General features: G+C 68.6%; 84 protein-coding genes and 1 riboswitch (1 of these 85 only partly in view). Of the genes, 35 read left to right on the top strand and 49 right to left on the bottom strand.

Annotated features, from left to right (window positions below):
* The 5 genes from BMY69_RS01830 to BMY69_RS01810 form a co-directional block, all read left to right on the top strand.
* A protein-coding gene (locus BMY69_RS01830; protein WP_090058929.1) for an HlyD family secretion protein crosses the window boundary here: on the top strand, positions 1–823 show its 3' portion. 170 nt of this gene lie to the left of the window's left edge; only the last 823 of its 993 coding nucleotides appear in the window; its start codon lies off the left edge, out of view; the stop codon is at positions 821–823.
* Positions 820–2247, top strand: coding sequence for an efflux transporter outer membrane subunit (locus BMY69_RS01825; RefSeq protein WP_090175131.1), 1428 nt, complete (start codon positions 820–822; stop codon positions 2245–2247). The genes BMY69_RS01830 and BMY69_RS01825 overlap by 4 nt, the downstream gene beginning before the upstream one ends.
* A complete protein-coding gene (locus BMY69_RS01820) occupies positions 2244–3848 on the top strand; it encodes an MFS transporter (protein WP_090175130.1) in 1605 nt (534 codons plus the stop codon). Before BMY69_RS01825 ends, BMY69_RS01820 begins: the two co-directional genes overlap by 4 nt.
* A gap of 131 nt (positions 3849–3979) precedes the next feature.
* Positions 3980–4369, top strand: a complete 390-nt coding sequence (locus BMY69_RS01815) for a DUF2946 family protein (protein WP_177191046.1) — start codon at positions 3980–3982, stop codon at positions 4367–4369.
* Positions 4370–4409: 40 nt separating this feature from the next.
* Positions 4410–6698, top strand: coding sequence for a TonB-dependent receptor (locus BMY69_RS01810; protein WP_090175128.1), 2289 nt, complete (start codon positions 4410–4412; stop codon positions 6696–6698).
* A 3-nt stretch (positions 6699–6701) separates the two neighbouring features.
* Here the strand turns inward: BMY69_RS01810 and BMY69_RS01805 are convergent, their stop codons facing one another.
* The 4 genes from BMY69_RS01805 to BMY69_RS19485 form a co-directional block, all read right to left on the bottom strand.
* The gene (locus tag BMY69_RS01805; protein WP_090175127.1) at positions 6702–8273 is read right to left on the bottom strand and encodes a methyl-accepting chemotaxis protein; all 1572 of its coding nucleotides are present in this window, start codon (positions 8271–8273) and stop codon (positions 6702–6704) included.
* Positions 8274–8395: 122 nt separating this feature from the next.
* Positions 8396–8662 carry a DksA/TraR family C4-type zinc finger protein gene (locus BMY69_RS01800; RefSeq protein ID WP_090175126.1) on the bottom strand — a complete coding sequence of 89 codons (267 nt, stop codon included), beginning with the start codon at positions 8660–8662 and terminating at the stop codon, positions 8396–8398.
* A gap of 98 nt (positions 8663–8760) precedes the next feature.
* The gene (locus tag BMY69_RS01795; protein WP_218143106.1) at positions 8761–10227 is read right to left on the bottom strand and encodes an alpha-L-fucosidase; all 1467 of its coding nucleotides are present in this window, start codon (positions 10225–10227) and stop codon (positions 8761–8763) included.
* A gap of 111 nt (positions 10228–10338) precedes the next feature.
* A complete protein-coding gene (locus BMY69_RS19485; RefSeq protein ID WP_175472925.1) occupies positions 10339–10476 on the bottom strand; it encodes a hypothetical protein in 138 nt (45 codons plus the stop codon).
* 111 nt (positions 10477–10587) lie between these two features.
* Between BMY69_RS19485 and BMY69_RS01790 the strand changes: the two genes are divergently transcribed.
* The gene (locus BMY69_RS01790; protein ID WP_090175125.1) at positions 10588–12135 is read left to right on the top strand and encodes an MFS transporter; all 1548 of its coding nucleotides are present in this window, start codon (positions 10588–10590) and stop codon (positions 12133–12135) included.
* 28 nt (positions 12136–12163) lie between these two features.
* Here BMY69_RS01790 and BMY69_RS01785 read toward each other — a convergent pair whose 3' ends face one another.
* The 3 genes from BMY69_RS01785 to BMY69_RS01775 all read right to left on the bottom strand — a co-directional run bounded on the left by BMY69_RS01785 (position 12164) and on the right by BMY69_RS01775 (position 15836).
* The gene (locus BMY69_RS01785) at positions 12164–13108 is read right to left on the bottom strand and encodes a copper resistance protein B (protein ID WP_090175124.1); all 945 of its coding nucleotides are present in this window, start codon (positions 13106–13108) and stop codon (positions 12164–12166) included.
* Positions 13108–14796: a copper resistance system multicopper oxidase gene (locus BMY69_RS01780; protein WP_090175123.1), complete on the bottom strand. Its 1689-nt coding sequence runs from the start codon at positions 14794–14796 to the stop codon at positions 13108–13110. The genes BMY69_RS01785 and BMY69_RS01780 overlap by 1 nt, the downstream gene beginning before the upstream one ends.
* A gap of 92 nt (positions 14797–14888) precedes the next feature.
* A complete protein-coding gene (locus BMY69_RS01775; protein ID WP_177191045.1) occupies positions 14889–15836 on the bottom strand; it encodes a fimbrial protein in 948 nt (315 codons plus the stop codon).
* 178 nt (positions 15837–16014) lie between these two features.
* Between BMY69_RS01775 and ligD the strand changes: the two genes are divergently transcribed.
* Complete coding sequence (gene ligD, locus BMY69_RS01770) at positions 16015–18570, top strand: DNA ligase D (protein WP_090175121.1); 2556 nt, start codon at positions 16015–16017, stop codon at positions 18568–18570.
* 69 nt (positions 18571–18639) lie between these two features.
* A complete protein-coding gene (locus tag BMY69_RS01765; protein WP_090058958.1) occupies positions 18640–19530 on the top strand; it encodes an acyltransferase in 891 nt (296 codons plus the stop codon).
* A 75-nt stretch (positions 19531–19605) separates the two neighbouring features.
* Here the strand turns inward: BMY69_RS01765 and bla are convergent, their stop codons facing one another.
* From bla to BMY69_RS01750, 3 genes are all read right to left on the bottom strand, one after another.
* Entirely contained in the window at positions 19606–20400 is a 795-nt protein-coding gene (bla, locus tag BMY69_RS01760; protein ID WP_090175120.1) for a subclass B3 metallo-beta-lactamase, read from the bottom strand.
* Positions 20401–20518: 118 nt separating this feature from the next.
* A complete protein-coding gene (locus BMY69_RS01755; protein ID WP_090175119.1) occupies positions 20519–21595 on the bottom strand; it encodes a PepSY-associated TM helix domain-containing protein in 1077 nt (358 codons plus the stop codon).
* A 2-nt stretch (positions 21596–21597) separates the two neighbouring features.
* Entirely contained in the window at positions 21598–23811 is a 2214-nt protein-coding gene (locus BMY69_RS01750; RefSeq protein WP_090175118.1) for a TonB-dependent receptor family protein, read from the bottom strand.
* Between the two features lie 175 nt (positions 23812–23986).
* Here BMY69_RS01750 and BMY69_RS01745 point away from each other — a divergent pair, with 175 nt between their 5' ends.
* Positions 23987–24484, top strand: a complete 498-nt coding sequence (locus BMY69_RS01745) for a hypothetical protein (protein ID WP_090175117.1) — start codon at positions 23987–23989, stop codon at positions 24482–24484.
* Positions 24485–24578: 94 nt separating this feature from the next.
* Here the strand turns inward: BMY69_RS01745 and BMY69_RS01740 are convergent, their stop codons facing one another.
* Positions 24579–25199: a response regulator gene (locus tag BMY69_RS01740; protein ID WP_090058970.1), complete on the bottom strand. Its 621-nt coding sequence runs from the start codon at positions 25197–25199 to the stop codon at positions 24579–24581.
* Positions 25200–25298: 99 nt separating this feature from the next.
* On the opposite strand from BMY69_RS01740, the gene BMY69_RS01735 reads away from it, so the two are divergent.
* The gene (locus BMY69_RS01735; protein WP_090175116.1) at positions 25299–26129 is read left to right on the top strand and encodes a DUF72 domain-containing protein; all 831 of its coding nucleotides are present in this window, start codon (positions 25299–25301) and stop codon (positions 26127–26129) included.
* 28 nt (positions 26130–26157) lie between these two features.
* Positions 26158–26805 (top strand): DUF6348 family protein, encoded by a 648-nt coding sequence (locus BMY69_RS01730; protein ID WP_090058975.1) that lies wholly within the window; start codon positions 26158–26160, stop codon positions 26803–26805.
* Positions 26806–27193: 388 nt separating this feature from the next.
* Here the strand turns inward: BMY69_RS01730 and BMY69_RS01725 are convergent, their stop codons facing one another.
* Together BMY69_RS01725 and BMY69_RS01720 are read right to left on the bottom strand one after the other, a co-directional pair.
* Entirely contained in the window at positions 27194–27610 is a 417-nt protein-coding gene (locus BMY69_RS01725) for a putative toxin-antitoxin system toxin component, PIN family (RefSeq protein ID WP_090175115.1), read from the bottom strand.
* Between the two features lie 6 nt (positions 27611–27616).
* The gene (locus BMY69_RS01720; RefSeq protein WP_090175114.1) at positions 27617–28624 is read right to left on the bottom strand and encodes an LLM class flavin-dependent oxidoreductase; all 1008 of its coding nucleotides are present in this window, start codon (positions 28622–28624) and stop codon (positions 27617–27619) included.
* Between the two features lie 197 nt (positions 28625–28821).
* Between BMY69_RS01720 and BMY69_RS01715 the strand changes: the two genes are divergently transcribed.
* On the top strand, positions 28822–29523 hold the full coding sequence (locus BMY69_RS01715; RefSeq protein WP_090058983.1) for a pirin family protein: 702 nt from the start codon (positions 28822–28824) through the stop codon (positions 29521–29523).
* Between the two features lie 41 nt (positions 29524–29564).
* Complete coding sequence (locus BMY69_RS01710) at positions 29565–30986, top strand: nicotinate phosphoribosyltransferase (RefSeq protein WP_090175555.1); 1422 nt, start codon at positions 29565–29567, stop codon at positions 30984–30986.
* Positions 30987–31199: 213 nt separating this feature from the next.
* Here the strand turns inward: BMY69_RS01710 and BMY69_RS01705 are convergent, their stop codons facing one another.
* Positions 31200–33146 (bottom strand): LTA synthase family protein, encoded by a 1947-nt coding sequence (locus tag BMY69_RS01705; RefSeq protein WP_090175113.1) that lies wholly within the window; start codon positions 33144–33146, stop codon positions 31200–31202.
* Between the two features lie 238 nt (positions 33147–33384).
* Between BMY69_RS01705 and mprF the strand changes: the two genes are divergently transcribed.
* From mprF to BMY69_RS19480, 3 genes are all read left to right on the top strand, one after another.
* On the top strand, positions 33385–35979 hold the full coding sequence (mprF, locus tag BMY69_RS01700) for a bifunctional lysylphosphatidylglycerol flippase/synthetase MprF (RefSeq protein WP_090175112.1): 2595 nt from the start codon (positions 33385–33387) through the stop codon (positions 35977–35979).
* Positions 35980–35987: 8 nt separating this feature from the next.
* Positions 35988–36782: a virulence factor gene (locus BMY69_RS01695; RefSeq protein WP_255364431.1), complete on the top strand. Its 795-nt coding sequence runs from the start codon at positions 35988–35990 to the stop codon at positions 36780–36782.
* A 637-nt stretch (positions 36783–37419) separates the two neighbouring features.
* Positions 37420–37584, top strand: a complete 165-nt coding sequence (locus BMY69_RS19480; protein WP_177191044.1) for a hypothetical protein — start codon at positions 37420–37422, stop codon at positions 37582–37584.
* Here BMY69_RS19480 and BMY69_RS01690 read toward each other — a convergent pair.
* Together BMY69_RS01690 and BMY69_RS01685 are read right to left on the bottom strand one after the other, a co-directional pair.
* Positions 37581–38354, bottom strand: coding sequence for a transporter (locus BMY69_RS01690; protein WP_090175110.1), 774 nt, complete (start codon positions 38352–38354; stop codon positions 37581–37583). The two genes, BMY69_RS19480 and BMY69_RS01690, sit on opposite strands and share 4 nt — an antisense overlap.
* 462 nt (positions 38355–38816) lie before the next feature.
* Positions 38817–41039, bottom strand: coding sequence for a glycoside hydrolase family 3 C-terminal domain-containing protein (locus BMY69_RS01685; protein ID WP_090175109.1), 2223 nt, complete (start codon positions 41037–41039; stop codon positions 38817–38819).
* A 147-nt stretch (positions 41040–41186) separates the two neighbouring features.
* Here BMY69_RS01685 and BMY69_RS01680 point away from each other — a divergent pair, with 147 nt between their 5' ends.
* Positions 41187–45476, top strand: a complete 4290-nt coding sequence (locus BMY69_RS01680) for a DEAD/DEAH box helicase (RefSeq protein WP_090175108.1) — start codon at positions 41187–41189, stop codon at positions 45474–45476.
* A gap of 59 nt (positions 45477–45535) precedes the next feature.
* Here BMY69_RS01680 and BMY69_RS01675 read toward each other — a convergent pair whose 3' ends face one another.
* Positions 45536–46123, bottom strand: coding sequence for a TetR/AcrR family transcriptional regulator (locus BMY69_RS01675; protein ID WP_090175107.1), 588 nt, complete (start codon positions 46121–46123; stop codon positions 45536–45538).
* 59 nt (positions 46124–46182) lie between these two features.
* Here BMY69_RS01675 and BMY69_RS01670 point away from each other — a divergent pair, with 59 nt between their 5' ends.
* Positions 46183–47031, top strand: coding sequence for an alpha/beta fold hydrolase (locus BMY69_RS01670; RefSeq protein ID WP_218143105.1), 849 nt, complete (start codon positions 46183–46185; stop codon positions 47029–47031).
* 30 nt (positions 47032–47061) lie between these two features.
* Complete coding sequence (locus BMY69_RS01665) at positions 47062–48108, top strand: aldo/keto reductase (RefSeq protein WP_090175105.1); 1047 nt, start codon at positions 47062–47064, stop codon at positions 48106–48108.
* Positions 48109–48219: 111 nt separating this feature from the next.
* Here the strand turns inward: BMY69_RS01665 and BMY69_RS01660 are convergent, their stop codons facing one another.
* From BMY69_RS01660 to glk, 3 genes are all read right to left on the bottom strand, one after another.
* Positions 48220–50493, bottom strand: coding sequence for a family 20 glycosylhydrolase (locus BMY69_RS01660; protein WP_090175104.1), 2274 nt, complete (start codon positions 50491–50493; stop codon positions 48220–48222).
* A gap of 163 nt (positions 50494–50656) precedes the next feature.
* Positions 50657–53392, bottom strand: coding sequence for a TonB-dependent receptor (locus BMY69_RS01655; protein WP_090175103.1), 2736 nt, complete (start codon positions 53390–53392; stop codon positions 50657–50659).
* Positions 53393–53515: 123 nt separating this feature from the next.
* The gene (glk, locus tag BMY69_RS01650) at positions 53516–54541 is read right to left on the bottom strand and encodes a glucokinase (protein WP_090175102.1); all 1026 of its coding nucleotides are present in this window, start codon (positions 54539–54541) and stop codon (positions 53516–53518) included.
* 403 nt (positions 54542–54944) lie between these two features.
* Here glk and BMY69_RS01645 point away from each other — a divergent pair, with 403 nt between their 5' ends.
* Complete coding sequence (locus BMY69_RS01645) at positions 54945–56234, top strand: sugar MFS transporter (RefSeq protein ID WP_090059009.1); 1290 nt, start codon at positions 54945–54947, stop codon at positions 56232–56234.
* 65 nt (positions 56235–56299) lie between these two features.
* Entirely contained in the window at positions 56300–57334 is a 1035-nt protein-coding gene (locus BMY69_RS01640) for a LacI family DNA-binding transcriptional regulator (protein WP_090175101.1), read from the top strand.
* Positions 57335–57350: 16 nt separating this feature from the next.
* Here the strand turns inward: BMY69_RS01640 and BMY69_RS01635 are convergent, their stop codons facing one another.
* From BMY69_RS01635 to zwf, 5 genes are all read right to left on the bottom strand, one after another.
* Positions 57351–58202, bottom strand: a complete 852-nt coding sequence (locus BMY69_RS01635; protein ID WP_090175100.1) for an EamA family transporter — start codon at positions 58200–58202, stop codon at positions 57351–57353.
* Between the two features lie 121 nt (positions 58203–58323).
* A complete protein-coding gene (gene eda / locus BMY69_RS01630; protein WP_090059017.1) occupies positions 58324–58974 on the bottom strand; it encodes a bifunctional 4-hydroxy-2-oxoglutarate aldolase/2-dehydro-3-deoxy-phosphogluconate aldolase in 651 nt (216 codons plus the stop codon).
* 16 nt (positions 58975–58990) lie between these two features.
* On the bottom strand, positions 58991–60802 hold the full coding sequence (edd, locus tag BMY69_RS01625; RefSeq protein ID WP_090175099.1) for a phosphogluconate dehydratase: 1812 nt from the start codon (positions 60800–60802) through the stop codon (positions 58991–58993).
* Positions 60803–60929: 127 nt separating this feature from the next.
* Entirely contained in the window at positions 60930–61631 is a 702-nt protein-coding gene (gene pgl, locus BMY69_RS01620) for a 6-phosphogluconolactonase (RefSeq protein ID WP_090059022.1), read from the bottom strand.
* Entirely contained in the window at positions 61628–63100 is a 1473-nt protein-coding gene (gene zwf / locus BMY69_RS01615; protein WP_254779456.1) for a glucose-6-phosphate dehydrogenase, read from the bottom strand. Before zwf ends, pgl begins: the two co-directional genes overlap by 4 nt.
* A gap of 233 nt (positions 63101–63333) precedes the next feature.
* Between zwf and BMY69_RS01610 the strand changes: the two genes are divergently transcribed.
* The 3 genes from BMY69_RS01610 to nagA all read left to right on the top strand — a co-directional run bounded on the left by BMY69_RS01610 (position 63334) and on the right by nagA (position 66381).
* Entirely contained in the window at positions 63334–64086 is a 753-nt protein-coding gene (locus BMY69_RS01610) for a GntR family transcriptional regulator (protein WP_090059026.1), read from the top strand.
* A gap of 16 nt (positions 64087–64102) precedes the next feature.
* On the top strand, positions 64103–65137 hold the full coding sequence (locus BMY69_RS01605; RefSeq protein ID WP_090175098.1) for an SIS domain-containing protein: 1035 nt from the start codon (positions 64103–64105) through the stop codon (positions 65135–65137).
* Between the two features lie 95 nt (positions 65138–65232).
* Positions 65233–66381 carry an N-acetylglucosamine-6-phosphate deacetylase gene (nagA, locus tag BMY69_RS01600; protein ID WP_090175097.1) on the top strand — a complete coding sequence of 383 codons (1149 nt, stop codon included), beginning with the start codon at positions 65233–65235 and terminating at the stop codon, positions 66379–66381.
* A 194-nt stretch (positions 66382–66575) separates the two neighbouring features.
* Here the strand turns inward: nagA and BMY69_RS01595 are convergent, their stop codons facing one another.
* Positions 66576–69596 carry a TonB-dependent receptor gene (locus tag BMY69_RS01595; RefSeq protein WP_090175096.1) on the bottom strand — a complete coding sequence of 1007 codons (3021 nt, stop codon included), beginning with the start codon at positions 69594–69596 and terminating at the stop codon, positions 66576–66578.
* Positions 69597–69943: 347 nt separating this feature from the next.
* Positions 69944–70184: riboswitch (cobalamin riboswitch) on the top strand.
* Between the two features lie 149 nt (positions 70185–70333).
* Between BMY69_RS01595 and BMY69_RS01590 the strand changes: the two genes are divergently transcribed.
* Positions 70334–72214, top strand: coding sequence for a TonB-dependent receptor domain-containing protein (locus tag BMY69_RS01590; protein ID WP_090175095.1), 1881 nt, complete (start codon positions 70334–70336; stop codon positions 72212–72214).
* A 127-nt stretch (positions 72215–72341) separates the two neighbouring features.
* A complete protein-coding gene (locus tag BMY69_RS01585; RefSeq protein ID WP_090175094.1) occupies positions 72342–75527 on the top strand; it encodes an efflux RND transporter permease subunit in 3186 nt (1061 codons plus the stop codon).
* Between the two features lie 137 nt (positions 75528–75664).
* Here the strand turns inward: BMY69_RS01585 and BMY69_RS01580 are convergent, their stop codons facing one another.
* The 3 genes from BMY69_RS01580 to BMY69_RS01570 form a co-directional block, all read right to left on the bottom strand.
* On the bottom strand, positions 75665–76219 hold the full coding sequence (locus BMY69_RS01580; RefSeq protein WP_090175093.1) for a DUF2239 family protein: 555 nt from the start codon (positions 76217–76219) through the stop codon (positions 75665–75667).
* Positions 76220–76281: 62 nt separating this feature from the next.
* Positions 76282–77058 carry a dioxygenase family protein gene (locus tag BMY69_RS01575; RefSeq protein ID WP_090175092.1) on the bottom strand — a complete coding sequence of 259 codons (777 nt, stop codon included), beginning with the start codon at positions 77056–77058 and terminating at the stop codon, positions 76282–76284.
* A gap of 121 nt (positions 77059–77179) precedes the next feature.
* Positions 77180–80140 carry a bifunctional diguanylate cyclase/phosphodiesterase gene (locus tag BMY69_RS01570; protein ID WP_177191043.1) on the bottom strand — a complete coding sequence of 987 codons (2961 nt, stop codon included), beginning with the start codon at positions 80138–80140 and terminating at the stop codon, positions 77180–77182.
* Between the two features lie 233 nt (positions 80141–80373).
* Between BMY69_RS01570 and BMY69_RS01565 the strand changes: the two genes are divergently transcribed.
* A complete protein-coding gene (locus tag BMY69_RS01565) occupies positions 80374–80907 on the top strand; it encodes an acyloxyacyl hydrolase (RefSeq protein WP_090057896.1) in 534 nt (177 codons plus the stop codon).
* Between the two features lie 222 nt (positions 80908–81129).
* On the opposite strand, the gene BMY69_RS01560 is transcribed toward BMY69_RS01565, so the two are convergent.
* The 8 genes from BMY69_RS01560 to BMY69_RS01525 form a co-directional block, all read right to left on the bottom strand.
* Positions 81130–82464 (bottom strand): hypothetical protein, encoded by a 1335-nt coding sequence (locus tag BMY69_RS01560; RefSeq protein ID WP_090175090.1) that lies wholly within the window; start codon positions 82462–82464, stop codon positions 81130–81132.
* Positions 82461–83444: a hypothetical protein gene (locus BMY69_RS01555; protein WP_090175089.1), complete on the bottom strand. Its 984-nt coding sequence runs from the start codon at positions 83442–83444 to the stop codon at positions 82461–82463. The genes BMY69_RS01560 and BMY69_RS01555 overlap by 4 nt, the downstream gene beginning before the upstream one ends.
* On the bottom strand, positions 83441–85828 hold the full coding sequence (locus BMY69_RS01550; protein ID WP_090175088.1) for a hypothetical protein: 2388 nt from the start codon (positions 85826–85828) through the stop codon (positions 83441–83443). The genes BMY69_RS01555 and BMY69_RS01550 overlap by 4 nt, the downstream gene beginning before the upstream one ends.
* Positions 85829–86019: 191 nt before the next feature.
* Positions 86020–87552: a DHA2 family efflux MFS transporter permease subunit gene (locus BMY69_RS01545; RefSeq protein ID WP_090057904.1), complete on the bottom strand. Its 1533-nt coding sequence runs from the start codon at positions 87550–87552 to the stop codon at positions 86020–86022.
* A gap of 73 nt (positions 87553–87625) precedes the next feature.
* Positions 87626–88837, bottom strand: coding sequence for an HlyD/EmrA/EmrK family protein (locus BMY69_RS01540; RefSeq protein WP_090057906.1), 1212 nt, complete (start codon positions 88835–88837; stop codon positions 87626–87628).
* A 22-nt stretch (positions 88838–88859) separates the two neighbouring features.
* Positions 88860–90320, bottom strand: coding sequence for an efflux transporter outer membrane subunit (locus tag BMY69_RS01535; RefSeq protein WP_090057909.1), 1461 nt, complete (start codon positions 90318–90320; stop codon positions 88860–88862).
* Between the two features lie 23 nt (positions 90321–90343).
* A complete protein-coding gene (locus tag BMY69_RS01530) occupies positions 90344–90805 on the bottom strand; it encodes a MarR family winged helix-turn-helix transcriptional regulator (RefSeq protein ID WP_090057911.1) in 462 nt (153 codons plus the stop codon).
* Between the two features lie 61 nt (positions 90806–90866).
* Positions 90867–91124 (bottom strand): hypothetical protein, encoded by a 258-nt coding sequence (locus BMY69_RS01525; RefSeq protein ID WP_090057914.1) that lies wholly within the window; start codon positions 91122–91124, stop codon positions 90867–90869.
* A 141-nt stretch (positions 91125–91265) separates the two neighbouring features.
* Here BMY69_RS01525 and BMY69_RS01520 point away from each other — a divergent pair, with 141 nt between their 5' ends.
* Positions 91266–92054, top strand: coding sequence for an AraC family transcriptional regulator (locus BMY69_RS01520; protein WP_090175087.1), 789 nt, complete (start codon positions 91266–91268; stop codon positions 92052–92054).
* A 146-nt stretch (positions 92055–92200) separates the two neighbouring features.
* Here the strand turns inward: BMY69_RS01520 and BMY69_RS01515 are convergent, their stop codons facing one another.
* From BMY69_RS01515 to BMY69_RS01470, 10 genes are all read right to left on the bottom strand, one after another.
* The gene (locus BMY69_RS01515; RefSeq protein WP_090057918.1) at positions 92201–92539 is read right to left on the bottom strand and encodes a hypothetical protein; all 339 of its coding nucleotides are present in this window, start codon (positions 92537–92539) and stop codon (positions 92201–92203) included.
* A 148-nt stretch (positions 92540–92687) separates the two neighbouring features.
* The gene (locus BMY69_RS01510) at positions 92688–93386 is read right to left on the bottom strand and encodes a response regulator (protein WP_090175086.1); all 699 of its coding nucleotides are present in this window, start codon (positions 93384–93386) and stop codon (positions 92688–92690) included.
* Complete coding sequence (locus BMY69_RS01505) at positions 93383–96043, bottom strand: sensor histidine kinase (protein ID WP_090175085.1); 2661 nt, start codon at positions 96041–96043, stop codon at positions 93383–93385. The genes BMY69_RS01510 and BMY69_RS01505 overlap by 4 nt, the downstream gene beginning before the upstream one ends.
* A 78-nt stretch (positions 96044–96121) precedes the next feature.
* Entirely contained in the window at positions 96122–96697 is a 576-nt protein-coding gene (gene kdpC, locus BMY69_RS01500; protein ID WP_090175084.1) for a potassium-transporting ATPase subunit KdpC, read from the bottom strand.
* Between the two features lie 14 nt (positions 96698–96711).
* Positions 96712–98130, bottom strand: coding sequence for an outer membrane beta-barrel protein (locus BMY69_RS01495; RefSeq protein ID WP_090175083.1), 1419 nt, complete (start codon positions 98128–98130; stop codon positions 96712–96714).
* A 52-nt stretch (positions 98131–98182) separates the two neighbouring features.
* A complete protein-coding gene (locus BMY69_RS01490; protein WP_090057931.1) occupies positions 98183–98377 on the bottom strand; it encodes a hypothetical protein in 195 nt (64 codons plus the stop codon).
* 14 nt (positions 98378–98391) lie between these two features.
* A complete protein-coding gene (gene kdpB / locus BMY69_RS01485; protein WP_090175082.1) occupies positions 98392–100464 on the bottom strand; it encodes a potassium-transporting ATPase subunit KdpB in 2073 nt (690 codons plus the stop codon).
* 3 nt (positions 100465–100467) lie between these two features.
* A complete protein-coding gene (kdpA, locus tag BMY69_RS01480; protein WP_090175081.1) occupies positions 100468–102189 on the bottom strand; it encodes a potassium-transporting ATPase subunit KdpA in 1722 nt (573 codons plus the stop codon).
* On the bottom strand, positions 102186–102278 hold the full coding sequence (gene kdpF / locus BMY69_RS01475) for a K(+)-transporting ATPase subunit F (protein ID WP_090057938.1): 93 nt from the start codon (positions 102276–102278) through the stop codon (positions 102186–102188). The genes kdpA and kdpF overlap by 4 nt, the downstream gene beginning before the upstream one ends.
* Before the next feature lie 264 nt (positions 102279–102542).
* Positions 102543–104957, bottom strand: a complete 2415-nt coding sequence (locus BMY69_RS01470) for a S9 family peptidase (RefSeq protein WP_090175080.1) — start codon at positions 104955–104957, stop codon at positions 102543–102545.
* A gap of 146 nt (positions 104958–105103) precedes the next feature.
* Between BMY69_RS01470 and BMY69_RS01465 the strand changes: the two genes are divergently transcribed.
* From BMY69_RS01465 to hemC, 5 genes are all read left to right on the top strand, one after another.
* Positions 105104–107206 (top strand): prolyl oligopeptidase family serine peptidase, encoded by a 2103-nt coding sequence (locus BMY69_RS01465; protein WP_090175079.1) that lies wholly within the window; start codon positions 105104–105106, stop codon positions 107204–107206.
* A 161-nt stretch (positions 107207–107367) separates the two neighbouring features.
* Positions 107368–108036, top strand: a complete 669-nt coding sequence (locus tag BMY69_RS01460) for an alpha/beta hydrolase (RefSeq protein ID WP_090057946.1) — start codon at positions 107368–107370, stop codon at positions 108034–108036.
* A 44-nt stretch (positions 108037–108080) separates the two neighbouring features.
* Complete coding sequence (locus BMY69_RS01455; RefSeq protein WP_090175553.1) at positions 108081–109142, top strand: sensor histidine kinase; 1062 nt, start codon at positions 108081–108083, stop codon at positions 109140–109142.
* The gene (locus BMY69_RS01450; RefSeq protein WP_090175078.1) at positions 109120–109833 is read left to right on the top strand and encodes a LytR/AlgR family response regulator transcription factor; all 714 of its coding nucleotides are present in this window, start codon (positions 109120–109122) and stop codon (positions 109831–109833) included. The genes BMY69_RS01455 and BMY69_RS01450 overlap by 23 nt, the downstream gene beginning before the upstream one ends.
* A gap of 107 nt (positions 109834–109940) precedes the next feature.
* Complete coding sequence (gene hemC, locus BMY69_RS01445) at positions 109941–110861, top strand: hydroxymethylbilane synthase (protein ID WP_090175077.1); 921 nt, start codon at positions 109941–109943, stop codon at positions 110859–110861.
* A gap of 39 nt (positions 110862–110900) precedes the next feature.
* Here the strand turns inward: hemC and BMY69_RS01440 are convergent, their stop codons facing one another.
* Together BMY69_RS01440 and BMY69_RS01435 are read right to left on the bottom strand one after the other, a co-directional pair.
* The gene (locus BMY69_RS01440) at positions 110901–111758 is read right to left on the bottom strand and encodes a DUF481 domain-containing protein (RefSeq protein WP_090057953.1); all 858 of its coding nucleotides are present in this window, start codon (positions 111756–111758) and stop codon (positions 110901–110903) included.
* 73 nt (positions 111759–111831) lie between these two features.
* Positions 111832–112767: a hypothetical protein gene (locus BMY69_RS01435; RefSeq protein WP_090057955.1), complete on the bottom strand. Its 936-nt coding sequence runs from the start codon at positions 112765–112767 to the stop codon at positions 111832–111834.
* 217 nt (positions 112768–112984) lie between these two features.
* On the opposite strand from BMY69_RS01435, the gene BMY69_RS01430 reads away from it, so the two are divergent.
* Together BMY69_RS01430 and BMY69_RS01425 are read left to right on the top strand one after the other, a co-directional pair.
* Positions 112985–113974, top strand: coding sequence for a helix-turn-helix transcriptional regulator (locus tag BMY69_RS01430; RefSeq protein ID WP_090057958.1), 990 nt, complete (start codon positions 112985–112987; stop codon positions 113972–113974).
* 10 nt (positions 113975–113984) lie between these two features.
* Entirely contained in the window at positions 113985–114926 is a 942-nt protein-coding gene (locus tag BMY69_RS01425; protein ID WP_090057962.1) for a patatin-like phospholipase family protein, read from the top strand.
* The last annotated feature ends 417 nt before the right edge of the window (positions 114927–115343 follow it).

Genomic DNA, 115343 nt, shown 5'->3' with positions numbered 1-115343 from the left:
CGACAACCAGCACGTGAAGGCGGGCGACGTCCTCCTGGAACTGGACACCCGCGACTTCGACGTGGCGGTCGAGCAGGCACGGGCGGAAATCGACCGGGCCAAGGGCCAGGTCGCCAGCGCGGAGGCCCAGATCGCCGAGGCGTCCGCCGCGATCGTGGCCGCCAACGCCTCGACGCGGAAGACGGCGCTCGACCTGCGCCGCGCCGACGAGCTCGTGCACGAGACGCCTCGCGGCATCTCCCAGCAGGAATTCGACGCGGCCCGCGCGGCCTCGGATTCCGCGGTCGCGAACCGGGCGAGCGCGGAGGCGCGGAAGGTCGCCGCCGTGGCGGCCCTCGAGTCGGCGCAGGCGCAGGTCGCCACCGCGGAGGCCGCCCTGCACGACGCCCTGCTCGCCTACGGGTACACGAAGGTCGTCGCGCCCGTCAGTGGCTACGTGGGACGCCGCAACGTCGAAGTCGGCGCGCGGGTGAACGCGGGACAGACGCTGCTCGCGATCGTCTCGGACGAGGTCTGGGTCGTCGCCAACTTCAAGGAGACGCAGCTGCATGGCATCCGCCGCGGGACCGAGGCGCACATGACGATCGACGCGATTCCCGACGTGCGCTTCCTTGGGCACGTCGACAGCTTCGCGCCGGCCTCCGGCTCGCAGTTCGCGCTGCTTCCGCCGGACAACGCGACCGGCAACTTCACGAAGGTGGTGCAGCGCGTCCCGGTGAAGATCCTCTTCTCGTCGGACGACCTGGGGCATTACCGGCCACGGCTCGTCCCCGGGCTGTCGACCATCGTCAAGATTCGCGAAGACGGCAAGGCGGAACCGTGAGCGCGAAGCACGTCATGCTCGCCGCGGCACTGGCCTGCCTCGCCGGCTGCGTGGTCGGTCCGGATTACCGGCGGCCCGACGCCCCCGCGCCGGCGGCATGGCACGACGCTCCCGCGGCGGCAGCACCGCTGCCGGACGCGTGGTGGACGCTTTTCGGCGACGAGGAGCTGTCCCGGCACGTGGAATCCACGCTCGCGGCGAACCAGGACCTGGCCGGAGCGCTCGCGCGTTACGACCAGAGCCGCGCGCTGCTGGGCGTGGCCCGCGCCGACGAATTCCCGAACGTGACGCTCGATCCCGCCTATGCCCGGGGACGCACGTCCGGCACGGTGGACAACCGCCTGCCCATGCTGGAGACGACGCTCTGGCGCGTGCCGGTCGACGCGGCCTATGAAGTCGACCTCTGGGGCCGCGTGCGTCGCAGCGTGGAAGCGGCGGGCGCCGAGGTCGAAGGCAATGCCGACACGATCGCCGCGCTGCGCCTGAGCCTCGCGGCATCCACGGCGTCGACCTATCTGTCCCTGCGCAGCACCGATCGCGACATCGACGTGCTGGTGCGCACGGTGGGCCTGCGCGAGGACGCGCTGCAGCTCGCCGACCGGCGCGCGAGGGCGGGCGTCGTCGGCGATCTCGACGTGCTCCGCGCACGAGCGGACCTGACGCAGACGCGCGCGGATCTCGCGGACGCCCGCCGGAGCCGCGACAACCTCGAACACGCGCTCGCCGTGCTCGAGGCACGCAACGCCCCGGAGTTCTCGGTGCCCGCGCGGCCATGGACGCCGGTCGTGCCCGACGTTCCGGCCGACCTCCCCTCCGCGCTGCTCGAGCGCCGCCCGGACGTCGCGGCGGACGAACGCGCCCTGGCCGCCGCGAGCGCGCGCATCGGCGTGGCGAAGGCGGCCTTCTTTCCGCAGCTCAGCCTCACGGCGTCCGCCGGCGTCGCGAGCAACCGCCTCGGCGACATCACGCGCAGCGACAGCCAGGCATGGTCGATCGGGCCCGCCGTGCGGCTGCCGATCTTCGAGGGCGGGCGCAACCGCGCGAACCTGCAGGGTGCCGAGGCCGCGTACCGCGGGGCCCTGGCGAAGTGGAAGCAGAGCGGCATCGTCGCGTTCCGCGAGGTGCAGGATTCCCTCGACGACACGCGTTGGCTGCGCGAGCGCGGCGAAGCCCTCGATGCGACCGTCGATGCGACCGTCGCGGCGGCGAAAGTGTCGCGATCGCGCTACGACCGCGGACTGGCCGGCTACTTCGAGGTCGTCGACTCCGAGCGACAGGCCCTCGTGACGCAGCGCGCCGCCATCCAGAACGACCGGCAGCGCCTGCTGGCCGCGGTATCGCTGATCAAGGCGCTCGGCGGCGGCTGGCGCGAAGGCGACGCCGTGCCGAGGCAGCCGGTCGCCACCGCGAACGGCGGCCCATGAACGCGACGGCGGCCACCGTGGCCGCGCCCGCTCCCGCCCCGACCGCGCCCCTGCCCTGGCTGGGCATCGTCGCCGTGCTCGTCGGCGCCATCGCCACCACGCTCACCTCGCGCCTCACGTCCATCGGCCTCGCCGACCTGCGCGGCGCGGTGGGCGCGGGCTTCGACGAAGGCGCATGGATCCCGACGGCGTTCTCGGCCGCGCAGATGATGATCGGGCCGATCTCGATCTTCCTTGGTCGCGCGTTCTCGCCACGCCGCGTGCTGCTCGCGGGTTGCGTCACCTACGGACTGGCGGAGTTCCTCATCCCCTTCTCGCCCGACCTGCACACGATGCTCCTGCTGCAGGTGTTCGCCGGGCTGGGCTCCGGAACGTTCATCCCCCTGACCGCCGCGTTCATCCTCACGTCGTTGCCGAAGACACTCTGGCCCTGGGGCCTCGCCGCTTACGCGATGAACATCATCCTCGGTCTCAACGTCGCCTCCACCCTCGAAGGATGGTACGTCGAACACGTCACCTGGAACTGGATCTTCTGGCAGAACACCGTGCTCGCGATGCCGCTGTTCGGCCTCTACTGGTTCGGCCTGCGGCGCATCCCTATCGATCGCGACTTCCTCCGCGCGGGCGATTTCCGCGGCATGGTCATCGGCGCGTCCGGCTTCACCCTGATCTTCATCGCGCTCGACCAGGGCGACCGTCTCGACTGGTTCTCGTCCACGCTCATCGTGACGCTGCTCGCGTCCGGAGTCATCGCCGTGGGCGCGTTCCTCCTGCACGAGGCGACGCTACCCACGCCGAGCATCGATTTCACGCTGCTCATCCGCCGCAACGTGATGGTTTGCATCGTCCTGGTCCTGATCACGCGCTTCCTCGTGACGTCGAGCAACACCCTCGTGGCGAACTACCTCATTTCCGTACGCGGATTGCGGCCCCTCGAGGTGGGCAGCGCCCTGCTGTGGGTGGCGTTACCCCAGCTCGTCATCGCGCCGACCGTCGCCTGGCTGCTCAATCGTATCGACGCGCGCTTCGCGATCGGCACCGGACTGACGATCGCGACCGCGGGGTTCCTGCTGGCCACCGGCATCACGTCGCAATGGTCGGAGGAGAGCTTCCGATGGGCCCTGCTATTGCAGGCGGTCGGCGAGACGCTAGAGCTGACCGCGGTCATCTATTTCTTCGGCCATCATGTCGGCCCCGCGGACGGGATCACGTTCGGCGCCATCATCCAGACCGCTCGACTGTTCGGAGGCGAACTCGGCACCTCGGTGCTCGTCCTCTTCACGCGCAAGGCGGAGCAACTGCATTCCAACCTCATCGGCCAGCACGTGGCCGCCGGCGATCCGGCCACGATGGAGCGTATCGCCGCCTATGTGCAGGTCGTGGGCGCGTCGACGCAGGGCACCGGCGATGCGCAGGCGCGCGGTACGGGACTGCTCGCCGCCGCCGTGCGCGCCCAGGCGTACACGCTGTCGACCCTCGACGGCTTCCTGCTCGCCTCGTGCGTCGGACTGCTCGGCGTCTGCCTCGTGCTCGTGCTGCGCGAACCGCCGCCGATCGTCACCGCGCCCGCCGTGCCGCCACTGCCGTCGTCACGGACCTGACCGGCCCAGCGACACCGTGTCGCATGGGCTTCACGCGACGCCATGCGATGATCTCCGGACCCTGATCCAGGGTTGAATCAAGGGGTATGCCCGTGCGCCGCAGCGCGGTTTCGAAGCGATGGCTGGGATGGATGGCGCTCGTCGCCGTCTGGCTCACCGCGCTCGTACCGACCGTGTCGCGCACCGTCGAGTGGCTCGCGTTCCCGGACCTCGGCCCGTGGTGTGAATCGCGGACGACCGCCCACGGCGGCATGTCCCACGAAGGCATGGACCATGCCGCCATGGGTCACATGGCGATGCCTCCGTCCCACGGCGGTCACGAGGCCTGCGATCCGGATGCGGCCTGCGGCTACTGCACCCTGTTCGCGCAGCAGCCCGCGATGGCGGGCACGGCGTTCATCGGCCACCCGCTGCTCGCGATCCTGCACATGCCCGCCCCGCTTCCGGCCATTCGCGCCGGGCCGGCGATCCACACCATCCACGCACCACCCCGAGGGCCACCGTCCGCGGCGCACGCCTGATCTTCCGATCCCGTACGCCAACGATCATGGACCCCACCTCATGCCCCTGTGCCATTCCCATGGGCGCGCGCTGTCGCGCGCCATCGCCTGCGCGCTCGCGACGCTCTCGTTCGCCGCGCACGCGGACGACGAACCGCAACGCGCGACCACGTTGCGCGAAGTGCGTGTCTCCGCCGCGAGCCACGACAGCAGCGTCGATCCCGACACGCCCTCCGTCGTCGAGACGGTCAGCGCGGCGCAACTCGACCGCCTGAACGTCGTCAACGTCGAAGACGCCCTGAAGTACCTGCCCTCGTTCGGCATCCGCAAGCGCTTCATCGGCGACGAGAACGCCACGTTTTCCGTCCGCGGCACGAGCAACCAGCAGAGCGCGCGCGGCCTCGTCTACCTCGATGGCCTGCTGCTTTCCAACCTGCTGGGCAACAACTGGGCGAATCCGCCGCGCTGGTCGATGGCGTTCCCGGAGAACCTGGCGCGCGTCGACGTGATCTACGGCGCGTATTCCGCGTTGTATCCCGGCAATGCCATCGGCGCGACCGTGCTGCTGACGACACGCATGCCCGATCGCCTCGAGGTGACCGGCGAGGTCCAGGCGTTCACGCAGCACGTGGACGACTACGGTGTCGACCGCGACTTCGGCGGCAGCCGGCAGAGCGCGACGATCGGCGATCGTTCGGGGCGCTTCGCGTTCCTCGTCGGCGTGTCGCACCTGCAATCCAACGGGCAGCCGCTGGTGTACGCCACGCAGAACCTGTCGACGCGGCCCGGCGGTGCGCGCCCGGTCGGCGGCGCGATCGCGGACACCGGCGCCAATGGCCTGCCGCGCCAGATCGTCGGCATCAACGCGGAAGGCCAGGAGGCGACGAGCCAGGACGAGGCGCACCTGCGCCTGACGTACGACTTCACGCCCGACGTGACCGGCGGCGTCACCGCGGGCTACTGGAACCAGGACATGTCGCACCGCACCGAGACGTTCCTGCGCGACGCCGACGGGCGCCCCGTGTGGTCGGGACCGGTGAGCATCGACGGACGCCAGTACACGCTGCCCGCGAACTACTTCGCGCCCAGCACGCGGCAGAGCCGGAACTATCTCTACGGCGTCTCGCTCGGCACGCATCGCGACAGCGGCTGGAACGTCGAGGGCAACGCGTCCTACTTCGACATGGACCGTAACCGCGACCGCGTGGCTTCGGCCGCGACGTACGACGGTGCCGGCCTCCTCACCGCCGGCGACGGCAGCCGCTGGCGGACGTTCGACCTGCGTGCCAGCCATGCGCCCGACGGCATCGCGCCGAACACGCATACGCTGAGTTTCGGCTACCACTACGACGGCTACCGCCTCGACAACGCGAGCTACGCGCTGGACGCCTGGCGACGCGGCGACGCGGGCGCGCGCACGGCCTCGAACGGCGGCAGCACCCAGACGCAGGCCGTGTACGTGCAGGATGCCTGGCAGCTGCTGGACGCGTGGCGCCTGACCATCGGCGCGCGCTATGAGCAATGGCGCGCCTTCGGCGGCATGCGCGCCAACGCGACGGCGCGCGTCGCCTACCCCGAGCGCAAGGAGTCGCACACCTCGCCCAAGGCCTCGCTGGCGTGGACCGTCAGCGACTCGCTGCTGCTGCGCCTTTCGGCGGCCCGCGCATATCGCTTCCCGACGGTGAACGAGCTGTTCCAGGGCACGTTCAACGGTATCGCGCTGGTCAACAACGATCCGTCGCTGAAGCCCGAGAACGACCTGTCGCGCGAACTTTCCGCCGAGTGGTACCACGACAACGGCGTCGCACGCTTCACGGTGTACCGCAGCGACACGCGCGATACGCTCTTCAGCCAGACGGACACGACCGTGTTCCCGAACGTCACCAACGTGCAGAACGTCGGCCTGGTGAGGACGCGCGGTGCCGAGGCGAGTTACGACGCGCGGGACGTCGTCTGGCAGGGCGTCGACCTCACCGCGAACGTCGCCTGGACGCAGGCGACCACCGTGACTAACCGGAAGAATCCGGCGTCGGAAGGCAAGCAGTTCTATCGCATCCCCCGATGGCGGGCGAACCTCGTCGCCACCTGGCGCGCGACCGAACGGCTCGCGCTCACGCTCGCCGGCCGCTATTCGGGAAGGCAGTACAACACGCTCGACCACAGCGACATCCATCCCGACACGTTCGGCGGCGCCAGCGACTTCCTTACCTTCGACGCGAAGGTCACGTGGAAGGCCGGCGATCACGTCGACCTCGGCGTGGGCGTCGACAACCTGACGGATCGGCGCTACTACGTGTACTACCCCTACCCCTCGCGCACGTACCTCGTGGAGGCGAAGTTCCACCTGTGAGCGTCAGGCGGCTTCGTCGGCGAGGCTGAAGTAGGCCACTTCCTGCTTCAGGGTCTCTGCGCTCTCGCGCATCGCGCGGCTCGCGCCGGCGGCGCGGCCGACGAGCTCCGCGTTTTCACGCGCGGCGCCGTCGATGCCCGCCACCGCTTCGTCGACACGCGCGATGCCGTCGCGCTGGCCGCGGGTGGCGTCCATCACGGAGGCCATCATCGTCGCCAGCGACGACACGCGCGTGCCGATGTGCGAGAGCACGTCGGCCGCGCGGTCGACGGAGGCGACGCCGGCCTGGACGGCTTCGTCGCTCTCCGAGATCAGCGTGCGGATGTCGCGTGCCGCGGCGGCGCAACGCCGCGCGAGCTCGCGCACTTCGTGCGCGACGACCGCGAAGCCACGGCCGTGCTCGCCGGCCCGCGCCGCCTCGACGGCGGCGTTGAGGGCGAGCAGGTTCGTCTGGAAGGCGACCTGGTCGACCAGGTCCAGAACCTCGGTCATGCGTTCGCTGTTGTGGCGGATGGCATGCATCGTGTCGATCGCGGCACCGGCGATGTCCCGACCCTGTTCCGTGAGTTCGCGCGCCTCGCCGACGGCGCCGTTGGCCTGCGTCGCCTGACCGAGGCCGGACGCGACGGCGGCGGCCATCTCGCGCATCGAGCGCGTGGTGTGGTCGACATGCGCGGCCTGGATGCGCGTGCGTTCGCTGAGCGCGTCGTTGCCGTGTTCGATCCCCGACGCGGCCTCCGCGACGAGCGCGGCACGATGACGGACGTGGGACACGACGCGCACGAGCTGCGCATCCATGTGCGAGAGCGAGGCAAGCAGGCGGCCCACCTCGTCGTCCCGGCCGACGTCGATGCGCTCGCCGAGGCGTCCCTGCGCGATGGCGGCGGCGACATCGGCGGCCTGACGCAGCCGGCGTCCCAGCGAGACGATGATCGCGACGTCGACCGTGCCGGCGAGGACGAGGGCGACGCCGAGCAGCACCGACGACCAGACCGCGCCGCGACGGATCTCCGCGTGCTGCGCGTCCACCGCGGCCTTGCCGCCGTCGAGCGCGAGGGCGAACAGGTTGGAGAAGTCGCTCTTCAGGGGCACGACCGCCGCCTGCACGTCGTTCGACAGCTGCAACTGGGCGAGGTCGTATTGCTCCGCCCTGAGCAGCTCGAGCACCGCGTCCACCGCGTCGTCGGCGGCCTTGCGATGCGCGGCGGCGAGCTGGACGAGCTTCGCCTGGTCCCGGCCGAGGGCGCTGGCCTCGAGCGAGCGCCACTGGCGGTCGATGCGCTTGCGGTCCGTGCCTATGAATGTCGCCGCATCGTCGAGCGCCGAGGGCAGCCGCGTCAGCGTCGCGTGGACCAGTGCGTCGAGCAGGTCGTTGTAATCGTTCTGGATGTGGCCGACGTCGGCGACCGGGGCGAGCGTGCCGCCAACGACATCGTTGAGCCTGCGGTCGGCGGTGCGCAGCTGCGCGCCACCGACGATCCACAGGGCGAGCAGAAGAAGGATCGTGCCGGCGAGCCGGAGCACCAGCCGGGTGCGGAGCGTCAGGGTCGGAACGGAAAACCGGGGGAGGCGCATGGAAAGCTCGAGGGGAACGGGGAACCCTCGATGTCGGCGCCAAGCCCGCCGACTTTAGCGATTTTCGGCATATTTCTTTTTTATTTCAATAACTTGGCAGCACGAAGACAAAGCAATGAGGCTCAGCGCAACTGGCTGTCCTTGCTGCCGCGGCGGTTGTATCCGGCGAAGGCGGCTTCGTCCCGATCGGCGGCCTCCTGGCAGGCGACGCACAGGCGCACTCCCGGGACGGCCTTGCGGCGGGCCTCGGGAATCGGGTTGTCGCACTCCTCGCAGCGCTCGAGGCTCGGCCCCTTCGCCATGCGGCTACGCGCACGCTTCACCGCGTCTTCGACGGTGGCGTCGATCTGGTCCTGTACGGCCGTGTCGCCGGCCCAACCGGTCGCCATGGGTCACCTCCGGGGACTCGCTGTCATGCCCAGAGATGGTGGCAAACCCTTGGTTTTAAAGGCGTGACGAGGGCGTTGGCTTGCCCTCGCCGTGCCCCTCAGCCCTTCCTCGGTTCGTCGTAGAGCCCGAACTCGGTGACGCCCGGCTGCTTGCCCGTCACCGACAACCGCACGCGCTTCGCCGTCGCGCGCGGGATTTCATGGAACTGGTAATGCGCAGGCTTCGTTCCGGATACCAGCGTCACCCACGCCCCATCGCGCTCGACCTCGACCTTGTAGGTGGCGATGCGGCTGGTATTCCCGTAGCCCTCCGCATGCAGCGGCTCGACGATGGACAGCGTGTTGAACGACACCGGCGCGTCGAAACGCACCTCGATCCACGCATCCTCCTTGCCGCGATCCGCGAGCCAGTAGCTGCGGAAATCGTCGTCGAAAGCCTGGTCGGGCCCGACCGCCTCGTCGCTCGCGCTGGCCCAGGCGGGCCGGCCCGCCGCGAGGTCGGGGGTGGTGATGGTCACCGAGCGCGCGATCTTCGGCGCGGGACCGGGGTTCTTCCACAGGCGCCCGATCTCCGCCAGCCGGGCCACGGCGTTGTCGTCGAAGCGGCCGTCGCGGTTGGGCGCGACGTTGAGGATCAGGTTGCAGTGGTTGTCGTTGAACGGCTTCAGCCACTCCTCGACGATGGTCTTCGCCGAGGCGAGTTCGGCCGTCGGGTAGGCCTTCTTCCAGAACCAGTCGCTCTGCAGCGTGGTGCCCGACTGCGACGGCACCGGGCTGTCCGGCGGAATCTTCTGACCCGCATGCTGCTCGTACTGCTTGATGTCCGTGTAGTACAGGGCGGTGCCGGGATAGCTGCCCGCGTTGTGATCGGTGAGCAGGCAATCGGGCTGCAGCGTTTTGACGAGGTCGTAGATCTCGCGGTATGCGAGCTCCGCGTACGAGATGCGCGACCAGGAGGCGTTCCAGCCATCGAGGATCAGCGCCGTCAGCGGTCCGTAGTTCGTGAGCAGCTCGGTGATCTGCGCCTTGATCAGCGCGATCTTCTCCGGCGTGACGGTGCGCGCGCGGATGTCCTGGCGCAGGTCGAGGATCGAGAAGTACAGGCAGACGCCAAGGCCGGCCTTGCGGAACGAATCGACGTAGCGCCGCACGACGTCATGCGGATACGACGACTGCATGACGTTGGCGCTCGACGTCTTCGTCGGCCACAGGCAGAAGCCGTCGTGATGCTTCGTCGTCAGGCACGCATAGCCCATGTTCGCGCTCTTCGCCGCGCGCGCCCATTGATCGGTGTCCAGGTGCTTCGGGTCGAACAGCTTCGGCGAGAGCGTCGGATCGCCCCATTCGCGCTCCTCGAACGTCGCCATGTTCAGATGGATGAACATGCCGAAGCGCATGTCGAGGAAGGCCTGCTGCCGTTCGAGGAGGCGCTGCGGGTCCACCACGGTGTGTGCCCCCTCGGAGCGGGAGGCACCCGGTGACGCCATCGCTCGTCCGATCGTCGTCATGCCGCCGCCGAGCGCGCCGGCCACCGCCAGCGCTTTCGCGAAATCGCGTCGATTCAATGGATCGCTCCCTTGGTGTGCGATCCCCGACTGTCGCGGCGGAGGCGTGGCATGTCAACGCGACGGCATCACATCCCGGAGCATCGCGCCCAGGTGCGCTCCAACCATCGGTTATTCGTCGTCCTGCGGCATGCGGTGCTGCGGGTCGCCCGAGCCCGTCGTGACCGGTTCCTCGGGCCCAGGTGGCTGTCCATGGGTCGGGTCGCCCGAGTTGGTGGTCGGGTCGTCGTACGGCTCGCGCTGGTTCATGGTCGGTCTCCTCCGGTGCGGATACGGATACACCGCGTTGCGTTCAGGGCACGTCATGTCGCGTGACAGGACCAGGGCACGCGGCGTCGCGAAGGCGTAGGCTCGTCGACCATGCGCCCCTCCGATGCCCCGTCCCTCGCAAGCTCCTCCGACGTCGTCGCGTGCAGTCCGTCCGCCCAGCGCTGGACGCTGGTGGCGGCCATCGTCGGCTCGGGCATGGCGTTCGTCGACGGCACCATCGTCAACGTCGCCCTTCCCGCGATCCAGCAGGCGCTGGACGCGACGACCGCCGATGCGCAATGGGTGATGGAGGCGTACGCGCTGCTGCTCTCCGCGCTGCTGCTGGTCGGCGGCGTCCTGGGCGATCGTTTCGGCCGACGCCGCGTGTTCGTCCTCGGCACGGCGATCTTCACGTTCGCATCGCTGTGCTGCGCGCTCTCGCCCGGCATCGATGCGCTGATCGCGGCCCGCGCGCTGCAGGGCCTTGGCGCGGCCCTGCTCGTTCCCGGCAGCCTCGCGCTGATCAGCAGCGCGTACCCGAAGGAGCGCCGCGGTGCCGCGATCGGCACGTGGTCGGCGTTCAGCGGCATCACCGCGGCGGCGGGGCCGGTCCTGGGCGGTTACCTCGTCGAGTACGTGTCCTGGCACTGGGCGTTCCTGATCAACCTGCCGCTCGGCGTGGCGCTGCTCGCCATCTGTTATTGGCGCGTGCCGGAAAGTCGCGGCGGCGAGGTCGCGGGCAGGCTCGACATCGGCGGGGCCCTGCTCGCGACGCTCGGGCTGACGGGCGTGGTCTATGCGCTGATCGAAGCCCCGCTGCTCGGCTGGTCCGCGCCGGCCGTGCTGGCGGCCGCGGCGATCGGCATCGCCGGCCTCGTCGCCTTCGTCCTCGTCGAACGGCGTGCCGCGGCGCCGATGCTGCCGCTGTCGCTGTTCCGCCATCGCGACTTCGCCGCCGCGAACGCGCTGACGCTGCTGCTTTACGCGGCGCTCGGCGGCAGCCTGTTCTTCGTTCCGCTGAACCTCATCCAGGTGCAGGGCTACGGTGCCACGGGCGCGGGCGCATCGTTGTTGCCCTTCATCGTCATCATGTTCGCGCTCTCGCGGATCACGGGGCAGCTCGTCGACCGCGTGGGCGCGCGCCTGCCCCTCATCGTCGGTCCGCTCGTCGCCGCGGCGGGTTTCGCGCTGTATGCGCTACCGGGCGTCGGCGGCAGCTACTGGACGACGTTCTTTCCCGCGAGTTGCGTGCTCGGCCTGGGCATGAGCATCGTGGTCGCCCCGCTGACCACGACCGTGATGAACGCGCTTCCGCCCAGCCTCGCGGGCACGGCGTCGGGCGTGAACAACGCGGTGTCGCGCACCGCGGGCCTGCTTGCCATCGCGGTGTTCGGCGTCGTGATGACCCAGGTCTTCGACCTCGCCCTGCAGGCGCGACTCGCCCCTCTCGCACTGCCCGGCGACGTCATGCACGAAATCGCGATGCAGAAGGCGAAGCTCGCCGGCATCGTGGTGGACGATGCCGCGGCGCGCGATGCGATCCACGAGGCGTTCGTGGCGGGATTCCGTGCGGTGATGCTGCTGTCCGCGGGACTGGCCGTCGTGTCGTCGGCGGTGACGGCACTGGTGCTGGGAAGGGGAACCGCCAGGGCGGGCTGACACGCGCCGGCGCTCGACGGAGCTCGCCTCAGTACTGCAGGCGCAGCCCCGCGACCCAGCGCCGGTCGGTGATGCGGCGACCTTGTTCGCTCGCGAGATCCGCGGTGCCTCCAGCCAGATGTTCCCACGCGACGCCGACGTAGGGCGCGAAGCCGCGCCGTATCTCGTAGCGCAAGCGCACGCCACCTTCGATGTTCGACAGTCCGGACCGTATGCGGCGTCGATCGTCGTCCTTGCCGTACGCATTGAATTCCAGCTCGGGCTGCAGGATGAGCCGCTGGGTCAGCAGCAGCTCGTATTCCACGCGCAGGCGCGCGGCGGTACGGCCGCCCTCCGCCGCGTACGCGGTCGCCTCCACCTCGAACCAGTAGGGCGCGAGACCCTGGAGCCCGAACGCGGCCCAGGTGCGCCCTCCGCCCTCGCCGACGTCGCGACGCAGACCGAGCTGCGTGTCCCAGAACGGTGCGACCGCGTGACTCCAGAAGAGCTCGACGTCGGCGTCGTGGGCGCGGCGATCTTCCCGCTCCCCTTCGCTGCGCAGCCAGAGCTTGTCGGTGTCGTTGCCGTACCAGCCATCGAGTTCCCACGACTGCCCGTGACCGCCCTGCCCCGAGTAGCTTTCCAGCCGATCGAGCAGCAGCGTTCCGACCGACGCCGTATCGTCCATGTCGTGCATGGCCATGCCGTGCATCGACGAGGCAGGTACGCCGTCCGACCAGTCCGGGCTGCGCGCATCCGCCGGCGCGCTTCCGCCCTGCATCGGGCCCATCCGCATCGCGCCCATGTCGTGGCCGCCGTCGTGATTCATCGCCGGGACCATGCCGTGATCCGCATGGGGATCGGACGACGTGGGTGTGGCCGCGGTGTCGGTCGCCCCGGGATGATGCATGGCGCCGTGATCCATGCCTTCCATCGACTGCGCGAACGCCGCCGACGGCACCGCGAGCGCGACCAGCAACGCGAACCGGCGCATCACGAGACCACCACCTCGCGGAACATGCCCGCCTCCATGTGGAAGAGCATGTGGCAGTGGAACGCCCAACGCCCGGGGTTGTCGGCGGTGACGGCGTACGTCACCTGCTGCGCGGGTTGCACGTTGACCGTGTGCTTGCGTACCTGGAACGCGCCGTCGGGCGATTCGATCTCGCTCCACATGCCGTGGAGATGGATCGGATGATTCATCATCGTGTCGTTGACGAGGCGCATGCGGAGACGCTCGCCACGACGGAAATGCACGGGTGTGGACGCCGAGTACTTCACACCGTCGAACGACCAGGCGAAGCGCTCCATGTTGCCGGTCAGATGCAGCTCGATCGTGCGCCCCGGCGGGCGCGTATCGAGCGGACCGCCGACGGTGCGCAGGTCGGCGTACGCGAGCACGCGATGGATACGCCCGCGCAGGCCCACGCCCGGGTCGTCGAGGTTGGTGCGCGGCATGTCGACGCGCATGTCCGTCCCGGCCCCGTATTCGGTGCGCGCATGGTTCGCCATCACCATGGGGCCATCGTCGTGCCCGGCGTCGTCGGCCATCGAACCCATCATGTCGCGCATCGACAGCCGCGGCCGCGGGTCGAGCGCGGGGACCGGCGCCGACATGCCGGCGCGCGGCGCCAGCGTCGCACGGGCGTAGCCCGAGCGGTCGATCGACTGGGCGAAGACAGTATAGGCGCGGTCCTCACGCGGCTCCACCAGCACGTCGAAGGTTTCGCCTGCCGACATGCGCAACTCGTCGACGTCCACCGGCTCGACGTCCTGCCCGTCCGCCGCGACCACGCGGAGACGCAGGCCGGGAATGCGCAGGTCGAAGATCGAATTCGACGAGCCGTTGATCAGGCGGAGGCGCACACGTTCGCCCGGAGCGAACCGCCCGCTCCAGTTTCCCGAGGGCGTCACGCCGTTGACCAGGTAGGTGTACGTGGCGGCCGAAATATCGGCGAGATCGGTCGGATTCATGCGCATGCGGTTCCACATGCGCCGCATCGCGAGCGCGTCCCCGAAGCCCTTCGCGCGTGCGTCGCGCAGGAAATCCGGTAACGTCGGCTGTCCATAGTTGTACGTGTCGCTGCGCGTGCGCAGCCGCGCGTAGATGCGCTCCGGATCTTCGTCGCTCCAGTCGCTGAACAGAAGCACGTGTTCGCGGTCGGCCGGATAACGCTCCCCGTCACGCGGCTCGACGACGATCGCGCCGTACAGTCCACTCTGCTCCTGGAACCGGCTGTGCGCGTGGTACCAGTACGTCCCCGACTGGCGCAGGGTGAATCGGTAGGTGTATTCGCCGCGCGCGGGAATGCCCGGGAAGCTCAGGCCAGGCACGCCGTCCTGATCGGCGGGCACGATGAGGCCGTGCCAGTGGATCGACGACGTCGTGTCGAGCGTGTTGCGCACGCGGATCGTCGCGACATCGCCTTCGCGGAATCGCAGCGTCGGCCCCGGCACGCCACCACCGACCGTGACGGCCTGACGGCTACGGCCCGTGAAATCGACCGTGGCCTGGCCGATACGCAGGTCGACGTCCGGACCGCGAAGTTCTCCGGCCGATGGCATGGACGCCATGGCGAAGTCCGCGCGGATTCCGGCGCCCGCGGCGATACCCGCGACGGCGAGACCCTGGACGAAACGTCGGCGGGAGCCACGGATGCGGGAGTCGTCGGAGGCGGACATGCGGCAGTCGCTGCAAGGAGACAAGCGGCGACGTTAGCCGGGATATCCCACCTCCGACAACTCTGGAGCAGGCTCCACGTGCTTCGCCGGCCTCAACGATACGCGACGTTGACGGTGACACTCGCGTTGGCGATTCCGGGCGTGATCGCCTCTCCGGTGCTCCGGTAGCGGGCCCGGAATCCGTAGGCGCGTCCTTCGTCGGTCGTCGGGAGCGCCATTGGCGCGGCATTGGGTAGTGCCTGCTCATCCGGCTGAACGCTACGCAATTCCACGGCGACGCCGCCCGCGGCGCCCGCGCCCTTGTTGTCGAGACGGAACAGCGATGGTGCGGCTTCGTCGGCCGCGCCGGCGAACGTCAGCAACATCTCCGTGGCGCCGGTGCATCCCGTCGTCACCAACGACTGGTTCGCCCATGCGCTGTATCCCTGGGACAGGAGCATGCTGCCGTCGATCTGGCCGAGGTCGAAGCGAACCTGCTTCGCGGCGAAGGCGCACGTGGGTTTCTCCGGCACGATCTGCGTGTTGACGAGGTCCGCCCAGATCTGCCGATGACCGTCGAATCCCGCCTGCGCGACGGTACCGGTCGTCAGGTCGCCGGACCCGACCTTCTCCGCGGTCTTCACCAGCTGCGCGCGGAAGTGCCCCCTGATGACCTGCGCACTGAAGTTCCAGCCGTACTGGAAATCGTCCGGCACGGGATTGTTGTTGTCCCCGAACCCGTAATGGAAAAGGCGGATGCCGATACCGGGAATGTTCGTCTCGTAGGTCTTGTTTCCGATCGCGCTCGGCTTGCTGAAGATGCCGAGGGTCGCGGTGCGCCGTGGACTGGAACACTTGCCGCTACCGCCCGTCCAGGCGACGGTGGTGGTCTCGGCGAGCACATCCCCCACCTTGGCGTTGTGCGACACCTTCACGGTACCGAACGAGAGGTGCTGCGCACTGCCTTGCGACGCGTAGCTGGTGCAGCCGGCGTAAGCCACAGGGGAAAGCACGGCGAGGAAGAGCAGGGACGAGGATAGTCCGACGAGACGGATCGACATGTTGCGGTACCTTTGTGCGGGGGTGGGGATGGTTCCGGGGCGACCAGGCCGTCGCGGGCCGGAGGAGCCATGGTCCGCAGGCGCGACCACGCGTTCCATACGATCTTTCGCAAAAGGGGATGACGCGCCGTCGGTTTTATTCGACAGCGCGTTCACGCGCCACAGCGAACCATCAGGCATGAGCCTTCAGGACTACCGACGCAAGCGCGACTTCCGCAAGACGCGCGAACCGGCGCCCGAGGATTCCGCAGGCACCGGCGGGCGCTCGATCTTCGTCGTGCAGTTGCATCACGCGTCCCGGCGTCATTTCGATTTCCGCCTCCAGGTGGGCGACGTGCTGCGTAGCTGGGCGGTACCGAAGGGGCCGAGCTACGATCCCAAGGTGAAGCGGCTCGCCGTCGAGGTCGAGGATCATCCCGTGTCGTACGCGACCTTCGAGGGCGACATCGACGAGGGTTACGGCAAGGGCCACGTCGACCTCTTCGACAAAGGCTTCTGGGCCACTCGCGGCGATGCGGAGGCGCAGATCGCCAAGGGTCATCTCGCGTTCGAGCTGTTCGGCGAACGGTTGAAAGGCAGCTGGCATCTCGTGCGCAGCGGCAGGAAGGAGCGCCAGCCCGCCTGGTTCCTCATCAAGGTGGACGACGAATACGCGGGCGATGTCGAGGCCGATGACCTGATGGACGCGAAGATGCGAGAAAGCACGCGCCGCGCCGCGAAGACACCGGCGCTGCGCGCGGCGGCGAAGACATCCACGGCGCGCAGGAAGGCACCGCCGAAGGGCCGGAAGGTGAGCGTCGCGAGGCTTGCGAAGCAAGCGGCCGCGCTGGAGGGCGCGCGCAAGGCGAAGCCCGATGCCGCGTTCTTCGCCCCACAGCTGGCGAAGCTGCGCGAGTCGCCGCCACAGGGCGACGCATGGCTGCACGAGGTGAAGTGGGACGGCTATCGCATCCTCACGGGCGTGGCCAAGGGCAAAGCGTCTCTGTGGTCCCGCAACGCGCTGCCGTGGAACGAACGCCTGCCGGAGATCGTGCAGGCGGTCGAGCGCCTCGGTTTCGACAGCCTGCGACTCGACGGCGAACTCATCGCGCTCGACGCGCAGGGCCGCAGCGATTTCAACGCGCTGCAGAAGACGCTGTCCGGCGAAGCCAACGCACCGCTCGTGTACATGCTCTTCGACGTGCCCTATCTCGAAGGCTACGATCTCGCGCACGCGCCGCTCGTCGAACGCAAGGCGCTGCTCGAACGGATCCTCGCGCACGCCCCCGCCCATCTCTCCTACAGCGCCCACACCGTCGGCCATGGCGACGACGTGTTCGCCATGGCGATGGAACAGAAGCTCGAAGGGATCATCTCGAAACGGGCGGACGGCTCGTATCACGCCGGACGCGGCGACGACTGGCAGAAGATCAAGCGCCTCGAGAGCGACGAGTTCGCCGTCGTCGGCTACACGCCGGCGAAAGGATCGCGGCTCGCGTTCGGGTCGCTGCTGCTCGCGCGTCCCGATGCGGACGGTGGCTGGACCTATGTGGGGCGCGTGGGCACGGGATTCACCGACGAGATGCTGCGCGACCTGGGCAAGACCCTCGCGAAAGGCGGCTCAAAGAAGCCCACCGTGCGCATCGACGCGATCGATCCCACGCTGCGCGGTGCCCTGTGGGTGCCGCCGACCGCGGTCGCGGAGGTCTACTACCGCGGCATCGGCAACAAGAATCTGCTGCGCCAGCCGAGCCTGAAGACGCTGCGCGTCGACAAGACACCGAAGGACCTCCGCGATTCCGACCGAGAGACGCCAGCGGCGAAGTCCGCGCGCAAGAGCCGCCCCGAGCCCGCCGTCACGGCGCCGGCCGGACGCGCGGAGGACGTCGTGATCACGCATCCCGATCGCGTCGTGTTCCCCGACGACGGCATCACGAAGCAACAGGTCGTGGACTACTACCGCGCCGTGATGCCATGGATCCTGCCGCCGATCGCGGACCGGCCCACATCGACGATCCGCTGCCCGGGAGGCATCGGTTCGCCGTGTTTCTTCCAGAAGCACGTGATGGCCGGACTCGAGCACGTCGGCACCGCGAAGCTCAAGGAAGAGACCGGCGCACAGGCGGTGTACCTCTACCCGCGGAACGAGGCCGGCCTCATCGAGCTCGTGCAGTTCGGCGCCGTGGAATTCCACCCCTGGGGCTCGCACGTCGCCTCGCCGGACATCGCCGACCGCGTGGTGTTCGATCTCGATCCCGGCGACGACGTAGCCTGGCCACGGGTCGTCGCGGCCGCTCGGCTCGTGCGCGGCCTGCTCGACCAGCTGGGCCTCGTCTCCTTCGTGCGGACGACGGGTGGCAAGGGCCTGCACGTGGTCGTGCCATTGAACCCGGGCGCCGGATGGGACACGGTCAAGACCTTCGCGCGCGGCTTCGCGGAAGCCATGGCGGCCATGCATCCGCTGGAATTCGTATCCACGGCGACGAAGCGTTTCCGCAACGGCAGGATCTATGTGGATTACCTGCGCAACGGGCGCGGCGCCACGGCGGTCGCTTCCTATTCGTTGCGCGGAAGGCCCGGCGCGCCGGTCGCCGTGCCCCTGCGCTGGGACGAACTGGGCAAGGTGAAATCCGGCAACGCCTTCGACATCCACAGTGTGCCGAAGCGGCTGGCGCGTCTCAGGAAGGATCCGTGGGAAGGCATCGACACGGTGGTTCAGGACCTGGCATCCGTGGCGGACAAGCTCGGGGACTGACGCCCCGTCGGTGCGGGGCGTCGAGGGCGGGTCATGTAGACTCCGTGCATCTTCCCCATCCCGTTACCCATGTTCGCCTCGCTTCCGACCTTCCTGCGCGTTCCCCTCGCCTGCCTGCTGCTCATCGTCAGCACCGTGCTGCACGTGCTGCCGCTGTTCGCCCTGACCCTGCTGCGCCTGCTGGTGCCTGTGCAGGCGGTGCGTCGGTCGATCGGCGCCATGCTGGTGGGCATCGCGGAGAGCTGGCTCGGCTTCAACGGCTGGCTGTTCGGCGCGTTCACGAGAACCCGCTGGATCGTCGAAGGCGACGAGGGACTTTCGTATCGTGAGAATTATCTGGTGGTGTGCAACCACCAGAGCTGGGTCGACATCCCCGCGCTGCAGCGGGTGTTCAACCGCCGCATTCCGTTCATGCGCTTCTTCCTCAAGAGCGAGCTGATCTGGGTGCCGCTGCTCGGACCCGCGTGGTGGGCGCTCGATTTCCCCTTCATGAAGCGTCATTCGCGCCAGCAGCTCGAGGCACGGCCGGAACTCCGCGGCAAGGATCGCGACGCCACGCGGCGCGCATGCGAGAAGTTCCGCCACCTGCCCGTCTCGGTGATGAACTTCACCGAGGGCACGCGATTCACGCGCGCCAAGCACGACGCGCAGCAATCGCCCTACGCGCACCTGCTCAAGCCGAAGGCTGGCGGCGTCGCCTTCGTGATCGACGCGATGGGCGATGCGATCCGGCAGATCCTCGACGTGACCATCGTGTATCCGGATGGCCCCGCCACGATGATGGACATGATCGCGGGCCGCATCCGCGAGGTGCGCATGCACATCCGTCGCCTGCCGATTCCCGCCGCCATGCGCGGCGATTACGAGAACGACGCGGCGTTCCGCGAACGCTTCCAGCTATGGATCAACGCGCTGTGGGCAGAGAAGGACGCGCGGATCGGGGCGATGCTCGGCGCCTAGCCACCCACCACCGGCAGGCGGGAGCCGATCGTATCGGCCATCCCGCGGCGGCGGGCACGGCCTCGGTGACGCGGGTTACTTCCCGGCTTCCTGGGCCAGCTTCTCGTCGAGTCGCTTGCGCCCGGCGTCCGCGTATTCCCCGCACGTCTTGCCTTCGCCCTGCTCCGGATGCGGCGTGACGAGGATGTCGCACGGCAACGCGGCGACGCGATCGAACGTCTTGCGGTACGCGGCGACGAACGCGGGATGGTCGCTGTAGCGATACCCGTCCGCCGAGAACGCGAACAGGCTGTCGACATAGGCGATGGTCTTGCACGCGCCGTTCTCGCACGACCGCCACGTCCAGGCGGTGCCACCGGCCGTGTGGCCGGGCGTGATGTGCGCGGTGAGCGCAAGCGGTCCCACGCGCACCACGGTGCCGTCGGCGACATCGCCTTTCGCATCCACCTTCGCGAACAGCGGCGCCTCGCCATGCTGCGGATCGCTCGGATCGTCGCCGCCGAGGCGAAGCTCCTTCGCACCGGCGGTGGTGGCGCGCACGACCGCGCCGCTGTCCTTCGCCAGCGTCGCGATGCCGCCGGCATGATCGAAATGGGCGTGGGAGTTGAGGATCACCTTGATGTCCTCCACGCGGAAGCCGAGCTTGCGGATGTTCGCCTCGATCGTGGCCACGTTGGCTTCCATGGGCACGTCGATGAGCACATGCCCCTGCGGCGAGGTCACCAGGATCGCGGAGAGGCCCTTCATGCCCACGAAGTACGTGTTGCCGTAGATCGCATGCGGAGCGACCGGTTGCGTCCACAGCGGGTTGGTGTCCGCGGCGGCGGGCAGGGCGATGAAGGCGGCGAGGGCGAGCAGGGTGCGGCGCATGCGGATCTCCTTGGCGTTGGCGTCGGGAGGATAGGACGCCGCCTGGGACGCGGATGTGGCGGCGCCATGGCGCGAACGGGTTCTTGCGGCGCATCTCGATGCGCGCGTCGGCGCCGATTCAGCGCTTGTGCCTGCGCCGCGCGCGCCAGAACAGGAATCCGGTCACCAGGAGGAACATCGGCAACAGCCCGGTGATGCAGGCCACGACACGCCACGTCAGGCCGCCGACCGCCGCCGAGTGGATCGGGAAGAGCGCGTTGGCGAGACGTCCACCGGGACCGAGCTTCGTCGCGTCGTCGCCACCGATCACCGTCGCGGTGGCCGGATCGAGCCACAACGAACTGCGTCCCGCGAGGTTCCATTCACCGGGCCGCCGAATGCGAAGGACCACCGTGCCGTTGTCCTTCGCGGGAAGCGTCACCCGCGTCAGTTGGGCCTCGGGCGCCGCCGCCTGCGCGGCGGCGAGCACCGCGGGCCAGTCGATCGGCGCGGTGCCGGGCGCGATCTTCGGCGGTCGCGCGGGCGGGCGTTCGCCGAAAGCCGACGCCAGTCCGCTCCGCACCGCGCCCCGGTAGGCCATCGTGGTGCCGGTGCCGATCATCACGATGAGCAGGGGCAGGGCGACGACGCCGACGAACCGGTGAAGGCTCCCCCAGCGCAGGATGGGCGGGTTCGTGTGCGGCTTGAGGTGCCGCAGCGCGCGCTGTCGCCCCGGCCAGTAGAGCCATGCGCCCGAGAACAACATGAAGAGCCCGCTGCAGGCGACGACGCCGAGCACCGTTTCGCCCACTTCGCCGGACAGCAGGTGGGTGTGCCAGTCGAGCAGGGTCAGCAGCCCGTCGCCCGACTTCGTCCGCCGCAGCAGACGCTCGCCGGTCGTCGCATCGAAGTACACGCGGTTGCCGCCGCGTTCGTTGCCTTCCCACACCGGCAGCTCCGCGTCGGGCAGCGAGAGTCCGCGCAGCGCCTTGCCGTCGTCCGAGGCGAGGATCGCCCGTAGCGAACGCCCCTGCGTCGCCAGGTCGGGCAGCGGTCGCGATGCCAGTTCCGGGTGGCCGGCCGCGAACAGAGGCTCTTCGAACAACAGCACGCTGCCGGACAGCGTCACCAGCGCCAGCACGAGGCCGAGGCTCAGGCCCAGCCAGAGGTGCAGGGTCTTGAGCGTGCTGCGAAACCTGCGCGGGTGCGGGCTCATGCTCAGAAGTCCACCGAGGCCTGGACGAAGAAGGTGCGCGGCTGGCCGACGTAGATGCCGTCGTTGTTGTCCGTCGAGCGCGTGAAATAGCGTTTGTCGGCGAGGTTCTTCACGCCGAGACCGAGGCGGAGGTTCGAGTATGCGGGCCCGAACGCGTATTCCGCCCGCGCGTTCCACGTCGTCCAGCCGGGGATGTCACCGAGATCGCCCTCGGGCGAGGGCTCCGTGACGTACGCGGTCGGGTTCGCGGGATCGAAGCTGGGCGAGCCTGGCGAATGCTGGCGCGACTGCGAGAAGGCATCGAGGTTGAACGTCCACTGCGCGATGCCGTAGCGCAGACCGAGGTTCGCGGTACGGCGGGAGTAGAACGGCAGGTCCTTGCCGGCGAACGAGCCGTGCTTGTAGAAGGCGTGCGTGTACGTCGCGGTGCCCCACAGCGTGAGGCCCTCGAGCGCGTCGCTGAAAGCGCCGAAGTCGACGTGCGCGGCGGATTCGATGCCCTTGTGCGTCGTGGCACCGAGGCTCGTCCAGCCTTCATAGGAATCGGGCACGTTCGGCAGGCGGCCCACGAGCTGGAGCTCGTGATCGAAGTTGATGCGGAACAGCGAGACTTCGCCGCCCCATGCCTTCGTGTCGTAGCGCGTGCCGATCTCGTACGTGCGCGCCGTCTCCGGTTTCAGTCCCGCCGCGAAGCGGTTGTTCGAATCCTTCTGGCCGATCTGGAAGTACTGGAGCGAGCCGAACGAGGTTTCGGCGTTCGCGTAGAGCTTCCACGCGTCGTCGAGGTGATAGATCACGTTGAGCGACGGCAACGGCTTCGAGTAATCCTTCTGGCGCGACGTCGGCCCACGCACGATCACCGTGCCGCCCGGATGCGCCTGCCACTCGCTGTCGATGCGTTCGTAGCGGATGCCGGGCGTGATCGTCCAGTTGCCGGCGTTGATCGTGTCGTCGAGATAGAACGCGTGCGCCTCGTTGCTACCGGTGTTATCTCCGGAGAGCACGTATGAGCCGCCGTAGGGGAAGCTGTCGTAGGGCGTGTACGGCAGGTTCGAGACGTAGCGGTTGTTGCGCAGCGTGCGCTCGTGCATCGCCTCGCTCGTGTACCGGTAGCCGACGCCGATCTCGTGCGTGACCTGGCCCCAGTCGAACAGCTGCGAATAGCGCGGCTCGATCGCGAACACGTGGTAGTTGCGCGGATAGGCGATCAGCTGGTGGGCATACGTACCGTTGGCGTTCGCCGTGATCGTCTCGATGTGGCTGCCGCGGAAGCTGTCGGAATAGTACGTCTGCACCTCGAAGCTGCGGCGATCGTCGACGTGGCTGTACTTCAGCACGTAGTCGGTGCGACGACCGTGGAAATCGTCGAACGGGCGGCGCGACTGGAACGGGTCGGCGTCGTAATCCGCCTGGTTCAGGCCGCCCGGCATCCCCGCCTGGCCGTCGTAGTGGTGGATGCTGCCGGTGAGTGTGTCGTCGTTCGTGATCGCGTACTTCGCCTTGAGCATGAGGTCGTCGATGCTCTCGTTGTCTTCGCGCTCGCGGAAGCCGGGGCCGTGCAGGCCGTTGTACAGCAGCGCCACGCCGAGACCGTTCGCCGTGGTGCCGCCGACGAGGACGTTCGAATTCGTCCGGATGCCGCCGTGCTCGCCGCCCTGGAACTGCACGCCCGCGCTGCCGCCGAAGTCCCGCGGGATGTCGCGCGTGACGAAGTTGATGATGCCGCCGACGTTCTGCGGCCCGTAGCGCACGGAACCGCCGCCACGCACGACGTCCACCGCCTGCAGGTTGCCCAGGCCCACCGGCGCCATCGAGACCTGCGGCTGGCCGTACGGTGCGACGGCGAGCGGAACGCCGTCCAGCAGGATCGTCGAGCGAGGGGAGAGTCGCGCGGTCAGGCCGCGCACGCCGACGTTCAGCGAGACGTCGCTGCCGCCCGTGCCATTGCTCTCCTGCACCTGCACGCCCGGAATCCGGCGCAGCGCGTCGCGGAGGTTGATCGCCCCGGCCTCGCGCAGTTGCTCGCGACGGACCACGGTGCGCGCGCCGGGATGGTTTTCGACGACGTTCCGCGAGGCCTCGCCCAGCCAGTCGCCGACGACCTTCATGCCCTCCAGCTCGGTGGCGGGCGGCGGGGCGGCGTCCTGGGCCCGTGCGTGGGCGGCGGCGAGGACGCCGGCCAGCGCGAAGGCGAGGGCGGTGGGGCGGAACGGCATGAACGCGGCCTTTGCTCGGGCGAAAAACGGCCATCGTAAGTGCGAATGATTCTCAGAGCAATTACATGAGCGGTTTCATTCGTAATCGTCGGGAGCGACACGCTTGATCGTCCCGTCACACCGGTTCGACCCACGCGGCGGAACCATCGGAGCGACCTCATCCTCAGGAGCCGCGATGAAAACCCGACGTGTCTACAGCACGCCCGACCTCGCCAGCGCCCGTGCGGCCATGGCCGCCGCGCGGCAGGCCGGCGTTCCCGACGAGGACCTGTCGCTCATCGCCCGGTCGGACATCGAACTCGACCGCATCCCGGAGAAGGACAAGGACGAACATACGGACTTCAAGCCGGCCGCCGTGCGCGGGCTGGCCGAGGGCGGCGTCACGGGTCTGCTGGCCGGACTGGTGGCCATGGCGATCCCGCCGCTGGGCGTGACGATCGCGGGCGCGTTCGCGGTGGGCGCCGCTGGTGCGCTGGTGGGCGGATGGACGGCCGCGCTGATGGGCGCCTCGTCGCCCGATCCCGTGCGGCAGAAGTTCGAGGAAACGATCGAGTCGGGCCGCATCCTGCTGGTGGTCGATGCCGACGGCGAGGCGGAAGATCGGGCCGACAGGGCGGTCGTCGCGACCGGCGCCGTGCCGATGCCGTTCGAGCAGCCGACGGCGCTTTCCTGAGTCCCGTCGAGAACGGGCCCGCTGCCGCGGGATCGCCGATGCGATCGGCTCCCACCCTTCGGTAGGGGCGGCGGCAAAGGTATCGGCTAGCGCCTCAGAGCTCGATGATCCCCCGCCGGAGCGCGATCGCCACCGCGTGCGTCCGGTCGTTGGCCTGGAGCTTGGCCAGGATGCTCTTCATGTGCGCCTTGACGGTCTCCTCGGCGATGCCGAGGGCCCCGGCGACATCCCGGTTGGCCTCGCCGCGGGCCACGTGGGTGAGCACCTGGGTCTCGCGCGGGGTCAGCTCGTCGTCCTCGGCGTGGCCCGCCATCTCCTGCGCGATTTCCTCCGGAATGCGGCGCTTGCCTTCCATCATCTGGTGGATGGTCGCCAGCATGTCCTTGCGCAGCTCGCTCTTGAGCAGGTAACCCTGCGCGCCCGCGCGGAACGCGCGCAGGGCCTGCACGTCGCCACGGTAAGTGGTCAGCACCAGGATCCGCGCCTCCGGAAACTCCGAGCGGATCGCTTCGATGGCCGCGATGCCACCCATGCCGGGCATCTGCAGGTCCATCAGGGTCAGGTCGGGGAGATGCTCGCGGTAGCGTTCGATGGCTTCCTCGCCCGTGCTGGCCTCGGCGACGAGCTCCAGCCCGTCATGGCCCTCGAGTACCGCCGCGATGCCCTCGCGGAGGAGGGGATGGTCATCGACGGTCAGGATTCGTATGGGCGCCATGGTTCACAGTCGGGAAACTCGAAAGGGACGAGTATCGCGCAATCTTTCGGCGACAAGCGTGTAAGGACGTACCCTCCAACCGTTGCGAGCATCGTGATCATGGCGACGAAACGCAGCAAGGCCGGCGCTCCAGCGTCGGGACGCATCCGCACCGGCATGGGCGGATGGGTATTTCCCGCCTGGCGCGGCCCGTTCTATCCCGAGGGCCTGGTGCAGAAGCGGGAGCTCGAATACGCGAGCACGCATGTACGTGCCATCGAGATCAACGGCACCTATTACCGCGCGCCCGACGCCGCCACGTACGCCCGATGGGCCGCTCAGACGCCGGAGGGGTTCGTCTTCTCGGTGAAGGCGCCGCGGCACATCGTGCAGACGAAATCGCTCGCCGCCACCGGCACGCGCATCGCGGCCTTCCTCGACGGCGCCGTCGCCCTCGGCGACCGGCTGGGCCCGTTGCTCTGGCAGTTCCTGCCGACGCGGCGCTTCGATCCGGACGACGTCGCCGCCTTCCTCGATCTGCTGCCGGAGAAGCACGGCGGCCTGCGCCTGCGCCATGCGGTGGAGGTGCGGCACGAGAGTTTCCTCGATCCACGCTGGGTGGCGCTCGCGCGCGAGCGCGGCGTCGCCACCGTCTTTACCGACTCGGAGGACTACCCGTCGATGGCGGACATCACGGGCCCCTTCATCTACGCCCGCCTCATGCGGAGCGTCGCCGACCGGGCGACCGGTTACACACCGAAGGCGCTACGCACGTGGGCGGATCATGCCGCGACATGGGCGGCGGGCGGCGATCCGGAGGCGCTGCCGCACGTGGCCGCCATCGAGGCTCCGTCGGCACCGCGCGACGTCTTCGTGTTCTTCATCGCCGCGGCGAAGGTCCGCAATCCCTCGGCCGCGGTCGCACTGCGTAGACTTACCGACGGCGCATAATCGCAGCCTTTCCTTCCACGGATGCCCCATGGACCGTCTCATCCAGAACACCCTGATCGATCTTTTCGCCGAGCATGGCGTCGCCCTCGAGCCCGACGAGGACTGGCTGCTTACGGAAGGCGAGGACTATCCCGCCGTGCGCGGCATCTGGCACGAAGGCAAGGACGGCGGCATGGGCCGCCTCGACATCGACATCGTGCTGGACGAGGAGCGCACCATCGAGGAAAGCTTCGGCGGCATCGGCCAGGGCAAGGCGGGCTGCCGCGACGCGCTGGAAAGCTTCGCGCGCAACGATTTCCACGTCGTGCTCGCCGCCTGCTGGAACGTGGTGAACGGCAAGAAGCTCGCCGTGCGCGAGCTGAGCGCCGGCACGCAGCGCTTCACGGTGTTCGTCGGCGACTTCACGCTGCGCGGCGAGAAGGATGCACCCATGGAGATTCCCGAAGACGGACTCTCGGCCCTCGAAGCCGCGATCGCCACGGCACCGCTCACGCTCGACGTGCACTGGATCCGGGTGTTCTACGGCAACGTGGGCAACGGCAAGACGCAGATCGAAGTGCTCCTCGACAACGAACCCTGGGCCGCCGGCCACAAGGCCATCGCATCGGTCGACTGGCCACAGCACGAGCGCTACTACAGCCTGCGCAACTTCATCGCGCTGGTGCCGGCGGACTGATCCGATGCGGGAGCGCACCTGGGCGCGACATCGTTCGAGGCCGTGACCTGGAGCTTTTGGGGACCGGGGCGAAAAGCTGTCGCGGCCGGGTCCGCTCCCACAACGGCCTGCGGGACCAACTTTGAGGCCGTGACCGGGAGCTTCTGGGGACCGGGGCGAAACGCTGTCGCGGCCGGGTCCGCTCCCACAACGGCCTGCGGGACCAGCTTTGAGGCCGTGACCGGGAGCTTCTGGGGACCGGGGCGAAACGCTGCCGCGGCCCTCCGGGACCAGCTTCGAGACAGTTGTGGGAGCGCACCTGGGCGCGACATGTTTTGAGGCCGTGACCTGGAGCTGGCGCGCGAGCCCTCCCATCGCGGCGAAAAGATGTCGCGCGCAGGGCGCGCTCCTACGGCGGCGGCCAGTCTTCGGGCTTGAGGATCGCGAAGAGGCCCTCGCGTCGTGTGCGCCGGCCAAGGCGCAGCACCTCGGCGTCGCGCGAGAACAACAGCGCGGCGCCCGCGTCGGCCGCGAGTTCGAGGAACTTCTGGTCGTCCGGATCGCGGCAACGCGGTAGCGACGTGCGCGTGGCGCCGGCTGGCAACGCCGTCACCAGCGCATCGAAACGCGCTATCGACGAAGCGATCCGCGCGTCGTCGAGCTTCAGCGCCGGGTAACGCAGCACGGCCAGCCATTCCGCGCGGCAATCGTCGCGCGTGACGGCTTCCAGTTCACCCGAGGACAGCGCGGCGACCAATCGCGCCACGCGCGGGTCGTCGAAGACGAACGCGTCGAGGCAGACGTTCGTGTCGAGGACGACCCGCACTCGGGATCAGGCCGCCGCGCGCGCGGCCAGCTGCGCGTGCTGCTCCGCCACGATCGTGTACGAGCGCTTGCGCGCCTCGTGGTCGTAGATCTGCGCCGTGATGATCAGCTCGTCGGCGCCGGTGCGCTGGATGAACGCGGCGAGGCCTTCGCGCACGGTGTCCGGCGAACCCACGACGGCGCAGGAGAGCGCATGGTCGACCTGCGCCTTCTCCATCGGGGTCCACACACCGTCCATCGTGTTGACCGGCGGCGGGAGCTGGCCCGGCGCACCGCGACGCAGGTTCCAGAACGCCTGCTGTTGCGAGGTGAACAGGCGGCGCGCTTCCTCGTCCGTATCCGCCGCGACCACGTTGATGCCGAGCATGGCGTACGGCTTGTCCAGCGTTTCCGACGGACGGAACATCGTGCGATAGACCTCGAGGGCCTTCATCATCAGGTCAGGCGCGAAGTGCGACGCGAAGGCGAACGGCAGGCCCAGCTCCGCCGCGAGGCGCGCGCTGAAAAGGCTCGAGCCGAGCAACCAGATCGGCACGTTCGTACCCATGCCCGGCACGGCCCGCACGGTCTGGCCGGGCTGCTGCGGGCCGAGGAAGAACTGCAGCTCCTGCACGTCCTCCGGGAAACGGTCGTCGCTGGGGCCGAGCGCACGGCGCAGCGCACGTGCGGTGCCCTGGTCGGTACCGGGCGCGCGCCCGAGGCCGAGGTCGATGCGGCCCGGGTAGAGCGAGGCGAGCGTGCCGAACTGCTCCGCGATCACCAGCGGCGCGTGGTTGGGCAGCATGATGCCGCCGGAGCCGACGCGGATCGTCTTCGTCGCCTCGGCCACGTAGCCGATCACGATCGACGTCGCGGCGCTGGCGATGCCGGTCATGTTGTGGTGTTCGGCCAGCCAGTAACGATGGAAGCCCAGCCCCTCGGCGTGGATGGCGAGATCGCGCGAATTGCGCAGGGCGTCGCCGGGCGTGGCGCCGCGGATCACGGGGGACAGGTCGAGCACGGAGAAGGGGATCATCCGGAAGGCACCTCGAGAAAGGGGGCGGCGGACGGTCCGCCAATCCCTCCCACATGGGCGCGGGGGATGGCTTTGCAACCCATAAAGTCGGCTCCGGGAAACAATCCGTTCCCGGAAGCGATGCGCCACGGCGGGGGACGGAAGAGGAAAATACACCCATCCACTCATCCAGTCCGGTAATCCCGGGGGAGCACGACATGATCGACGTCCGTCGTTTCGACAGCCTCGGTGGCGCCAACCACGGTTGGCTCGACGCCAAGCATCACTTCTCCTTCGCCTCGTACCACGACCCGAAGCGCATGGGCTGGGGCGCGCTCCGCGTCTGGAACGATGACACCATCGCCCCGGGCACCGGCTTTCCTCCGCACCCGCATTCGGACATGGAGATCATCACGTACGTTCGCGAAGGCGCGATCACCCACGAGGACAGCCTCGGCAACAAGGGGCGCACCGAAGCGGGCGACGTGCAGGTGATGAGCGCCGGCACCGGCATCCGCCATGCCGAGTACAACGCCGAGCCGGAGACGACCCGGATCTTCCAGATCTGGATCATCCCCGACCGCGAGCGCAAGGCGCCGTCGTGGGGCACCCGCCCCTTCCCGAAGGGCGAGCGCTCGGGCCAGTTCGTCACCCTGGCCAGCGGTAGCGAAGCCGACACCGACGCCCTGCCGATCCGCACCGATGCGCGCGTGCTCGGCGCCACGGTGAAGGCCGGCGAGACGGTCGAGTACACCGTCGGCAAGGGCCGCCACGTCTACATGGTGCCGGCCACGGGCACGGTCGAGGTCAACGGCGTGCAGCTGAACGCACGTGACGGCGCGGCGATCCGCGACGAGGACGTGCTGCGCATCACCGCGTCGAACGACGCGGAACTGGTGCTCGTCGACGCCGCCGCGTAAGCCGACCGAAGGGTATGCTGTGGGTCATGACGACCCACGGCATGCTTCATCTCGACAACCCGATCCTCGACACCGATAGCTACAAGGCCAGCCACTGGCTGCAGTATCCGCCCGGAACCGACGCCACTTTCTTCTACGTGGAATCGCGTGGCGGCACGTACGAAAGCACGGTGTTCTTCGGCCTCCAGGCCATCCTGAAGTCCCGCCTCGGCCGCCGCGTCACGCACGCGGACGTCGACGAAGCGCGCGACTTCTTCGCCGCCCACGGCGAACCCTTCAACGAAGACGGCTGGCGCCACATCGTCGACACGCACGGCGGCCGCCTTCCCGTGCGAGTGCGCGCGGTACCGGAAGGCAGCGTCGTGCCGACGCACCAGGCGCTGGTGACCGTCGAATCCACCGATCCGGCGGCGTACTGGCTGCCGTCCTACCTGGAAACGCTGCTGCTACGTCTGTGGTATCCCGTCACGGTAACGACGACCAGCTGGCAGGCGCGGCGGACGATCCTGCACTACCTCGAACGGACGTCCGACGACGCCGCAGCGCAGATTCCTTTCAAACTGCACGACTTCGGCGCGCGCGGCGTGTCGAGCGCGGAATCCGCCGGGCTCGGCGGCATGGCGCACCTGGTCAACTTCCTCGGCACCGATACCGTGTCGGGCGTGCTGGCCGCCCGCGCCTACTACGGCGAGCCGATGGCGGGCTTCTCCATTCCCGCCGCCGAGCACAGCACGATCACCAGCTGGGGACGCGACCACGAGGTCGACGCGTACAGGAACATGCTGCGGCGTTTCGCGAAGCCGGGTTCGCTCGTCGCCGTGGTGTCGGACAGCTACGACATCTACCACGCGATTCGCGAGCTCTGGGGCAAGGCGTTGCGCGACGAGGTGATCGCCTCCGGTGCGACGGTCGTCGTGCGTCCGGATTCGGGCGACCCGGTCGAGGTGGTGCACCGCTGCGTGAGCCTGCTCGACGAGGCCTTCGGCAGCACGGTGAACGGCAGGGGCTTCCGCGTCCTCAACCACGTCCGCGTCATCCAGGGCGACGGCGTGAATCCCGAGAGCATCCGCGCGATCCTCGAGCGCATCGTTGGCGCGGGCTATTCGGCCGACAACCTCGCGTTCGGCATGGGCGGCGCGCTGCTGCAGAAGCTGACGCGCGACACGCAGAAGTTCGCACTGAAGTGTTCGGCGGCGCGCGTGGACGGCGCATGGCGCGACGTGTGGAAGGATCCCGTCACGGACCAGGGGAAGATGTCCAAGCGCGGCCGGATGACTCTGCTGCGCCACCGCGAATACGGCACGTACCGCACCGCCGCGTTACCCGGCGACGCCGTCTCGCTTCCGCCCGATGCGCTCGAGCACGGCTGGGAGGAGGTCATGCAGACGGTGTGGGAGAACGGCGAACTGCTGCGCGATTGGTCGTTCGCCGAGGTACGCGAGAGGGCCGCCGCGGGGCGCTGACACCGGCGGCGCCGTCGGACCTCGTCGACCGGGGACGTGGATACCGGCGTACGCCGGTATGACGGGACCTGCGACACGTCGGAGCGGGCGCGGGGCGCCGACAAAGGGCGGGGCGGTCGGACCTCGTGGACCGGGGCCGGCGTGCGCCGTTATGACGGAGACCAGCGTCACCCCGGCGCACGCCGGGGTCCACGGCGAGGCGGCCGGTTTTCGCTAGCGCGCCTGGGCGTTGCGCTTCATCAGTCCGTGCGTGAACAGGTATGCCGCCGTCTGGTAGTACGTCACGGCGTCGTCCGCGTCCTGCTGATCCTTGTGCTCGACCGGCACCGCGTCGCCCGACTGCAGCGTCGGCACCATCTGCTTCACGGGCTGGCGCGGAATCAGCGACGTCAGCCGGTCGCCGTGCAGGTAACCGAGCTCCTGGTAGGTGCTCAGGAACGCGCGCTCGCGGCCGGGCTCGAGCCGAAAGAGGTCGTAGCCATAGAACCGCGACGTATAGCTGAAGCCGAGCATGCCCAGCAGCGTCGGCGGAATGTCGATCTGGCTCATCAGGCGATCGACACGTCCCGGGGCGACGTGCTTCGGCGAGTAGATGTACAGCGGGATGTGATATCGGTCGACGGGCAGGCTGGTCTTGCCCGCGCTCGTCGCGCAATGGTCCGCCGTGATGACGAAGATGGTGTCGTCGAACCACGGCTTCGTCGCCGCGCGGCGGAGGAAATCGCCGAGCGCCCAGTCGGTGTACTTGACCGCCGCGCGACGCGAGCCCTGCGGCAGGTCGACGCGTCCCTGCGGGAACGTGAACGGGCGGTGGTTCGACGTCGTCATGACGTGTCCGAAATACGGCTTGCCGGCCGCGTACGCGTCGTCCATGCGCTTCATGACCAGCGTGAACAGGTCCTCGTCCGCCACGCCCCAGACGTTCTCGGCGTGGATGTCCTTGTCGGCGATGGCGTCGCGATCCACGGCGTTATAGCCGTTGCTCGCGAAGAAGTGGTTCATGTTGTCGAAGTAACCGTAGCCACCGTACAGGAACTCGGACGTGTAGCCCTTCTCGTTGAAGACGTCCGCGAGCGACCAGAGGTTCTCGTTGTTCGGCCGCTTCACGATCGACTCGCCCGGCGTCGGCGGCACGGACAGCGCCAGCGCCTCGAGGCCGCGCACGGTGCGCGTGCCGTTGGCGTAGAGCTGGCTGAAGAACAGGCTCTTCGACGCGAGCGCGTCGAGATTCGGCATCAGGTGCTTGTGCTTGCTGACATCGAGACCTTCCACGTAGTCGCCCGACAGGCTTTCCACGCTGATGAGGACGACGTTGAGCTTCTTCTCCGGACGATTCGCCACGATGGTTCGCGTGATGTCCTGCGGATCGTCGGTGGTGAACGTCGCGTCCGGCGTCTTCAGCAGGCGGCGAAGGTTCGCGAACGCGTCCTTGTCCGGTAGCGTCGGATAGTACTTGGCGTAGTCGAGCTCGTTTTCGCGGAAGGCCGCGAAGAACTCGTAGATGCCGTTGCCGGCGAGCTCGTTCACGTACTGGTTCGACGAGCGATCCTTCATCTGCCCGTCGACCGCGAAGCTCACCGCGACGGTCAGCAGCAACCACACGCCGACCACGGCGCCGCGCTGGAGGAACCGGGACCCTTCGTCGCGCACCACGAGCACGCGACGGCTGCCGACCATGACGGCGACGGTCGCCAGCAGCAGCAGCGCCGACCAGGTGCCGATCGGGTACGACTCGCGAATGTTGCCGATGACCTCGTGCGTGTAGACGAGATAGTCCACGGCGATGAAGTTGAAGCGCGCGCTGAACTCGTTCCAGAACACCAGCTCGGCCGCGCCCAGGTAGAGGGTGGCGAAAGCGAGCACGGCGCACAGCCCGACGACCGCCCGGCGGCCCCAGCGCGAGGACCACGCCCGGCGCGGCACGAGCCACGTCACCAGGAGGAGGGGCCAGGCGACGTAGACGAACGTCACCAGGTCGTAGCCGAAGCCGGCGACGAACGCGTACAGCCACTCGAGCGGCGCGCCCGGGAGCTCGTGGCGGGATCGCAGTGTAAGAACGAGGCGGACGAGAAAGGCGACGGCAAGGAACAGGACGCCGAACCACACGAGCGGCCGGAACCTCTGGCGCAGGGTCTGAACGGAGGTCGGGGGCGCGCGCATGCTGCTTCTCGGATCGTGACGGCCCAACGGGACCAGTTTCCGGGCAGGGTAGGCGCAGGGGCTTACGACTCCCTTTCCTCATCCTTAGCCGAAGCTTTGGTCGGCTATCCGATTCATGGCCATCCGCGGTCGGCCGTCGCAAGAAAACGTGATCTGCCGCGTTTACCGTCTCTGTGGCAACCTACACGACCTTACGAGACGACCTACCGGAGCCACGGCGCACGTGGAGCAAGAAACCATGGCGGAGCTCCCGTCGACCGATCAGCCTCTCGCCAGGCGTGCCCTCCATCTGACCCTGCTCCGTCGCGCGGGTGGACCGCTGCTCTCGGTCGCGCTGCTGTGCCTGGCCCTTTGGGCCCTGCATGCGATGGCCAGCGAGGTGACGTACCGGCAGATCGCCGGGTATATGCATGCGCTGCCCAACACCGACATCGCGCTGGCGATCCTGCTGACGGCGGCCGGGTACGGGGTCATGACGCTGTACGACTGGTTCGGGCTGGCCAGCATCGGCAAGCGGCTGCCGGCGAAGCGGGTGGGGCTGATCTCCTTCATCAGCTACGCGTTCTCCAACGCGCTGGGCATGTCGCTGCTGGTCTCCGGCTCGATCCGCTACCGCTTCTACGTGCAGGCGGGCCTGACGACCGGCGAGGTGGCGCGGGTCGTGCTGTACACCACGCTGAGCTTCTGGCTCGGGCTGGCGGCCCTCACCGGCGTGACGCTGCTCGCCGTGCCGATCCCTCCCGAGGTGCCGCTCTCCGGTTGGCGGATTCCGCTGGCGATCGTCCTCGTGCTGGTGCCCCTGGCCTGGTTCGCCATCGCGGTGGCGGTGCGCCGGCCCCTGCGCGTGTGGCGCTTCTCGGTAGAAGCGCCGACCCCGGTCGTCGCGGCGCGGCAGATCCTGATCGGCGCGCTCGACTGGGGCCTCGCGGCGGGCGTGCTCTACGTGCTGATGCCCGAAGCGATCGCGGGCGGCTTCGGCCATTTCCTGGCGATCTTCGTCCTGGCGCAGATGGCCGGACTGATCAGCCATGTACCCGGAGGCCTGGGAGTCTTCGAAGCCGTGATGCTGGCCGGCTTCGGTGCCACCGGCAACCACGGGCTCGAGGCCCCGATCCTCGGCTCGCTGGCCGCCTACCGCCTCGTGTATTACCTCCTGCCACTGTGCACCGCGACCGTCATGGTGATCTGGCGCGAGGTGCGCGCCCTGCGGCATACCTCGCTGATCACGCCGTGGTTCAGCAGCCTGCTTCCGCCGTTCTTCGCCGGGCTCACCCTCGTGTCAGGCGCCGTGCTCCTGTTCTCCGGCGCCACGCTGGCGATCCCGGGGCGCATGGAAATCCTCCGCGGCTTCGTGCCGTTGCCGCTGGTGGAGGTCTCGCATTTCCTGTCCAGCGTCGTGGGCATGCTCCTGCTCATCCTCGCGCGCGGCCTGCAGCGCCGGCTCGACGCGGCGTACGTGCTCACGCTCGTGCTGTTGATCCTCGGCGCCATCCTCTCGCTGCTCAAGGGCATCGATTACGAGGAAGCGACCCTGCTGACCCTGCTCGCGCTGGCCCTCGCGCCAGCCCACCGGCACTTCTACCGGCGCGCGTCGCTGTTCCGCGCGTCGTTCTCGCCCGGCTGGGTGCTCGCGATCGGCGCGGTGCTGGCCTGCTCCACCTGGCTGGTGTTCTTCAGCTTCAAGCACGTCGAATACAGCAACAACCTGTGGTGGGAGTTCAGCTTCCGCCATGGCGGCGCGCCGCGCGCGCTGCGGGCGTTGGTCGGCGCGACCGCGGTCGTGATGCTCGTCGCGCTGGCCAACCTGATCCGGCCGGCGCGTGCGCGCCGCTCGCGTCCCGGCGACGCCGAACTCGTGCGCGCGCTGCCGCTGGTCAAGGGTTTCGATTCGGCCCAGGCGCACCTCGCGCTCGTCGGCGACAAGATGCTGATGTTCGCGCCGGACGACCGCGCCTTCATCATGTACGACATCGAAGGCCGCAGCTGGGTGGCGATGGGCGACCCCGTCGGCACCGACGAGGACGTTCGCCGCGAGCTGGTCTGGACGTTCCGCGAGGAATGCGAGCGCGCCGGTGGCTGGCCGCTGTTCTACCAGGTGCGCCCGCGCGATCTCGACCTCTACCTCGACGTCGGCATGAGCCTGCTCAAGATCGGCGAGGAGGCGCGCGTGCGACTCGAGTCGTTCAACCTCGACGGCAAGTCGAAGAAGACCCTGCGCGGCACGGTGAACAAGCTGGCGCGCGACGGCCTGCGCATGGAGATCGTGCCGGTCGACGGCGTGCCAGCGTTGCTGCCGCGCCTGAAGGTCATCTCCGATGCGTGGATGCGCGACAAGAAGGTGCGCGAGAAGCGTTTCTCCCTCGGCCTGTTCGACGAGCGTTACCTCGCGCGCACTCCGATGGCGGTGGTCTGGCAGGGCGAGGAGCCCGTCGCGTTCGCCAACGTGTTCGTGACGGACACGAAGGAGGAAGCCTCGGTCGACCTCATGCGCCACCTGCCCGACGGCCCGTCCGGCATCATGGACTTCCTGTTCATCGAACTGATGGTCTGGGCGAAGGCCGAGGGCTATCGCTGGTTCAACCTCGGCATGGCGCCGTTGTCGGGCCTGCAGAACCGGCGCACCGCGCCGCTGTGGAGCCGCTTCGGCGCCATGGTGTTCGGACGCGGCGAGCGCTTCTACAATTTCCGCGGATTGCAGCGCTACAAGGACAAGTTCGATCCCGAGTGGGAGCCGCGCTACATCGCGGTGCCCGGCGGCATCGCGCTTCCCCTCGCGCTGGCCAACGTCGCCAGCCTGATCTCCGGCGGGCTGGGTGGCGTCGTCCGCCGATGAAGAGACGCATGAAGAAAACGATCCGCTATTCCCTGCTCGGCCTGCTCGCCCTGGGCGTGCTCGCGCTGCTCGCCTGGCATCCGTGGACGCATGCGTCGATGGAGAAATCCACCGTCGAGCTGCCCGCGCTCACGACGGCGCCGGCCGGACAGGAAGACCTGCTCGTCGTCATCTACTCGGGCGACGGCGGCTGGTGGGACCTCGACCAGCGCCTGGGTGCGGTGTTCACCTCGCGCGGCATTCCCGTGGCCGGTGTCAGCACGTTCAAGTACTTCTGGCGATACCGGTCGCCGGAGGAATCGGCGCACGATCTCGACGGCCTGCTCGATCGCTACACGGCGCTTTGGAAGAAGAAACGCGTGCTGCTGATCGGCTATTCGTTCGGCGCCGACGTGCTGCCGACCATCGTGGGGAAACTCCGTCCCGACAACCGCGCGCGCCTGAGCCAGCTCGTGCTGCTCTCCGCGAGCCGCGACGTGAACTTCGAGATCGAACTCGAAGGCTACATGCAGCAGGGCTGGTGGACCACCCACACGCACAATTTCCTGCAGTGGCTCAATCCGGTCGTGCACACCGATGCGATGCCGCCGATCGCCGCGCTGGGCGGACACCCGCCAATGGCCTGCTATTACGGCGCCGAGGATGCGGACGACAGCGGCTGCACCGATCCGAAGCTGCCATCGTTCGTCACGGTCTACCGGAAGCCCGGCTCCCACCATTTCGACGAGAACTACGAAGCGTTGGCGACCGAGCTCATCCAGCGCATGCCCGCGCAACCGGCGGCCGCGTCGACATCGCCTTAACGGACGATCGCCGTTCCGGCGCGTGAAGGCCTGTCACACAACGTTCACCGGTCTGCCACCGAAAATTTCGCCTTTTGCGACCAACCTGATCGCCCGGGGTGGAGCGCGCGATGGAGAAATGAACGATGCAACGCGAACCAGGCAAACGGGATTACGGGTCGTCCGACGGTGCGAGCCTGCGTAGTCTCGCCAGTCGGGGCATGAGCATTCCGCAGCGGACCGCGCCGAAGCCGCCGGCGACTCGCCCTGAAAGGCCGCGCCCGGAGCGGCGTAGGGACGAGCAGAAAAGCCGTGAATCCCGCGCCCTGGCGTAAAACCCGGCCTTCGCCTACACAGGCGAAGGCAAATCGGCACTAATTTTAAGAATTCTCCTATATCCGCCGCCGGCCGACCTACGCAACATTACGGTCACGCCGCGCCGGCGACATCGGCGTGGCAACACATCGCCGATGACCGATCCGACGGCAGGACGCCGTCCGTCCCTAGCGCAAGGATCGATCCCCCCTTCATCGGCGGTAACGCCGCGTCGGCTTCGCCGGGCCGCGTTCGGGTGGCCGAGGCCGCCAGACCAAGGGACGGTCGCCATGGCCCTCCGCGTGAGCGCGAGGGCCATGCTTTTCTGGCGTATCCTCGCGCCATGGGCTGTCTTCCCATTCCCCTGATCGCGCTCATCGGTTTCGCCATCGGTTATTTCATCGATGGGCGGACCGGCTCGGTCTGGGGCGGCGGTATCGGCCTGATCGTCGGGCTCGCGCTGGCCGTCATCCTGCTGCGCGCCATGCGCCGCGCGAACCGGCGCTAGCTCTTCCTGCCGAAGAACATCGAGACGCCGAGCCCGGCGATGAACGAGGGCCCATGGCCCGCCACCCGGTGCAGGGCGTACGCGTCCAGCTGCAGGTGGTCGCCGATGGCATAGGCCAGCCCGCCGCCCGCCTGCAGCTCGTTGCCCTCGTCCGCGTCATGGATCGCGTCGGCCTCGATGTACGCCATCCATTGATCGCCGAACTTGCGGCCGAAGGTCGGCGCGAGGGTCCATGTGTTGCGCCCCTTCAGGTGGTCGACGTTCGCGTAGAGCGTGTTCTGGTGGTCATCGTCAGGCTTCCACTGCATCGTGCTGCCGAGGCTGACCTCGCGCGCGCCGTTGCCGAAGTCCTCGTCGCCGTTGTCGAACGTCACGTTGCCGAGCGCCGCCCAGCTGAACGAGCCCGCGTCGCCCGATCCCGGGGATGCCCATTTGAGACCCACGCTGGTGTCGCCGTGTCCCGTGGCATGTCGCCGCGAGCCCATCCCGCGTTCTTCGAGGCGGTTCCATGCCTGTCCCGCGACCTGCAACTCGACCGGCCCGCCCAGACCGAGGCGGATGACGCTGTCGGCCGTGTACGTGCAATCCAGGAAGCCGTCGCTTCGCTCCCGCTCGTACGTCGGCAGCCCCTGTTCGAGCGCCAGCGTGCCCGCGGGCAGCACGGTGGTGGCGAAGCCGGCCCCCGGCCGGTCGAAATCGGGCGGATCGGCGAAGGCAGGCGTCGAAAGGACGGCGAGGGCGAGGGCGGCGAGGAGAGGGCGTGGCGTCATGCGGCGATTGTGGCAAGCGCGACCGTCGCGACCGCGTCACGACGAACGGGGGACCGAGGCAGCCAGGCCGGCACCTGTGGGAGCGCACCTGGGCGCGACATGTTTTGGGGCCGTGCCCCGGAGCTGGCGCGCCACCTTGGAGACCGCGGCGAAGAGCTGTCGCGGCCAGGTCCGCTCCCACCATCGCACCTGTGGGAGCGCACCTGGGCGCGACATGTTTTGGGGCCGTGCCCCGGAGCTGGCGCGCCACCTTGGGGACCGGGGCGAAAAGCCGTCGCGGCCAGGCCCGCTCCCACAACCGCCTCGGCCCCGCCCTTGTGGGAGCGCACCTGGGCGCGACATGTTTTGGGGCCGTGCCCCGGAGCTGGCGCGCCACCTTGGGGACCGGGGCGAAAGGCTGTCGCGGCCAGGCCCGCTCCCACAACGGCCGCCGGGTCCCACCTGTGGGGCCGTGACCTTGAGCTAGCGCGATCCGGCCTTGAGGACCGGGAAGCTTTCCGACAGGTCGACCTTCGCTTCGCCCGCGAAATCCGCGGCGGAGCGGCCGAGCTTCACGGTGTACGTGCCCGGCGCGACGCGCCAGCGCTTGCCCTTGTCGTCGTAGCGGGCGAGAGCCATGGGTTCCAGCGCGATGTCGACGCGGCGGCTCGCGCCCGGCTTCAGGCTCACCTTGTGCCAGCCGGCGAGGCGGCGCATGCCGCCGTCCGGCGCGGCGACGTAGACCTGCGGCACGTCCGCGCCGGCGGTCTTGCCCGTGTTCTTCACGGTGACGTGCGCGACGACCCGGCCGGCCGCGTCCTTGTCCACGGCGAAATCGCTGTACGCGAACGACGTGTAGGTCAGGCCGTAGCCGAAGGCGAAGAGCGGCTCGCGCCCGGTCTTCTCGAACCAGCGGTAGCCGACGTCGGCACCCTCGATGGTGTAGTCGATGTTGTCCGCCGGCTTTTCCTTCGAGTACAGGCCAGCGGCCTGGATCGTGGGACGCGGCAACTGCGACTCGTCCTTCGGCCAGCTCACCGGGAGGCGCCCCGACGGTGCGGTTTCGCCATAGAGGAGCCGCGCGATGCCTTCGCCACCTCCCGATCCCGGATACCAGGCCTGCAGCACGGCGCCGACGCCCTGAAGCCAGGGCATCTTCACCGCGCCATTGGTTTCCAGCACGACGACGACCTTCGGGTTCGCCTTCGCGACGGCGGTGACCAGCGCGTCCTGCCCATCCGGCAGCGACATGTCCGGCGCGTCGTACGACTCGGCGGCCCACTTCGTGACGAAGACGACGGCGACATCGGCGGCCGCGGCGGCTTTCGCGGCGGCGGCGGGATCGGTGCCCGGATCGAAGGTCACCTTGCCACCCAGCTTCTGCATGAAGGCGAGCGGCGCGGACGCGTGATAGCGGACCGGGCCCGGCCAGCCGGTCGGTTCGAGCCCGGGCACCGGATCGCCGCCCTCGTCGGTGACCGTGGACGAGCCGCCGCCGGCCAGCACGCCCTTGTCCGCGTGGCCACCGATCACCACGACCGACTGACCCTTGCGCGCCAGCGGCAGCAGCGAGCCTTCGTTGCGCAGGAGGACCGCGCCGGCTTCCAGCGCGTCCCGGGCGACGATGCGATCGGCCGCGTACGGCACCGGCGTGACCGGCTTCGTGGGAATGGGATCGTCGATGACGCCGTGGGCGATGAGGCTGCGCAGGATGCGGCGGGCCATGTCGTCGAGGCGCGCCTTCGGCACCTCGCCCGACGCCACGGCGGCGCGCAACGGCTTGTCGAAGTAAACCTCCTTGTCGAACACCTCGCCGGCGGATTCCTGGTCGAGTCCGGCCAGCGCGGCCTTGGCGCCGCTGTGGACGCCGCCCCAGTCGGACATCACGAAGCCCTTGAAGCCCCACTCCTTCTTGAGCACGTCGGTGAGCAGCCAGGCATCCTCGCCGGCGTAGACGCCATTGACGCGGTTATAGGCCGACATGACCGAGCCCGGGTCGCCGTGCGCGATGGCGATCTGGAAGGCGAGCAGGTCCGACTCGCGCAGCGCGACGGGATCGATGTCCGCGCTGTGCGTGTTGCGGCCGGTTTCCAGGTCGTTGATGGCGAAGTGCTTCACCGTCGCGACGATCCGTTGCTCCTGGATGCCCTTCACCGCCGCGCCGACGATGGTGCCCGCGAGGATCGGATCCTCGCCCGCGTATTCGAAGTTGCGGCCATTGCGCGGATCGCGTACCAGGTTCACGCCGCCGGACAGGAGCACGCCGTAGCCCTTGCCACGAGCCTCGCCGCCGATCATGCGGCCGCCCGCGTGGGCGACCGCCGGATCGAAGCTCGCGGCGGTCGCGAGGCCGGCCGGCAGCGAGATCGCGCCCTTGCCGTCGATGCCCGGCTTGTTCACGCCGAGTCCCGCGTCCGTTTCATTGATCGCGGCCAGGCCGATACGGGGCAGGGCGGGTACGTAGCCGGCGCCACCGACGGCGCCTTCGGGGACGCCGTGCTTGTCGCTGGCCAGACCGAAATCGGAACGGATCAGGCGGAATTTCTCATCGTCGGTCATCGCGGAGACGAGCAGTTCCGCGCGGCGATCGGGGCCCAGCGAGCGATCCATCCACGGTTTGTCCGCGGGCGCGGCGGCGTGGGCGGAACCGGCGAGGCCCGCGGCGAGGGCGACGGCGAGGGTGGTGCGGCGGGTGAACTCGGACATGGGGCACGGTCGATCGGCGAGGAAGGGCCAACCATCGCCAAGTAACGGCTTTATCGCAACCCGCGAGACGCCGTCGCGGTACGCTCGACGCTTGCCATCGAGGCCCCCGGACCCCACTTAAGTGATTCAATGAATTCACAAAAGTCGATGACCCTCAGCGCCTTTCATCCTGCCGTCGCCGCGTGGTTCGGCGAGGCGTTCCCGGAGCCCACGCCCGCGCAGGTGGCCGCGTGGCCGGCGATCCGTTCGGGCAGGCATACGCTCGTCGCCGCGCCCACCGGCTCGGGCAAGACGCTCACCGCGTTCCTCTCCGCGATCGACACCCTCGTGCGCGAGGGCGTCGAGCAAGGCGGCCTGCGCGATCGCACCACGATCCTCTACGTCTCGCCGCTGAAGGCGCTGTCGAACGACATCCGCATCAACCTCGAGGCGCCGCTGGCCGGCATCCGCGAGGCGCTCCGCGCGCGCGGCCTGCCCGACCTCGAGATCCGCACCGCCGTGCGCACCGGCGATACGCCGTCGTCCGACCGCGAGAAGATGAAGCGTCGCCCGCCGCACATCCTCGTCACCACGCCGGAGTCGCTCTACGTGCTGCTCGGTTCGGACTCGGGGCGCGCCATGTTGCGCGACGTGCGCGAGGTGATCGTCGACGAGATCCATGCCGTGGCGGCGAGCAAGCGCGGCAGCCACCTCGCCGTGTCCCTCGAACGCCTGGAGTCGCTCGCGCAGCGCCGCATCACGCGCATCGGTCTTTCCGCGACACAGAAACCGATCGAGAAGGTCGCGGCGTTCCTCACCGGCGGCGAGCGCGAGGACTGCGCCATCGTCGACATCGGTCACACGCGCAAGCGCGATCTCGCGCTGGAAGTGCCGCCGGTGCCGCTCGAGGCCGTGATGTCGAACGACATGTGGGAGCTGGTCTACAACCGGCTCGGCAACCTCATCGAGCAACACCGCACCACCTTGGTATTCGTCAACACGCGGCGCATGGCCGAACGCGTGTCGCGGCACCTGTCCGAGCGCCTGGGCAAGGAGGCCGTCACCGCGCACCACGGCAGCCTGTCGCGCGAGCAGCGCCTCGACGCCGAGCAGCGGCTCAAGCGCGGCGAACTGCGCGCGCTCGTGGCCACGGCGTCACTGGAACTGGGCATCGACATCGGCGATGTCGACCTCGTCTGCCAGATCGCCTCGCCGCGATCGATCGCGGCGTTCCTGCAGCGCGCCGGCCGCGCGGGCCACGCCGTGGGCGGAACGCCGAAGGCGCGCCTGTTCCCGACCTCGCGCGACGACCTCGTGGAATGCGCCGCGCTGCTCGACTGCGTGCGCCGCGGCGAGCTCGACGCGCTGATCATGCCGGACGAGCCGCTCGACGTGCTCGCGCAGCAGATCGTGGCGGAGGTCGCCTGCCAGGAGTGGGAGGAAGATGCGCTGTACGACCTGATCCGCCGCGCCTACCCCTTCCGCGCGCTGACGCGCGAGCGCTTCGACGAAACCGTGCGGATGCTGTCGGAAGGCTTCACCACGCGCATCGGGCCACGCGGCTCGTACATTCACCGCGACGCGGTGAACGGCCGCCTGCGCGAGCGTCGCGGCGCACGGCTCACCGCCGTCACGTCGGGCGGCACCATTCCCGACACCGGCGATTACAACGTGCTGCTCGAACCCCAGTCGACGATCGTCGGCACGGTGAACGAGGATTTCGCGGTGGAGAGCCTCGCCGGCGACGTCTTCCAGCTCGGCAATCGCTCCTACCGGATCATGCGGGTGGAGGCGGGCAGGCTGCGCGTGGAAGACGCGCAGGGCGCGCCACCGAACATTCCCTTCTGGCTGGGCGAGGCACCCGGACGCACCGACGAGCTGTCGCTCGGCGTGTCGCGCCTGCGCGGCGAGATCGCCGCGGCGTTCGACGCGGATGGCCGCGACGGCGCCTTCCGCTGGCTCACCGGCGAGCTGGCCCTGCCGAAAGCGGCCGCCGAACAGATCGTCGACTACCTGTTCCGCGCACGCGCGGCGCTGGGCGCGTTGCCGACCCGCGACACGCTCGTGATGGAGCGCTTCTTCGACGAGTCCGGCGGCACGCAGCTGATCATCCACACGCCGTTCGGCAGCCGCATCAACCGCGCATGGGGCCTGGCCTTGCGCAAGCGCTTCTGCCGCAAGTTCAATTTCGAACTGCAGGCGGCCGCGACCGAAGACGCCATCGTGCTGTCGCTGTCCACCAGTCACAGTTTCCCGCTGGAGGAGGTCGCGCGCTACCTGCATTCGAATTCCGCGGAGCATGTGCTTATCCAGGCGTTGCTCGACGCACCGCTGTTCGGCGTCCGCTGGCGCTGGAACGCGACGACCGCCCTCGCGCTGCCGCGCTTCACGGGTGGCCGCAAGGTCGCGCCGCAGCTGCAGCGCATGAAGAGCGAGGATCTCCTCGCCACCGTGTTCCCGGATCAGGTCGCGTGCGCGGAAAACCTCGTGGGCGAACGCGAGGTGCCGGACCATCCGCTGGTGAAGCAGACGCTGGACGACTGCCTGCACGAGGCGATGGACAGCGAAGGCCTGCTCGAGATCCTGCGTGGGCTCGAGTCCGGTCGCATCGCGATGGTCGCGCGCGACCTCGCCACTCCGTCGCCGCTCGCGGCCGAAGTGCTGAGCGCCGCGCCGTATGCGTTCCTCGACGACGCGCCACTGGAAGAGCGGCGCACGCAGGCGGTGCAGTCGCGCCGCTGGAACGAGGCCGAGACGGCCGACGACCTCGGCCGCCTCGATGCCGAGGCCATCGACGCGGTGCGTCTCGAGGCGTGGCCGGAGGCGCGTAGCGCGGACGAGATGCACGAGGCCCTCGTACAGCTGGGCGCGATCACCCAGGACGAGGTACGCGAGAACGCCGGATGGGCGAAGCTGCTCACGGCGCTGGCGAAGGACGCGCGGGCCACGTCGCTGACGCACGGTGACCATGCGCTCTGGGTCGCTGCGGAACGCTTGCCGGCGTGGCAGGCGATGGTTTCCGTCGCCGCGATGTCGCCGGCGATCGCGGCACCGGCCAGCTACGCGGCGCAGGCCTGGACGCCGGAATCGGCGCTCATCGACATCGTACGCGGGCGCCTCGGCGGTCTCGGTCCGGTGCCGGCGAATGCGCTCGCCGCGTCGCTGGGCATGCCATTGCCCGATGTCGAGCTCGCCCTCGGTTCGCTCGAATCCGAGGGCTATGTCATGCGCGGGCCGTTCTCGCCCGGCGTCACCGACGTCGAATGGTGCGAACGTCACCTGCTCGCGCGCATCCACCGTTACACGATCGGGCGCCTGCGTCGCGAGATCGAGCCGGTGGCGCCGCGCGACTTCTATCGCTTCCTGCTCGACTGGCAGCACGTCACCCGTGCCACGCAGGTCACCGGCCCGGACGCGCTCGCCGGCACGATCGGGCAGCTCGAAGGCTTCGAAGCCGCGGCGGGCGCATGGGAAACCGAGCTGCTACCGTCGCGCGTTTCCGATTACGGCATCGGCTGGCTCGACGATCTGTGTCGGGCGGGCCGCGTCGTCTGGAGCCGCCTGCGCCTGGGCACGGGCAGCGGCGGGCCGGTGCGCTCGACGCCGATCGTACTGCTGCCACGTCGCCAGCTGCCGGTGTGGTCGGCCGCCGCGCCGGCCGCGACCGACGACGTGTCGCTGTCCTCGCGAGCGCAGGCGGTGGCCGATGCGCTGCGCGACGAAGGCGCGCTGTTCTTCGACGAGCTCGCATCGACCACCCGCCTGCTTCGCACGGAGCTCGAGGATGCGCTGGGCGAGCTCGTCGCGGCGGGGCGCGTCACCGCCGACAGCTTCGCGGGCCTGCGCGCCCTGCTGCTGCCGGCATCGAAGCGCAACGGAAGCCGCCATCGGCGCACGCGCCGGCACATGCTCAGCGGCATCGAGGACGCGGGGCGCTGGTCGCTCGCGCGTCGGGCGAGCGAGCAACGCAACGATGCCGATGGGCTGGAACACATCGCGCGGACGCTGCTGCGCCGTTACGGCGTGGTCAGCTGGCGGATCCTGGAGCGGGAGGCGGCATGGCTTCCCGCGTGGCGCGACCTGCGCCGCGTCTACCATCGGCTGGAAGCGCGCGGCGAGATCCGTGGCGGCCGGTTCGTCGATGGCCTCGTCGGCGAGCAGTTCGCGTTGCCCGAGGCGCTCGCGGCGCTACGCCAGATCCGGCACCGGCCGCACGACGGCGAGATCGTCTGCATCGCGGGCACCGACCCGCTCAACCTGATCGGATCGATCCTCGCCGGTTCGGCGAAGGTGCCCGCCGTGATCGGCAACCGGCTGGCGATCCGCGATGGCGTGCCCCTCGCCGCGATGGTGGCAGGCAAGTTCGTCGCGCTCACGCCGCTGGAAGGCGACGACGAGCGCGAGGCACGGGGCGCGCTGCAGCGCAAAGCCGACCTGCGTTCAACGGCGGCGTTGTAGGAGCGCGTCTTTGGGGTTACACCCAAAACATTGGACGCCGGAGTAAAGCGCAAGCGCGCCTACACGTTCTCGACCGCGCGCGCGATGGCATCCCGTGTTGCCGCCAATACCTCGCGGGACAACGCATCGTCGCTCGTGGCGACAGCGCGGGCCACGGCGACGGCACCAATCTGCGCAGCCAGTGCAGCGATGGACACACGCCGCCGCTCATCCGCAGGCAGCGCAGGGTCGAGCGACGCCTCGAACAACGCGATCTCGGCCTGAAACGCGGCGGCGAAGTTCTCGCTCAGCGCAGGCCCGTGCCGCGAAGCCTCGCTCGCGGAGGCCACCATCGGGCACCCCTCGCCGACCCGATCTCGCGCACGCACCGAGAACAGCGCATCGAGGTAATCGGAGAATGTGGGCTCCCTGCCGGCGGCCCAGGCCTCGATGGACGCCATGTTCCCGGCGAAGGCCCGGGAAAACGCTGCGGCCACCAGCGCCTCCTTGGAGGGGAAATGCGCGTAGAGCGCGCCGTGGGTAAGCCCAGCCTCCTTCGCAACTTCGGCCACGCCCACGCCGTCAACGCCTCTCTCCCTGAACAAACGGCTCGCAGCACTGAGCAGAAGGGCCCTATTTTCCTCGGATTTCTGTTTCGAGACGCGCACAGCTCCCTTCCTCACAAACCGGGGCACGTTTTTACATTGCGCCCACCATCAAAATAATTATGATTGTGCTCGCAATCAAAAGCGAGTCCACCGAAGGCGATGCCGTTTTTGGCGGGCTACCCAACCGACCGAGGAGATTAGCTATGTCTGCTGCAACACGCACGGTTCGCGCCATCGCACTGGCCGCCGGCCTTTCCATGGGTTCGTCGGCCGTTACGGCGGCCGAACCCATCCACAACGTCGTGCTGGTCCACGGCGCCTTCGCCGACGGCTCGGGCTGGCGGGCGGTCTACGACCTGCTGGTGCGGAAGGGCTACCACGTCAGCATCGTTCAGGAGCCGGAAACCAGCCTCGAGGCCGATGTGGCCGCGACGCGGCGGGTGATCGATCAACAGGACGGGCCGGTGGTCCTGGTGGGGCATAGCTGGGGCGGGCAGGTGATTACCGACGCCGGTGACGACCCCAAGGTAAAGTCGCTGGTCTACCTGGCCGCCTTGATGCCGGATGTGGGCGAAAGCACCGAGACGCTGGAGACGAAGCCGCAGTTTCCCGCACCGAACAGCGACGTGAAGCTTACTGCGGACGGCTTCTTCTACATGGACCCGGCTAAGTACCACGCGAACTTCGCCGCCGATTCACCGGCCGAACTGGCTACTTTCATGGCCCAGTCGCAGGTGTTTCTCGCACAGAAGGCCTTCAAGACACCGGCTAAGGCGGCGCCGTGGAAAACGAAGCCGACCTGGGCTGTCGTGCCTACCGCCGATAAGACGATCAATCCAGATCTGGAGCGCTGGATGTACAAGCGCGCCAAGGCGAAGGTCACGGAAGTGCCGGGTTCCAGCCACACCGTCTTCCTTTCCCACCCCGACCTCGTCGTCTCGATCATCGAACAGGCCGCGGGCAAGTGACCCGCGCCCGACCACTCAAGGGAGAACACCATGCGATATCGCGTTCTGGGCCGGCACACAGGCCTTCGTGTCTCTGAACTCGTGCTTGGCACGGGCAACTTCGGTACGCGGTGGGGGCACGGCGCCGAGCCGGATGATGCCCGGCGCATGCTCGATGCATACCAGGCCGCCGGCGGCAACTTCCTCGACACGGCCGATACATACCAGTTCGGGGAATCCGAAGAGATCCTCGGCCATCTGCTGCAAGGGCGCCGTGATGACTTCGTCCTTGCGACGAAGTACACGCAAGCCGGCGGCAAGAGCGATGGCATTCTCGTTACGGGTAACAGCCGTCGCGCGATGGTGGCTTCCGTCGAGGCAAGCCTGCGCCGCCTGAAGACCGACCGGATTGATCTCTACTGGACGCACTTTCCGGATCGGGTGACGCCGGTCGAAGAAATCCTGCGAGGATTCGACGACCTCGCCCGCGCGGGCAAGATCCTTTACGCGGGCTTATCGGATTTCCCCGCCTGGCGCGTGGCTCGCGCGGTAACACTCGCCGAGGTGCGCGGCTCACTGCCGATTGCGGCGATACAGGTAGAGCACAGTCTCGTGGAGCGCACCACCGAACACGAGTTGCTGCCAGCCGCCGATGCGCTTGGCCTTGGCGTCGTCGCGTGGTCACCACTTGGAGGTGGCGTGCTCACGGGCAAATATCGACGCGGCGAGGGTGGGCGCAAGGAAGGTTTCGGTGGCCGCGTGTTCCAGGAGGAAAACAGCGCGCAACGCACGCGCATCGTCGATACGCTGCTCGCGATCGCTGACGAGACGGGACTCGACCCTGGAGCGCTCGCGATTGCCTGGGTCGCGCGCAAAGGGCCGTTGCCGATCATCGGGCCACGCAACGTGCAGCAACTGGAGAGCAACCTGCGAGCGACCGAGGTCAGGCTATCGGATGAACAGCTTGCGCGCCTGGACGAAGCGAGCGCGCTAGCGTCGATTTTTCCGCATAGCCTGATCGAGGATCCGGCGAACCAGCAGAAGGCATCAGGCGGGAAGCTGGATGATCTGGTGCTACCAACGCGCGAGGTGGCCTAGTCTGCACGCTTGCGCGACAGCTTTTTCGTGAGAGAGCCACCGGCCCGCTTGCTCACCGCGAAAAGCTGTCGCGCGCAGGGCGCGCTCCTACAGACGCCATGCACGAACCCGTCAGCGCAGCTGCACGTCGCCCAGCACCCACAGCTTCGGCCCCGGTTTGCCCGTGATCACGAAGCACAGGTCGTGCGTGCCTTCGCGCTTGGGCAGTATGCCGTCCAGCGTGGCGCGGCCGTCCTTCGCCTTGGCCAGCGGGATCGTCGTCAGCTTCGGACCGTCGCACGTGTCCTGGCGCACTTCGAGCTCGCCCGCGGCCGAGCGCGCCTTGCGCGAGACGATGCCGGCGGCGTCCTTCCACAGCGCGTAGTTGTACGGAAGGCGGTCGACCGTGACGGAAACGCCGTAGCGACCATCCAGCTTCACGTTCTTCCACTTCCAGCACGTGTCCATGATGTCGACCTTGTAGACCGGCCGCTTGCCGTCGACGGCGTTCGGCGACTCGAGGCGCAGCACGAGCTTGTCGCCGCACATGTCGAGTTCGTCGCTCGTCCGGCGCAGCAGCGACTTCGCGTCGATCTCGCGATCGCGCGGCCCCGCGAGGCCGAAGCCGCCGGCGAACGCGTTCGCGCGCACGGTGGTCGGCAGATCGACGTCGAACGGCGCCGTGTGCTCGGCGGACTGCGCGGTGGGCGCGGAGCCGTCGGTCGTGTAACGGAGCGTGCCGTAACCGGTCTGGTTCGACAGCGTGACCTTCGCCTTGCCATCGGGCGCGCCATCGGCGGTGATCGCCACGGCGAACGCGCCGTCGGAAGGCACGATGCCTGCCGAGCGATAGCGGGACATCTGCGCCGGCAGGCGCGCGACGAAGCCGTTCCAGTCGGCCTTCGGCGACCACGTGCGCTCGGCGAGCGCGGCGATGCGCGGGAAGATCGCATGCTGGGTGCGATACCAGTTCGGCAGGTATTCGGTGAACACCGTGACCTGCGCGCCGAGCACGTGGTTCGCCTTGTTCGCGGCGATCTCCGTCGGCACCGGGTCGAAATCGTAGAGGGTCTTCAGCGTCTGCTCCGACGGACGGCCCGGCGGCTCGTCGGGCAGCGTCGACTGCAGGCGGTCGAGGTAGAGCGTCGGCGACGGCGCCATGACGACGTCGTGGCCGGCGTTCGCGGCCTTGATCGCGCCGGCGGTGCCGCGCCACGACATCACGGTGGCGCTGGCGGGCACGTCGCCGTCGAGGATTTCATCCCAGCCGATCAGTCGCCGGCCGTGCTTGTCGAGGTACGTGCCGATGCGCGCGATGAACCAGCCCTGCATCTTCTCCTCGTCGTCGATGCCCAGCGATTTCATCTTCGCCTGCACCGTCTTCGAGCGCTCCCATTCGTCCTTCGCCGCTTCGTCGCCACCGACGTGGACGTACGTCGACGGGAAGATCGCCATCACCTCGTCGAGCACGTCCTGCAGGAACGTGAACGTGCCATCGTCGACGTTGTACAGCGCAGTGTTGACGCCCCAGTCCGTCGAGACGCCGAGTTTCTTCGCGCCGGCGCCGACCTTCGGATACGACGCCACCGCCGCCTGCGCGTGACCGGGCATCTCGATCTCCGGCACCACGGTGATGTGACGCTCGGCGGCGTACGCGACGATCTGCTTCGCCTCGTCCTGCGTGTAGAAGCCGCAATACGGCTTGTCGGCGTCGCCGGTGAGCGCGACGTCCGGACCCACGGTCTTGCGGCACGCGCCGGTTTCCGTGAGCTTCGGGTATTTCTCAATCTGCAGGCGCCAGCCCTGGTCGTCGGTCAGGTGCCAGTGGAACGTGTTGAGCTTGTGCATCGCCATCTGGTCGAGCAGGTGCTCGATGTCGCTCACCGACTGGAAATGGCGGCTCGAATCGAGCATCAGCCCGCGCCACTCGAACCGTGGCGCGTCGACGATGTGCACGCCCGGCACGCCGTTCTGCGCGGCGGGATCGGTCAGCAGCTGCCAGTACGTGACGGCGCCATAGAAGAGACCGGTTTCGTCGTTCGCGGCGATGCGCACGCCGTTGCCGTCGACATCCAGCGTGTACGCCTCGCGGCCCTTCACCGTCGACACGGTCGCGAGCGAGATACCGCCCTTGCCCTTGCCTTCGACGATCGCGGGTGTGATGCCGCGTGCCTGGCGGATCCATCCCTGCAGCTGCGTCGCGACGTGCTTCGCCTGCGTGTCGCCCGCCGCGACGCCGATCGTGGTCATCGCATCGAGGCGGAAATGACCGGGAACGCGCTGCACCTGCGCCGGCATGGGAATCAGCGAGAGTGGCGCGGTGTCGACCGGTGCGGCCTCCTGTTTCGGTTGGCTGGCGCATGCGGCAAGGCCAGCGGCCATCGCGAGGAGGAGGATTCGGCGCATCGGGGGATCCTGTCGGTCGAAAGTCGTTCGATTGTGGCCGGGAAACGGGAGCGCCGCTACCCGGCAAAAAAACGGGCCCGATGAAGAGGCGTCGGGCCCGAGGGGAATGAAGCATCGAGGTATCGCGTTCGCGGCCGTCCGTGGCCGCGTTCCGTCGCGTGTGTCAGAGGTCGAAATGCACCGAGGCCATGTAACGGCGACCCGTGGTGTATTTCGCCGCCGGCATCGAGGTGACGCCGAGGTACTGCTTGTACTTCTCGTTGGTCAGGTTCATGCCCGCGAGCGTGAACGACACCTGCTGGTTGAGCTTCCAGCCGAGCGTGGCGCCGAGGTCGCCATAGTCGGCCGTGGTGGCCGGCGGCGCGCCGGCGATGTAGCCGCCCGCGAGGTACTTGCTGCGCCAGTTGTACGTGATGCGGGCGCTGAACGGACCCATTTCGTAGTACGGGCTCACCGAGTACGAGTTCTTCGAGTTGTACGGCAGCGCGCCACCCGAATCCAGCGTGCCCTTGGCGTAGGTGTAGTTCGCCGTGACGCCGAAACCCGTATCCCAGAACGCCTGCTGATAGCTGACGCTGCCACCACGCACCTTGCCGGACCCGGTGTTGCGCGGACGGCTGATCGAGTACGTGCAGAACCCGTCCGGCGTGCAGAGGCCCTGTGCCACCTGGCGTGCGAACGTCGTCGGGTCGTTCTGGAGACCGGAGTTGAACTGGGTTTCGTTGGCGGAGTCGACGACGGTGTAGTTGTCGATCTGCTTGTAGAACCCGGTGATGGCGAGGTACGACTGCGGGGCGAAATACCACTCCGCGGCGAGCGAGTAGTTCTTCGACTTGTAGTTCTTCAGGTCGGGGTTGCCACCCGAGCCGGTGAGCACCGAGTCGTTGAGGAACAGGTTGTTCACCTGCATGTTGTACGGCGGACGGGCGATGACCTTGGCGGCCGCCGCGCGCAGCACGACGTCGTCGGTGAGGTCGTAGGCCACGTTGAGGCTCGGCAGCCAGTTCTTCGTCGTGCGCGACGACGTCTGCCACGAACCCGCGGGGGCCGGCAGGACCGGGGCGCCGCTGTAGTTGAAGCCGGTGCCGTCGGTCTTGGTGTCGACATAGCGGACGCCCACGTTGCCGTGGAAGCCGCCGCCGGCGAAGTTGGCCTGGATGTACGCCGCGTTGGTCTTCTCGACCAGCTTGTACGTGCCGTTGAGGTAGGTGCCTGGATCTTCCCTGCCCTGGTTCGTGTTGCGCACCCACGCGTACTGCGCGTCGCGATCCGGGATGATGTGGCTGGACGATCCGTTCAGCGCGCCACCGAACGCGTCGAGCGTATCGGTGTAGCCGCTGGTGCCGAGCTCGGCGAGGTTGGTCGGGGCGTTGCCGCCGTAGACGTGCGCCTGCATGCCTTCTTCGTGACGGTTCCAGCGATAGCCGACGGCGATTTCGTTGAAGAACGAGTCGAAGTACTTCGAGAAGTCGAGCTGACCGTACGTATCGCGCGAGCTGGCCGAGTAGTCGCCATAGTTGCCGGGCCAGCCGCCGAGGCCGTCGACGTCGCCCATGTGCCAGTTCGCCGGATCGCGCGCGGCCGCCGGGTTGTCGAAGTTGAAGCCGCGGTTGATGTCCCAGGTGTAGCCGCCGGCGTACACCGGCTCCATCACCGCCTGGGAGATGTTGTCGTTGCGCGCCTTGCTGTAGCCCGCCGCGCCTCCCAGCTTCCAGCCTTCGCCGCGGTATTCCGACTTCAGGTCGAACGCCGACGTGCGGACGACCGACTTGCGGATGTTGCTGTCGAAGGTGCCCTGCGCGATGGCCGGGCAGTTCGGCGAATCGTTGCCGCAGACGTGACCGCCGGTCACGACGCCGTTCGGGCCCTGGATGAAGCTGGTGACGTTACCCGGCGTCGCGCCGGTGAACGGATACAGCGACTGGTTCCAGTTGTCGAAGTTCTCCCGGACGAACAGGTTGTTGATGTCGATGTCCCAGTTGTTCGTCGGATGGATCTGGAAGCCCAGGGTCGCGGTGTCGCGCTTGCGCTTCTGCTGGAACCATGCCGAGTTCACTTCGTCCGGCACCATCGCGTTGGGATCGAGCGTGCCGTTGGCGATGCCGGCGGCGACGGCCGGGCTCGGCGCCCACTTCGACACCGGGCTGTAGCTGAAGATCTCGAAGCCCTGGCGATCGATCTTCTCCTCGAAATGCTGGATCGAGGCGATCATGCCGAAGATGTTGTTGGCATCTTTCCAGCTGTACAGCGCCGAGGCGTTCGGACGCGTGCCCGCGGTGCCCTGGTCGTTGTAGTTCAGGCCGAACGAGCCACGGATCGTGTTCGCCGGCAGGTCGAGCGGCTTGAGCGTGTGGAGCAGGATCGTGCCGCCGAGGCTGCCTTCGGGAAGGCGCGCTTCCGGCGACTTGTATACCTCGAGGCGACCCACGATTTCCGGCGCGAGCATGGTGAAGTCGAAGCCGCGGTTGGGCTGCGCGCCGTACTGCCACGGCGTCTGCGAGATCGGCTGGCCGTTGAGGAACGTGAGGTTGAGGCTGGGATCCGTGCCGTCGATCGACACGCGATCGCCCTGGCCGAACTGGCGATCGATGGTGACGCCGGGGATCTGCGTCATCGCTTCGGCGACGTTGGTGTTCGGGAACTTGCCGATGTCCTCGGCGGTGACGGCTTCGACGACGGCGTCGGCGTTGCGCTTGGTGTCGAGCGACTTCTCGAGGCTGGCACGGATGCCGGTGACGGTGATGCCCTCGAGTTCGGCCGCCTTGGCGGCCTCGGCTTTCTCCTGGGCGGTCTGCGGCTTCGCCGTCGCGCCGGACGCATCCTGCGCGGCGACGGTTCCGGTGATACAGCACAGGCCGGCGATGATGCTCGCCGTCAGCAGGTTTCTACGATGCGACATGATGTCCTCCCCTCAGAGGATGAAGGCGACGACGGGTTTCGCGGCCGCGCCGTGCCTCGTTGCTATCGAAGGGTCTTTCGACCCGGTTTTTCGAACGACGCCCTACGTTCCTTTCGCCGCTCTTCAATGAGCGGTCGAACCGTGCAGGTAGAGACCGGCGGCACCGATCACACCCAACTGTCCGTGGTCCATCAGACGTACCGGCACTTGCTGGAGAAAGGCGCGCATGACGCCCTTGTTGAAGAACCTGTTGGCGAAGCTGCTGGCGATGAGGTGGTCCCGCACCTGCGGCAGGATGCCGCCGGCGAGGTACACGCCGCCGCGGGCGCCGTAGAGCATGGCCAGGTCGCCCACGAAGCTGCCGAGCAGCCCGCAGAACACGTCGAGCGCTTCCGTCGCCGCGGCATCGCTGCCCTCGAGCGCGGCCGCGGTGACGGCGGCGGGTTCGGCCAGCGTGGCGGCCGTGCCGCCCAGCGTGGAAATGGCCCGATAGAGATTGACGAGGCCGGGGCCCGAAAGGGCGGTCTCGTACGAAACGTAATCGCGCGTCCGGGCGAGCTCGCCCAGGATCGCGACCTCGCGCGCGTTGCCGGGCGCGAGGGAAATCTGTCCGGCCTCGGTCGGCAGCACCGTGCAATGCGGCTTTCCGGGCAGCAGCACCGCGGAGCCGAGGCCCGTGCCGGGACCCATCACGAGGATCGGGCCCTCCGCCGGTGCGGCGTCGGTGGCGATGATCGGCGTGGTTTCGTGGCTCTGCAGGAACTGGCAGGCGTAGGCGACGGCTTCGAAGTCGTTGACCACGGCGAGGCCCGCCAGACCGAGCGACTCGCGGATGTCGCCGATCGACACCGGCCAGGGCAGGTTCTCGTTGACGATCGCATCGCCGAGCACATAGCCCGCGCTGGCGACCGCGCAGTGCTCGATCGCCTGATCGCCCTCGAGGTGACCGACAAAGTCGCGAAGCACCGCGGTCAGGCTGGGCCATTCGGCGCAGGCGTAGCGTTCATAGCGCAGGACGTCGATGGCGGTCGAGCCGGCGGCACGACGGACGAGGCCGATACGGGCATGCGTCCCGCCCACGTCCGCGGCGAGGAATGCCCCGGTCCGCGACGCACGCACGAGATCCCGCTGCTTGGCCGATTCGCCCACGCCCTGCCCCTTGTGCCCTGACCCGCTCTCGCGTCGTCACCCGAACGGTGGACGGCGCCCCTTGTCGGAGCCGAGTCTGTTTGGCAGATGACAACGTTGTCAACCGGACAAATGGCCGAGACAGGGCGGATTCCATAACGCACCGCAACAGGAAACGTTTGCGCCTCGCCGCAGCGCGACGGCGCAGAATCCGCGTTGCCCGGCCCGAGACGGGGGTTGGGACGGCGGATCAAGGGCTTGACGCGGCGCGGCATCGAAAGTGGCGCGCCATGCCACAGGTCATGGGCGGGCTCGCCGGGGCGATTGACAACGTTGTGCATGCAGGTCGATAAAGGGACAAATCGGGGAGCATCCGGCGGTGCCGCCGTCATCGATGCGACATTCATCCAGAGGGAAACCATCCATGTCATCCACAGTGGTTGGCGTCGACGAGACGCGTCATTCCAGCCTGATCCCGATGATCATCATCGGCGTGCTGTTCTTCATCTTCGGCTTCGTGACGTGGCTGAACGGCCCGCTGATCACCTTCGTCAAGCTCGCCTTCGACCTCGACGACGTCGGCGCCTTCCTGGTGCCCAGCGCGTTCTACCTCTCGTACTTCTTCCTCGCCCTGCCCTCGTCGTTCATCCTGAAGAAGACGGGCATGAAGAAGGGCATGGGACTCGGACTCTTCGTCATGGCCATCGGCGCCGTGATGTTCGGCCAGTTCGTGACGATGCGCGTCTATCCCGGCGCGCTCACGGGCCTGTTCGTCATCGGCGCGGGCCTGTCGCTGCTGCAGACGGCCTCCAACCCGTACATCTCCATCCTGGGCCCGATCGACAGCGCGGCGCAGCGCATCGCCTTCATGGGCATCTGCAACAAGGCCGCCGGCTTCCTCGCCCCGTTCGTGTTCGGCGCGGTGGTGATGAGCAACATCGGCACGTTCGACAAGCAGATCGCGGCGGCCACCGATCCGGTGGAGCGCGAGGCCCTGCTCAACGCGTTCGCGGCGAAGGTGCACATGCCGTACATGGTGATGGCCGGCCTGCTGGTCGTGCTGGCCGTCTGGGTCGTGCGTTCGTCGCTGCCGGAAATCCGCGCGTCGCACGACAACTCCGAGCGCGCCATCGGCCACGACAAGGGCAGCCTCTTCAGCTTCCCGCACCTGTGGCTCGGCGTGCTCTGCCTGTTCGTGTACGTGGGCGTGGAAGTGATGGCCGGCGATGCGATCGGCACCTACGGCCAGGGCTTCGGCATGACGCCGGAAGACACCAAGCACTTCACCTCCTACACGCTCTTCGCGATGCTGCTCGGCTACGTGGCCGGCCTCGTGCTTATCCCGAAGTTCGTCTCCCAGCACACCTACCTCGCGATCTCGGCGGTGCTCGGCGTGCTCTTCTCCATCGGCACCTACGTGACCACCGGCTACACCTCGGTGGCCTTCGTGGCCGCGCTCGGCTTCGCCAACGCCATGATGTGGCCGGCGATCTTTCCGCTCGCGATCAAGGGCCTCGGGCGCCTGACCGAGTTCGGCTCCGCGTTCCTCATCATGGGTATCGCGGGTGGCGCCATCGTGCCGCTGGTCTTCGCCCACCTGAAGCAGGTCTACAATTTCCAGGCCGTGTTCCTGGTGATCATGGCGGTCTGCTATCTGTACATCCTCTTCTACGGCGCCGTCGGGCACCGGATCGGGCAGCACCTGAAGAAGTGAACCGTATTCGCGCCGCGACGGCCATCCGCTAGGATGGCCGTTCCGCCATCGAGGGGTCGATCAGATTGCGTAGTCCTACCATCAAGGACGTGGCCGAGCGGGCCGGCGTGTCGCTCAAGACCGTCTCCCGCGTCATCAACCACGAGCCATCCGTGCACGCGCGGACGCGCGACCGGGTACAGCGCGCGATCGAAGCGCTCGACTACCAGCCCGACCAGGCGGCGCGGAGCCTGCGCAGCCAGCGCACGTACGCGCTGGGCCTGGTCTACGACAACCCGAACGCCCATTACGTCATCGCGATGCAGAACGGCGTGCTCTCGGTGTGCCGCGAGCGCGGTTTCGGCCTCCAGATCCATCCCTGCGACGCCTCGGCGGCGCGCCTGGCGGACCAGCTCGGCGACCTCGTGCGGCGCAACCGGCTGGCCGGGCTCGTGCTCTGTCCGCCGATGTCCGAGCAACCGGCGCTGCTTGCCGCGCTGACTGAACAGAAGGTGCCCTTCGTGCGGATCATTTCCGCGCGGCAGGATCCGAAGGACGGCTGGCCCTGCGTCTTCGTCGACGACCGCGACGCGGCCTACGCGATCACCGAACACCTGATCCAGCTGGGTCACCAGCGCATCGGCTTCCTCTGGGGCGGCAAGGAGCATCGTTCCAGCCCGGAGCGCTACAAAGGCTACGAAGACGCGCTGCGCGCCTATGGCATCGCCGTCGACAAGCGACTGGTGGTCGAGGGCGACTATTCCTTCGACGACGGATTCCGCGGCGCGCGCAAGCTGCTCGCGCTGAAGGAGCCGCCGACGGCCATCTTCGGTTCGAACGACGAGATCGCCGCCGGCGTGCTCGCCGCCGCGCGTTCGGGCGGTGTCGACGTGCCGTGGGAACTCTCGATCGCCGGCTTCGAGGACAGCCCGTTCTCGAAGCAGTCGTGGCCCGCGCTCACGACCGCGCGGCAGAACACCGAGGAGATCGGCCGTCACGCCGCGCAGCGACTGATCGCGGAGATCGAACGCGAGGGCGACCACCACATCATCGAGAACGAGGGCTTCAGCCCCGATCTCGTCGTGCGCGGCTCGACGGCGCCGCGGCGGCTCCAGAGCTAGCCGAGCGTCGCGTCGCTTACGCCGTGGTCATCACGCCGATCGCCGCGATGGCGATGGCGAGGCCGAGCCAGTTCAGCCACGAGAGCTTCTCGCGAAAGCCGAGCGCGCCGACCAGCGCGCCGAGCACCACGACGCCGACGTTCATCGCCGCGAACACCAGCGACGGCGAATCGGGCAGGGCCTGGTGGCCACGCACGTAGAACAGGATGTTGGCGAAGTTGGCGACGCCGAGCAGCGCGCCGAAGCCGATGCTGCGCATCGCGACGGGCGCCGTGCCCATGGCGGCACGCACGATCACGGCGATCCAGCAGAGCACCATCGCGATCAGGAAGGAAGCGAGCAGCGCGCTGGCGAACGGCGCGCCCGCCTGCGCGACGAGCTTGAAGCTGATGTCGATGGCGCCGAACCCCGCGAACACGGCCAGCGGCGCGAGCAAGCCGCCTTGCGCGGCCGTGCCGCGATCCTTGCGCCACAGCACGCACGCGACGGCGACCAGCGCCAGCAGGATGCCGACGAGCTTCGTCCCGGTCAGCGTGTCACCGAGGAACGCGAAGGCGGCGAACAGCGAAACAAACAGCGAAAGCCGTTGCGCCACGTCCGTCCGCACGATGCCCGCGCTGCGCACGGAGCGCGCGAGTACCAGGAAGATCGCGGGGAGCAGCACGCCGAGCAGGACGAGCGGTGCCCAGGTGGCGCGGGCGTCGATCGCGGCGCGCGGCGTCGCGCCCAGCAGCAGCGCGGCGAGCGCCGCGGCGACGACGTAGTTCGTCGCGACGGCCTGCACGATGTCGACGTTGGCGCGCCGGGCGAGCTTGAGCAGCACCGAGACGGTCACGCTGAAGGCGACCGCGAGGAGGATGTAGGTCATGGCGGCGTAGAGAGTGTCGAAGGTCGCGAGAATGACACAGGATCATGGGCCCTCACGCGCCAATCGCCGCTACGATCGGCTCCCACCCTCCGGAAGGACGGGAGTCGATCATAGCGACTGTTCAGCCCTTGCGCGGCAGCTGCGCGGCTTCGCGCGCCAGCGCCTCGATACCCGCCCAGTCCGACGACGCGAGCTTGTCCGCGGGGGTGAGCCACGAGCCGCCGACGCAGGCGACGTTCGGCAGGCTGAGGAAATCGCCGGCGTTGGCGAGGCTGATGCCGCCGGTCGGGCAGAAACGGATCTGCGGCAGGGGGCTGGCCCAGGCGCCGATCAGCTTCGCGCCGCCGGCGGGAACGGCCGGAAAGAACTTCTGGAAACGGTACCCACGCTCGAGCAGTTCCATCGCCTCGCTGGAGGTGGCGGCGCCCGGCAGCAGCGGGAGTTCGGAGTCGTCGGCGGCATCGAGCAGGCGCGGCGCGCTGCCCGGCGACACGGCGAACTTCGCGCCGGCCTTGAGCGCGTTGTCGAGGTCGCGCGCGGTGAGCACGGTGCCCACGCCGACAAACGCGCCTTCCACTTCCGCGGCGATCGCGCGCACGGCGTCCAGCGCGGCAGGCGTGCGCAGCGTCACCTCGATGGCCGGGATACCGCCGGCGACGAGCGCGCGCGCCATGCCCACGGCCTTCGACGCGTCCTCGATGATCACGACGGGGACGACCGGCGCGAGGCGCAGGGTGGATTCGACGCGCTGCTGCTTTGCTTCGTTGCTCATCTGCTACTCCGGTGGATCAGAAGACGCCCGCACCGAGGTCGGCCGTGACGGCGGACTGGCGGAACATGGCGAAGAGTTCGCGGCCCATGCCCGTGTGGTGCACGGCCAGGTCGACGTTGTCGGGGATGCGGCTGTTCCATTCGTCGGCGTCGACGAGCACCTCGATCGTGCCCTCGTTCGCGTCTAGGCGGACGAGGTCGCCCGTGCGGATGCGCGCGATCGGGCCGCCCGCTTCGGCTTCGGGCGTGACGTGGATGGCCGCGGGCACGCGGCCCGACGCGCCGGACATGCGTCCATCGGTCACCAGCGCGACGCGGTGGCCGCGGTCCTGCAGGAGGCTGAGCGTCGGCGTGAGCTTGTGCAGCTCGGGCATGCCGCGAGCGCGCGGACCCTGGAAGCGCACGACCGCGACGAAGTCGCGATCCAGCTCGCCGCGGTCGAAAGCGGCCTTCACGTCGTCCTGCTCGTCGAACACGATGGCCGGCGCCTCGACGACCATGCGGTCTTCCGGCACCGACGACACCTTGATGACGCCGCGGCCGACGTTACCCTTGAGCATGCGCAGGCCGCCGTCCTGGCGGAACGGCTCCGCGATCGAGCGCAGCACGCCACGGTTGCCGCTCTCCTTCGATACCGGCTTCCACACCAGCGTATCGCCCTCCAGCGACGGCGCGTTGCGATAGTGGTGCAGGCCCGGACCCATGATCGTGTTGACGTCGGCGTGCAGCAGGCCCGCGTCGAGCAACTGGTCCATCAGGAAGCCCATGCCGCCGGCCTCGTGGAAATGGTTCACGTCGGCATAGCCGTTCGGATAGACCCGTGCGAGCAGGGGCACCACCGCGGAAAGCGCGTCGAAGTCGTCCCAGCGCAGTTCCACGCCGGCGGCGCGCGCGATGGCGACGAGGTGCAGCAGATGATTCGTGGAGCCGCCGGTGGCGTGCAGGCCGACGACGCCGTTGACGACCGAGCGCTCGTCGACGATGTGGCCGAGCGGCAGGTACTGGTCGCCGAGCGAGTCGATGGCGAGCACGCGCTCGACCGTCGCGCGCGTCAGCGCGTCGCGCAGCGGCGTATCCGGCGCCTCGAAGCTCGCACCCGGAAGGTGCAGCCCCATGATCTCCATCAGCATCTGGTTGGAGTTCGCCGTGCCGTAGAACGTGCAGGTGCCCGAGCCGTGGTACGAACGCGCTTCCGCCTCGAGCAGTTCCGCGCGCGTGGCCTTGCCCGCGGCGAACGCCTGGCGGACCTTCGACTTCTCCTCGTTCGGAATGCCCGACGGCATCGGGCCCGACGGCACGAACGCGGACGCGAGGTGACCGAAGCTGAGCGCGCCGATCAGCATGCCCGGCACGATCTTGTCGCAGATGCCGAGGTACAACGCGCCTTCGTACATGTCGTGCGAGAGCGACACCGCGGTGGCCATGGCGATGAGGTCGCGCGAGAACAGCGACAGCTCCATGCCCGGACGGCCCTGCGTGACGCCGTCGCACATCGCGGGCACGCCGCCGGCGACCTGCGCGGTAGCGCCGAAGTCGCGCGCCGTGCGCCGGATCAGCTCCGGATAGCGCTCGTAAGGCTGGTGCGCCGAAAGCATGTCGTTGTACGACGTGACGATCGCGATGTTCGCGGCGTGGCCGTTGCGCAGCGCGTCCTTGTCCTTCTCGGCGCATGCGGCGAAGCCGTGCGCGAGGTTGCCGCACGAGAGGTGATGGCGCTTCGCGCCCTTGCCGCGCGCGGCGTCGATCTTGGCGAGGTACGCGGCACGGGATTCGCGGCTACGCTCCACGATGCGCCGGGTCACCTCGGCGAGGATGGGATGGGTGGTCATGGCATGTTCCTGAGGCTTTGACCGCGCCCCGCGCCGCGCCGGCACGGGACTGTCGGGTGGATCGCCGGCACGGCGCCGGGACGACCCGTTGCCGCGCGTGTCCCGCGCGGCGGTAAGGCATGGGTGGTTACGGCGCCCAGTAGACCTCGACCGGGCCCTTCGCGTTCTTCAGCACGGCACCGATGGGGTAATCCTCGCCGGCCTCGGCTTTCGCGAGGATGTCCTTCTTGTCGGCGCCTTCGATATGCACGTAGAGCGCGCGCGTATCGAGCACCTTCGGCAGCGTCAGCGTGATGCGCGGCTCGCCGGCGTCCGGCGCGCGCATCGACAGCACCGTCTTCGTGCCCTTCGGATCGAGCGCCTCCGCGAGGTTGTCGCCGCCGGGGAAGAACGACGCGGTATGCCCGTCGCCACCCATGCCGAGGATCACGACATCGAACGGCAGGCCCAGCGCGTCGACGCGCGCGCCAACCGCGCCCAGCGCCTTGTCCACGTCGTCCGCGTGCGCCTTGTCGAACAGCGGCAGGAACGTGGCCGCGTGGGCCTCGTGGTGGAGCAGGTGGGCCGCCACCAGGCGAGCGTTGGAACGCTCGCTGTCGACGTCGACCCAGCGCTCGTCGACGAGCGTGATGGCGACCTTCGACCAGTCGATCTCCTGCTCGGCGAGCACGGCGAACATCATCTTCGGCGTGCTGCCGCCGGAGACGGCGAGCGTGGCCTTGCCTCGCGCATCGATGGCCTGCTTCAGCTTCGCGGCGACGTCGCGCGCGAGCTGGTCGGCGAGCGACAGCTTGTCGGTGAATTCATGGCGTTCGATCTTGGCGTTCATGCGGCATCCTCGGCCCAGGTACGGCCATCGCGTTCGATGAGCGCCACGGCGGCGCTCGGACCCCAGGTGCCCGCGGTATACGGCTTCGGCGTGTCGCCGCTGGCTTCCCACGCGTCGAGGATGGGGCCGGCCCACTTCCATGCCGCCTCGACCTCGTCGCGACGCATGAACAGGGTCGGATTGCCACGCACGACGTCGAGGATGAGCCGCTCGTAGGCGTCGGGCTGCTGCACGCCGAACGCCGCCGCGAAGCTCATGTCGAGCGGCACGTGGCGCAGGCGCAGTCCGCCCGGTCCCGGATGCTTGATCGTCAGCCACAGCTTCACGCCCTCGTCCGGCTGCAGGCGCAGCGTCAGGCGGTTGGGCAGCAGCGGGCCGCTGGTCGGATCGAAGATGGAATGCGGCAGCTGGCGGAACGTCACCACGATTTCCGACACGCGGCTCGGGAGCCGCTTGCCGGTACGCAGGTAGAACGGCACGCCCGCCCAGCGCCAGTTACCGATCTCCGCCTTGAGGGCGACGAAGGTTTCGGTACGGGACTGGTCGCTGCCGAGCTCGTCGGAATAGCCCGGCACGCCCTGGCCCTCGGCGGCGCCGGCGCGGTACTGGCCGCGCACCGTGAGCTGGGCCGCGTTACGGGCGTCGATCGGGCGCAGCGAACGCAGCACCTTGAGCTTCTCGTCGCGCACGGCGTCCGGCGCCAGCGACGAAGGCGGCTCCATGGCGAGCATGCACAGCAGCTGCAGGATGTGGTTCTGCACCATGTCGCGCAGCGCGCCGGCGCGATCGTAGTAACCGGCGCGATGGCCGACGCCGACCGTTTCGGCGACGGTGATCTGCACGTGGTCGATGTGCTGCGCGTTCCACAGCGGCTCGAACAGCGCGTTGCCGAAGCGCAGCGCCAGCAGGTTCTGCACCGTCTCCTTGCCGAGGTAATGATCGATGCGATAGGTCTGCGATTCGCTGAAGACGCGGGCGACGGCGTCGTTGATCGCGTTCGCGCTCTCGAGATCGCGGCCGATCGGCTTCTCGAGCACCACGCGCGAGCGTTCGCCGTTCATGCCCAGCGAACCCAGGCGCTGGCAGATGTCGGTGAAGATGTCCGGCGACGTCGAGAGGTAGAAGACCCGGATGTGGTCGGCCTTCTCGGCCATCAGCGCGGCGAACTCGTCCCAGCCGTCGGCCTTGCGGGCGTCGAGCGAGCGATAGCCGATCATCGCGATGAACGCGTCGAGCTGGGCCGGGACGACGTGCGAAACACCCTTTTCGACCGCGGCGCGGACCTGCTCGCGATACGCCGCGTCGTCCAGACCCTCGCGCGCCACGCCGATGATGCGGCTCGACGCCTGGATCTGGCCGTCGGCGAAGCGGTGGTACATGGCAGGGAGCAGCTTGCGCACGGCGAGGTCGCCGGTGCCGCCGAAGATGACCAGATCAAACGGTTCGATCGGAAGGAGGGGAGCGCTCACGACGATGGCCTCACACAGGAACGGATGCCTCCGGATCGTACCAGTGACATACCAGGACGTACCAGCCCCGTACCACTGGACGCGACCATTCGCCGCCGTTCGAAACCACATGCTGCACCGCAAACGTTTGCACAGTGCATTTAGATCGTGCAAACGACCGTTTGAATGGCCGGCTGGTATGGCCGGGGTTGCATCTGCTTGCCCCAGTGGTCGGGGATTGGTATCTTCGCGGCATGGAAAGCGCCCTCGTCGCCGAATACCAGCGTCTGCACAACGACCCGGCCGTCCGGCAGCCGCTGGCGTACATGCGCCTGCGCCGCGCGATCCGCAACGTGATCGAGAACGGCGAGGTCCAGGTCGGCCACGCCCTACCGAGCGAACGCGATCTGGCCAGGGCCCTCACCCTGTCGCGGGTCACGGTGCGCAAGGCCATCGGCGGCCTGGTAGAAGACGGCCTGCTGACCCAGCGCCACGGCGCGGGCACCTTCGTCTCCGAGCGCATCGTCAAGCCGCTCTCGCGCATGACCAGCTTCACCGAGGATCTCCGGGCCCGCGGGCTGAACCCGCGATCGGAGTTCTTCGAAAGGGCGATCGGCGAGGTCACGCCCGAGGAAGCCATGGCGATGAATCTCTCGCCGGGCACGCAGGTGGTGCGCCTGCACCGTCTGCGCTACGCCGGGGACGAGCCGCTCGCCATCGAGCGCAGCGCCGTCCCGCTCGATCTCCTGCCCGATCCGGGCCTCGTGGAGGATTCGCTCTACGAAGCGCTCGACAAGCTCGGCAACCGGCCGCTGCGCGCGTTGCAGCGCCTGCGCGCCGTGGTCCTCGGGCCGGCGCAGACTCGCCTGCTTCGCCTCGGTGCCGGCAGCGCCGGCCTCAACATCGAGCGGCGCAGCTTCCTCGACGACGGACGCATCGTCGAATTCACCTGCTCCTGGTATCGCGGCGACATCTACGACTTCGTCGCGGAACTGCAGAGCGACTGACGGGCACGACCATCCCATGACGATCCATCCGCACGACACCCTGATGTTCCGCGAAGCGCACGAGACGGCGGAGGTCGTCGAGCGGCAGCTCGCGCTCAACGAGGCGGTCGTCACGGCCCTGGCCGAGCGCCTGCGCGCGAACCCGCCGCGCATGATCATCACCTGCGCGCGCGGCAGCTCCGACCACGCCGCCATGTACGCGAAGTACGTGTTCGAGACGCAGCTGGGCGTCGTCACCGCGTCGGCCTCGCCGTCGGTCACCTCGATCTACCACGCGAAGCAGAACCTCCAGGGCGCGCTGTACGTCGCCGTGTCGCAGTCCGGCAAGAGTCCCGACCTGGTGCGCAACGCCGAGGCCGCGAAGAAGGCCGGCGCGCTGGTGGTCGCACTCGTCAACGTCGTCGATTCGCCGCTGGCCGCCATCGCGGATGTCGTCGTGCCGCTGCACGCCGGCCCCGAAAAGAGCGTGGCGGCGACCAAGAGCTACCTAGGCGCGCTCGCCGCGATCCTGCACATCGCCGCGCGCTGGAGCGGCAGCGCCGCGATCGGCGAAGCGCTCTCCGCGTTGCCCGCGCAGCTGCGCCAGGGCTGGGACGCCGACTGGAGCGCGCTCACCGAAGGCCTCGTCGACGCGCACAACCTGTTCGTCGTGGGCCGCGGATTCGGCTTCGCGGCGGCGCTCGAAGCCGCGCTGAAGTTCAAGGAAACCTCCGGCCTGCACGCCGAGGCCTTCAGCTCCGCGGAAGTGAAGCACGGTCCGATGGCCCTCGTCGGCCCGGAGTTCCCCGTGCTCTTCTTCGCGCAGAACGACGACACGCTGCCCGGCGTGCTCGACGTGGCCGCCGAGTTCCGCAAGCGCGGCGCGAAGGTGTGGATCGCCGCGCCGGGCGCCACGGGCGAGGGCGTGCTTCCGCTGGTGGCCACCGCGCCGATCAACGCGCCGCTCGTCACCGTGCAGAGTTTTTACCGCGCCACCGCCGCGCTCGCGCTGAAACGCGGCTTCAACCCCGACGTGCCGCCGCACCTGAACAAGGTCACCGAGACGGTGTAGCGGGAGATGGGCGACGGGAGGCGGGGGCGGCAACCCCCATCCCCCATCTCCCACCTCCAAGAAAAGCCCGCCCCCCCGCAAAAGGCCCATCCCCCATGACCACCGCCCTCGTCAACGGCCGCGTTCTCACCGACAACGGATTCCAGGGCGGTTTCGCCGTGCTGATCGACGGTGACACCATCACCGGTCTCGCCCTGCCCTCCGATCCGCGCGTGCGCGCGGCGGAACGCCACGACCTCGGCGGCCGCACCCTGCTGCCCGGCTTCATCGACTGCCAGGTCAACGGCGGCGGCGGCGTGCTGTTCAACGACGCGCCGACCGTCGAGACCATTCGCACGATCGGCGAGGCGCATGCGAAGTTCGGCACCACGGGCTTCCTGCCCACGCTGATCAGCGACGACGCCGATGTGATGGCGAAGGCCATCGACGCCGTGAAAGCCGCCGTCGAACAGGGCGTTCCGGGCGTGCTCGGCATCCATCTCGAAGGCCCGTTCATCGCGCCGGAGCGCAAGGGCGTGCACGATCCGGCGAAGTTCCGTATCGCCGGCGCCGCCGATGTCGCGATGGTCGCCGGCCGCCACGGTGGCGTGACGTTGCTGACGCTCGCGCCGGAACGCGCATCGGCCGAGGTACTCGCGCAGCTGGTCGACAACGGCGTGATCGTCGCGGCCGGCCACACGGCCGCCGATTACGAAGTCACCCGTCGCGCGCTCGCCGCCGGCGTGCGCGGCTTCACGCATCTGTTCAACGCCATGACGCCGTTCACCAGCCGCGAACCCGGCGTGGTGGGTGCCGCGCTCGAAGACGCCGCGAGCTGGTGCGGCCTGATCGTCGACGGTCACCACGTGCATCCCGCGTCGCTGCGCGTCGCGATCGCCGCGAAGGCGCGCGAGAAGATGATGCTGGTGACGGACGCGATGCCGCCGGTCGGTTCGGACAACCCGAGCTTCGTGCTCAAGGGCGAGACGATCACGGTCCGCGACGGCGTCTGCCAGACGGCCGACGGCACGCTCGCGGGCTCCGCGCTCGACATGGCCACCGCCGTGCGCAACACGGTGAACATGGTCGGCGTGCCGTACGACGAAGCCGCCCGCATGGCCTCGACCTATCCCGCCGCCTTCCTGGGTCTCGGCGCCACGCACGGTCACATCGCCGCCGGCTTCCGCGCCGACTTCGTCGTGCTCGACGAAACGCAGCACGTGGCGGAAACCTGGATCGGCGGCGTACGCGTCCATACCGCGTGACGCCAGCATCCATCGCCGATACGATCGGCTCCCACTCCTCCGGTAGTCGGCCGACCGAAGGGTGGGAGCCGATCGCATCGGCGATGTCTTTCGTCGGCCCATAAAAAAGCCGGCGCTCCGCGCCGGCCAATCTGGGGAATCATCCTTCGTAAACGCGCCCGGATACGTCGTCCGGGCGCGTGTTGTCACGTCGCTCAGAGCGAGAAGTCGTAACGTACGCCGAGGCGGAAGTACCGCGGCGATTGGTACGCGACCGGGCGGCGGTAATCCGGGTTGACGGCGGGGAGGCCCGTCGCGTCGTCGACGGTGTCGAGCTCGCCCGTGTCGATCTGGGCGACCGTGCGCTGTTTGCCTGCGACGTTGAAGACCGCGGCGGTGAAGGCGAGCGGCTGGTTCGCACCCGCCCACGTCGGCCGGTATTCCGCGTTGAGATCGAGGCTCCAGGTCCACGGCAGTCGACCCTGCGAGCCGCGCGGCGCCGGCTGGAATCCGCACTCGAAGTACGATGCGCCGTACTGGATCGCGTCGACCGGATCCTGGCCGAGGCAGTTCTTCGGACGGCCCGTCGCCATCGCGACGTTGGCGCCGATCAGCCACTCGGGGGTCGCCTGCCAATAGCCGTACGCTTTCAGCTGGTGCGTGCGGTCGTTGGGCAAGGGGCCGTTCGAATACTGCATGATCTCGGGGGCGTCCCAGTCCTGCGTCACCGACGGATCGACCTGGCCGATGTCGGACTTCAGCTGACCTTCCGAGTTGCCGTAGCTGCGCGAGAATGTGTAGTCGACGCGTGCGTACCAGTTATCGGCGAGCTGGTGCTCGAGGTAGAGCTCCAGCGAGTAGTACTTGCGCTTGAGGTCCGGGAACGCCACGCCTTCCGGCGACGTGAAGTCGTCCTTCGTGAGCGCGAACGGCACCAGGGTGCCCTGGCTGTCGATGTCGACGAGGAAGGTGTTCGACTTGCCCGGATTGAACAGGTAGCAGCCGGGGATCGACGCGTTGGTGAGATCGATGCCGTTGCGGGCGGCGTATTTCTCGAACGGACGGGAATCGCAGAAGTCGTCGATCGAGCTCTTCAGCTTGCGCAGCGTGGCCTTGGCGCCGAAGCTCCAGTTGGCGTTGATAGCCTTGTCGAAGCCCAGGATGTATTCGTCCTGATAGTACGCGTCGATGCCCTGCGACGCGATCGTCTTCGGGTTGAGCGGCGTGCCGTCCTCGCCATTGAGGTAAGCGCGCGTGCCGATCTGCTGGATACCGGTCGGCTCGCCGTTCGCGGCCACGCCGGTGTAGGTGTAGTACTCCGAATAGTACGTCGAGGCGGATGCGCCGCGGATGGCCACGTTCGACGGGATCGCCAGATGGTAGCGGCCCGCGTTGCCGTAGATCTTGAACGTCGAATCGCCGAAGACGTCCCAGGTCAGGCCCAGTCGCGGGGCAAGCTGGTGGCGCTGCTTGACGTACGTCTGGCCGTCGCCGTTGATGTTCTTGAACTGCTCGTTGCGGAGGCCGATCGAAGCGAGCCAGCGGTCGGTGATCTGCCACTTGTCCTCGATGAACTGGGCTTCCTGCTCGACCTTCACGCTGGCGCCGGTGAGGAACAGCCGCTTCTGCGCATAGTAATCGACGCCCGGCGGACGGACGATGCCGCGGCTCGGGATGTCACCGGCCGGGCCGTAAATCCAGCGGTAGCCGCCCTCGTAGACGTTGCCGGAATACGATTCGAGCGTCTGGTTATCGACACCCGCGCGCAGGTCGTGGTCGCCGGCGATGTACTCGACGTCGAAGCGCCAGCCATGCGTCTTGTCTTCCGCACCCTTGCCGAGCACGGTGCCGTTGACCAGGCCGCATCCCGTAATCTGCTCGCTGGGCAGGCCACGGTTGTCGAGGATCCACGGACAGTTCGCGTTGCTGGCGTATGCCAGGTTGCGTTCGTGCACCGTCTTGCTGTGGCCGTACAGGGCGTTGATGGTCAGGTTGTCTGTGATATAGCCGGTGTACTTGCCAACGTACACGTCGCCGCCCGGTGCCGCGCCCGCGAGCGCATCGAAGTTCTTCAGGTTGTCGGTGCCGATATAGCCACCGCGCGCCTTGACGTCGTAGTCGTACGCATACACGCTGCGATCGACGTTGTTCTTGTCGCCGAAGCCGGTGACTTCGAGCAGGTGGTTGTCGGTGATATTCCAGTCGATCTTTGCCAGCCACTTGGTGGCCTTGGCTTCCTGGTATGTGCGCTGCGGCGCGACGATGCTGCTGGTGTTGCGGCTATCCGAACGCGTGAAGTCACCCGCGGCGTAGAGGAAGAGCTTGTCCTTGATCAGCGGTCCACTGATGTAGCCGGTGTACTGGACGTCGGTGCTCTTGTTGCGGCGACGGTTCTGCCACAGCGTGCCGTCTTCTCGGTAGATGCTGCGCGGCGTCTGCCGCAGGCCCTGCGGGGTAACGTAGAGACCGAGACCGGCCTTCCACTCGTTACCGCCGCGCTTGGTGACGATATTGATCACGCCACCGGTCGAGCGGCCGTATTCCGCGCCGTAGCCGCCGGTGAAGATCTGCTGCTGGTCGATCGCATCGAAGGGCAGGCTGACGAAGCCAAGGCCGGTGAGGGCGTTCGTGACCGAGTAGCCGTTGATGTAGTACTGGTTTTCCGAGGCGGACGAACCCCCGAACGAAGCCACGTTGCCGTAGCGCGCATCGCCGGCGACGACACCAGGTGCCAACAGCGCGGCGGCGGTCACGTCACGGGCGATGGGGATCTTCTGCAACTGCTGGGCGGTGAGCACCGTGCGTGAGTCCACCGACGAGACGTCGATGGCCGGCAGTGCCGTCCCGGTGACCTGCACGCCCTCGAGGTTCTGCGCCTCGGTGCTGCTGGCCACGGACGTGCCGAACGACACGTCCACGCCGCCACCGATATTGACCTGCACGTTGTCGCGCGTCTCGACGACGGTGCCGCCGCGCTCGAGCGAAACGCTGTACCTGCCGACCGGCAGCGACGTGGCGCGGTAACGGCCGTCGGCGTCGACGGTGATGTCGCGGGTGACGCCGGTATCGAGGTTGCGCACGTGGACGACGGAACCGTCGGCCTGCGCGACGCGGCCGAACACGACACCCGACGCATTGGACTGGGCCAGGACGGCACCGCTCGCGAAGCAGAGTGCGAGGGCTGAACAGAGGGCGGAACGGCGGATCGCTACGGCGCGATAGTCGGAACGTTGCATGTTTGTCTCCCCAGGAAACCGCAAGAAAAAGCCGGTCACAAAGCGCGGACCGGACGTTGTTCTCGATCGCCGTAAACCACGTCTCGCCAGCCTGTTCCCCTCCCGGGAAATCCAGCCGCCGGGACGCGTTCTCCCCGTGGCGTAACAAATCGCCCCTTACGGCAATCTGTTACGGTTGTAATCGAAGCATTTTGCGATGGTCAAGTGCATGTTAAGAACATTCAAGCGAAATCGTTTCGAGTCAACATGTTACGTGTTAGCTGCGGGCGCCACGTAATCGGTTACGTGAATCGCGGCCAGCTCCGCTGCCACCGATCGGGCGCAGTGACTTTCGGGGCCCTGCGCGGTAGCATCCGCGCCGTTCGGGTGTCCCGCTGGCGTCGGCCAGGGGATGAAACGGGAAGCCGGTGCGCCACGTCGTTCGTGGCAAGGCCGGCACTGCCCCCGCAACGGTAAGCGTCGACGGCTGGTCCCGGTCAGGGGCCCCGTGGAACCGGTCATGCGCCACTGCGAAAGCGGGAAGGCACCGGTTCCGGCCAGTCCTGGCACGCGCGAGTCCGGAGACCGGCCCGATGAAGCGACCCGCCCCTTGTCTGGCGGGCGCTCCTGTTTCGGTCGATTCGCGGAGGGCGGATCCGGACAGCCGCCGGGTCTTCCCTCCCGTTCGCCGTTCGCTGCCCGTCCTCCTCGCGCGACCTTTCGTATGGCCGCGTCACGCGGCGGAGGAAGACGGTTCCATGAAGAAGACCCTGCTCGCGACGGCCCTGCTGTCGTCCATCGCCATGGCGCACGCCGCGGACACCCCCGATCAGCTCGATGCCGTGGTGGTGACCGCCAACCGCGCGCCGACGCCGGTGGACGACGTGCTCGCACCGGTCACCGTGATCACGCGCGAGGACATCGAGCGCCTGCAGCCGGTCGAGCTGCGCGATCTGCTCACGGGCCTGCCGGGGGTCAACGTGGCCAACACCGGCGGCATCGGCCAGCAGACCTCGTTGTTCATGCGTGGCACGAACTCCGCGCACACGCTGGTACTCGTCGATGGTGTCCGCGTCGGTACCGTGGGTGCGGGCCTGCCCGCCTACGAGCAGCTGCCGGTCGACCAGATCGACCGCATCGAGGTCGTCCGCGGGCCGCGTTCGTCGCTCTATGGCTCCGACGCCATCGGCGGCGTCATCCAGATCTTCACCCGTCGCGGGCAGGCCGGCGAAGCGCCGACACCGTCGCTCTCCGTCACCGGCGGCAGCCACGGTTACACGGCGGGACAGGTCGGGATCTCCGGCGGCACGCAACACGCCTGGTACAACGCCAGCCTCGGCGGCCAGTACACCTCGGGCATCAATGCCTGCCGCATCGGCGCGGGCACGGCGTTCCAGGGCTGCTTCACCGACGAGCCCGACCACGACGCCTACCGCACGTACAACGGCGCGCTCTCGGGCGGCTACCGCTGGGACGATGGCACCGAGTTGACGGGCAGCTGGCTGCGCAGCAAGGGCGACATCGAATACGACGGCGACTTCCAGAACTTCACCCGTCGCTCGCAGCAGGTGGCCGGCGCGAAGCTCGCCTTCGATGCGATGGCCGACTGGCGCATGTCGCTGAGCCTCGGCCAGAACCAGGACCGCGCGGACAATTACCTCGACGGCGCGGACAAGACGCTCGACTTCGTCGATTACGGTGTCGACAAGGCGCGCGTGGGTTATCTGTATTCGAAGCGCAACCAGGCCACCTGGCAGAACGACTTCACGCTGGCGAAGGACCAGACGCTCTCGGTCGGCGTCGACTACCAGCAGGAAAAGCTCAAGAGCGATACGGATTACCTCAAGGACACCCGTAACAACACGGGCGTGTTCGCCCTCTACCAGGGCGTGTTCGGGCCTCACGAGATCCAGCTCTCGGCGCGCCACGACCACAACACGCAGTTCGGCAACCACACCACCGGCTCGGCGGCGTACGGCTTCCGCTTCGACAACGGCATGAAGGTCACGGCCTCGTACGGCACGGCTTTCCATGCGCCGACCTTCAACGACGAGTTCTACCCGTACGGCGCGCCGGTCGACCTGAAGCCGGAGAAGTCGCGGACCGCGGAGATCGGCCTGTCCGCCCGTCCCGGCGTGTGGAACTGGGCCGTCAACGCCTACCAGACCACGGTCGACGACCTGATCGGCTTCGACGCGAACTTCCTCCCGATCAACGTGAGCAAGGCGCGCATCCGCGGCCTCGAGGGCCAGGTCGGCGCCGATGTCGACGGCTGGCACGTGCGCGGCTACCTGACGTTCCAGCAGCCGGAGAACCGGGACGACGGCGTCCAGAAGGACAACCTGCTCGCCCGCCGCCCGCGCCGCATCGCGCGCGCCGACCTCGACAAGGACCTCGGTCCCGTCACCGTCGGCGGTTCGGTGTACTCGGCCGGCTACAGCTACGACGACGCGGCCAACACCCGCCGTCTCGGCGGCTACGCGACGGCCGACCTGCGCGCGACCTGGCACCTGGACACGGCGTGGAGCGTGCAGGGCCGGGTCGCCAACGTGGCCGACAAGCGCTACGAGACCGCGTCGTACTACAACCAGCTCGGGCGGACGTATTACCTGACGGTCCGCTATTCGCCGGTGCGTTGAGACCGAACCCGAACGGGGCACCCCTGCCTTCCGGCAGGGGCCCCACTAAAGGCACACGCGACGAAACGCGCATGAAGTCATAAAGTTCGCGGGCGCGGGGTGTCTTCCCGCGATCACAGGAAGTGTCGTGAACTTTTTCGCACCATTCATCCGCCGGCCCATCGGCACCTCGCTGCTCGCGGCGGGCCTGACGCTGGCCGGCGCCATCGCATACATGCTCCTCGGCGTGGCGGCCCTGCCGTCGATCGAGGTGCCGGCGGTGTTCGTCAGCGTCCAGATGCCGGGCGCCAACGCGCAGACGATGGCCTCCACGGTCATCGCGCCCCTCGAGCGCCACCTGGGGCAGATCCCCGGCGTCGACCAGATGTACTCGAACAGCTCGGAGAACGCCGGGTTCGTGCGGGTGCGCTTCAACCTCGATCGCTCGACCGACGCCGCGGCCCGCGACGTCCAGGCCGCGATCAACGCCGCCGCGGCCGACCTGCCGGCGGGCATGCCGACGCCGCCGCAGTACTTCAAGTTCGACACCGGCCAGATCCCTGTGCTGCTCGTGGCGATGACGTCGAAGACGATGCCGCCCGACAAGCTCTACGATGTCGTCGATACGCTGATCGCGCCGTCCGTGGCGCAGATCGAGGGCGTCTCGCGCGTGCAGGTGTTCGGCGGCACGCCGCATGCGGTGCGCATCGAGCTGGACACGAACGCGCTGTCGGCGAAGGGGCTGACGACCAACGACGTGTCCAACGCGCTGCACGCCGCCAACGTCACCTCGCCCCAGGGCGTGCTCTCCGACGGCAACAGCCAGATGACCGTCGTGGCGAACGACGGCCTGCGCAACCCGTCGGACTTCGGCAACATCCTGATCTCCGTGCGCAACGGCATCCCCGTGCGCCTGTCCGACATCGCGAAGGTCTACAGCGGCCAGCAGGACCAGTACCAGAAGGCGTGGTTCCAGGGCGAGCGCTCCGTGACCATGCAGATCAGCAAGCGGCCGGAAGCCAACTCCATCGCCACGGCCGAAGCCATCCGCGCGGCGCTGCCGCGTTTCCGCTCGCTGCTGCCCGCCGATGCGCAGGTCACGCCGATCTTCGACCTGACGCAGACGACGCAGTCGGCGTTGCACGAGGTCAAGGTGGCCCTGCTGATCAGCATCGTGATGGTGGTGCTGGTGATGATGGTGTTCCTGCGTCGCGTGGGACCGACGCTGATCGCGACGCTGAGCGTGCCGCTCTCGCTCGCCGGTGCGTTCGTCATCATGTGGTCGCTGGGCTATACGCTGAACACGATGTCGCTGATGGCGCTGGTGCTCTGCATCGGCTTCGTGGTCGACGACGCCATCGTGGTCATCGAGAACATCGTCCGCCACATGGAGAACGGGGCGAAGCCGATGGATGCCGCGCTCGAAGGCGTGCGCGAGATCGGTTTCACCGTGGTGTCGATCACGCTGTCGCTCGTCGCGGTGTTCGCGCCGCTGCTGTTCGGCAACAACATGATCACCAAGCTGCTGCGCGAGTTCTCCGTGACGCTCGCCGCGGCGGTGCTGATCTCGGCCGTAGTGTCGTTGACGCTGACGCCCGCGCTCTGCGCGCATTACCTCAAGCACGACCGCCCCGACCGCCAGCCCGGACGCTGGGAAATCGCGCTGGAGCGCTTCGATCGCGGATTCCTCGCGTTCTATCAGCGCGGACTCGACTGGGCGATGCGCCATCGGCGCCTGATGCGCTGGCAGCCGTTGTTCCTGCTCATCGCCACCGTCCTGCTCGCCATCGCGGTGGTGAAGACCGCCGGCGGCAACTTCATGCCCGAGGAAGACACGGGCATGTTGCAGGCGGAGATCAACGCGGATGCGAACATTTCGCCGGACGAGATGGCGCGGCGCCTGAAGCGCGTCGGCGACATGATGCAGGCCGATGCCACCGTCGCGGACGTCACCACCATCCTCGGCGGCGACAACGGCGGCGCGGTCGGCAGCAACGGCATGATGTTCGTCGATCTGAAGCCCAAGGGCAGCGGGCCGGGCGAACGGCGCGAATCGATGAAGGAGATCATCGAGCGGATGGGCAAGGAGTACGCGAAGATCTCCGATGTGCAGGTCTTCATGAATCCGGTGCAGTTCCTCGGCGGCGGCGGAGGCAACAGCAATCGCGGCCAGTACTCGTTCCAGCTGATCAGCACCAGCGGCGAGAACCTGCAGCCGTGGGCGCTGAAGCTCGTGCGGCAGATGCGCACGATGAAGGAGTTCCGCGACGTCGGCAGCGATTTCGACACCGTCGGCAAGCAGCAGATGGTGAAGGTCGATCGCGACGCGGCCTCGCGCCTGCTCGTCGGCATGGGCGACATCGATTCGGCGCTGTTCAACGCGTTCGGTCAGCGCCAGGTGTCCATCATCTATTCGGACATCAACCAGTACTGGGTGGTGCTCACGGCCGCCGCCGCGCAGACGATCAGCCCCGAGGCGCTGCTCAACACCTACGTGAAGAACCAGGCGGGCAAGATGATTCCGCTGTCCGCCGTGGCGAAGATCGCCCCGGTGGCGGTGCCGAACTCCGTGACGCACCAGAACCAGCTGGAATCGGCGGACATCACCTACAACCTCGCGCCCAAGGTCACGCCGGATCGCGGCAACGCGCTGGTGGAGCAGGCGGTGCACATGATCCAGCTACCCCCGGGGATCCGCATGGACTTCACGGGCGCCAACCAGCGTATTCGTGACGCCCAGTCGAACGGCATGGTGCTGCTGATCGGCGCGATCGTCGCCGTGTACATCGTGCTGGGCATCCTCTACGAGAGCCTCGGACATCCCCTGACGATCATTTCCACGCTGCCGGCGGCGGGCGCCGGCGCGTTCCTCGCGATGCTGGTGACGCAGACGCAGCTCACGTTGATGGCGATCATCTCCGTGCTCCTCCTGATCGGCATCGTGAAGAAGAACGCGATCCTGATGGTCGACTTCGCGCTCGTCGCGCAACGCGAGCAGGGCATGTCGCCGGTGGAGGCCATCCGCCAGGCGGCGCTGGTGCGCTTCCGCCCGATCACGATGACCACGCTGGTGGCGATGGGCGCGGCGTTGCCGCTGGCCATCGGCTTCGGCGTGGGCTCCGAGATGCGCCGGCCGCTGGGCATCGCGATCGTCGGCGGCCTGCTGGTCTCGCAGCTGCTCACGCTGCTGAGCACCCCGGCGATCTACCTCTGGAACCACGACCGGAAGGAGCGCAAGTACCGCCGCATGCTGAAGCGTCGGTACAAGCGGTGGCAGAAGATCCGCAAGGCGCGCGACAAGGGCATCGGAAAGCTCGTGCCGAGCGAGGCCTGAGCGCGGCGTTCTCGCGGACCCATCGCCGATACGATCGGCTCCCACCCTCCGGTAGCGGGCGAAAAGGGCGGGAGCCGATCGCATCGGCGATTCCGCGACAGCGGGCCGACGGCAAGTGACGCCGAACCGCCGAATTCCTACAGTGCCACCCGGGCCGCCACGCTCCGCACGTAATCCCTCACGTCCACTGGCCACGCCTCCGTCAGTTCGTCGAAGCGGCCGACCTCGCCACGATGGAACGCCCGCGACGCCTCCTCGTACCCCGGTAGATCGCCAGCGAGCGCGAGCATCACACGGTCCACCGCCTCGCTCGCCTGACGGACCTCGTCCGCGGCGCCGGTCTCGCGACGGGCGGCCTCGACGAGCTTGCGCAGCGCCACGGAGGCACCGCCCGGCTGCGCCGCCAGCCAGTCCCAGTGCCTCGGCAGCAGGGTGACCTCACGCGCCACGACGCCCAGCTTCGGCCGTCCCGGTCCGCGCCGGGTCGCCGGCTCGGCGGCAGCCAGGCGCGCCAGCACGTCATGGGTGCTGCCGCGGTAATCGATGTCGACGGGTCGGCCGGTGGCGTCGTCGTAGACGATGGGCATCCCGTTCGGATCGGCGTCGAGGAACGCCTTGCAGCGCTCGGCGACGGCGATCAGGGAGCCCGCGGCGATGCGGGTGTGGTGATGAAAAGCGGTGTAAGTAGCCATGCCTCACATATTACCCGGGTTAAATATCGGACGCAATAAGTTCCGGGTAAATTTATGACGAGCTACGAGACGCCCCACGCATACGAATCCATCGACAGCACCCCGTACGTGATGCCGCCATCGATCGCCACGGGCGTGTCGTTGCCCGCCGCGCCGCGGGCGACCAGCAGCGGGAGGTAGTGTTCCTCGGTGGGATGGGCGCGGATCGCGCTCGGCGCCACGCTGCGGTAATCGCGCAGCGCATCGACGTCGTCTTCCAACACGGCCTTGCGGCTCCATGCGGCGAAGGCGCGCGCGTAATCGGCGACATCGCCGTCGCGGCGCACTTCATGGAGGTTGTGCGTGAGGCTGCCTGAGCCCACGATCGCCACGCCGCGATCGCGCAAGGGTGCCAGCGTCCGGCCCAGGCGCAACGCGGTGGCCGCGTCGAGGTTGTGCGGCATGGATACCTGGATGACCGGCGTGTCCGCGTCGGGCCGCAGGTAGCGCAGGGGCACCCAGGCGCCATGGTCGTAGCCGCGCTCGGCGTCGACCATCGCCACGAAGCCACCGTCGATCAGCAGCGAGGCCGTTTCCGCCGCGAGCCCGGGGGCGCCGGGCGACGGGTAGGTCAGCGAATACAGCGGCGGGGGAAAGCCGCCGAAGTCGTGGATGGTCGGCGGACGCTCCGCCCCGGTCACACGCACGCCGCAGGTCTGCCAATGCGGCGACACGACGACGATGGCCGACGCGGCCGCGATGCGCTCGCCGAGGTCGGTGAGGCGGGAGCCGAGCAGGCCGGGCTCCAGCGCGAAGGTCGGGGCACCGTGGGAGACGAAGATCGCGGGGGCGCGGAACATGGGGAAATCACCGGGGGACGAGGCCTGATGCCACCCGTTCAATGTAGGCGCGCGACGGTCGGCGATAAATCGCCGTGCGGAGAACGGATTGGCGCATCAGGCGAACGACGCGCCAGCTCGCCTAGGTCACCCGATCGACCTGCCTGTCGCGCCCGAGCTGCTCGACCGGCACGGGCCGGGAGAAGAAATAGCCCTGCATCGCGACGCACGCCTCGTCGAGCAGCCAGCGCCGCTGCCTTTCGGTTTCGACACCCTCGGCCACCACGTGCAGGTCGAGGTTGCGCGCGAGGAAGACGATGGAGCGGCAGATCGCGGTGTCGAAGTGGTCTTCTTCGATGCGCGCCGTGAAGTGCCGGTCGATCTTGATCTTGTCCAGCGGGAGGCGCGACAGATACGTGAGGTTGGAGTAGCCGGTGCCGAAATCGTCGAGCGCGATGGTCACGCCCATCGCGCGTAGCTCGTGCAAGGTGCGGATGGCGCGCTCGGGCTCGTGCATGAAGGCGCTTTCGGTGAGCTCCAGCTCGAGCGCCGACGCGCGCGCGCCCGTCTCGTCCAGGATGCGCCGGACTTCCGCCGCGAGGTCGGTATGCACCAGCTGCTGCGCGGAGACGTTCACCGCGATGCGGCAGTGCTGGCCGAGCGTCTCGAGCACCAGCCGCTGCTGCCGGCAGGCCTCGCGCAGCACCCACTGGCCGATCGGCACGATCGCGCCCGTTTCCTCGAGCAGCGGCACGAGGCGTTCGTTGCCGAGCAGGTCGCCCGGCGCCGAGGGCCAGCGCAGGAGCACCTCGACGCCGGTGACCGTGCCGTCGGCACCGTCGTGCTGCGTCTGCCACGCGAGCGCGAGTTCGTTGTCGAGGTTGGCTTCCGACAGCCGCGTCAGCACGTTCAGGCGCGCCATCGCCGTGGCATGCATCTCCGCGGAATAGCAGCGCCAAGCGTGCCGGCCCGAGCGCTTCGCGTCGTACATCGCGGTGTCGGCGTTGCGGATGAGCGTATCCGCGTCGGCGCCGTCGCGCGTCGCGAACGCGACGCCGATGCTGCACTTCAGGCGCTGCAGCGTGCCGTCGACCGCGAGCGGCTCCTCGATCGCGCGCTGCAGCCGGGGGAGGATCTCGACGGCCTTCACCGGGGACTCGTCGAAGGGCACCATCGCGACGAACTCGTCGCCGCCGAAGCGGCCCACGTGGCCCTGCGCGCCGAGCACGTCGCCGAGGCGCAGGCTGATGTCGCGCAGCACCTGGTCGCCCAGCACGTGACCGAGCGCGTCGTTGATCACCTTGAAGTGGTCGAGGTCGATGAACATCACCATGAGGCCCGTCCCCGCGGCGACCGACTCCACGAGGAGCGCGTCGAGGCGCTCGCGCAGCGCGCGCCGGTTGGGCAGGCCGGTCAGTTCGTCGTGCGTCGCCTGGTGGTTCAGGCGATCCTCGTAGCGCCGCTGCTCCGTGACGTCGCGGATGATCGCCAGCGTGCCGCGGCCGCGCGGGTCGCGGTAGTCGGACAGCGCCAGTTCCGCTTCGAAGGGCATGCCGTATTCGGGCTCGATCCACGCCGTCGCATTGGTGCCTTCCGGCGCGCCGCGGTCGATCGCTTCGAGCGCCTCGGCATCGAGGAAGTTCGCCGCCCGGCGCCCGACCAGCGGCGCGGCCATGCTGCCGAGCCGTTCTTCCGCGAGGTGGTTCGCGTATTCGATGCAGCCTTCGCGAACGATCAGCAGCGGCAGCGGCATCCGCGCCAGCAGCTGACGATAGGCCGCCTCGCTGGCCGCGAGGTCGCGGTCGATGTTCTCGAGCCGCTGCCGCGTCTCGTGCAGCACCGTGATTTCGCTGATCGTGCCCGAGAGGATGGAATGACCTTCCTCGTTCGTGATCCGCGCCGCGCGCAGGTTCACGCGCACCTCGCGTCCATCCGGCCGGCACAGGCGATGTTCGCACTCGTAAGGCCCGTCGCCATGGGAGAACAGCCGGAGCCACTCGACGATGTCGGACTGGTCGGCGGGATGCACCAGCTTGTAATAGGTGCCGATGCGCCCGCCCACGCGCTCGGGCGGAAGACCGGTGATCTCGTGGACGAGACCCGACCACGCGATGGTCTGGTTGACCAGATCGGCTTCCCACAGGCCGATGTGACCGGTGCGCTGCACGTCGCCGAGATGTCGGGCGCTGCGCGACAACGCGTCGACGAGGCGCGTCTGGCGGCGGTAGGCGCGGTCGAACAGCGCGGCGAAGCCGTTGAGCAGCAGGACGAGCGCCAGGGTGGCCAGCATCGACGGTCGCGCCTGGCGCATCCAGTCGGCGACGATGCCGTTGCGGTCGAGGCTGACCAGCGCGACGAACGGATAGCGCGCGGACGCCTGCCAGGCGTAGAGACGGTCGTCGTCGTCGTAGTGTCCGACCTGTCCCGACGCCGGCAAGGGGCGCGTCCAGCGCGCGTCGATGTCGTCGCGATTCGTGGCGAACGGACGGCCGTCGAGCGAGAAGACGGTCATCGACGCGTTGAGCCCGAGCAGCGAATGGCGCATCCCGTCGCGCACGCGCGCGGCGTCGATCAGCGTGCCGAACGCGGCCGGCTGCGGAACGCGCGCATCGACGAGGACCCGGATCGCCGGTGGCTCCGCGCCTTGGCGGTCGGCGATGCGCACGCGCACGCTGGCGCCGAGCGCCATGCGCCGAGGGGCGGCGAGGCTCCCGCGCCAGTCCAGCAGCGGCACGCTGGTGGAGGCGATGAGGCGGCCGTCGGCGTCGAGCGCCACGAAGGCGGGTAATTCCGGGTGGCGGGCCTGCACCTCCGCGAGGCGCGCGTGCAGGGCGCCGGGTTCGGGACCGTCCACCGCGTTACGCAACGCGAGCAGCGGTCCCAGGCTGGCGTCGATGTCCTGGTCGATCATCCGGACGGTGCCGGAGGCCGACCCGGAGAGCTGGCGGCGGGCGTTGCCGAGCATGCTCCGGTACCCGTCGAGCTGCAGCAGCGTGACCAGGGCGACCACGCCGACGGACAGCGCCACGGCCACGGCCCAGACGGCCAGTCGCGCGTGGCGCACGCGCTTCCGACTCGCCAGCTTGAGCGCCGTGCCATCCATCCTCTGTGTTCCCTCTGCCGTGACGGCCGTCCTGCCCGAACGGAATCCGTGGGGTCTGTAACGGCATGGCGCCCGCCGCCTTGAACGGCGATGCGTGAAGGAGCGCATGTCCGGCCAAGCCGCGCTCGGTCGCCGTTGCGAATAATTGGCCGCCCCCCCTTTATTCACGCCGACTGAACACTATTTACCGAACGATTCAGTTCACAAACGTCCCAACACAAGGCCCCCGTCCCATGCGCTCGTCCCGCCTCGCCCTCGGCGTCCTCGCCGCCCTGTCGCTCGCCGCCGTTTCCGTTCCCGCCGCTGCCCAGACGCACCTGGAAGTGCAGGGTGGTCGCAGTTACATGAACAGCTACGGCACCAACGCGTTCTTCGTCGAGGCCGTGTTCGACCCGCAGACCATGGGCCACAGCCGCTTCACGTGGTCGCCGGACGTCTCCATCGGCTACATCAAGGGTCGCGACATCAATCGTTACCGCAACTCGAATCCGGGCGTCGACGACGACATCTGGGTCGGCGCCCTGGGCGCGCGCTTCCACTACGGCAGCGCCGGCGACTGGTACCAGCCGTTCTTCTTCAGCTTCCAGGTCGCGGGCACGGCCGGCGGCCGCACGCAGGCGCTGTCCAGCGGCTACGAGTTCGTCAGCACCCTCGGCTGGCAGTACAAGAACGTCAGCTTCCAGGTCCGCCACATCTCCAACGGCGGCTTCCAGGAGCCGAACCGCGGCGAGACCATGGCGCTGGTGGGTATCGGCTTCGATATCTGATTCAAGCGAAGCGCGCTTGCCGCGCGCGGGGCGGGGAGGTGGGAATCGGGAGCGGCACGGCCGGCGTACGCATGAGGGCGCCGACCGTTTGCGCTGGCGGTACGGTAACCGCAGCGCAAACGGTCCTCCTGGCCTTACGCCGGGAATCGCGCTCCCATTCCCCACCCCCCATCCCCCTGCGCTGGAATCCAGCCCCGAGGCGATCGCGCGCGCCGGGTCGGCTCAAAAGTCCAGCACCGGCCCGCGCATCCGATGCGACGGCGCCTGGCGCGCCGTCATCGCCAGTTCCATCTGCCGCTCCTGCTCCCGCTCGACGGCCTGCTCGTCGAGCGTCGCCGCTTGGGCGAGGCTCGCCTCGCGCGGCGGGGCCGGCGTGGTCGCGTCCACCGCGAAGCCGGGCCGCCAGAGCGTGGACCCGAAGACGATCATGTCCCTCGTGTCCAGATCGACCGGCGGCAGGTCGCTTTCGCGATGGATGCCCGCCTGTCGCGCGGCGAGCGCCGCCTCGGCGACCTTGTCGTCGGTGACCTCGATCGGCATCTGCAGGCGGATGGCCGCATAGATCGGATCGTCGCCGGCCTGGGGCAGCGTGGATAGCGGCCTCACGTCGGCAAGCGGATGCGGCGAGGCGATGTGCTTGCCCGGGTCGTCCGGATGCATCGCGTCGCGCGCCGCTTCCCGCTCGTGGCGCAGGCGATGGGTATCCTCCAGTTCGCGTCGCAGCGGTCCGTCCTCGACGGCATGCACCCTGTCGATGAAATCGAGCGCCAGCGGTGGCGGCACCCGTTGTTCGAGCCAGCGTCCGTCCTCGTCGCGGGTGTAGTGGCGATCGCCCTTTCCGATCAGGTGCGGGTCCAGGTGCGGCCGGTCGTGCATGGCACCGGCATAGGCCTCGGCCATGTCGCGCGCATAGACGAGGCGGTCGACCACCGGCATGTCCTGCGCGGCGGCGAGACTGGCCAGCGTGTCGGCACCGCGGTAGAGGCCCAGCGCGTCGTTGTCGAGCATGCTCGACCAGACCTTCTCCATGCGCTGGTCGACGATGCGCGCGGTGTGCGCGGCTTCGTCCGGCACCGGCTCGCCGCGTTCGCGGTGCGCCGCGATCTGCCGCGCAGCTTCGGCCTCGCCGGCGCGGCGCGCTGCGGTCAGCAGCTTATTGGGGGTCCAGGCGTCGGCGTCGACTTTGATGTTCTGGAAGGCGGCCTTGTGGACCTGACGGACCTCATCGGCCCGGAGGTTCAATGCGAGCGCGAGCCGACCCGCCTCGAAATGCTGCTGCCGAATGACCAGGTCCCGCTGCATGAGGTCGACGCCGAAGCGGTCCCATTCCCGTTCGCTGAGGGCGATGCGATGGTGACGCCAGGCGTAGTTCTGCGCGTAGAGGTTCGCGGTGGCACCCGGCATGTTGTCGTTGCGGACCACGCCCAGCGCCAGTCGTCCGTAGCCGTCGTTGCCAGGGAGCTGGGCGAGGTAGTTCCAGTAGAGTTCGCGATTGCCTTCCGCTGCGTAGTGCCGGAGCACCACCATGTCGCGCTCGGAAAGAGCGGGCGCGTTCATCGCATTTCTCCGTTAGCGAGGATCGCGCGGACGCGCGTTTCGATGCGTTTCCAGTCCGGCGCGATGATCCGCTGGTAGGTGATGTAAACGTCCGCTTTGTACTCGCGAAGAAGGAAGGAGTGGGTGCAGGTAGCTCGCCGAAAGACGCTGGGATCGTGCGCCAGGCGGCCGTTCACCAGACGCACGCCATCGGGCACGGCCGCGACCGAGCACTTGAGCACCGTACGCGGGATACCGTGTTCGTCCATGTCGACGAACCAATCGTTCTGGGCGTCGGGTAGGCCCGCCGTGGTATCGAACCCGTCGATATCCTGGTAGTAACGCCGTATCGCGGGCAGGTCGGCGTAGTACGACGTTAGGCCGTGGAACGGGTCGCCCTTGATCCGCAGGTCCAGATTGTCGTCGGGGCGCTTCCGGTCCTCGGGGTGGTTTGGACGCAACGGCTGGACCCATCTGAGGGGCAAGACGCGGGCCTCCTCGTCGGTCAGGTTTTCCAGATAGCTCATCTGGATATCGAGCGTCGACAGGAACGTGTCCTGATCGGCGTCCTCGTCGAGGTCCGGCGGAAGCGGTTCGAGCGTCGGCCAGTTCAGAGCGATGCCGACGCTGTGGCGCATGGGCCGGATCAGGTTATGGAACAGCCGCTGCTGCACGCAGAAGCGGTGCGGGCCGAGGTGGAAGCTGCTCGTCGCCTCCGGTGCCATCGAATCGGGTGGCCAGAACGGACAGGGGTCGGCTGCCGTCGCGACGGGCGGTGTCGCGGTCGGCGGGGGTGACGAGCAAGCGGCGATCAGCGTGGCCGCGAGCGCGGCGAGCGTACGGGCTAGCGGCATCGGAGCTACGCGCCCAGCGCGAGGACGGCCATAGCCGTCGTTGCCGGGAAGCTGGGCGAGGTAGCTCCAGTAGAGCTCGCGATTGCCTTCCGCTGCGTAGTGCCGGAGCACCACCATGTCGCGCTCGGAAAGAGCGGGCGCGTTCATCGCATTTCTCCGTTAGCGAGGATCGCGCGGACGCGCGTTTCGATGCGTTTCCAGTCCGGCGCGATGATCCGCTGGTAGGTGATGCGCGCGGCCGACTTGTATTCGGGGATCGCGAACATGTGCATGCATGTTGCGCGTCGGAAGATTTTGGGATCATGCACCAGGCGATCGTTCACCAGGCGCACGCCATCGGGCACCTCCGCGACCGAGCACTTGAGCACCGTGCGCGGGATGCCGTGTTCGTCCATGTCGACGAACCAGTCTTCCTGAGTGTCGGGCAGACCGGCCCGCGTATCGTGGCCGTACAGATCCTGGTAGTAACGCCGGATCGCGGGCAGGTCGGCGTAATACGGCGTCAGGCCGTGGACCGGGGCACCCATGATCCTCAGGTCAAGATTGTCGTCGGGGCGCTTCCGGTCCTCGGGGTGGTTTGGACGCAACGGCTGGACCCATCTGAGGGGCAAGACGCGGGCCTCCTCGTCGGTCAACTTGTCGAAGTAGTCGATCCTGATCTCGAGAGTCGAGACGAAGGTGTCCTGATCGGCGTCTTCGTCGAGGTCGGGCGGCAGCGGTTCGAGCGTCGGCCAGTTCAGCGCGAAGCCCACACGGTCCTGCGATGCCCGGATCAGGTTATGGAACAGCCGCTGCTGCACGCAGAAGCGGTGCGGGCCGAGATGGAAGCTGCTCGTCGCCTCCGGGGCCATCGAATCGGGTGGCCAGAACGGACAGGGGTCGGCTGCCGTCGCGACGGGCGGTGTCGCGGTCGGCGGCGGTGACGAGCAGGCGGCGAGCAGCGTGGCCGCGAGCGCGGCGAGCGGGCGGGGCAGCGACATGGGGGCTCCTTCGAGGATGGGCGGCGCGGGCAAGTTGCGCACCGGGCGAGGCAGACGACAGCGCAGCGGACGCATGAGGTCCGGCGCGACGATCAGCTGCTCTCCGCCGCGCGGGCGAAGCAGGTCGTCGACGCTCACGGCTTTCGGGTAGTGCGCGGCTTGGTATCGGCCGCGGTGCGCGAGATGCGCCGCGAGCGCCGGCGCCTCGCGCGTGGCGCGGTCGGTGTCGCGCCAGCCGTGCCAGGCCACCACGCCGAAGAGATCGCCCATGAGCGCGGCGCCGCCCGTGTCGCCGAGGCAGGGCGCGAGGCGCCGCACCGATGCGAACACGCGCAGCGGCTCCGGCGACGCCATGTGCACCAGCAGGCCGGCCGGGCGCGGCCAGTGATCGAGTGCGTGGATCGCCAGCGTGCCCTCCGCATGGCGCATGGCGTCGCGCCATTGTGCGAGCAGCGCGTCGAGCAGGGGCCCGGCCGCATCGCAGCGGCCCGCCGGCACGTGCACGTACACCGTGCGCGGGTCGCTCGCGTCGAAGCGCAGGGCCGTGCCGCGCGTGCCGGCGTCGATGTCCTCGCCCGCGAAGGCGCGCAGCGGTTCGGCGAGGCGTTCCGCCACCGCGTCGAGCAGGACGGCATCGCACGCCGCGCAGCGGCGCAAGCTGTCGCGCGTCGTCGCGCGCAGCCCGGGCGCGTCCGCGAGCGCGTGCAGCCAGGCCGGTTCGAGCCGCCCGTCGCCCGTGGCGAGCAGCCGCCAGAGGTCGCCGGGCGCGGGTGGCACGGCCTCGCCGCCCGCGCGCAGCACGTCGTCGACCGCGTGCACCAGGGCGACGAACACCGCATGCACCTGACTGACGAGCGCGCGCTCCATGCGGCGCCGCTCGGGAAACCATCGCTGCGCCAGCGCCTGCAGCGCGGTGTCGTCGAGGGCCTCCGACCGCCAGCCGGCGGCGAGCGGATTCCATGGCACGCCGCCGCCGAACGGCGCCAGCCGCACGATGCCGCCCTCGGCCGCGCGCTGGCCGGCGGTGTCGCGATAGAGCAGGCCGTCGACGTCCAGCACCAGCAACGGTCCCGTGGCCGTGACGACGGCGTCGGCCAGGTGCCTCAGCGCCGGCCCGTAGTCGGGCGCCACGATCAGCAGCGATTCGCCCGGCGGCAACCGCAGCCGGCGCACGAGACCGCGCCCGAGGCTCGGCTGGTGCGGACGCGTCCATCGCGGCCGATCCGGCAGTTCCCGCGGCGACAGGAACGGGCGCACGCGGGCGGGCCGCGGAAAGGCGAGCCACCTTTCGCGTCGGTGCCGGATCCACGCCACGCATGCCGCCAGCGGCAGCAGCGCCCCGAGGGTGCCGCCCCAGCGGATCCGCGTGGCGAAGGGGCGCACCGTCGGCATGTCGAGCGTGCCGACGTAGTCGAACGCGAGACCGAAGCGCAGATGCTCGAAGGGAAGCCCGAGCACGAGCAGGATGCCCGCGCCGGAAAACAACGGAGCCAACATCAACGCGCCGAGGCCTGCCAGGCCTGCTCCACGGCGCCACCACCAAGGCTTCATGCCTTTTCCTTTCCTCACGTCCGGCCGCGGATGCTGCCATCGCCGCGCGGCGCGTGCACCGTCACATCGCCGTAGACCGCCTGAAATGGGCAGTCACGGCAACCGCGACGTGCGTTGCCGTGCGATGGGGCGTGAGGAAATTCGGACGGCGCTCCGCCGGGGAAGCGAAGCGCCGTCCGTCGACCGCGGCGTCAGTGCCCGCCGGCGGTCGCCGCCGATCCGGCCTTGGCCGTGAACGGAGGCTTGGCGAGCCAGACCACCAGCACCAGTCCGATGAACACGTAGCCCAGCATGTGGAACACCTCGTTGAACGAGATCTGGTAACCCTGCTGCGTGATCATCTGGTTCACCGCGGCCGCCGCGTACTGCGGATCGCCGTGCCCGATCTGGGCCAGCGCCTGCTGCGACGTGGGATCGAACGGCGTGATGTGCTCCGCGAGACGCTCGTGATGCACGATCGCGCGGTGATCCCAGAGGAACGTCGTCAGCGAGGCGGCGAAACTGCCGCCCAGCGTGCGCAGGAACGTCGCGAGGCCCGAGCCCGACGCGATTTCCCGCGGCTGCAGGTCCGAAAGCAGGATCGTGAGCACCGGGGTGAAGAACAGCGCCACGCCGAGACCCTGGATCAGCTGCACCATCGCGACGCTGTAGAAGTCGATGTCCAGGTAGAAGTCCGAACGCATGAAACACGTGGCGCCCATGACGAGGAACGCGCCGGAAGCCAGGATGCGCAGGTCGAACCGGTGCGAGTACTTGCCGACGAAGGGCGTCAGGATCACGGGCAGGATGCCGAGCGGTGCCGCCGCGAGACCCGCCCAGGTGGACGTGTAACCCACGTTGCGCTGGAGCCACTGCGGCACGAGCAGGCCGATGGCGAAGAACGCCGCGTACGCCAGCACGAGGCACAACGTGCCCATCGCGAAATTGCGATGCCGGAAGAGCTTCAGGTTGACGATCGGATCCTTGTCCGTCAGCTCCCAGATCAGGAACACGGCGAGGCCGATGACCGCGATGATCGCGGTGATGACGATGAACGTCGACGAGAACCAGTCTTCGTCGTTGCCCTTGTCGAGCACGATCTGCAGCGCGCCCACGCCGATGATGAGCGTGATCAGGCCCACGTAGTCCACCTTCGGCCGCTCGGTGGTCTCCGGGCGTCCCTTCATCTGGTTACCCACCACGAAGCTGGCGAAGATGCCGATCGGCACGTTGATGAAGAAGATCCACGGCCAGGTGTAGTTGTCCGTGATCCAGCCGCCGAGGATCGGGCCCGCGATCGGCGCGACGACCGTGACCATGGCGAGCAGCGCGAGCGCCATGCCGCGTTTGGCGGGTGGATAGATCGATATCAGCAGGCTCTGCGTGATGGGATACATCGGACCCGCGACCGCGCCCTGGATGGCGCGGAACAGGATCAGCATGCTCATGCTCTGCGCGATGCCGCACAGGAACGACGCCAGCGAGAAGAGCAGCGTCGCCCAGACGAACAGCTTGGTCTCGCCGAACCGACGCGTGAGGAAGCCGGTGAGCGGAAGCGCGATGGCGTTGCTCACCGCGAACGAGGTGATGACCCACGTGCTCTGGTTGGAACTGACGCCCAGGTTGCCCGCGATGGTGGGCAGCGAGACGTTCGCGATCGTGGTGTCGAGCACCTGCATGAACGTCGCGAGCGAGAGGCCGACCGTGGACAGCGCCAGATTGGGCGGTCGAAATTCGGTGCTCATGGAAAAGCCTGGGTTAGGAAGGGAATGACGGGACGGCGCCGGCGCGAGGGCCGGCACCGTCCGGTAAGGCGCCTCACTTCGGCGCCTTCTCCTGCTCGCCTTCGCCGGCGGCCGCGTTCTCGTGGATCACCTTCGCGATCTCGGCATCCACGCCATCGAGGCGATGGTCGTACACGTCCGTGGCGAACTCCGGCTTCGCCGGCGGCTGCTGCGCCAGCAACGCGCCATTCTGGTCGTGCAGCGACACGGTCACCTTGGTGGAGAGGCCGAGGCGCAGCGGCTTGGCGTCGAGCTGCTTGGGATCGGTGAAGACCACGCGCACCGGGACGCGCTGCACGATCTTGATCCAGTTACCCGTCGCGTTCTGCGCGGGCAGCAGGGAGAACGCGCTGCCGCTGCCGATGCCGAGGCTACGGATCTTCGCCTTGTAGACGACGTCGCTGCCGTACACGTCGGCCGTCACGTCGACCGGCTGGCCGATGCGCATGTGCGTGAGTTGCGTTTCCTTGAAGTTCGCGTCGATCCACACCTCGTGGAGCGGCACGACGGCCATGAGGGCAGCACCCGGCTGGACGCGCTGGCCGAGCTGCACCGAGCGCTTGGCGACGTAGCCATCGACCGGCGCGACGATCGTGGTGCGCGCCTCGTCGAGGTAGGCCGAGCGGAGCTTCGCGGCCGCGGCGCGCACGTCGGGATGCGACGCGACCACCGTGTCGTCGACCAGCACCTTGCTCGTGCTGTACGACTGCTTCGCCGAGGCGAGGCTGCTTTCCGCGGACGTCAGCGTGTCGAGGGCGTGCGAGAGTTCCTCGGCCGAGATCGCACCCGACTTCGCAAGGTCGCGGCGGCGGTTGTAATCGGCGCGGGCACGGTCGACGGCCGTCTGGCGGACGGCGACGTCGGCCTGGGCGGAAGTCACGTTGTTGTACAGACCGCGCACGCGACGGACGGTGTTCGCGAGGTCGGCGCGCGCGCTGAGCAGGGCGATCTGCGCATCGGCGTTGTCGAGCTTCACCAGCACGTCGCCCTTGTGCACGAGGTCGCCGTCGTCCGCCGTGATCGACAGGACGGTGGCCGCGATCTGCGGCGTGATCTGCACGACGTTGCCGTTGACGTAGGCGTCGTCGGTGTCCTCGTACCAGCGACCGTCGACGAAATACCACACGGTCCAGCCGATGCCGGCCAGCACGATGACGGCAACGAGGAGCTTGAGGAAGAACCCGCGACGGCTCTTCGGTGGCGGCGCGACGACGGCGCCGGCGGGGGCGGTGTTTTCTTGGGACATCGTAATGGCCTCGGGACGAGTCTTAGTTGTTGGCCGGCGTGGCGGCGGCGACCGGCTGGTCGCCCGCCTCGGGGCGGAAGCCGCCGCCGAGCGCCTGGATCAGTTGGACGGAGGTGTCGACCTGCTGCGCGCGGAGCGCGGCCATGCGCTGCTCGGCCTGGAGCAGCTGCTGGCGCACGATCAGCGATTCGAGGTAGCTGCCGACACCGGCCTTGTAGCGCTGCTGCGAGAGGTCGTACGCCTGCTGCGCGGCGTCCTGCGCGCGCTGCTGCGCCGCGATCTGCGTGCCGGTCGAATCGAGCGCCGACAGATCGTCGGACACTTCGTTGAGCGCGCCGACGAGGATCTTGTTGTACTGCGCGACGGCGAGGTCGTAGTCCGCATCCTTGCCCGCGAGGTTCGCGCGCAGGCGGCCGCCATCGAAGATCGGCAGGCTGAAGGCGGGCAGGATCTGCGCGAAGCGGGCACGGGCGGAGAACAGGTTCTCCGAACCCGGCGCGACCTGCGCGGCGAGGATGCCGAGGCTCACGTTGGGGAGGAATTCCGTCTTCGCCGCGGCGATGTTCTTCGACGCCGCTTCGACGCGCCAGCGCGCGGCGACGAGGTCGGCACGATGGCCCAGCAGATCGGCCGGCAGGTTCGCGGGCACGGCGACGGCCGACGGCGCGAGCGCGGCCGGACGAGCGATGTCGAGGCCGCGGTCCGGACCCTTGCCGAGCAGCACGCTCAGCGCGCTGCGCGAGCTGTCGATCGCGCGCTCCGCGACGGCGACTTCGCGTTCCGCCGTGGCGATTTCGCTGTCGGCCTGCTTGACCTGGATCTGGTTGTCGACGCCGGCCGCGACGCGCTGGCGCGTCAGCGTGCCCGATGCCTGGCTGCGCTCGAGTTCGGCCTTCGCGACGTCGAGCTGCGTGAACGCGTAGCCCAGCTGCACGTACGCCCGGGCGACGTTGGTCGAGATCTCGATGCGCGCCGCGCGCGCGTCGATCTCGCTGGCGCGCTGCGCGCCGACCGCGGCTTCCCACGCGTCGCGCTTGCCGCCCCAGAGATCGAGGTCCCAGCTGAAGTTGCCGTAGCCGTATTTCGTCCAGCCGAAGTGGTTGCCGGTGGGCGGCGGCAGCAGCGTGCCCGGAAGGCGCGCGCCGGCGATGCCGCCACCGACGCCGAAGGTCGGATCGCGCGCGGCGTCCGCGGCGCCGGACTGGGCCTGCGCCTGGCGCACACGCGCCTCGGCCACGGCGAGATCCGGGTTGCCCTTCAGCGCTTCGGCGATCAGCGCGTCGAGCTGGCTGTCACCCAGGCCCGTCCACCAGTCGGCGGCCGGCCAGTTCGCCGGAGAGACCTGCGCCTTCGCCAGGCTGCGGTCGGCGTGGAGGGTGGACGGATCGCTGAGCTGGCCCTGCGGCTCCAGTCCGCGGCTGGTCACGCAGCCGGAAAGGATGAGCGCGGCGCCGACGGCCGCCACGAGAGTGTGCAGACGCATGAGTTGTAGCCTCGACGGTTGAATCAGTCTTTGTCGCGGAGCGCGTTGAGCACGCGCCCCAGGTAGTCGTGCAGCCGTACCCGTTCTTCCGGAGAAAGGTCGCGCTGCGCACGCTCGAGCGTGCCTGCGCTCGATTCGTGCAGATGACGCCACAAGGCCACGCCGGCCTCGGTCAGTTCGATGCGAAGCGCGCGGCGATCCTGTTCGTGCGGCTGGCGGCGCAGGTAGCCCTTGGCCTCTAGCTGGTCGAGCTGGCGGGTCATGGCGCCAGCGTCGAGGTTCACACCCCGCGCGAGCTCCGAGGCCGACGTCGATCCGTGGAGCGCCAGGTACTTCAGCATGTGGAACTGGGTGAACTTCAGCCCGACGCCGAGTTGCGCCAGATCGGACTCGATCGCGCGGACGATTTCGCCGCGGACCGAGCCGATGAGGGACCCGAGGCTGTCACGACCATCGGGCGAAGTGGGGCATGCGGCCTTGTTCATGACGCATATTCTATTGCCTGGAATATAGTTGTCAAGGCAAATATGCGTAGGGCAGATATTGTCAGGTCGGCATCAGTTCATCCTCGTCCGCCAGCAGCGTGGCCAGGGCCGGATCGCGGATGTCGAAGAGGTCGAAGACGCCGAGCGCGCGCAGGGTCGGCAGCTGGGCCAGAAGACGGGTTTCGAGGCGCCGCACCTGCTCTTCCGGCGTCGCCGGGTCGAGCATGGCGTGGGCGCAGGCCACGAAGGTCACCAGCGCGTCGCCGGCTTCCCGGCCTTCGCCGAGCTGGTCGTGGTCATGGGTGACGAGACGGATCATGGGGACGATCTCCGTGTCGAGGTCCCTTCCGGGTGCCTGGGGCGCCCCATGCGGGACAGATAGTTGGGACTGCAAATGTTAGCGAGGAAGCTTTAGGCCTGTTATCGTCATCGGGCCAACTTATATCGAGGATCGGCCAACATGCTCCACGACGCCGTGCACGACTTGCTGGAATCGGCCGACGGGCCGCCCCTCGTCGCCTACGAGGCGCGCGGGGAGATTCCGTTGAAGGAGATCGACTGGCACAGCCATGTGCGTGGCCAGTTTTTTTACGTGGAACAGGGGCTTGTCATCACCCGAACGGATCACGGGTCGTGGCTCCTGCCGCCGCACCGTGCCGGCTGGATGCCACCGGGCACCCGCCACACCGTGAGCATCGCGGGCCCGAGCCACGCGTGGGCCGTGTTCATCGCGCCGTCGGTCGCCGCCACGCTGCCGGACCGGCCCTGCGTGTTCGGCGTCAACGACCTCTTCCGCGCCATCGTCAAACGGGCTGCCAGCTGGCCGCTCGACGCGCCGCCGGATCCCGCGCGGGACCGCCTGTTCGAAGTGCTGCTCGACGAGATGCGCCGCGCGCCGGTCGAGGAGCTGCACCTCCCATGGCCCGAGGACCGGCGCCTGCGCCGCATCGCCATGGCGATGTACGAACGTCCCGACGACACCCGCGGCATCGACGAATGGGCGAGCTGGGCCGGCATGTCGGTGCGTACGCTGACGCGGCTCTTCCGCCAGGAAACGCAGGTCAGCGTCGCGCAGTGGCGACAGCAGGCACGCCTGGCGTGCGCGCTGGAGCGGCTTGCGAACGGCGATCCGGTGTCGCTCGTGTCGGACGCGCTCGGCTACGCCACGCCGAGCGCGTTCGTGGCGATGTTCCGCAAGGCCTTCGGCGATTCGCCCGGCCGGTACCTGGCGCGGCAGGCGCTGGGCTGAGCCGCTGTAGGAGCGGACCTGGCCGCGATCGCTTTTCGCGAGGTGCGACAGGGCCTGTGGCGCTCGGCGAAAAGCCAATCGCGGCCAGGTCCGCTCCCACAGGCGAAGGTTGCGGCCAGGTCCGCTCCCACCAGGGCAGCAGTTCGTCAGTTCAGCGGCTTGCACATCCAGAGCGCCTCGAACGTGTATGCGTCGCCCGACTCGCGCTCCACGACATCGACGGCGATGCGTCCGTGTTGCCACTCGCCGTGCATGCCCGGCGACGTGACGTCGTAGCAGGATCGCTGCGCTTCGTAGTTACCGCGGTCCGGGTCCGTCATTGCCAGTTCTTCGGCGCGGCATTGCGCCATCGCCTCGCCATGGGTGGGCAGCGTGCGCTGCCCGGCGACGAAGTGATCGGCGGCGCAATCGACCGCGAGCGCGTGGCCCGGCAGGGCGAAAACGGCAAGTGGCAGAAGCAGGTGGACGAGGGTGGTTCGGTGCACGGGACGCTCCTCTCTTGATGGAGGCGCGAGCGTCGTTCGATGTCATGGGAAAGCACATCAGACCAGTCTGAAAATGCGGGGCGATCTCCCGCCTTGTGACGCGTATCACGCGCGACTCGTCCGCGATGAAAGCCTCGTGACCGGCGCGTCAATGCGCGGGGAAGCGATACCCGACACCCGGCTCGGTCTTCAGCCATCGCGGCGTCGACGGATCGTCGCCGAGCTTCTGGCGCAGCTTGCCCATCACGATCCGCAGGTAATGCGTGTCCTGCGTATGCGTCGCGCCCCACACGTCGCGCAGGATCTGTTGCTGGCCGACCACGCGGCCCGGATGGCGCACGAGCAGCGACAGCACGGCGAACTCCTTGCGCGTGAGCGCGACAGGCGCGCCGTCGAGGAACACCTCGCGCCGGGCGAGGTCGACGCTCAGCGTGCCATCGTCGTAGCGCACGGGGGCATCGGCCTGACCGCCCTTCGCACCCTGGCGCAACAGCACGCGCAGGCGCGCCATCAGCTCCTGGATGCCGAACGGCTTGGTCACGTAGTCGTTCGCGCCGAGGTCAAGCGCCTTGACCTTCTCGCTTTCCGCGTCGCGCACCGAGAGCATGAGCACCGGCACGTCGCTCCACTGGCGGATCTCGCGCAGCACGTCGTGGCCCTCGCGATCGGGCAGGCCGATGTCGAGGATCACCACGTCGGGCGACTGCGTCGCCGCGAGCCCGAGGCCCTGCTCGCCCGTTTCGGCGAGGAACACGTGGTAGCCCTCGGCGCGGAGCCCGATGTCGAGGAAGCGGCGGATCTGCGCTTCGTCGTCGATCACCAGCACTCGGGGGGCGGTAGGGTTCATCGGTTCTCGTCGGGCGGATCGGACAGGGGCAGCGAGATACGCATGGTCGTGCCACCGCCCGGCTGGGGCAAGGCCTCCACGTTGCCGCCGTGGGCGCCGATCATGCCACGGCAGATCGCGAGGCCGAGGCCCGTGCCCTGCCCGCCCCGGTCGCCGCGGGAGACGGAATAGAACATGTCGAAGATCATCGCGCGCTCTTCCTCGGGAATGCCGGGCCCGCGATCGTTGACGTCGACCAGCAGGCGTCCGGCCTCGCGTCGCACGACGACGCGCACCGCCTCGCCCGGCGGCGAGAAGCGCGCGGCGTTCTCGAGGATGTTGAACAACGCCTGCTCGACGAGCGCGGGATGCACGTGCAGCAGCACGGTCTCCTTCGGCAACGTCACGTCGATGCGGGTGTCGGGAAAGAGCTGGCGCATGCGCGCGACCGCGGACGCGACGACCTCGCCCGCGTCGATCCAGTCGCGGTGCAGGGTCAGGTTGCCGTGGCCCAGGCGCGTCATGTCGAGCAGGTTCTGGATGTAGCGATCGAGCCGCTGGCCCTCGCCGAGGATCGCCTGCAACAGCGCGTGCCGTTCGTCGGCGGGCAGCTTCTCGTCATAGCTGAGCAGCGTGCCGGCCGACCCGATCATCGATGCGAGCGGCGAGCGGAGATCGTGCGACACCGACGAGAGCAGGGCGTTGCGCAGGCCCTCGGTCTCCGCCTTCACGCGGGCGCCTTCGAGTTCCGCGGCCAGCCTCGCGCGCTCGAGCGCCTGGCCGATGTCCTGCACCATGGCCATCGCGAGTCCGCGCCGGTCCACATCGGGCTCCCGCGTCCCGGCGGGATAACGCAGGGCGGCGACGCCGGAGGCCTGCGTTTCGCCCCCGAGGGGCAGCATCCAGCAGTTCGCCGCGCGCAGCGTATCGGTGAAGCGACCGGCGGGCTCGCCATGCTGCTCGCACCAGTCCGCCGCCGCGCGATCCTGCGGCGTCAGCTCGAAGGGCGACGGCGCCGCCGTCTCGGCCACCAGCGTCATCGAGGCGTCGCGCACGAGCATCGCGGCATCGACGTCCAGGGCGCGCGCGAGCGCGCGAGCGCCGACGAGACGCACGGCCGCCGCGTCGCTCGCCGTGGCCAGCTGCTGCCCGAGCGACACGAGCGTGCGAGCCCGCGCCTGCGCCGCGCGCAGCGACTGCACCTGACCCGCGAGCCGCGTCGCGAGCCGGCTGCACACGAGTGCCGCGACGAGGAACAGGACCACCGCGAGCACGTCGTCGGCGTTGGCGATCGCCAGCGTGTAGCGCGGTGGCGCGAAGAAGAAGTTGTAACCGACGAAACACAGCAGGGCCATGTACACGGCGACCGCCATGCGCGTACGGGCGGCGACGAACAGCACGGCGGTCAGGAACACGAGCGAGAGATTCGCGACGGAGAGGAACCGGTCGGCGATGAACGAGAACGCCATCGCGATGACCGTCGCCACCGTGGCGAGTCCGTATTCGCGCCGCGACCCGAGGTCGTTGCCGACGCGCAGCCGGTGGCGTGCGCGCGCCCGCTCCGCGGGCGTCGCGACGATCGTGAGTTCCAGGTGCGCCGCGCGGCGGAGCAGCCGTTGCGTCAGCGAGTAGCCGAGGCGACGCGCGATCGGACGCTCGCGGGTGCGTCCGACGATGATCTGGCCGACGCCTTCGCGGTCGGCCCAAGCGAGGAGTTCGTCGGCGATCGCATGACCGCGAAGCACCACCTCCTCGCCGCCCAGGCGACGCGCGAGGCGCATCGCCGCGTCGACGCGCTCGCGTCGTTCGGGATCGACACGGCCACGGTCGACGAAGACCACGCTCCATGGCGCGCCGCGCCGTTCCGCGATGCGCCGCGCCACGCGCACGAGGTAGTCGCTTTGCGCCGCGCCGTCGATGGCCACCATCACCCGCCGCCGTACCGGCATGACGCCGCCACGCGCGAGCATGTGGTCGCGCAGGTCGCTGTCGACGTGCGCGGCCACGGTCTCCACCGCGAGTTCGCGCAGCGCGGCGAGGTTCGTGGGCGAGAAGAACGCCTCCAGCGCGACCGCCGCGGTCTCCGGCACGTAGACCTTGCCCTGCCGCAACCGCGCGATGAGCTCGCGCGGCGGCAGGTCGACCAGCACGATGTCGCGTGCCCGGTCGAGGAACGCGTCGGGCACCGTTTCGCGCACCGCCACGCCGGTGATCCGCCGCACCTGGTCGTTGAGGCTTTCCAGGTGCTGCACGTTCAGCGCGGTATAGACCTCGATACCGGCATCCAGCAGTTCGGCGATGTCCTGCCAGCGACGCGAATGACGACCGCCCGGCAGGTTGGTATGGGCCAGCTCGTCCACCAGGATCACGGCCGGGCGGCGGACCAGCGCCGCCTCGAGGTCGAACTCGCGGAAGTCGCGGCCGGCATGCCGTACCTTGCGCGTCGGCAGGATCTCCATGCCCTCGAGCAGCGCCGAGGTCTCGGCCCTGCCATGCGTTTCCACCAGGCCGACGACGACATCGACACCCTGGCGGCGCATGTCGCGCGCCGCCGCGAGCATCGCGTAAGTCTTGCCGACGCCGGGAGCGGCCCCGAGGAAGACCTTCAGATGCTGCCCATCCTCGGCATTGACCGCGTTGAGCAAGGCATCGGCGCGGGCGTCGCGGGTATCGGTCATGGAGAAGGCCGGTGGGAAAACGTGCGGTACGAAGGTTAGCCGTAGCGCCGCGGGAGCGCACGCGGCGTACGGCGGCCGTTAGCGGGCGACGGAATCCAGCGCCATGTTCAGCGCGAGCACATTCACCCGCGGCTCGCCGAGCACACCGAGCTGACGCTGCTGCGTGTGTTCGTCGACCAGCGCCTGCACCTTTGCGACATCCAGCCCGCGGGCACGCGCCACGCGCGCGACCTGATACCGGGCGGCCGCTGGAGAGATCTCCGGGTCCAGACCGCTGGCCGACGCGGCGACGAGTTCGACGGGCACGAGTGCCGCATTGCCGGGATCGGCGGCCCGGAGTGCCGCGATTCGTTGCTTCGCGGCCTCCGCCAGCGCCGGGTTGGTCGGGCCGAGATTCGAACCGGTCGACGCGGCCGCGTTGTCCGGGCCAGGCGTGGTCGCGGACGGACGCCCCCAGAAGTAACCGGGCGTGGTGAAGGACTGGCCGATGAGCGACGAGCCGACCGGTTTCCCGTCGCGCTCGACGACGCTGCCGTTCGCCTGCCCCGGGAACAGCACCGCGGCGACAGCCGTCACGGCGAGCGGATAGGCCACGCCGGTCACGGCGGTGAGCAGCAGGAGCAGGACGATACCGTTGCGCAGGATCTTTGCCATGGCGGCTGCTCTCCTCAGTAGTGCCAGATCGCGTCGACGATCAGGCTCGCCTGGTAGTCCTTGCGACCACGGTCATAGGCGGGCATGTCGTACGACTTCTCGACGCGCACCTCCGGACGGATCTCGAGATCGGGACTGACCCAGTGCGTGAGTCCGACCGTGTGGGTCGTGTAGCGCGTGGCGTAGCCCGTGCGCTGGCCCTTCTGGTCGTTGTACCACTCGTTACGGATCGAGATCATGTTCAGCGGATTCAGCGCGATGTTGAGGTAGTTCACGATGCCGTATTCGCCGGCCTTGCCGGGCAGCGGCGACGACGCGACCACGCCGGGTTCGCCACCGGGGCCGAAGCCGGGGATGTTGCGGCCGTACATGTAATAGGCCTCCGTGAGGATGTGCACGTTGTCGGTGAAGCGGTGGCCCCACGTCGTCACGTACATCTGCACGTTGTTGTAGTTGTAGTCGGAGGTGTTGAAGCTGTTGACGCAGGGGTACAGCATGTCGTTGTTGTCTTTCGACACCCAGCGGACGCAGGCCTGCAGCGTCGGGCGCGACGAGTGGTTCCACACCGCCGTGTCGTTACCGCCGTTGATGCCTACCTGCAGGGTCCACTGCGCGTTGAGCCGCGTCGTCGTCATCACGCCCATCTGCGTGTACGGATCGACGGTGTAGAGCACCGAATGCGTCACGAGGTAGTTGTTCGGCGAGAACTGCGCCTCGATGTCGGGCAGCGACAGGTAGCGACCGACGCGGACCACCATGCCCTCGGCCACGTGCGGCAGGTAGATCTCGCCGTAGAACAGCATCGGGTCGTAGCCGTACGTCTTGCCGTTGAGCGCCTGTCCGGCGCGCGGATGGTTCAGCAGCTGGTTGCTGAAGACGCCCTTCATCGTGGTGTAGTGGTAGTCGTAGCCGTAGAGGTTGTCGAGGTGGAAACCCCAGTCGATGTGATCGGTCTGCACCGTGTCCGGGAGACGTTCGATGCGCAGCAGCGCCTGGTTGAACTCGACGCGGTTCGGCCGCGTCGCGTAGGACAGGGGATAGTTCGAGCGCGACGACGTGCTGGCGTTTACCGAGGCGTTGAGCCAGCCGTAGATCTCGATGCGGTTGTCCGTCATCCACTTGCCGAAGCGGTTGCACGCGAGCGCCTTCTCGAGCGGGTAGCGCGTGTTCAGATTGGGCACGCCGATCGGATAGGCGACGCCGCCGAGCTGCCATTCCGCCGAGGGGAACGGCGGCGACGGGAGCGGCGAGGGCATGGCGCGGCGTGCCGGCGCCGCTGCGTCGGGATCGGCCGGACGGGCGTCCTCGCGGTAGGCCGCGGCGAAGCGCGACGCGAAGCCCTGGGAGCAGTCGTCGCTGTCGGCGGCCATCGCGCGGGTGAAGGGAGCGAGTGCCAGCAGGGCGGCGGCGAAGACATAACGTGTGGTGCGCATAGTGTGTACCGATCCCTCGCGGGACCCCTCTCGGTAAGTCGGTGGGTGGATGTCAGATGCCGGCGTAGCCGCCGAGCGTGTATTCGTCGTCGACCGTGTCGCGGGCGACGGGCACGACGTGCGGCCGGCGCAACGTCGTGGGCGCGTTCGTTACCGCCGTCGCCGCCGCCTCCGGCGCGACGACGCGGACTTCCATGTCGAGATCGGCGCGATCGTCGATGACGACGGTGAGCTTCACGGATTGCATGGGATGACCTCGGTTCAGGCCAGTCCGACGAGGACCAGCAGCATGTCGATGAGCTTGATGCCGATGAACGGCACGATCGCGCCGCCCAGGCCGTAGACGAGCAGGTTGCGGCGAAGCAGCGCGGCGGCGCCCAGGGCGCGGTACGCGACGCCCTTGAGGGCGAGCGGGATCAGGAAGACGATGATCAGCGCGTTGAAGATCACGGCGGACAGGATCGCGCTCTGCGGTGTCGCGAGGTGCATGACGTTGAGCCGGTCGAGCGCCGGATAGGTCGTCGCGAACGCCGCCGGGATGATCGCGAAGTACTTGGCGATGTCGTTCGCGATCGAGAACGTGGTCAGCGCGCCTCGCGTGATCAGCATCTGCTTGCCGATGCCCACCACCTCGATCAGCTTGGTCGGGTTCGAGTCGAGGTCGACCATGTTGCCGGCCTCCTTGGCAGCCTGCGTGCCGCTGTTCATCGCGACCGCCACGTCGGCCTGCGCGAGCGCGGGTGCGTCGTTGGTGCCGTCGCCGCACATCGCGACGAGACGGTTTTCCGCCTGCATGTCGCGGATCAGCTTCAGCTTCGCTTCCGGCGTGGCCTCGGCGAGGAAATCGTCCACCCCCGCCTCGGCGGCGATGGCGGCGGCGGTGAGCGGGTTGTCGCCGGTGATCATCACCGTGCGGATGCCCATGCGCCGCAGCTGCGCGAAGCGCTCCTTGATGCCGTCCTTGACGATGTCCTTCAGCTCGACGACGCCAAGCGTGAGCGAGCCGTCGACGACGACGAGCGGCGTGGCGCCACGGCGGGCGACGTCCTCGGCCATGCGGCGCACCAGCGGCGGCAGGTGCGAGTCCTGCGTGTCGAGATAGCGCTCGACCGCGTCCATCGCACCCTTGCGGATGTGGCGCGTGCCGGCGTCGACGCCGCTCATGCGCGTCTGCGCCGAGAACGGCACGAACACGGCGCGGCGGTCTTCGCTACGGCGCTCGGTCCAGCCGAAGGCCTTCTGCGCCAGCACGACGATGCTGCGGCCTTCCGGCGTCTCGTCGGCGCGCGACGCCAGTTCGGCGGCTTCCGCCAGCTCGCGTTCCTCGATGCCGGGCGCCGGATGGAAGGCCACCGCCTGGCGGTTGCCCAGCGTGATCGTGCCCGTCTTGTCGAGCAGCAGCACGTCGACGTCGCCCGCGGCTTCCACCGCGCGGCCGGACGTGGCGATGACGTTGGCGCGGATCATGCGGTCCATGCCGGCGATGCCGATCGCCGAAAGCAGCGCGCCGATCGTCGTCGGAATCAGGCAGACGAGCAGTGCGACAAGCACCGTCAGCGTGATCGGGTGGCCGCTGCCGGCCGCCTGCACGCTGTAGATCGAGTACGGCAGCAGGGTGGCGCAGGCGAGCAGGAAGATCAGCGTGAACTTCGCCAGCAGGATGGTCAGCGCGATCTCGTTCGGCGTCTTGCGGCGCGACGCGCCTTCCACCATCGCGATCATGCGGTCGAGGAAGCTCTCGCCGGGGTTGCTGGCGATGCGCACGACCAGCCAGTCGGAGAGTACGCGCGTGCCACCGGTGACCGCGCTGCGGTCGCCGCCGGATTCGCGGATCACGGGGGCGGACTCGCCGGTGATCGCGCTCTCGTCCACGCTGGCCGCGCCTTCGACGATTTCACCGTCGCCCGGCACGATGTCGCCGGCTTCGACCAGCACGTGGTGTCCGCTGCGCAGCTCGCTCGACGGCGTGAAGACGACCGCCGCCTCGCGGCTCGCCGATGCGAGCTTCTTCGCCATCACGTCGCGGCGCGAGCCGCGCAGCGAGTCCGCCTGCGCCTTGCCGCGACCCTCGGCGAGGGCTTCCGCGAAGTTCGCGAAGAGCAGGGTGAACCACAGCCACAGGCTGACCCAGAAGATGAAGCCGGCGGGCGCCTCGCCATGACCGGCCAGGGCCTGGACCCAGAGCAGCGTGGTCAGCACGCTGCAGACGAACACGACGAACATCACCGGATTGCGGAACTGCAGGCGCGGCGAGAGCTTGAGGAACGCGTCCTTCAGGGCGCGGGTGACCAGCGCACGGTCGAAGCCGCGCGCGACGGGGGCATGCGTAGTCATGGATCAGTGGCCCGTGGCGGACATCAGTTGTTCGGCGATCGGCCCGAGGGCCAGCGCCGGGAGGAAGGTCAGTGCGCCGACGACGATGACGACGCACGCCAGCAGGGCGACGAACAGCGGCGTGTGCGTGGGCAGCGTGCCCGCGGACACCGGAACGGCACGCTTCGCGGCGAGGGAGCCGGCCATCGCGAGCATGGCGATCGCGAGCGGGAAGCGCGCCAGGAACATGCAGATGCCGAGCAGGACGTTCCAGAACGGCGTGTTGGCCGAAAGACCCGCGAACGCGCTGCCGTTGTTGTTCGACGCCGAGGTCACCGCGTAAAGCATTTCGCTGAAGCCATGGGCGCCCGGGTTGGCCACGCCGGCGACACCGGCCGGCGCCATCACCGCGATCGCGGTGCAGATCACCACCAGCGCGCAGGGAATGAGGACGGCCAGGCTCGCCATCTTCATCTCGTGCGCCTCGATCTTCTTGCCGAGGTATTCCGGGGTGCGGCCGACCATCAGGCCCGCGATGAACACCGCGACGACCGCGAAGGCGAGCATGCCGTACAGGCCGGACCCGACGCCGCCGAAGACGACCTCGCCCAGCTGCATGAGCCACATCGGCACGAGGCCGCCCAACGGAGTCAGCGAGTCGTGCATCGCGTTCACCGCGCCGCACGAGGCCGCGGTGGTGATCGCCGCGAACAGGCCCGACGAGGCGATGCCGAAACGCGTCTCCTTGCCTTCCATGTTGCCACCGGCCTGCAGCGCGCTCGCCTGCGCGTCGACGGCCAGGCCGTGGAACGCCGGATTGCCGGCCTGTTCGGCGGCGACGAGACCGAGGGTCAGCGGCACGAAAAGGAGCAGCATGGTGGCGAGGATCGCCCAGCCCTGGCGGCGGTCGCCGACCATGCTGCCGAACGTGTAGCAAAGTGCCGCCGGAATGATGAAGATCGCCAGCATCTGGACGAAATTGGAGAACGGCGTCGGGTTCTCGAACGGATGCGCGGAGTTGGCGTTGAAGAAGCCGCCGCCGTTGGTGCCGAGCATCTTGATGGCTTCCTGCGAAGCGACCGGGCCCATCGGCAGCGTCTGCCGGGCGTGCTCGAGCGTCGTGACGTCGAGGTATGGCGCGATGTTCTGCACGACGCCCTGCGATACGAACAGCAGCGCGATCACGACGGACAGCGGCAGCAGCACGTAGAGCGTCGCGCGGGTCATGTCCACCCAGAAGTTGCCCAGCGTGCTGGCGCCGCGGCGCACGAAGCCGCGCACGATCGCGATCAGCACGGCGATGCCGGTGGCGGCCGAGAGGAAGTTCTGCACGGTCAGGCCCAGCGCCTGCGTGAGATAGCTCATGGTCGACTCGCCCGCGTAGCCCTGCCAGTTGGTGTTGCTGGCGAAGCTGATGGCGGTGTTCATGGCCGAATCGGGCGCGACGGCGGCGAGGTGCTGCGGGTTCAGCGGCAGCCACTGCTGCGTGCGCTGGAGCAGGTAGACGACCGCGAGACCGGCGACGTTGAACACGAGCATGGCGATGGCGTAGCGCTTCCAGCCCATGTCCTCGTCGGCGCGGATGCCCGCGAGGCGGTAGAGCAGGCGTTCGACACCGGCGCCGACGCGGGTGACGCGGTTGGGCTCGTCGGCGAAGACGAGCGCCATGTACTGGCCGACCGGTTTGACCAGCGCGAGCAGCACGGCCAGGAACAGGCCGATCTGGAAGACGTCGTTCGCGGTCATTCGAACCACTCCGGCTTGAGCAGTGCGACGCAGAGATAACCGGTCAGCGCCACCGCAACGAGGGCGGCCACCGTGTAGGAAATGGACATGGCGAGTTCCTCAGCGGCGACCGAGGCGGTCGCAGATCATGAGGAAGCCGATCGTCAGTGCCGTGAGGACGACGACGAGCAGGACGTACAGGAGTTCCACGGGAGCGTTCCGTCGGGGATAACGGCGCGCATTGTTCGACTTACGCGATATTTACGGTGTATCGCGGCGGGGGCGGGGCGTAACGTTTGCGTAAATTTCGTTGGGGGGGCGCGGTCGCGAAGACCGTGCGTGGTCGCCGTGGGCACCGGCGACCACGCGCCATGTCACCTCGTGGCCGCCGGCTCCAGCTTCTCGCGGAACAGCTCGTCGATGCGCCGGTATTCGTCGTACCAGGAGTCCGCGTGCACGAAACCGTGCCGTTCCAGCGGATACAGCGACATCCAGAAGTTCTTCTTGTGTAGTTCGATGAAGCGCTGGTAAAGCCGTATCGAATCGCTCGCCAGGACGTTGTCGTCGATCAATCCATGTTCGATGAGCAGGGGATCGGACAGGGCGTCGGCGTACTGGATCGGCGAGCTCGCCTTGTAAGCTTCCGGGTCGATCTGCGGATCGTTGAGGATGTTCGACGTATATTCGTGGTTGTAGCTGGTCCAGTCCGTGACCGGGCGCAGCGCGGCGCCCGCGGCGAATTCGCCCGGCGTGCGGAGCAGGGCCATCAACGTCATGAAGCCACCGTAGCTGCCGCCGTAGATACCGACGCGCTTCGGGTCCACCCCGTGCTCCTTGACCAGCCACGCCTTGCCGTCGAGCAGGTCGTCGAGTTCCGGGTGACCCATCTGGCGGTAGATCGCCGTGCGCCAGTCGCGGCCGTAGCCCTTCGACGCGCGGTAGTCCATGTCGAGCACCACGTAGCCGCGCTGCACGAGCAGGTTGTGGAACATCTGCTCGCGGAAGTACGCCGGATACGACAGGTGCACGTTCTGCAGGTAACCGGCGCCGTGCACGAAGATCACGGCGGGACGCGACGCCGCGGCGGCCGCATCGGCGGGACCGTAGAACTTCGCCCAGACGGTACCCGCGCCATGGGTCGACGGCACGCCGACGATGGTCGGCGCGATCCACTCGCGCGCCTTGAACGCGGGCTTGCGGGTGTCGGTCAGGTCGCGCGGCGAGGCGCCGTCGACGCCGGTGGTGGCCAGTTGCGAGGGGATGTACGGCGACGAGTGCAGCACGGCCAGCTGAAGGCCGTCCGGCGAGAGCGCGAAGTCGTCGAGGCCCTGGTACGAGGTGACGCGCGCGAGCTCGCCACCCTGCACCGGCACGCTGTAGATGTCGTAGCTGTAGGGAGCGACCTTGTTGCTGCGCACGTAGAAGCGCGTGCCGTCCGGGCTCAGCACCGGATGGTCGACCTCGAAGCGGCCGGCGGTCAGCGCCGTGGCCTTGCCGCCGGGGGCACGCACGTAGAGGTGGGCATAGCCGGATTCCTCGCTCAGGTACCAGAGCGTGCGGCCGTCGCGCAGCCAGCCGAAGTCGTTGCCGTCCCAGTTGATCCACGCCTTGTCCGTCAGTCGGTGCTGGCTGACGAGCGCGTGCCGTTCGAAGTCGACGGTGGCGATCCAGCGGTCCTTGTTGTCGATGGCGCGCAGTTGCACCGCGACGCGCTGGCCGTCGTCGCTCCACACGATGCCCGGGCTGTATTCGCCGTTGACGATGACCGGGCGCGTCTTCGGCGCGGCGAGCGCATCGGCACGATCGGCCTTGCCGTCCTTGCGCAGGCTGGCGATGGCCTTCGCACGCAGGCCGGCGAGCGGATCCTCGCCGATGCCCGGGAGCTTGCCGGTGTCGAGGTCGTAGCTCGCGTGCGTCTTCAGGTCGAGCAGGCGCAGCGACTGCGGCGCCGGATCGTTGCGGCCGACGTACGGGCGCGTGGCCTCGGGCTCGGCGTAGCCGGAGTCGGTCACGTAGTGGGTGAGGTCGGCCACCTTGCCCGTGTCGGCATCCTTCGCCTGCGTGACGACGAGCAGCCAGCGGCCGTCGGGCGACAGCGAGGTATCGGCGACGCTCGTGTTCTTGCCGAGCCAGAACGCCTTGGGCGCGCGGTTCGGATCGGCCGCCGCGAGGACGTCCGCGTCGGCGGTCATGGCCGCCTCGTCCGCACGCAGGCCACGCAAGGTGCTGAACAGCGACTGCTGCTCATCGGCGAGGGCATCGGGCTTCTTCGCCTTCGGATCGTCCTTCTCTTCGAGTTCGGCGGCCCGGGCGACGGGTCCACCCGTCACCGCATAGGTGAACCAGTCCTTGTCGGCGCGGAAGGTGAGCAGGCGGCCATCGGCGGAGAAGCGCGGTTCGCTCTCCTTCGCCGACGAGCGCGTCACCTGCACGGTCGCGCCGCTGGCGAGGTCGCGCAGGAAGACATCGCCATGCCGGATGAAGGCCGCGCGGCGGTGCTCGCGGTCGAACACGGCCTTGCCACCGTCTGCCTGCGCGACGGCGGCGGGATCGAGCCGCTCCGGCGCGCCGCCGCGCGCGGGGACACGCCAGAGATCGCGCACCGGGCTGCCGTCGCGCTTCTGCGAGTAATAGACCTGGCCGCCGTCGACGCTCCAGTAGATGTCTTCGACCGCCGGGCCGATCCAGTCCGGGTCGGCCATGATCGTTTCCATGTCCAGCGGCGGCGGCGCGGCGAGCGCGGGCGCGGCGGCGAGCACGGTCAGCAGGGCGGTGGCGAGTACGCGCATCGGGCGGTCCGTCGTGAAAACGAGCGAGCTTACCCGGTAGGCGCGCGCAACGCATGGTGGGAGCGGGCCGTGGGTTCGTCGCGAAAAGCGGTCGCGCGCAGGGCGCGGTCCTACTACCCTCGGGAATCCTCCCCGGGAGTCTCCCCATGCGCGTCATCGTTCCTCGCCTTCTCGCCACCAGCCTGTTCCTCGCCTTCGGCGCCCACGCGGCCTCGACGACCCCGCCGGCGACGCCGAAGCGCGTGGTCTCGGAAACGCTCGCCGGCCAGGCCGTGAACGACCCTTACCGCTGGCTGGAGAACCCGACGGCACCGGAGGTTACGACGTGGATCGAGGCGCAGAACGCGTACACGGAGGCGACCATCGGCGCGATGCCGCTGGGCAAGGCACTGAGCGCGCGCATCCGCGAACTCGCGATCACCTCCACGACGCGATCGTCGCCGACGCTCGCGGGCGGCACGCTCTTCTATTTCGAGAACACGCCGCCGCAGCCACAGCCGGTGCTGGTCGCGCAGTCCTGGCCGGACGGCCCGAAGCGCACGCTGGTCGACCTCAACCAGGGTGACGGCAGCACCGCGATCACGGCGTACTGGCCCTCGCCGAGCGGCCGTTATCTCGCCTACGGCACCGCCGAGGGCGGCAGCGAGCTGACCACCATCCACATCCTCGACACCACGACGGGCAAGGCGCTCGCCGATGAGCTGCCCTATGCCGGCGGAGGTACGACGCCACAGGCGCTCGCCTGGGATGCCGACGAGAAAGGCGTGACCTACGCGCGTTTCGACGCGCCGACGAAGAGCAAGCCGCTGCGCGAGTTCGACGCGTACCTCGCCCACCACGTCATCGGCCAGCCGGCGGCGAAGGACACGACGGTGTTCGGCAAGGGGTATTCGCACGTCGCCGAGTACATCCTGCTCGAAGGCAACGGTGGCAGGTCGACCGCTTTGCTCGCCAACGAAGGCGATGGCGGCCCCGCCGACGTCTTCGTCCGCGACGGCGGCGGCAGCTTCCGGAAGGTGCTCGGTCGCGAGGCGGACGCGCGTTCGGCGAGCTGGGTCGGCGACCGCCTCTACGTGGTCACCTTCGCCGGCGCGCCGCGAGGCAAGGTCGTGGGCATCGGCGCCGATGGCAAGGCCGTCGACGTCCTGCCGGAAGGCAAGGGTGCGATCCAGCACGTCACCGCGCTCGGCGGCGGCTTCCTCGTGGTCCGCAGCGCGGGTCCCGACTGGTGGGCCGACCAGTACGACGCGAAGGCCGCCTTCGTCCGCCGCGTGCCGCTTCCCGCCACCGGCATCGCGATCGGCGGCGTGGCCGCGGAGAAGGGCCAGGACAAGGCGCTCATCACGTACGCCGGCTGGACGCAGCCCACGCACTGGGCCGAATACGATGGTGCGACGGGCGCGATCAAGACGATCTTCGAGGTGAAGCCGGCGGCCGATTATTCGAAGCTGCGCGTCACCCGCGTCGAAGGCACCTCGAAGGACGGCAGCAAGATCCCGGTCACCGTGATCGCGATGGACGGGACGACGCCCAACGGCAAGCGCCCGACCATCCTGTACAGCTATGGCGGCTTCGGCATTCCGGTCACCCCCGGCTTCGTGGGCGCGAACCTCGCCTGGCTGGAGCGCGGCGGCGTGCTGGCCTACGCCAACATCCGCGGCGGCAACGAGTTCGGCGAGGCGTGGCACGAACAGGGCCAGAAGCTGCGCAAGCAGAACGTGTTCGACGACTTCTACGCCGCGTCGCAGGCCCTGATCGACACGAAGTGGACCGACACGGGACACCTCGGCATCCTCGGCGGCAGCAACGGCGGCCTGCTCATGGGCGCCGCGCTCACGCAGCATCCGCAACAGTTCCGCGCCGTCGTCGGTTCGGTCGGCATCTACGACGTCCCGCGCCACGAGACCGCGTTCGCCAACGGCCCGTACAACGTCAGCGAGTACGGCACCGTGATCGATCCGGAACAGGCGAAGGCCACGCTCGCGTACTCGCCGCTGCACAACGTGAAGAAGGGCACGAAGTACCCGGCCGTGCTGCTGACCACGGGCGCGAACGATCCACGCGTCGCGCCCTGGCAGTCGCGCAAGTTCGCCGCCGCGCTGCAGGACGCCACCACGTCCGGCCAGCCGGTCCTGCTGCTCACCCGCATGAACGCGGGCCACGGCATCGGTGCGCCCTTCAGCCAGCGCGTGGGCAACCAGGCCCTGTCGATGACGTTCTTCGCGACCGAGCTGGGCCTGGGCGAATGATGTAGGAGCGCGCCCTGCGCGCGACATCTCTTGAGGCCGTGAGCAACAGGACCTGCGGCTCTCGGCAAAAAGATGTCGCGGCCAGGGCCGCTCCCACCATGTTGCTTCGCCCGACCACCTCGCCTGCTAGCATGCCTGGCATTGCTTGAAGGATGATCGCCATGCCGCTACCCACCGTCGAACACGAAACCAAGCCTTCGCCGACCTGGTCCGTCATCTGGCTGCACGGCCTCGGCGCGGACGGCAACGATTTCGCGCCGATCGTGCCGGAGCTCGTCGACCCGTCGTGGCCGGGAATCCGCTTCGTCTTCCCGCATGCGCCCGTGCGCCCGGTGACCGTGAACAACGGCGTGCCGATGCGCGCGTGGTACGACATCAAGGGCCTCGCCATCGCCGACCGGCAGGACGCCGAGGGGATCCGCGCCTCCATCGGCGAAGTGGAGACCCTGATCGCGCGCGAGGTCGAACGCGGCGTGCCCGCGTCGCGCATCGTGCTCGCCGGGTTCTCGCAAGGCGGCGCGATGGCGCTTTCAGCGGGCCTGCGCCACCGCGAGTCGCTGGCGGGCATCGTGGTGCTCTCCGCTTACCTGCCGCTGCACGACACCATCGAGGCCGAGCGGAGCGGTGCGAACCATGCGACGCCGATCTTCTGGGGCCACGGCAGCGCGGATCCGATCGTCCCGATCGCGCTGGGCGAGCAGTCGCGGCAGGCGCTGGAAACCCTCGGTCACCGGATCGACTGGCACAGCTACCCGATGGCCCACCAGGTCAGCCTGCCCGAGATCGTCGACATCCGCGGCTGGATGACGGAGCGTTTCGCGGCCGCGTGATGCATCGCGCGGCGACGCCGCCGGGCATCCGGCATACTCGCCGCATGTCCGCCATCGAGCAGCCCGCACCTACCCGTCCGGCATCGGCACCGCTGCCCGATTTCTGCAGCTTGCCGGTGCTTTTCGCGCTGGTGGTGGTCGGTGCCCTGACGGTCACGCTCATGTGGCTCGCGCCGGGCAACGACGGCGACCTGCGCGACTTCTGCATCGCCGTCCTGTTCACCAGCTGGCTGTCGATCCTGCTCACCGTGGCGCTGTGCAAGCTGCGGCCGTGGATGCAGCGTCTCTCGTGGATGTGGCCGTACGCGGCGGTGTGGCTGCTGCTGGTGCTGACCGTCGGAGTGAGCGCCGCGGCGCTGAGCTGGGTGGATCACAACCTCGAGCTCGGCCTGAGTCCGCCGTCGCGCTTCCGCTTCGTGCGCGACTGCACGCTCGCCACCGGACTGCTCGGCGCGGGGCTGCTTCGCTATTTTTACGTCGTCGCGCAGTGGCAGGGACGTGTCGCGGCGACGGCGCGAGCGCAGGTCGACGCCTTGCAGGCGCGCATTCGTCCGCATTTCCTCTTCAACAGCATGAACGCGGTGGCGACGCTCATCCGCGTCGATCCGGACGCCGCCGAGCGCACCGTCGAGAATCTCGCCGAGCTCTTCCGCGCGGCGCTCGGCAGCGACACCTCGACACCAGGAACGCTCGGGGAGGAACTCGCGCTGGTAGATCGCTATCTCGAGATCGAAACGCTGCGACTCGGCGATCGCCTGCGCGTCGAACGCGACATCGACGTGCCGAGCGACCTGCCGCTGCCCCGCCTGCTCCTGCAACCGCTGGTCGAGAACGCCATCCGCCACGGCGTGCAGCCCAACCGCGGCGGCGGCACGATCCGCCTGGCGGCGCGCACGGTGAAGGGCGGCGTGACGTTCACCATCGACAACCCGCTCGCCGACACCCCGACGACGCCGGGTACCGGGCACGGCCTGCGCAACGTGCGCGAGCGCGTGCGCCTGCACTTCGGCGAGCGCGCCACGGCGGACGCCGCCGCGCGCGATGGCCGTTTCGTCGTCACCCTGTTCCTGCCGGAGACCGCGCATGCGCGTCCTGATCGCCGATGACGAGCCACTCGCGCGCGTCCGCCTGCGCGGCCTGCTGGCGCGCCGACCGGACGTGGTCGTGGTGGGCGAGGTCGGCGACGGGGACGCCGTGATCGAAGCCTGCGCGAGCCTCGCGCCCGATGTCGTGCTGCTCGACGTCGAGATGCCCGGACTGACCGGCACGGCGGCGGCACGCCGCCTCGCGACGCTCCCCGCGCCGCCGCAGGTCGTGTTCTGCACCGCCTACGAACAGCACGCGCTGAGCGCCTTCGATCTCGGCGCCACGGATTACCTCCTGAAACCCGTGCGCGCGGAGCGGCTAGACGAGGCGCTCGACCGCGCGAACGCGAGGCGTCCGGCGCCGCGACCCGATCGCGGCGCGTGGCTGCGGGCGCGCAGCGGCGCGGACGAGGTCCGCGTCGCGCTCGACGACGTGCACTACCTGCTGGCGGACGAGAAATACGTCGCCGTGCATCACGGCGGCGGGATGTGGCTGATCGACGAGTCGCTGCGCCAACTGGAGACCGCGCACGGCGAGCGGCTCGTGCGCCTGCATCGCAACTGCCTGGTGCCGCGCACGCGCCTGCTCGGCCTGAAGACCCTTGCCGATGGCCGCGTCCTCGCGCGTCTCTCGGGAACGGACGTCACGCCGGAGGTCAGCCGCCGCAATCTCCCGGCGGTTCGCCAGCTGCTGCGCATGCCCGGCGCCTGACGCGGCGCGGGCCGTTCGTTGGCGTCCCGCCGACGTTTCGCGACGTGACAGGCACCCGTGCGGACGGGACAATAGGGGACTTCGTCGATCGCTCCGCCGGGAATGTCATGACCGCACCGCTTCGCATCGCCACCCGCAAGAGTGCCCTCGCCCTCTGGCAGGCGGAACACGTCGCCTCCCAACTGCGCCAGGCGCACCCCGGCCTCGTGGTGGAGCTGGTGCCGCTGTCCACGCGTGGCGACGAGATCCTCGACCGCTCGCTCGCCACGATCGGCGGCAAGGGACTGTTCCTCAAGGAACTCGAGATCGCGATGCAGGATGGCCGCGCGGACATCGCCGTGCACGCGCTGAAGGACGTGCCGGCCGAACTCGAGCCTGGGTTCGTCCTGTCGGCGATCCTGCCGCGCGCCGATGCGGCCGATGCGTTCATCAGCAACGCGCACGCGAGCATCGCCGACCTGCCCAACGGCGCCCGCGTCGGCACCTCGTCGCTACGCCGGCAAGCCCTGCTGCGGGCGCTGCGTCCAGACCTGCAGCTGCTCGACCTGCGCGGCAACATCAACACGCGCATCGCGAAGCTCGACGAAGGCCATTACGACGCGATCATCCTCGCCTGCGCAGGCGTGGACCGCCTCGGCATGTCGCACCGGATCACGCAGCGGCTGGCCAGCCCCGAGTGGCTGCCGGCGCCCGGACAGGGCGCGATCGCGGTCGAGTCGCGGGCGCAGGATGCCCGCGTCGCCGAGCTTCTTGCCGTGATCAACGACGAGGAAACGCTCGTCGCGGTGAACGCCGAGCGCGCGATGAACGCCCGGCTCGGCGGCAGCTGCGCCGTGGCGATCGGCGCCTGGTGCGTGGTCGCGGAACATGGCCTCACGCTGCACGGCATGGTCGGCAACGCGGCCACGGGCGACCTGATCGTCGCCCAGGCCGACTACGCGGCCGACGACCCGGTGGAACTGGGCCACGAAGTCGCCGCGATGCTGCTGGCGCAGGGCGCGGACGCGTTCCTGAAGCCCCAGCGCTGACGCGGGACGCGCCATCGCCGGGGCTCGCCTTCCGGCGGATCAGAAGTTGTAGACGAGGTTCGTCGTCGTCAGCTTGTCGGTCTTGACCGTGCCTGGCTGCGTGTCGCTGTTGTAGCGGATCTGGTAGCCGACCTTGAGCGCCATCTTCTTCGTCATGCTGACGGAGAGGCCGACGTCGTTCTGGTAGTACTGGTTCTTCGAGCCCGCTTCGACCAGCAGCGTGTCTTCCAGCGCGGTGTTGTCGGTGAGGCGATACTTCGCGTTGACCAGACCACGGCCGACGACTTCCTTCTCGGCGTCCGGCTTGTAGGTTTCGTTCAGGGCGTTACCCTGCGCGTCGGTCGCCGGCGTGCCGTCCGGGTTGAGCACCGGGCGGGTCGAATTGGCGGGCTGGTAGCGCTTGAAACCGGGACCGATTTCGAAGGACAGCTCGGCGCGCTCGTTCTTCAGCGCGATGTAGCCGTAGCCGACCGAGATGATGCCCTGCCAGATGTTGGCGCCGAAGTCGTCGTGCTCGTAACGCGCGGCCGTCACGATGTAGCTGCGCGGATCGAACTTGTAGCCCACCGATGCGCCGGTGTCGTAGCGGTTCGCCGTGGTGCTGAACTTGTCGACCGGGTTGCCGTCCTGGTCCTCGACCGTGACCTCGCCCTTCGAGCGCAGGCCGTTGAGGTAGAAGTTGTTCTTCCACACCTCGTTTTCCTGGCTCAGACCCAGCTTGGCGTTGGCGTTCTCGGAGCGCGAGTTGCCGCGCGACGACGCGAAACCGAATTCGCCCGAGCCTGTCCAGCCGCCGTTCTGCGCGGCGTTGGAGTTCGTATTCGCGTTGGCGTCCTGGGCCGATGCCGCGAACGGCATGGCGGCGAGGACGAGCGTGGCGATCAGCAGTTTTTTCATCGTCTACCCGGATGTGGAATGGAATCTGTTGGTTGCCCGGCGGCGAGTCGGCGCCCCCGCGCCATACATTTATTCAACGCCGGCCTGAAAGGAGCCGGACGTACGCGCGCCCGAAGAGGCGCTGCTCGAGACATTGACCGATAACGCAGCTTAACGCCCCCAGACCGGCCGCCAGCGCATGCGCCTGGCCGGCCGGATGGGACAGCAGGAGCATCGACGGAAGGCCGACGGAGAGAATCGCGACGGCCACCCGCCAGCCCAGCAGGCCCATCGCGCCGCGGCCGGTGGCGATTTCCGCGCCGCTGCCATGTTCCTCGGCCACCTGGCCCAGGGCGCGCCAGCGCACGCCTTCGACGAGTCCCAGCGCCAGCGCCACGGCCAACAGCGCGAACTGCCAGGGATCGGCCGGATGCGCCGGCGTCTCGGCTTGCGAGGCGACGCAGGCCCAGAACCAGAGGCCGCCCGAGAACAGCGCGGATACGGTGCGGCCCAGTGGCCAGACGTTGGCGATCGTCGCCACCGCCGGCGGAAGCTCCCGCGCCGCCGCCCGTGCTGTATAGACGAGGGTGGCGAGGCTGCCCGCCGCCAGGGCGCCGCCCGCCACGCGGGTGGCCCAGAAGTCGTTCTCGCCCCGCGCCAGGCCGGCGAGCGCCAGCATCGGCAGGAACGACATCATCGCGATCATGCCTTCGAGCGTGGGCATCATGCGCTGCGCCGGGTTCCAGCCGTGCCAGTCGCGGGCGAAGGGAAGGCGCAGGCACGTCGCCAGCAGCCCGCTCCCGGTGAGGACCAGCCCGATCGCCAGGGGCGCCAGCACCTCGCCGCGACCGTCCGCGTACAGGCCCAGGGCCAGCGCGGCGCCAAGCACGATCCACAGGCCGTAACCGGTCGCCGTGGCCGTCTGGACGACCACGATCGGGGTGGAGAACAGGTTGCGGGCAGGTCCCCCCGCGTCCGGCCGGCCCATCGGGCCCAGCACCGCGGAGCGAGCCTCGTTCGGTTCCACCATGGTCGGGGATGGCCTTGGGGAGAATCGCAAAGCAGCATTTTTGCGCCTTATGGCCCCCGGCGCAAACCGCGCGGGCCAGGGCAGCGGGTTCCTACCCGTCGCGGCTGCGCTTTCTCTTGCGGAGCGCCGCGGCCGACCTCATGCTTGAGACGCGTAGATATGGGCATCACGTCCACGCGGACACACTTTCCGAAGCTCCACCTGCCGGCGACACCTCATGGACCGCTACGAGCGCATTCTGACCCTGCACCGGCTGCTGAAGTCGGCCCATTACCCGGTGCCCCTCTCGCGACTGATGGACGAGCTGGAGTGCTCGCGCGCCACGCTGTACCGCGACGTCGCCTTCCTCCGCGACGCGCTGGGCGCACCCGTGCAGAGCGTGGCGGGCGAGCAGGCCTCCTTCCGCTACGAGGCGGGCGAAGGCGACAGTTTCGAATTGCCCGGCCTTTGGCTGACCAGCGACGAGCTCGCGGCGCTGATGGCGCTGAACGAACTCATCGGACGATCCGATCCGGGCGTCCTCGCCGGCGCGCTCGCGCCGTTCAAGGCCCGCATCGAGCGCCTGCTCTCCGACCACGGCAGTGGCAAGGCGCTGCCGGTCGATCGCATCCGCGTGATCTCGTGGGGCGCGCGCCGGATGGACCAGCAGGTGTTCCGCATCGTCGCCGGCGCGGTGCTCGAACGGCGCCAGCTGACGTTCCGCTACAAGGCCCGCACCACCAATTCCGACACCAAGCGCACCGTCTCGCCGCAGCGCCTGACGCATTACCGCGACAACTGGTACCTCGATGTGTGGGACCACGATCGCGAAGCGCTGCGCAGCTTCGCCGTCGACCGGATCGCCGATCCGCAGGCGCTCGACGCGAAGGCGAAGGACGTCGAGGACGCGGAGCTCAACGAACTGCTCGCCTCCAGCTACGGCATCTTCGCCGGCAAGCCGAAGGCCTGGGCGACGATCCGCTTCTCGTCGCACGCGGCGCGCTGGGTCGCCGACGAGCACTGGCACTCGCAGCAGAAGGGCGAGTGGCTGCCCGACGGCCGTTACGAGCTGAAGGTGCCGTATTCGAACTCCCGCGAGTTGCTGATGGACGTGCTCAAGTACGGGCCCGACGCCGAGATCGTCTCGCCGCTGCCGCTGCGCGAGGAAATGAAGATCCTGCTGCAGCTGGCGCTGTCCGGCTACCAGGCCAACGGCAACCATCACTGACAGGACGCGCATGAGCGAGCTCGATATCGCCGATCCCGGCGCGGTGCCGGCTTCCGGCGGCGATCCACGGAAGCCGCGCGTCGCTCTCGCGCTGGGCGCCGGCGCGGCGAAGGGCCTCGCGCACATCGGTGCGATCGAGGTGCTCGAGGAGCGCGGGTTCGAGATCGTCGCGATCGCGGGCACGTCGATGGGCGCGCTCATCGGCGGCATCTACGCGATGGGCAAGCTCGACATCTATCGCGACTGGGTCTCGACCCTCGCGCGCTTCGACGTGCTGCGCCTCGTGGACTGGAGCTTTTCCGGCGGCGGCTTCATCAAGGGCGACCGGATCATGGCCGCGCTGCGCGAACTGATCGGCGAGGTGAACATCGAGGAGCTCGACATCGCCTACACCGCGGTGGCCACCGACATCGATCGCGAGCGGGAGGTGTGGCTGACCCGGGGGCCGCTGTTCGACGCGATCCGCGCGTCCATCGCGATCCCGACCTTATTCCGTCCGTACGCGCACGAGGGCCGCCGCCTCGTCGACGGCGCGCTGCTCAACCCGTTGCCCGTCCTTCCGCTGATGCGCGAAGACGCGGATTACGTGATAGCCGTGAGCGTCGACGGCGCCGCCGAACTACGCAAATCGCCGGAGAAGGACGTCGCCGCGGTCGCCGATGCCGGGTACGTGCGGAGGATCAGCCGTCTCATCGGCAAGGTGCTGCCGCATGGCGAAGGGAAGATCCGCGACCCCGGCGCCTTCGACCTGATGACGCAGTCGATGGACCTGATGCAGGCCAACCTCTCGCGCCTGCGCCTCGCCGCGTATCCGCCGGACCTGCTGGTGGAGATCCCGCGCAACGTCTCGGCGGTGTACGAGTTCTACCGCGCGCGCGAACTCATCGAACTGGGCCGCGAGCGCACCGCGCAGATGCTGGACACCTGGTCGCCGCGCACCCTGGCGCGGTAATCCCGCGGCCTGGCTCGCTGTAGGAGCGCGCCCTGCGCGCGACATCTTCTGAGGCCGTGACCTGGGCTGGCGCGCCACGTTGAAGGCCGCGGCGAAAAGCTGTCGCGGCCAGGTCCGCTCCCACGACAACCTCGGCACCCCCACCTGTGGGAGCGCACCTGGGCGCGACATCTTTTGAGGCCGTGACCCGGAGCTGGCGCGCCACCTTGAAGACCGAGGCGAAAAGCTGTCGCGGCCTGGGGGCCCCACCTGTGGGAGCGCACCTGGGCGCGACATGTCTTGAGGCCGTGCCCTGGAGCTGGCGCGCCACCTTGAAGACCGCGGCGAAAAGCTGTCGCGGCCAGGTCCGCTCCCACAACGGCCTCGGCGCCCCTCCTTGTGGGAGCGCACCTGGGCGCGACATCTTTTGAGGCCGTG

This window comes from Luteibacter sp. UNC138MFCol5.1, assembly GCF_900110505.1.
In the GTDB taxonomy this organism is placed as follows: domain Bacteria; phylum Pseudomonadota; class Gammaproteobacteria; order Xanthomonadales; family Rhodanobacteraceae; genus Luteibacter.
The sequence above is the reverse complement of the archived record's forward strand: the minus strand, read 5'-3'. Positions and strand labels throughout refer to the sequence as shown.

Excerpts from the sequence above, each read along its gene's own strand:
- BMY69_RS01710 (WP_090175555.1), top strand. The coding sequence starts at position 29,565 with ATGCTTCATCTCGACAACCCGATCCTCGACACCGATAGCTACAAGGCC.
- BMY69_RS19485 (WP_175472925.1), bottom strand. The coding sequence starts at position 10,476 with ATGAACCAGCGCGAGCCGTACGACGACCCGACCACCAACTCGGGCGAC.
- BMY69_RS01560 (WP_090175090.1), bottom strand. The coding sequence starts at position 82,464 with ATGAACGCGCCCGCTCTTTCCGAGCGCGACATGGTGGTGCTCCGGCAC.
- BMY69_RS01550 (WP_090175088.1), bottom strand. The coding sequence starts at position 85,828 with ATGAAGCCTTGGTGGTGGCGCCGTGGAGCAGGCCTGGCAGGCCTCGGC.
- BMY69_RS01660 (WP_090175104.1), bottom strand. The coding sequence starts at position 50,493 with ATGCGCCGAATCCTCCTCCTCGCGATGGCCGCTGGCCTTGCCGCATGC.
- BMY69_RS01505 (WP_090175085.1), bottom strand. The coding sequence starts at position 96,043 with ATGACCGATACCCGCGACGCCCGCGCCGATGCCTTGCTCAACGCGGTC.
- BMY69_RS01755 (WP_090175119.1), bottom strand. The coding sequence starts at position 21,595 with ATGAGCCCGCACCCGCGCAGGTTTCGCAGCACGCTCAAGACCCTGCAC.
- BMY69_RS01605 (WP_090175098.1), top strand. The coding sequence starts at position 64,103 with ATGACGATCCATCCGCACGACACCCTGATGTTCCGCGAAGCGCACGAG.
- BMY69_RS01540 (WP_090057906.1), bottom strand. The coding sequence starts at position 88,837 with ATGTCCCAAGAAAACACCGCCCCCGCCGGCGCCGTCGTCGCGCCGCCA.
- kdpA (WP_090175081.1), bottom strand. The coding sequence starts at position 102,189 with ATGACCGCGAACGACGTCTTCCAGATCGGCCTGTTCCTGGCCGTGCTG.
- BMY69_RS01690 (WP_090175110.1), bottom strand. The coding sequence starts at position 38,354 with ATGACGCCACGCCCTCTCCTCGCCGCCCTCGCCCTCGCCGTCCTTTCG.
- BMY69_RS01450 (WP_090175078.1), top strand. The coding sequence starts at position 109,120 with ATGCGCGTCCTGATCGCCGATGACGAGCCACTCGCGCGCGTCCGCCTG.
- ligD (WP_090175121.1), top strand. The coding sequence starts at position 16,015 with ATGAGCCTTCAGGACTACCGACGCAAGCGCGACTTCCGCAAGACGCGC.
- BMY69_RS01785 (WP_090175124.1), bottom strand. The coding sequence starts at position 13,108 with ATGCGCCGGTTCGCGTTGCTGGTCGCGCTCGCGGTGCCGTCGGCGGCG.
- BMY69_RS01520 (WP_090175087.1), top strand. The coding sequence starts at position 91,266 with ATGCTCCACGACGCCGTGCACGACTTGCTGGAATCGGCCGACGGGCCG.
- BMY69_RS01780 (WP_090175123.1), bottom strand. The coding sequence starts at position 14,796 with ATGTCCGCCTCCGACGACTCCCGCATCCGTGGCTCCCGCCGACGTTTC.
- BMY69_RS01805 (WP_090175127.1), bottom strand. The coding sequence starts at position 8,273 with ATGCGCCTCCCCCGGTTTTCCGTTCCGACCCTGACGCTCCGCACCCGG.
- BMY69_RS01680 (WP_090175108.1), top strand. The coding sequence starts at position 41,187 with ATGACCCTCAGCGCCTTTCATCCTGCCGTCGCCGCGTGGTTCGGCGAG.
- BMY69_RS01655 (WP_090175103.1), bottom strand. The coding sequence starts at position 53,392 with ATGTCGCATCGTAGAAACCTGCTGACGGCGAGCATCATCGCCGGCCTG.
- BMY69_RS01510 (WP_090175086.1), bottom strand. The coding sequence starts at position 93,386 with ATGAACCCTACCGCCCCCCGAGTGCTGGTGATCGACGACGAAGCGCAG.
- BMY69_RS01665 (WP_090175105.1), top strand. The coding sequence starts at position 47,062 with ATGCGATATCGCGTTCTGGGCCGGCACACAGGCCTTCGTGTCTCTGAA.
- BMY69_RS01735 (WP_090175116.1), top strand. The coding sequence starts at position 25,299 with ATGGCGACGAAACGCAGCAAGGCCGGCGCTCCAGCGTCGGGACGCATC.
- BMY69_RS01430 (WP_090057958.1), top strand. The coding sequence starts at position 112,985 with ATGGACCGCTACGAGCGCATTCTGACCCTGCACCGGCTGCTGAAGTCG.
- BMY69_RS01495 (WP_090175083.1), bottom strand. The coding sequence starts at position 98,130 with ATGCGCACCACACGTTATGTCTTCGCCGCCGCCCTGCTGGCACTCGCT.
- BMY69_RS01595 (WP_090175096.1), bottom strand. The coding sequence starts at position 69,596 with ATGCAACGTTCCGACTATCGCGCCGTAGCGATCCGCCGTTCCGCCCTC.
- BMY69_RS01530 (WP_090057911.1), bottom strand. The coding sequence starts at position 90,805 with ATGAACAAGGCCGCATGCCCCACTTCGCCCGATGGTCGTGACAGCCTC.
- BMY69_RS01715 (WP_090058983.1), top strand. The coding sequence starts at position 28,822 with ATGATCGACGTCCGTCGTTTCGACAGCCTCGGTGGCGCCAACCACGGT.
- BMY69_RS01775 (WP_177191045.1), bottom strand. The coding sequence starts at position 15,836 with ATGTCGATCCGTCTCGTCGGACTATCCTCGTCCCTGCTCTTCCTCGCC.
- kdpB (WP_090175082.1), bottom strand. The coding sequence starts at position 100,464 with ATGACTACGCATGCCCCCGTCGCGCGCGGCTTCGACCGTGCGCTGGTC.
- kdpC (WP_090175084.1), bottom strand. The coding sequence starts at position 96,697 with ATGGCAAAGATCCTGCGCAACGGTATCGTCCTGCTCCTGCTGCTCACC.
- BMY69_RS01490 (WP_090057931.1), bottom strand. The coding sequence starts at position 98,377 with ATGCAATCCGTGAAGCTCACCGTCGTCATCGACGATCGCGCCGATCTC.
- BMY69_RS01570 (WP_177191043.1), bottom strand. The coding sequence starts at position 80,140 with ATGGATGGCACGGCGCTCAAGCTGGCGAGTCGGAAGCGCGTGCGCCAC.
- BMY69_RS01745 (WP_090175117.1), top strand. The coding sequence starts at position 23,987 with ATGAAAACCCGACGTGTCTACAGCACGCCCGACCTCGCCAGCGCCCGT.
- edd (WP_090175099.1), bottom strand. The coding sequence starts at position 60,802 with ATGACCACCCATCCCATCCTCGCCGAGGTGACCCGGCGCATCGTGGAG.
- BMY69_RS19480 (WP_177191044.1), top strand. The coding sequence starts at position 37,420 with ATGGGCTGTCTTCCCATTCCCCTGATCGCGCTCATCGGTTTCGCCATC.
- BMY69_RS01440 (WP_090057953.1), bottom strand. The coding sequence starts at position 111,758 with ATGAAAAAACTGCTGATCGCCACGCTCGTCCTCGCCGCCATGCCGTTC.
- BMY69_RS01460 (WP_090057946.1), top strand. The coding sequence starts at position 107,368 with ATGCCGCTACCCACCGTCGAACACGAAACCAAGCCTTCGCCGACCTGG.
- bla (WP_090175120.1), bottom strand. The coding sequence starts at position 20,400 with ATGCGCCGCACCCTGCTCGCCCTCGCCGCCTTCATCGCCCTGCCCGCC.
- BMY69_RS01545 (WP_090057904.1), bottom strand. The coding sequence starts at position 87,552 with ATGAGCACCGAATTTCGACCGCCCAATCTGGCGCTGTCCACGGTCGGC.
- mprF (WP_090175112.1), top strand. The coding sequence starts at position 33,385 with ATGGCGGAGCTCCCGTCGACCGATCAGCCTCTCGCCAGGCGTGCCCTC.
- BMY69_RS01470 (WP_090175080.1), bottom strand. The coding sequence starts at position 104,957 with ATGCGCGTACTCGCCACCGCCCTGCTGACCGTGCTCGCCGCCGCGCCC.
- BMY69_RS01580 (WP_090175093.1), bottom strand. The coding sequence starts at position 76,219 with ATGGCTACTTACACCGCTTTTCATCACCACACCCGCATCGCCGCGGGC.
- BMY69_RS01635 (WP_090175100.1), bottom strand. The coding sequence starts at position 58,202 with ATGACCTACATCCTCCTCGCGGTCGCCTTCAGCGTGACCGTCTCGGTG.
- BMY69_RS01610 (WP_090059026.1), top strand. The coding sequence starts at position 63,334 with ATGGAAAGCGCCCTCGTCGCCGAATACCAGCGTCTGCACAACGACCCG.
- BMY69_RS01695 (WP_255364431.1), top strand. The coding sequence starts at position 35,988 with ATGAAGAAAACGATCCGCTATTCCCTGCTCGGCCTGCTCGCCCTGGGC.
- eda (WP_090059017.1), bottom strand. The coding sequence starts at position 58,974 with ATGAGCAACGAAGCAAAGCAGCAGCGCGTCGAATCCACCCTGCGCCTC.
- kdpF (WP_090057938.1), bottom strand. The coding sequence starts at position 102,278 with ATGTCCATTTCCTACACGGTGGCCGCCCTCGTTGCGGTGGCGCTGACC.
- BMY69_RS01645 (WP_090059009.1), top strand. The coding sequence starts at position 54,945 with ATGTCATCCACAGTGGTTGGCGTCGACGAGACGCGTCATTCCAGCCTG.
- BMY69_RS01435 (WP_090057955.1), bottom strand. The coding sequence starts at position 112,767 with ATGGTGGAACCGAACGAGGCTCGCTCCGCGGTGCTGGGCCCGATGGGC.
- BMY69_RS01425 (WP_090057962.1), top strand. The coding sequence starts at position 113,985 with ATGAGCGAGCTCGATATCGCCGATCCCGGCGCGGTGCCGGCTTCCGGC.
- BMY69_RS01575 (WP_090175092.1), bottom strand. The coding sequence starts at position 77,058 with ATGTTCCGCGCCCCCGCGATCTTCGTCTCCCACGGTGCCCCGACCTTC.
- BMY69_RS01465 (WP_090175079.1), top strand. The coding sequence starts at position 105,104 with ATGCGCGTCATCGTTCCTCGCCTTCTCGCCACCAGCCTGTTCCTCGCC.
- BMY69_RS01555 (WP_090175089.1), bottom strand. The coding sequence starts at position 83,444 with ATGAACGCGCCCGCTCTTTCCGAGCGCGACATGGTGGTGCTCCGGCAC.
- BMY69_RS01790 (WP_090175125.1), top strand. The coding sequence starts at position 10,588 with ATGCGCCCCTCCGATGCCCCGTCCCTCGCAAGCTCCTCCGACGTCGTC.
- nagA (WP_090175097.1), top strand. The coding sequence starts at position 65,233 with ATGACCACCGCCCTCGTCAACGGCCGCGTTCTCACCGACAACGGATTC.
- BMY69_RS01565 (WP_090057896.1), top strand. The coding sequence starts at position 80,374 with ATGCGCTCGTCCCGCCTCGCCCTCGGCGTCCTCGCCGCCCTGTCGCTC.
- BMY69_RS01800 (WP_090175126.1), bottom strand. The coding sequence starts at position 8,662 with ATGGCGACCGGTTGGGCCGGCGACACGGCCGTACAGGACCAGATCGAC.
- BMY69_RS01820 (WP_090175130.1), top strand. The coding sequence starts at position 2,244 with ATGAACGCGACGGCGGCCACCGTGGCCGCGCCCGCTCCCGCCCCGACC.
- BMY69_RS01685 (WP_090175109.1), bottom strand. The coding sequence starts at position 41,039 with ATGTCCGAGTTCACCCGCCGCACCACCCTCGCCGTCGCCCTCGCCGCG.
- hemC (WP_090175077.1), top strand. The coding sequence starts at position 109,941 with ATGACCGCACCGCTTCGCATCGCCACCCGCAAGAGTGCCCTCGCCCTC.
- BMY69_RS01765 (WP_090058958.1), top strand. The coding sequence starts at position 18,640 with ATGTTCGCCTCGCTTCCGACCTTCCTGCGCGTTCCCCTCGCCTGCCTG.
- BMY69_RS01705 (WP_090175113.1), bottom strand. The coding sequence starts at position 33,146 with ATGCGCGCGCCCCCGACCTCCGTTCAGACCCTGCGCCAGAGGTTCCGG.
- BMY69_RS01750 (WP_090175118.1), bottom strand. The coding sequence starts at position 23,811 with ATGCCGTTCCGCCCCACCGCCCTCGCCTTCGCGCTGGCCGGCGTCCTC.
- BMY69_RS01810 (WP_090175128.1), top strand. The coding sequence starts at position 4,410 with ATGCCCCTGTGCCATTCCCATGGGCGCGCGCTGTCGCGCGCCATCGCC.
- BMY69_RS01525 (WP_090057914.1), bottom strand. The coding sequence starts at position 91,124 with ATGATCCGTCTCGTCACCCATGACCACGACCAGCTCGGCGAAGGCCGG.
- BMY69_RS01730 (WP_090058975.1), top strand. The coding sequence starts at position 26,158 with ATGGACCGTCTCATCCAGAACACCCTGATCGATCTTTTCGCCGAGCAT.
- pgl (WP_090059022.1), bottom strand. The coding sequence starts at position 61,631 with ATGAACGCCAAGATCGAACGCCATGAATTCACCGACAAGCTGTCGCTC.
- BMY69_RS01670 (WP_218143105.1), top strand. The coding sequence starts at position 46,183 with ATGATTGTGCTCGCAATCAAAAGCGAGTCCACCGAAGGCGATGCCGTT.
- BMY69_RS01590 (WP_090175095.1), top strand. The coding sequence starts at position 70,334 with ATGAAGAAGACCCTGCTCGCGACGGCCCTGCTGTCGTCCATCGCCATG.
- BMY69_RS01815 (WP_177191046.1), top strand. The coding sequence starts at position 3,980 with ATGGCGCTCGTCGCCGTCTGGCTCACCGCGCTCGTACCGACCGTGTCG.
- BMY69_RS01720 (WP_090175114.1), bottom strand. The coding sequence starts at position 28,624 with ATGATCCCCTTCTCCGTGCTCGACCTGTCCCCCGTGATCCGCGGCGCC.
- BMY69_RS01740 (WP_090058970.1), bottom strand. The coding sequence starts at position 25,199 with ATGGCGCCCATACGAATCCTGACCGTCGATGACCATCCCCTCCTCCGC.
- BMY69_RS01455 (WP_090175553.1), top strand. The coding sequence starts at position 108,081 with ATGTCCGCCATCGAGCAGCCCGCACCTACCCGTCCGGCATCGGCACCG.
- BMY69_RS01535 (WP_090057909.1), bottom strand. The coding sequence starts at position 90,320 with ATGCGTCTGCACACTCTCGTGGCGGCCGTCGGCGCCGCGCTCATCCTT.